Annotated in this window: 77 protein-coding genes; 44 read left to right on the forward strand and 33 right to left on the reverse strand. The window is 47.1% G+C overall.

Annotated features, from left to right (window positions below; translation table 11 throughout):
- Positions 1 to 358 precede the first annotated feature (358 nt).
- Genes RN22_RS17695 through RN22_RS17705 form a run of 3 tightly spaced genes read left to right on the forward strand, consistent with a single transcriptional unit; the run spans position 359 to position 5563 of the window.
- Entirely contained in the window at positions 359 to 1396 is a 1038-nt protein-coding gene (locus tag RN22_RS17695; RefSeq protein WP_046306292.1) for an efflux RND transporter periplasmic adaptor subunit, read from the forward strand.
- A gap of 1 nt (position 1397) precedes the next feature.
- The gene (locus RN22_RS17700) at positions 1398 to 2495 is read left to right on the forward strand and encodes an efflux RND transporter periplasmic adaptor subunit (protein ID WP_046306294.1); all 1098 of its coding nucleotides are present in this window, start codon (positions 1398 to 1400) and stop codon (positions 2493 to 2495) included.
- The gene (locus RN22_RS17705) at positions 2495 to 5563 is read left to right on the forward strand and encodes an efflux RND transporter permease subunit (RefSeq protein WP_046306295.1); all 3069 of its coding nucleotides are present in this window, start codon (positions 2495 to 2497) and stop codon (positions 5561 to 5563) included. Before RN22_RS17700 ends, RN22_RS17705 begins: the two co-directional genes overlap by 1 nt.
- Before the next feature lie 430 nt (positions 5564 to 5993).
- Here the strand turns inward: RN22_RS17705 and nhaA are convergent, their stop codons facing one another.
- From nhaA to RN22_RS17720, 3 genes are all read right to left on the reverse strand, one after another.
- Positions 5994 to 7190: a Na+/H+ antiporter NhaA gene (gene nhaA, locus RN22_RS17710; RefSeq protein WP_046306297.1), complete on the reverse strand. Its 1197-nt coding sequence runs from the start codon at positions 7188 to 7190 to the stop codon at positions 5994 to 5996.
- A 135-nt stretch (positions 7191 to 7325) separates the two neighbouring features.
- Complete coding sequence (locus RN22_RS17715; protein WP_046306298.1) at positions 7326 to 7802, reverse strand: PaaI family thioesterase; 477 nt, start codon at positions 7800 to 7802, stop codon at positions 7326 to 7328.
- Positions 7803 to 7886: 84 nt separating this feature from the next.
- A complete protein-coding gene (locus RN22_RS17720; protein ID WP_046306300.1) occupies positions 7887 to 8408 on the reverse strand; it encodes an NUDIX hydrolase in 522 nt (173 codons plus the stop codon).
- 217 nt (positions 8409 to 8625) lie between these two features.
- Here RN22_RS17720 and RN22_RS17725 point away from each other — a divergent pair, with 217 nt between their 5' ends.
- The 7 genes from RN22_RS17725 (at position 8626) to RN22_RS17755 (ending at position 17383) form a co-directional block, all read left to right on the forward strand.
- Positions 8626 to 9951 carry a DEAD/DEAH box helicase gene (locus tag RN22_RS17725; RefSeq protein WP_046306302.1) on the forward strand — a complete coding sequence of 442 codons (1326 nt, stop codon included), beginning with the start codon at positions 8626 to 8628 and terminating at the stop codon, positions 9949 to 9951.
- A 101-nt stretch (positions 9952 to 10052) separates the two neighbouring features.
- Positions 10053 to 10865 carry an alpha/beta fold hydrolase gene (locus RN22_RS17730; RefSeq protein ID WP_046306305.1) on the forward strand — a complete coding sequence of 271 codons (813 nt, stop codon included), beginning with the start codon at positions 10053 to 10055 and terminating at the stop codon, positions 10863 to 10865.
- Positions 10866 to 11080: 215 nt separating this feature from the next.
- Positions 11081 to 14959 (forward strand): glycosyl hydrolase, encoded by a 3879-nt coding sequence (locus RN22_RS17735; protein ID WP_046306307.1) that lies wholly within the window; start codon positions 11081 to 11083, stop codon positions 14957 to 14959.
- Positions 14960 to 15186: 227 nt separating this feature from the next.
- On the forward strand, positions 15187 to 15636 hold the full coding sequence (locus RN22_RS17740) for a DUF302 domain-containing protein (protein ID WP_046306309.1): 450 nt from the start codon (positions 15187 to 15189) through the stop codon (positions 15634 to 15636).
- Between the two features lie 160 nt (positions 15637 to 15796).
- Positions 15797 to 16315 (forward strand): GNAT family N-acetyltransferase, encoded by a 519-nt coding sequence (locus RN22_RS17745; protein WP_046306311.1) that lies wholly within the window; start codon positions 15797 to 15799, stop codon positions 16313 to 16315.
- Entirely contained in the window at positions 16312 to 16824 is a 513-nt protein-coding gene (locus RN22_RS17750; protein ID WP_046306313.1) for a GNAT family N-acetyltransferase, read from the forward strand. Before RN22_RS17745 ends, RN22_RS17750 begins: the two co-directional genes overlap by 4 nt.
- A gap of 133 nt (positions 16825 to 16957) precedes the next feature.
- The gene (locus RN22_RS17755) at positions 16958 to 17383 is read left to right on the forward strand and encodes a hypothetical protein (RefSeq protein WP_046306315.1); all 426 of its coding nucleotides are present in this window, start codon (positions 16958 to 16960) and stop codon (positions 17381 to 17383) included.
- A 67-nt stretch (positions 17384 to 17450) separates the two neighbouring features.
- On the opposite strand, the gene RN22_RS17760 is transcribed toward RN22_RS17755, so the two are convergent.
- Together RN22_RS17760 and RN22_RS17765 are read right to left on the reverse strand one after the other, a co-directional pair.
- Positions 17451 to 18179 (reverse strand): spondin domain-containing protein, encoded by a 729-nt coding sequence (locus RN22_RS17760; protein WP_046306317.1) that lies wholly within the window; start codon positions 18177 to 18179, stop codon positions 17451 to 17453.
- Positions 18180 to 18188: 9 nt separating this feature from the next.
- Positions 18189 to 18872, reverse strand: coding sequence for a spondin domain-containing protein (locus tag RN22_RS17765; RefSeq protein WP_046306319.1), 684 nt, complete (start codon positions 18870 to 18872; stop codon positions 18189 to 18191).
- A gap of 245 nt (positions 18873 to 19117) precedes the next feature.
- On the opposite strand from RN22_RS17765, the gene RN22_RS17770 reads away from it, so the two are divergent.
- Entirely contained in the window at positions 19118 to 19690 is a 573-nt protein-coding gene (locus RN22_RS17770; protein ID WP_046306320.1) for a glutaredoxin domain-containing protein, read from the forward strand.
- Positions 19691 to 19746: 56 nt separating this feature from the next.
- On the opposite strand, the gene RN22_RS17775 is transcribed toward RN22_RS17770, so the two are convergent.
- Together RN22_RS17775 and RN22_RS17780 are read right to left on the reverse strand one after the other, a co-directional pair.
- The gene (locus tag RN22_RS17775) at positions 19747 to 20049 is read right to left on the reverse strand and encodes a hypothetical protein (RefSeq protein WP_046306322.1); all 303 of its coding nucleotides are present in this window, start codon (positions 20047 to 20049) and stop codon (positions 19747 to 19749) included.
- Positions 20050 to 20127: 78 nt separating this feature from the next.
- Positions 20128 to 21066 carry a hypothetical protein gene (locus RN22_RS17780; protein WP_046306323.1) on the reverse strand — a complete coding sequence of 313 codons (939 nt, stop codon included), beginning with the start codon at positions 21064 to 21066 and terminating at the stop codon, positions 20128 to 20130.
- Positions 21067 to 21706: 640 nt separating this feature from the next.
- Here RN22_RS17780 and RN22_RS17785 point away from each other — a divergent pair.
- On the forward strand, positions 21707 to 22141 hold the full coding sequence (locus RN22_RS17785; RefSeq protein ID WP_046306325.1) for a VOC family protein: 435 nt from the start codon (positions 21707 to 21709) through the stop codon (positions 22139 to 22141).
- Between the two features lie 85 nt (positions 22142 to 22226).
- On the opposite strand, the gene guaD is transcribed toward RN22_RS17785, so the two are convergent.
- From guaD to aceB, 7 genes are all read right to left on the reverse strand, one after another.
- Positions 22227 to 23543: a guanine deaminase gene (guaD, locus tag RN22_RS17790; protein WP_046306327.1), complete on the reverse strand. Its 1317-nt coding sequence runs from the start codon at positions 23541 to 23543 to the stop codon at positions 22227 to 22229.
- A gap of 4 nt (positions 23544 to 23547) precedes the next feature.
- The gene (xdhC, locus tag RN22_RS17795) at positions 23548 to 24444 is read right to left on the reverse strand and encodes a xanthine dehydrogenase accessory protein XdhC (protein ID WP_046306329.1); all 897 of its coding nucleotides are present in this window, start codon (positions 24442 to 24444) and stop codon (positions 23548 to 23550) included.
- Between the two features lie 23 nt (positions 24445 to 24467).
- Positions 24468 to 26849 (reverse strand): xanthine dehydrogenase molybdopterin binding subunit, encoded by a 2382-nt coding sequence (xdhB, locus tag RN22_RS17800; protein WP_046306331.1) that lies wholly within the window; start codon positions 26847 to 26849, stop codon positions 24468 to 24470.
- Positions 26839 to 28293: a xanthine dehydrogenase small subunit gene (gene xdhA / locus RN22_RS17805; protein WP_046306332.1), complete on the reverse strand. Its 1455-nt coding sequence runs from the start codon at positions 28291 to 28293 to the stop codon at positions 26839 to 26841. Before xdhA ends, xdhB begins: the two co-directional genes overlap by 11 nt.
- A 295-nt stretch (positions 28294 to 28588) precedes the next feature.
- Positions 28589 to 29323, reverse strand: a complete 735-nt coding sequence (locus tag RN22_RS17810; RefSeq protein ID WP_046306334.1) for a GntR family transcriptional regulator — start codon at positions 29321 to 29323, stop codon at positions 28589 to 28591.
- A 239-nt stretch (positions 29324 to 29562) separates the two neighbouring features.
- Positions 29563 to 30003 (reverse strand): heme-binding protein, encoded by a 441-nt coding sequence (locus RN22_RS17815; RefSeq protein WP_046306336.1) that lies wholly within the window; start codon positions 30001 to 30003, stop codon positions 29563 to 29565.
- 51 nt (positions 30004 to 30054) lie between these two features.
- Positions 30055 to 31680 carry a malate synthase A gene (aceB, locus tag RN22_RS17820; RefSeq protein WP_046306338.1) on the reverse strand — a complete coding sequence of 542 codons (1626 nt, stop codon included), beginning with the start codon at positions 31678 to 31680 and terminating at the stop codon, positions 30055 to 30057.
- Positions 31681 to 31973: 293 nt separating this feature from the next.
- On the opposite strand from aceB, the gene gcl reads away from it, so the two are divergent.
- The 6 genes from gcl to RN22_RS17850 all read left to right on the forward strand — a co-directional run bounded on the left by gcl (position 31974) and on the right by RN22_RS17850 (position 38511).
- Complete coding sequence (gcl, locus tag RN22_RS17825; RefSeq protein ID WP_046306341.1) at positions 31974 to 33752, forward strand: glyoxylate carboligase; 1779 nt, start codon at positions 31974 to 31976, stop codon at positions 33750 to 33752.
- Between the two features lie 32 nt (positions 33753 to 33784).
- On the forward strand, positions 33785 to 34573 hold the full coding sequence (hyi, locus tag RN22_RS17830) for a hydroxypyruvate isomerase (protein WP_046306343.1): 789 nt from the start codon (positions 33785 to 33787) through the stop codon (positions 34571 to 34573).
- A gap of 4 nt (positions 34574 to 34577) precedes the next feature.
- A complete protein-coding gene (locus RN22_RS17835; RefSeq protein WP_046306346.1) occupies positions 34578 to 35468 on the forward strand; it encodes a 2-hydroxy-3-oxopropionate reductase in 891 nt (296 codons plus the stop codon).
- 141 nt (positions 35469 to 35609) lie between these two features.
- Entirely contained in the window at positions 35610 to 36965 is a 1356-nt protein-coding gene (locus RN22_RS17840) for a glycerate kinase (RefSeq protein WP_231590923.1), read from the forward strand.
- 70 nt (positions 36966 to 37035) lie between these two features.
- Complete coding sequence (locus RN22_RS17845; protein WP_046306348.1) at positions 37036 to 37650, forward strand: TetR/AcrR family transcriptional regulator; 615 nt, start codon at positions 37036 to 37038, stop codon at positions 37648 to 37650.
- Positions 37651 to 38028: 378 nt separating this feature from the next.
- The gene (locus RN22_RS17850; protein WP_046306351.1) at positions 38029 to 38511 is read left to right on the forward strand and encodes a GNAT family N-acetyltransferase; all 483 of its coding nucleotides are present in this window, start codon (positions 38029 to 38031) and stop codon (positions 38509 to 38511) included.
- A gap of 2 nt (positions 38512 to 38513) precedes the next feature.
- On the opposite strand, the gene RN22_RS17855 is transcribed toward RN22_RS17850, so the two are convergent.
- Positions 38514 to 39425, reverse strand: a complete 912-nt coding sequence (locus tag RN22_RS17855; RefSeq protein ID WP_046306353.1) for a LysR substrate-binding domain-containing protein — start codon at positions 39423 to 39425, stop codon at positions 38514 to 38516.
- Between the two features lie 106 nt (positions 39426 to 39531).
- Between RN22_RS17855 and RN22_RS17860 the strand changes: the two genes are divergently transcribed.
- The 3 genes from RN22_RS17860 to RN22_RS17870 all read left to right on the forward strand — a co-directional run bounded on the left by RN22_RS17860 (position 39532) and on the right by RN22_RS17870 (position 42178).
- Complete coding sequence (locus RN22_RS17860; RefSeq protein WP_046306355.1) at positions 39532 to 40401, forward strand: pirin family protein; 870 nt, start codon at positions 39532 to 39534, stop codon at positions 40399 to 40401.
- A gap of 52 nt (positions 40402 to 40453) precedes the next feature.
- Entirely contained in the window at positions 40454 to 40996 is a 543-nt protein-coding gene (locus tag RN22_RS17865) for an NADPH-dependent FMN reductase (protein ID WP_046306357.1), read from the forward strand.
- Positions 40997 to 41221: 225 nt separating this feature from the next.
- Positions 41222 to 42178: a hypothetical protein gene (locus RN22_RS17870; RefSeq protein ID WP_052737563.1), complete on the forward strand. Its 957-nt coding sequence runs from the start codon at positions 41222 to 41224 to the stop codon at positions 42176 to 42178.
- A gap of 67 nt (positions 42179 to 42245) precedes the next feature.
- On the opposite strand, the gene RN22_RS17875 is transcribed toward RN22_RS17870, so the two are convergent.
- The gene (locus tag RN22_RS17875; protein WP_046306359.1) at positions 42246 to 43130 is read right to left on the reverse strand and encodes a LysR family transcriptional regulator; all 885 of its coding nucleotides are present in this window, start codon (positions 43128 to 43130) and stop codon (positions 42246 to 42248) included.
- A gap of 113 nt (positions 43131 to 43243) precedes the next feature.
- On the opposite strand from RN22_RS17875, the gene RN22_RS17880 reads away from it, so the two are divergent.
- Positions 43244 to 43969, forward strand: coding sequence for an outer membrane protein (locus RN22_RS17880; protein ID WP_046306361.1), 726 nt, complete (start codon positions 43244 to 43246; stop codon positions 43967 to 43969).
- 21 nt (positions 43970 to 43990) lie between these two features.
- A complete protein-coding gene (locus RN22_RS17885) occupies positions 43991 to 44578 on the forward strand; it encodes a luciferase family protein (RefSeq protein ID WP_046306363.1) in 588 nt (195 codons plus the stop codon).
- A 30-nt stretch (positions 44579 to 44608) separates the two neighbouring features.
- Here RN22_RS17885 and RN22_RS17890 read toward each other — a convergent pair whose 3' ends face one another.
- From RN22_RS17890 to uraH, 4 genes are all read right to left on the reverse strand, one after another.
- Positions 44609 to 45976: an 8-oxoguanine deaminase gene (locus RN22_RS17890; protein ID WP_046306365.1), complete on the reverse strand. Its 1368-nt coding sequence runs from the start codon at positions 45974 to 45976 to the stop codon at positions 44609 to 44611.
- A 70-nt stretch (positions 45977 to 46046) separates the two neighbouring features.
- The gene (locus RN22_RS17895; protein WP_046306367.1) at positions 46047 to 47480 is read right to left on the reverse strand and encodes a nucleobase:cation symporter-2 family protein; all 1434 of its coding nucleotides are present in this window, start codon (positions 47478 to 47480) and stop codon (positions 46047 to 46049) included.
- A 137-nt stretch (positions 47481 to 47617) separates the two neighbouring features.
- Positions 47618 to 48958 (reverse strand): NCS2 family permease, encoded by a 1341-nt coding sequence (locus RN22_RS17900; protein WP_046306369.1) that lies wholly within the window; start codon positions 48956 to 48958, stop codon positions 47618 to 47620.
- A gap of 86 nt (positions 48959 to 49044) precedes the next feature.
- The gene (uraH, locus tag RN22_RS24750; RefSeq protein ID WP_082111436.1) at positions 49045 to 49398 is read right to left on the reverse strand and encodes a hydroxyisourate hydrolase; all 354 of its coding nucleotides are present in this window, start codon (positions 49396 to 49398) and stop codon (positions 49045 to 49047) included.
- Positions 49399 to 49861: 463 nt separating this feature from the next.
- Here uraH and puuE point away from each other — a divergent pair, with 463 nt between their 5' ends.
- The 5 genes from puuE to RN22_RS17930 all read left to right on the forward strand — a co-directional run bounded on the left by puuE (position 49862) and on the right by RN22_RS17930 (position 54434).
- Complete coding sequence (puuE, locus tag RN22_RS17910; protein ID WP_046306373.1) at positions 49862 to 50797, forward strand: allantoinase PuuE; 936 nt, start codon at positions 49862 to 49864, stop codon at positions 50795 to 50797.
- A 14-nt stretch (positions 50798 to 50811) separates the two neighbouring features.
- Positions 50812 to 51327, forward strand: coding sequence for a 2-oxo-4-hydroxy-4-carboxy-5-ureidoimidazoline decarboxylase (uraD, locus tag RN22_RS17915; RefSeq protein WP_046306375.1), 516 nt, complete (start codon positions 50812 to 50814; stop codon positions 51325 to 51327).
- Positions 51328 to 51528: 201 nt separating this feature from the next.
- A complete protein-coding gene (alc, locus tag RN22_RS17920; RefSeq protein ID WP_046306423.1) occupies positions 51529 to 52521 on the forward strand; it encodes an allantoicase in 993 nt (330 codons plus the stop codon).
- A 63-nt stretch (positions 52522 to 52584) separates the two neighbouring features.
- The gene (locus tag RN22_RS17925; RefSeq protein WP_046306425.1) at positions 52585 to 53079 is read left to right on the forward strand and encodes an ureidoglycolate lyase; all 495 of its coding nucleotides are present in this window, start codon (positions 52585 to 52587) and stop codon (positions 53077 to 53079) included.
- 134 nt (positions 53080 to 53213) lie between these two features.
- Positions 53214 to 54434: a urate hydroxylase PuuD gene (locus tag RN22_RS17930; RefSeq protein ID WP_046306377.1), complete on the forward strand. Its 1221-nt coding sequence runs from the start codon at positions 53214 to 53216 to the stop codon at positions 54432 to 54434.
- A 519-nt stretch (positions 54435 to 54953) separates the two neighbouring features.
- On the opposite strand, the gene RN22_RS17935 is transcribed toward RN22_RS17930, so the two are convergent.
- Entirely contained in the window at positions 54954 to 55466 is a 513-nt protein-coding gene (locus RN22_RS17935; protein WP_046306380.1) for a hypothetical protein, read from the reverse strand.
- A 241-nt stretch (positions 55467 to 55707) separates the two neighbouring features.
- On the opposite strand from RN22_RS17935, the gene RN22_RS17940 reads away from it, so the two are divergent.
- The gene (locus tag RN22_RS17940) at positions 55708 to 57426 is read left to right on the forward strand and encodes an SgrR family transcriptional regulator (RefSeq protein ID WP_046306383.1); all 1719 of its coding nucleotides are present in this window, start codon (positions 55708 to 55710) and stop codon (positions 57424 to 57426) included.
- Between the two features lie 4 nt (positions 57427 to 57430).
- On the opposite strand, the gene RN22_RS17945 is transcribed toward RN22_RS17940, so the two are convergent.
- From RN22_RS17945 to msrP, 5 genes are all read right to left on the reverse strand, one after another.
- On the reverse strand, positions 57431 to 58312 hold the full coding sequence (locus tag RN22_RS17945; protein WP_046306384.1) for an AEC family transporter: 882 nt from the start codon (positions 58310 to 58312) through the stop codon (positions 57431 to 57433).
- Between the two features lie 9 nt (positions 58313 to 58321).
- Positions 58322 to 59689: an MATE family efflux transporter gene (locus RN22_RS17950; RefSeq protein WP_046306387.1), complete on the reverse strand. Its 1368-nt coding sequence runs from the start codon at positions 59687 to 59689 to the stop codon at positions 58322 to 58324.
- A gap of 24 nt (positions 59690 to 59713) precedes the next feature.
- On the reverse strand, positions 59714 to 60343 hold the full coding sequence (locus tag RN22_RS17955; protein ID WP_046306388.1) for a hypothetical protein: 630 nt from the start codon (positions 60341 to 60343) through the stop codon (positions 59714 to 59716).
- Positions 60344 to 60468: 125 nt separating this feature from the next.
- The gene (gene msrQ, locus RN22_RS17960) at positions 60469 to 61086 is read right to left on the reverse strand and encodes a protein-methionine-sulfoxide reductase heme-binding subunit MsrQ (protein WP_002535920.1); all 618 of its coding nucleotides are present in this window, start codon (positions 61084 to 61086) and stop codon (positions 60469 to 60471) included.
- Entirely contained in the window at positions 61086 to 62108 is a 1023-nt protein-coding gene (gene msrP, locus RN22_RS17965) for a protein-methionine-sulfoxide reductase catalytic subunit MsrP (protein ID WP_046306390.1), read from the reverse strand. Before msrP ends, msrQ begins: the two co-directional genes overlap by 1 nt.
- Before the next feature lie 493 nt (positions 62109 to 62601).
- Between msrP and RN22_RS17975 the strand changes: the two genes are divergently transcribed.
- Both RN22_RS17975 and RN22_RS17980 read left to right on the forward strand, forming a co-directional pair.
- On the forward strand, positions 62602 to 63012 hold the full coding sequence (locus RN22_RS17975; protein WP_046306394.1) for a hypothetical protein: 411 nt from the start codon (positions 62602 to 62604) through the stop codon (positions 63010 to 63012).
- 191 nt (positions 63013 to 63203) lie between these two features.
- The gene (locus RN22_RS17980; protein WP_046306395.1) at positions 63204 to 64163 is read left to right on the forward strand and encodes a L,D-transpeptidase family protein; all 960 of its coding nucleotides are present in this window, start codon (positions 63204 to 63206) and stop codon (positions 64161 to 64163) included.
- 19 nt (positions 64164 to 64182) lie between these two features.
- Here the strand turns inward: RN22_RS17980 and RN22_RS17985 are convergent, their stop codons facing one another.
- The 6 genes from RN22_RS17985 to RN22_RS18010 form a co-directional block, all read right to left on the reverse strand.
- On the reverse strand, positions 64183 to 64428 hold the full coding sequence (locus RN22_RS17985) for an LPP leucine zipper domain-containing protein (protein ID WP_002535915.1): 246 nt from the start codon (positions 64426 to 64428) through the stop codon (positions 64183 to 64185).
- 206 nt (positions 64429 to 64634) lie between these two features.
- On the reverse strand, positions 64635 to 65087 hold the full coding sequence (locus tag RN22_RS17990) for a copper chaperone PCu(A)C (RefSeq protein ID WP_046306397.1): 453 nt from the start codon (positions 65085 to 65087) through the stop codon (positions 64635 to 64637).
- Positions 65088 to 65147: 60 nt separating this feature from the next.
- Positions 65148 to 65732, reverse strand: coding sequence for an SCO family protein (locus RN22_RS17995; RefSeq protein WP_046306399.1), 585 nt, complete (start codon positions 65730 to 65732; stop codon positions 65148 to 65150).
- Positions 65729 to 66184, reverse strand: a complete 456-nt coding sequence (locus tag RN22_RS18000; protein WP_046306401.1) for a hypothetical protein — start codon at positions 66182 to 66184, stop codon at positions 65729 to 65731. Before RN22_RS18000 ends, RN22_RS17995 begins: the two co-directional genes overlap by 4 nt.
- Positions 66185 to 66344: 160 nt before the next feature.
- Entirely contained in the window at positions 66345 to 67268 is a 924-nt protein-coding gene (locus tag RN22_RS18005; RefSeq protein ID WP_046306427.1) for a DUF368 domain-containing protein, read from the reverse strand.
- Between the two features lie 62 nt (positions 67269 to 67330).
- Entirely contained in the window at positions 67331 to 68023 is a 693-nt protein-coding gene (locus tag RN22_RS18010; RefSeq protein ID WP_046306403.1) for a methanol oxidase, read from the reverse strand.
- Positions 68024 to 68222: 199 nt separating this feature from the next.
- Between RN22_RS18010 and RN22_RS18015 the strand changes: the two genes are divergently transcribed.
- From RN22_RS18015 to RN22_RS18025, 3 genes are all read left to right on the forward strand, one after another.
- Positions 68223 to 69062 carry a pirin family protein gene (locus RN22_RS18015; RefSeq protein ID WP_046306405.1) on the forward strand — a complete coding sequence of 280 codons (840 nt, stop codon included), beginning with the start codon at positions 68223 to 68225 and terminating at the stop codon, positions 69060 to 69062.
- Positions 69063 to 69211: 149 nt separating this feature from the next.
- The gene (locus RN22_RS18020) at positions 69212 to 69448 is read left to right on the forward strand and encodes a hypothetical protein (RefSeq protein WP_002535905.1); all 237 of its coding nucleotides are present in this window, start codon (positions 69212 to 69214) and stop codon (positions 69446 to 69448) included.
- Positions 69449 to 69533: 85 nt separating this feature from the next.
- A complete protein-coding gene (locus RN22_RS18025; protein WP_046306407.1) occupies positions 69534 to 71276 on the forward strand; it encodes a bifunctional UDP-sugar hydrolase/5'-nucleotidase in 1743 nt (580 codons plus the stop codon).
- A 450-nt stretch (positions 71277 to 71726) separates the two neighbouring features.
- On the opposite strand, the gene RN22_RS18030 is transcribed toward RN22_RS18025, so the two are convergent.
- Entirely contained in the window at positions 71727 to 72653 is a 927-nt protein-coding gene (locus tag RN22_RS18030; RefSeq protein ID WP_197076315.1) for a hypothetical protein, read from the reverse strand.
- A gap of 259 nt (positions 72654 to 72912) precedes the next feature.
- Between RN22_RS18030 and RN22_RS18035 the strand changes: the two genes are divergently transcribed.
- The 10 genes from RN22_RS18035 to RN22_RS18075 all read left to right on the forward strand — a co-directional run bounded on the left by RN22_RS18035 (position 72913) and on the right by RN22_RS18075 (position 82201).
- Positions 72913 to 73104 (forward strand): hypothetical protein, encoded by a 192-nt coding sequence (locus RN22_RS18035; RefSeq protein WP_046306409.1) that lies wholly within the window; start codon positions 72913 to 72915, stop codon positions 73102 to 73104.
- Between the two features lie 185 nt (positions 73105 to 73289).
- Entirely contained in the window at positions 73290 to 73562 is a 273-nt protein-coding gene (locus RN22_RS18040; protein ID WP_046306410.1) for an HlyU family transcriptional regulator, read from the forward strand.
- A gap of 362 nt (positions 73563 to 73924) precedes the next feature.
- Positions 73925 to 75478, forward strand: coding sequence for a Re/Si-specific NAD(P)(+) transhydrogenase subunit alpha (gene pntA / locus RN22_RS18045; RefSeq protein WP_046306411.1), 1554 nt, complete (start codon positions 73925 to 73927; stop codon positions 75476 to 75478).
- 15 nt (positions 75479 to 75493) lie between these two features.
- A complete protein-coding gene (gene pntB, locus RN22_RS18050; protein WP_046306412.1) occupies positions 75494 to 76879 on the forward strand; it encodes a Re/Si-specific NAD(P)(+) transhydrogenase subunit beta in 1386 nt (461 codons plus the stop codon).
- 135 nt (positions 76880 to 77014) lie between these two features.
- A complete protein-coding gene (locus tag RN22_RS18055; protein ID WP_002535895.1) occupies positions 77015 to 78457 on the forward strand; it encodes a DUF3404 domain-containing protein in 1443 nt (480 codons plus the stop codon).
- Positions 78426 to 79097, forward strand: coding sequence for a response regulator transcription factor (locus tag RN22_RS18060; protein ID WP_046306413.1), 672 nt, complete (start codon positions 78426 to 78428; stop codon positions 79095 to 79097). Before RN22_RS18055 ends, RN22_RS18060 begins: the two co-directional genes overlap by 32 nt.
- Positions 79097 to 79981: a DUF2861 family protein gene (locus RN22_RS18065; RefSeq protein ID WP_046306414.1), complete on the forward strand. Its 885-nt coding sequence runs from the start codon at positions 79097 to 79099 to the stop codon at positions 79979 to 79981. Before RN22_RS18060 ends, RN22_RS18065 begins: the two co-directional genes overlap by 1 nt.
- 199 nt (positions 79982 to 80180) lie before the next feature.
- Positions 80181 to 81356, forward strand: coding sequence for a conjugal transfer protein TraF (traF, locus tag RN22_RS18070; protein WP_046306415.1), 1176 nt, complete (start codon positions 80181 to 80183; stop codon positions 81354 to 81356).
- Positions 81357 to 81411: 55 nt separating this feature from the next.
- Entirely contained in the window at positions 81412 to 81564 is a 153-nt protein-coding gene (locus RN22_RS24755) for a YoaH family protein (RefSeq protein ID WP_002535891.1), read from the forward strand.
- 112 nt (positions 81565 to 81676) lie between these two features.
- Positions 81677 to 82201: an HD domain-containing protein gene (locus tag RN22_RS18075; RefSeq protein ID WP_046306417.1), complete on the forward strand. Its 525-nt coding sequence runs from the start codon at positions 81677 to 81679 to the stop codon at positions 82199 to 82201.
- Positions 82202 to 82259: the final 58 nt, after the last annotated feature.

The raw sequence follows: 82259 nt of genomic DNA on the forward strand, positions 1-82259 counted from the left end.
CCTTGAATTGAACGCATTGATGACCTCTGAATGCGAGCATCTTCAGGTCGTTTGGGTATATAAGCAAACTGGCAGAAATCCGGTTTATAGAGTTGCTTGGACACAAAAACAGAAGTGCAAGATCAGTAATACTTCAGGTCACGCTACGAAAGTCGAGTTGTGACCTTGTTGCAGACTTCACATCTGCTACCTATCTCAATCCTCAGAATTTAAACAAAATTTCATCACTTTCGACTTCAGACCTACGTTCAGTTGTTATAGAAATGGCTACTATTTCAAAAGTGCATGAAATGCTAGTCATCCCATTAATACCGTCAATATATCCATTCGTTGGCGGCACAAAGCAAGGAGCGCGACCATGAAGAAAACGCTATCACTGGCGTTGGTCTCCCTTTACTTAACTGGCTGTAGTGAAGAACCCCCAATCCCTGAACCTGAAGCCCGCCCCGCGAAGCTCATGACCGTCGCCATTGGTGATAGTGATGTTGTTCGTGAGTTCCCGGGTTCTGTAGAGGCCGATGATGAAGCCGTACTCGCGTTCCGTGTTGCGGGGGAGATTGTTGATATTCCTGTCGTAGCTGGACAGGATGTGGCAACAGGTGATGTTCTTGCTGAGTTGGATAAAGACGAATATAGCCTTCTGTTGCAGAAGGCCAAGGCGAGTTACCAACTCGCCAAGGTGCAATATGACCGTGCAGTCAAATTGAAGAAAACCAACGTCATCTCCGCGCAGGATTTTGATAAAGCAAAATCCAGTCTCAATGAAGCTCAGGCCGGATTAGATTTGGCGCAATCAAACTTTAATTACACCACTCTCAAAGCGCCTTATACCGGCACGATTTCTCTGCGTATGAAAGAGAAGAACGAGTTTGCCAACGCCATGGAGCCTGTTATGCATATCCAAACTAAGGATGTGATTAACGTGAGCTTCCAGTTGCCAGAAAGATTGATTAGCTTCTTTGACCAAGAAAACGACTCTACGCACTCCAAGCCACGTATTCGCTTTGACGCGTATCCAAATCAAGAGTTTGAGGCTGACTTCAAAGAAGTCGATACCGAAGCAGATTCGACATCTGCCTCTTATCGCATCACCGTCTCTTTGCCTCGGCCTGAGAACGTAAATGTTCTGCCGGGTATGGCAGCACAAGTCTTTACTTCTATTACTGCATCCAGTCACAACAAATTGCCAGAAACGGCTGTGGAAGCCAGTGATGCAGGTACCTATGTCTGGCGTGTTGCCGACAATGGTGCGGTTTCGCGCGTTCAGGTTGAGCTGGGTGAAGATAACAAACTCGAAGCTGGGTTAAACAATGGTGATGTCATTGTGGTGAACGGCCTATCCAGTCTTGAAGAGGGCATGGTGGTGTTCCCCTGGGTTAAGGAGCGAGGACTGTAATATGAAAAACCCAATCGGCCTTACCGTGGCAATGACTGCGTTGGCATTGTCCCTCTCGGGGTGTGGCGAAGCGCCGCAGTCCAAAGAAAAAGCACTCCTGAATGTTGATGTGGTGGAAATTGGTGACGACTCGCTGGGAAGTGAGCTGCATTTCCCAGCTATTGCCGCTGCAGCAGACAGAGCTGAACTTTCATTTCTTGTCGCTGGTGAGATCAATAAGATCAACGTAAAAGCAGGGGATATCGTCAAGAAAGATACCGTGCTGGCGACCTTGGATCCGACAGACTACAAACTGCAGGTCGATAATGCGAAAGCGAGATTCGATGTGGTGGATAGCCAATATCGACGCTCAAAGCCGTTGGTAGACAAAGGCTTGCTGGCGAAATCCCAGTTTGACGAAATAGGCGCACAGCGAGCGATTGCTAAAGCTGAACTCGAATTGGCAAAGCTTAAGCTTTCTTACACCGAGCTGAAAGCGCCGGTTGACGGCGTTATCAGCCGTGTTCCTGTTCAGCAATTCGAAAACGTGGGTATAGGGCAGAGTATTTTGAACATTCATGATGCTACCCAGGTTGATATCCGCATTCAGGTGCCGGATGTGCTGTTCTCCAAACATGGCGGTAAAACCCGTGAGGAAAACAACGCCACGATTCGCCCCCATGTCAGAACAGAAGATGGTAAAGAGTACCGTGCTTCGGTGAAAGAATTTACGGCCCAGCCAGATCCTGAAACGGGCTCTTTCATGGTGACACTGACCATGCCAATGCCGGAAGACAAATTCATTTTGGATGGCATGACAGTTGAAGTAGTGGTTGAAGAGCTTGGTCTATACAACGATAGGGCGAGCCAGGTTGAAATCCCGATGGAAACGGTCTTCAACGAAGATGGTGATGCGCTCGATCCTTCCAACAAGTTTGTGTGGGTCGTTGGTGCTGATAACACAGTTGAAAAACGCAAAGTGAAAGTGGGTGAACTCACGCCGACAGGTGTCTTGGTCACCAATGGCTTAGAGCGGGGAGACAAAGTGGTCTCTGAAGGTGTGAACCGCCTTCGTGCCGGGCAATCAGTCAATATCGTTGCGAATAAGGAAATCAACTGATGAAACAGACCGTAGCCAGCTACTTTATCAACAACAAGATCATCAGTTGGATGCTGACGCTGATATTCCTTATTGGCGGCACCACTTCATTCTTTGGTCTTGGACGACTGGAAGACCCCGCTTTCACACTGAAAGATGCTCTTGTCATTACCAGCTACCCGGGAGCGACGCCCCAGCAAGTAGAAGAGGAAGTGACGTACCCACTTGAGAAAGCCGTTCAACAATTAGTGTATGTTGACGAAGTAAGGTCGATTTCGAGCCGTGGTTTATCACAGATCACCGTGACAATGAAAAACAACTACGGGCCAGACGACTTACCACAGATATGGGATGAATTGCGTCGTAAGGTCAATGACGTTAGAAGTAGCCTACCTCCTGGCGTTGGTGATCCTCAGGTCATTGACGATTTCGGTGATGTATTCGGCGTATTACTCGCCATTACGGGTGAGGGCTATTCCTACAAGGAACTATCTGACTATGTCGACTTTCTCCGCCGGGATTTGGAACTGGTTGATGGCGTCGGCAAGGTTCAGGTAACAGGTACCCAGCAAGAGCAAGTGTTCATTGAAATGTCGATGAGAAGGCTTTCAAATCTGGGTATTTCACCAGATACCCTCGATAGTTTGCTGGCGACGCAGAACATTGTCTCTAGTGCTGGTGCATTGCGTCACGGGGACGAGTACCTTCGCATTCACCCGACGGGTGAGTTCGCGAGCGTTGAAGAACTGGGTAACCTTATCCTCAATGAAGCGGGTTCCCAGGAGCTTATCTACCTGAAAGACGTGGCGGATATTAAGCGCGGTTATCAGGAAGTACCCACCAATGTCTTAATGTACAACGGTCAACAGGCACTGCACCTTGGCGTGTCGTTTGCCGACGGCGTTAACGTTGTGGAAGTGGGCGAACGTCTGGAACGACGATTGGCCGAATTAAAAGAGAACCAACCCATCGGCATAGATATAGGGGTGGTTTACGCTCAGCCAGTGGAAGTTGATACCTCAGTTAAGGGCTTTGTGGTGTCGTTGGGTCAGGCCGTGGCGATTGTTATCATCGTCCTTCTTTTCTTCATGGGTTTGCGTTCAGGTCTGCTGATTGGTTTGATTCTGCTGCTTACCGTGCTTGGTACGTTCATTTTCATGAAGTACTTCGCTATCGACCTTCAACGTATTTCCCTTGGTGCTTTGGTTATTGCTCTCGGTATGCTGGTGGACAACGCCATAGTGGTGGTGGAAGGGATACTCATAGGCTTAAAGAAAGGGCGAACGAGGATAGAAGCCGCATCCGATATCGTCACGCAAACAAAGTGGCCGCTACTTGGAGCAACAGTGATTGCTGTCACTGCATTCGCGCCAATTGGTTTATCAGATGACTCTACTGGTGAGTACTGTGGCACTTTATTCTCAGTGCTGTTGATTTCGTTGATGCTGAGCTGGTTTACCGCAATTACATTGACGCCATTTTTTGCCAGCTTGTTCTTTAAAGAAGAGAACGTGGAAGATGGCAAAGTAATGGAAGACCCTTACAATGGTATGTTGTTTGTGGTTTACAAAAAGTTTTTGGATATCTGCATGAAGCGCGCTTATCTAACCATGATCATTTTGGTGGGCGCACTGGTGGCAGCGTTATATGGTTTCACTTTGTTGAAGCAGTCTTTCTTCCCATCTTCAACCACGCCAATGTTTATGGTTGATGTGTGGATGCCGGAAGGAACCGATATCCGCGCCACAGAAGAAACGCTGATTGAGTTGGAGTCCTGGATTCTTAAACAACCCAATGTCGAGTACGTAAACACCAGTTCAGGTAAGGGCGTTCAGCGTTTTATGTTGACCTATGCGCCGGAGAAAAGTTACTCGGCTTATGGTGAAGTGATTATTCGTGTGAAAGATTACGAATCAGTGGTACCAACCATGGCGTCGATTCGTGAGCATATTGATGCCGATTTCCCGAATATCCAATACAAGCTGAAGCGCATTGAATTAGGGCCATCTTCCGGGTCGAAAATTGAAGCCCGTATCTTAGGTGCTGACCCAACCATTCTGCGTACGATTGCCGCTCAAGTGACTGATATCCTGAATGCAGATCCGGATGCGGTAAATGTGCGTCATGACTGGCGTGAACGTACCAAGATTCTTGAGCCACAATTCAACGAAAGTCAGGCGCGTCGTTACGGTATTACCAAAAGAGACGTTGATGAACTGCTGATGATGACCTTCTCGGGTCTGAATGTCGGCGTATATCGTGATGGCACGACATTGATGCCGATCGTGACACGCTTGCCAGAGCAAGAGCGCGTTGATGTGAAGACCATTGAAGGAATGAAGATCTGGAGCCCTGTGCTGAAAGATTACATTCCTTTGCAGCAAGTGATTTTGGGTTATGACCTGATTTGGGAAGATCCACTCATCATGCGTGAAAACCGTAAACGTACTCTGACGGTATTGGCGGACCCTGATCCACTTCAGGATGAAGTGACAGCGGCGACACTTCAAAAACGTATTCAGCCTCTGGTCGAAGCGATTGAGCTGCCAAAAGGCTATTACATAGAGTGGGGCGGTGAGTATGAATCTTCTGGTGAAGCGCAGGAAAGTCTGTTTACTACCATGCCAATGGGCTACCTGTTCATGTTCCTGGTCACTATTGTGCTGTTCAACTCAGTAAAAGATTCACTGATTGTCTGGTTGACAGTGCCATTGGCGGTCATTGGTGTAACCACAGGTTTGTTATTGCTGGATACACCATTCGGCTTTATGGCTTTGTTGGGCTTCTTAAGCCTTTCAGGCATGTTGATCAAAAACGGTATCGTCTTGATTGACCAAATCAATATTGAAATGGAGAGTGGGAAAGACCATTACAATGCGATTGTTGATGCTGCTGTGAGCCGTGTTCGTCCAGTATGCATGGCGGCAATCACTACCGTGCTTGGTATGGTGCCCCTGCTGCCTGATGTGTTCTTCAAGCCGATGGCGGTGACCATCATGTTCGGTTTGGGATTTGCAACGGTGTTGACCTTGATTGTGGTGCCGGTGCTTTACCGGATCTTCTACAAGATAAAATATCATCCTGCCTAAGCACGATTTCACCCATAAAAATGCCTGCGTAACGCAGGCATTTTTCATTTGAAAATAGTGCTAAAAATCACACAGAAAAATTCATTTCATTTGTTTGTAATTACTTGTCATAAAAACAAATCAATAAAAACAAAGAATTACGGCAATATTTCGCTTGTGGATAACGAAATTTTTATCCACAAAAACGGTTGATAACTCGGTAGACTACTTCTTCTGAACCCGATGCGATGCGGCCTCTGGAAAAGTCAATACCTTGTATGTTGAGGGGGCTGAATTGACGTTTTCTGCTTGCAGAATTTTTTACTTCAGCTAGAGAAGATTTCGGTGGTCAAGACAAAAACGAAGCCCGTAGGAGGATCATCCTACGGGCGGTAACTGACTGAATTATCAGAGGCTATCTTTTACATCAAACCATCGGAATACGGATTGGCTATTCCACCTCTGCTACCTGACGTGGAAAGCGTTCGAACGTATTTTTCAGAGCGAGATAACCAATCACCGACGCAAGGAAAGAACCGATGAAGATGGCGATACGTGATAAATCAACCATGGCGTGGTTGTCCGCTCCTGGGAAGGCCAAGGTCGTAATAAATATCGACATCGTAAATCCGATACCACAGAGAATTGATGCCGCCATGATGTGAGAGAAATGCAGGCCTTTCGGCAGACTTGCGATGCCCATTTTTATTGAGATGAAGCATGCCAGAGAAATGCCAATAGGTTTACCAAGAAGCAAACCAAGCGTGATACCCAAAGGTAATGGCTCTAATAACAAACCAAAGCTTAAGTTATCGAGTGGAACGCCTGAGTTGGCGAAAGCGAAGGCAGGCAGAATAAGATAACTGCTCCAAGGGTGAATGCCATGCTCAAGGTATCTCAGTGGGCTGCGAACGCGGTGGTGCTTAATACGAAGTGGGATGGCAAATCCCAAAATAACGCCAGCCACGGTGGCATGAACGCCAGACTTCAGCACGGCAACCCACAAAATAGCGCCAACGAGCAAGTAACCGGTCAGCCTGGCGACACCTTTTGCGTTCATGTAAAAGAGCGTCGCACTGGCAAGCACGGCGATAGACAGGGCAATAACAGACAAGTCGCTACTAAAGAAAAGGGCGATAATAATAACCGCCCCCAAGTCATCAATTACTGCCAGTGCCAAGAGAAATACCTTCAAGCTAACTGGCGACTGTTTTCCGAATAAAGCCAACACACCGAGCGTAAAGGCGATGTCCGTTGCGGCTGGTATTGCCCAGCCTTGCATGGCTTGTGAATTGTCATAGTTAAAGACAGCAAAGAACAAAATAGGAACAACCATACCGCCTATGGCTGCTACTACGGGAAACATAGCTCGGGAGCGGGTTCTGAGGGCGCCTTGAATCAACTCTCGTTTCACTTCCAAACCGATTAAAAGGAAAAAGATGGCCATCAGGCCATCGTTAATCCAAAGCAGAAGATTCTTTTCGATGTCCAACGATCCCACTTTGAAATGTATCGGTGTATCAAGAAGTGCGAGATAGAAAGGAGCGAGGGGTGAGTTTGCGATGATTAAAGCCAAAAATGCAGAGGCAATCAGGATGATACCGGGCGCTGTATCGAGCTGAAAAAAATCGACTAGCTTTTTGTTCAAAATGCCTCTCCCGATATCTTTTAATACTACTTAAGTCTAATGAGTAAAAAGAGAAAAGGGCAAAGTCTACCCCATGGATATGAGAGAAATTTGTGATAGAAGCTAGACAGATCGACCTTTAGTGCAACTAATTGATCATCCCACAGCTTTGACAGACAAGGTTAGGTCAAACACAGCCATTGGTTCGTCGCCATGTAAGGAAGGACATGTGGCAGTGATTCGGACGGGTTGATTAACGCGTTCCCCGGTTGCCATGGTTTGGTCCAGCATCTCGTCGATTAATCGACCATCGTTACAAGTGAATATGACATCTGCCTCTGGGCGCTTTAAGAACTCCCCCGTCACAGCCTTAAAAGCCAGCGAAATTTTCTTTCCACGGGATTCTGCTTTACTCATTGCCATAAAGCCACCGGCAACGTCAGCACCCACAGCGAGGGTGCCAAAATACATGCTGTTGAGATGATTCTTGGTTTTGCGCTTGAGCGGAATACGGATTTGAACTTGTTCTTCGTTCAACACCAAGATCTTGGGGCGGCAGTACCAAATCAGAGGAACTTTGAAGAAGCCAAACAGCTTAAGCATGCGGTTGGCGTGGGCGAGAGACTGTTTCATGCTTCATCCTTGAAGAGGAAAGATGCAATCACCCTAATTTTCAACTGGTCGGATGTCAATGTTAAGCCACTGTTAATGAGCGCTCTATGTGATCAGCCCGAGTAATTGCGCCCGACAAAACGCGACAATAGTTTTGCTGTCCTGAATTTCATTTTCTGCAATCAGTCGTTTGACTTCATCGACGGTAAAATACACCACTTCAATCACTTCATCGTCATCCATCTTTGCCGCGCAGGGGGATAGCTGTTTAGCAACAAACAGGTATTGGGTTTCATTGCAAAAGCCTGGTGCGGGAAGAGACTCACCAATGGTGTGCCATTCATCGGCCTGTAATTGAGCTTCTTCTGCCAATTCTCGCTGTGCGCAAACACTGGGTGATTCCGATGATTCGAGAGTTCCTGCCGGAAATTCGTAAATCCACCTGCGAATAGAAGGGCGGTATTGGCGAATCATCACTAACTTCCCATCATTTGCGATAGGAAGAATAAGAACAGCGCCGGGATGCTCAAGGGTAATGTGTTTGGTGACAAGACCATTTGGCAGCGTGTGTTCGCTCTCTTCAAGAGAGAATCTTTTCCAGGCAAAGAGTTGTTTAGGTTGGTTCATAGATGATAATTCCATTGAAGTGCTGTCGACTACGCTAACTGCAATACCGTTAAAGGCAGAAGATTGGTTGATTAGCCAACGTAAAAATGTGATCCACCACAATAAAAACTGCGGCAATTTACAGAAGTATGGTAGAATCCGCGCCAATTTTGTGGGAGTTGGAACGCCAAGTGGGCTCAGTAACTCTCTGTATAGATGATAATTCTGGAGTATTACCTTGCAATTTGAAGACCTGGGTTTAGATAAACGCCTTCTTAAAACGATGGAACTTTGGGGCTTTAGTACCCCGACTGATGTGCAGGCTTCTGCCATTCCTGTCGTTTGTGCAGGCAAAGATCTGCTGGCGTCGTCTAAAACCGGATCAGGTAAAACCCTGGCTTTCCTTCTGCCTGCATTGCAGCGTGTGATGCGCGGTAAAGCGTTCAGCCGTTCTGGTCCACGCGTCGTGGTACTTGCACCAACTCGTGAGTTGGCAAAACAGGTTTATGGTGAACTGCGTAAACTGCTGGCTGGCACCCAATACAAAGGCATGCTGATCCTTGGTGGTGAAAACTTTAACGACCAAGCGAAAGAATTCCGCAAAGATCCTGCGTTTATCGTTGCAACACCGGGCCGTTTGGCTGACCACCTGGAACACCGTCACTTGACGCTGGAAGGTCTGGAATTACTCATTCTGGATGAAGCAGACCGTATGTTAGACCTGGGTTTTGCTCCGCAACTCGAAGCGATCAATAACGCGGCCAACCATCGTCGCCGTCAAACGCTGATGTTCTCTGCAACTCTTGATCACCAGCAAGTTAACGAGATTGCTGCTGACATGCTCAAAGAGCCAAAACGCGTCGCTATTGGTTTTATTAATGAAGAGCATAAAGACATCGAACAACGTCTTTTCCTTTGTGACCATCTTGACCACAAACAAGCCTTGCTCGACCGAGTCATGGAAGAAGAGCAGTACCAGCAGATGATGATCTTCACCGCGACCCGCGCGGATACAGATCGTTTGGCTAAAGTGTTCGCTGACCGTGGTATTAAAGCCGTTGCTCTGAGCGGGGATCTGAGCCAAAGCGCACGTAACCGCATCATGAACGAATTTGAACGTGGTCTCCACAAAGTGATGGTAACGACAGATGTGGCTTCGCGTGGTCTGGATATCTCAAACGTATCCCACGTTGTGAACTTCGATATGCCAAAACACGCCGAAGAATATGTTCACCGTATCGGCCGCACTGGTCGAGCAGGTAACAAAGGCATCGCGATTTCTTTCGTAGGCCCTAAAGATTGGAACAGCTTTAAGAGCATTGAAGGTTTCCTTGATAAGCGCATGAACTTCGTGACTTTTGAAGGCCTCGAAGGCAAGTTCAAAGGTCTGGCTCCGAAGAAAAAGAAAACCTTTAGCAAGAAGCCACAGCACAAGAAGAAAGCAGGCAAGCCTTCGGAGAAGAAAGCAGCAGCGCCTAAGAAGCGTAACAAGAGTTTCTACCAAGGTGTGGCTGTTGGTGAACAAGTGTTTGCTGTTAAGAAGAAAAAACCTGCGGAAGAATAATCAGATTCTCATTCCAAAAAGCGCCTTTCGTTGGCGCTTTTTTTCTATATCGTCGGTCTATATCAATCCACATAACAGAAGTATAACTACAGGGAAACTCAATGAATTCAATTCAGATAAACGGCAAAAATATGTCGTACTTGGATGTTGGTAAAGGTCCAGTCGTACTGTTAGGTCACAGTTACTTGTGGGACAGTGAAATGTGGCGTCCACAGATCGATTCGCTAAGCCAAAACTATCGCTGCATCGTCCCGGATCTATGGGCTCATGGTCAGTCGGATGCAGCGCCTGAAAGCACCACTTCGCTGATTCACTATGCTGATGACATTCTGTCATTAATGGATCAACTTGATATCGATAAGTTTGCGCTGGTTGGCCTATCGGTTGGGGGAATGTGGGGGGCTGAACTGGCTTTGAAAGCACCAACACGTGTGAATGCCTTGGTATTGATGGACACTTTCATTGGCTTTGAACCTGAAGTCGCGAAAGCGAAATACTTCGGCATGTTCGACACTATCGAGCAGATGGGCTTCATTCCGCCATCAATGATTGATGCAATCACACCTTTATTCTTCGCTAATCACGCTGAAACGGACAACCCGGAACTGGTTTCTGCATTCAGAGAAAAGCTGGCGAATCTGAAAGGTGAAGAAGCAAAAAACGTTGTTAGGGTAGGCCGCATGGTTTTTGACCGCCGCGACACCTTTGACGACGTAGAAAAGCTGACGCTACCTACGCTCATCATGGCTGGTTCGGAAGACAAACCTCGTCCACCTCTTGAATCCATGCTGATGCATGATGCGATTGATGGCAGTCAATATATTGTGATTCCAAACGCTGGCCATATTAGTAACCTTGAACAGGCAGATTTTGTTACCGATGCACTGAGCACGTTTCTTGAAAATCATCGATAGCCCTGTATAAAGCAATGATAAAGCCGCAGTTTGCGGCTTTTTTTATGATGTTTTTCTTTCAAAACTCATCGGATCTGTTCTGGTAATGAGACAAATCGAACGATCGTTTGATTCAAAGGCAAACCCAGATTGTTAAGAAAATGTAGATCCTTATACTGCACCAAAAGAAAGCGCTTTCTTTTGTCGTTATAGTGCACACCATAAGGAGTTTGGGTTTGAAGAAGTATTGCCGTTTGCTGTTTTTGACGTTAGCAACCCTTGTTCTTTCTGCTTGTGGTGGCGGAGGGGGAGGAGACAGTGATTCCGGCTCCGATACTCAGCTTTTTACGCTCACTGTCAATGTGACAGACAACGCCCGTACGCCATTAAGTGACGCGACGGTGAGTGTTGATAACAAGATTGCCCGAACGAATGCTTCTGGCGTCGCTGAACTCTCTTTGAGCAGCGGCACCTACGACGTAACCGTTGAAAAAGATGGTTATGAAACATCCAAGATCACAACGACATTAGGCAGTGTTGCCCAAACTCTCGACGTAAGAATGGCATCAAACCCAACAGTAACAGAGGGTGGAGAAAGTAGCGGCGGTGACTCTGGTTCTGAAGGTGGTTCCGCGGAACAGGGCGGATCAGGCGACAGCGGTGCTGGTTCCGAAGAAGGCTCGGGTGAAGGCAGCGGTACAGATTCTGGCGACACTGATGGCGGTTCCGGAGAGCAAAGTGGCTCAGGCGATAACGGTGCGGGCTCCGAAGAAGGCTCCGGCGAAGGCAGCGGTACAGGTTCTGGCGGCACTGATAGTGGCTCAGAAGAGCAAGGTGGTTCAGGCGATAGCGGTGCTGGTTCCGAAGAAGGCTCGGGCGAAGGTGGCGATACAGATTCTGGCGGTACTGGTGGCGGTTCCGGGGAAGATGGCTCAGAAGGAACTGAAGAAGGTGGAAGCGAGGAGACTGGCAACACTAGCGAACTGACCGTAAAAGTTGTCAATGCCGACACAAACGAAACGCTAAGCGTTGCCACCATTGAAATCGATGGAACAACACTTCAGACCGACACTGCAGGTGAAGCTGTATTTAGTCTGGCTTATGGTGCACATCAGATCTCGGTATCTCATACAGAATATGAATCTAAACAGCAGATCACCTATCTCTCGACGACTGAACAGTCGGTAACTGTCGCGCTTTTTGCTAAAGAAGTGGAACCGCCGCCAGTAGAGCCTCCAGTAGAACCACCGAGTTCTAATGAAATCGCCTATGTGTATCATTCGTCACATGCTTCTTCTTTCGAATTTGAACATCAGGGCGATGCGTGGAATTCGGGCTCTACAGCAGTATGGAATCCTTCCGGTAGCCAATTTGCTCAAAGTATTCAGGTAACAAGTGGCAGCAGTTGGGGAGCCCCATTTGCGGTTGCTGCATGGGGTAATGAGTCTGCAAACGCTATTGATACGACAGGGTTTGGTCTTCTTCGCTTCAAATACAAATCAGACTTCGCAACACAAGTTGAAGTGTCTATCCAAGGTGTAAACAGCTCAGAATCAAAAGTGGTTTACTCGCTTGGCACTGCTGTTGCTTTGGGTAATGACTGGTATGAAATGGAAGTGCCATTCCCTGGGTTTGACGACTTGACTTGGATTGGCTTGATGTTCGCGGGTAATGGCACTATCGAGCTTGCTGATATTTACATAGAAAATGTGCCAGTTGATGCCTTCGTCACGCAATATGGCGCGGGTAACGTGGCAAACACATTCAACCCTCAAGGATACGGATGTACGGTCGATCATGGCTTTTGGGTCTCGAATGCTGGTGTTGTTGAGCCGGGTGTACCTTCTTGTGACAACATAGGCACGCCAAAACAGCTTTACCCACAAATCGTTCCTGAATTGGAAGACCAACCCATTGCCACGCACAAATGGTGGGGATCTGTCTCTTTCTACGGTGAAATGACGATCGGTGACCCGAACGATGCTGGCTATATTACGCCTGATCCAGTGACCGCCCGCATTTCAGAGCGTGGCGCAAGAATCATGGGTATTCCTAATGCACTGCAAGGGCAGGGTAACTTGTTCCAGTATGTGGTGCCGGATCCATTCAACGAAGTATTTGATGGCATTGCGGTTGCGAACAGCAAGCATTCCAATATGGAAGGCTATCTTAAGGACCATAGCGATGGTGCCATGACAGTCGAATGGTGGTCAGGTGCAACACCAGTGATGGAAGCCACTTTTGTACACGGTTCACCTTATGTCTATTTCAAGTCTTACGACGGTGATTTCCAGATCAAAACGACCAGCTCTGATGGAGCCCAGAAAGGCACTTTCTATCAAAACAGTCAAACATTGGGTGTCTGGACTGATATTGCTGGGAATAGAAACAGCTTCCTGATTGTTGGTGAGGGTAATACCACTTTCAGTAATGTCTCGGGCAATCTCATTACGGTCAATAACTCAGCAAAAGAAATGACAGTCGCTTTGTTGCCATCAACGGGAACACCAAGCAGTGCTGAGTCATCTTATTTCGAAAGTCTTGCTCGCCAAGTAGTTCGTGATGTCGAGATAGCTTATTCGGTTAACCATGCAAACAATGAAGTGACGGTGTCACATGTGTATCTTGACGCTAGTGGTAATCCAATCGAAACCCTTGCTGGTATGCAGCCTCTGCATTGGAAAAACAGCAATGCAATGTCGACACAATACAGCGTGCGCACTACTCGCGGCATCACCAAGTTCGCTCAAACTAACGGCTTCAGTTACACACTGCCATTTGTGGGTGTGTTGCCATTCCTACCGAATGTTGCAGACCTCGATCTGAACACTTTACGTGCTCTGGTTACCGAATACATGAACGGTGGAGAGCACTCGTGGAACCCTTACACAGACACCTACTGGTCTGGTAAGAGCTATGGTAAAGCTGCCGAAATTATCGCTATTGCACGTGATATTGGTATGACATCAGAAGCCAATACTTTAACCGCATGGTTGAAGCATGAGCTGGAAGATTGGTTTACCGCTGATACTTCTGGAGATCTCGATACCGTTAAGTACTTTGTGTATGACGAGTTATGGACGACCTTATTAGGTGTTGAAGAATCGTTTGGCGCGCATCAACAGCTTAATGACCACCACTTCCACTATGGCTACTTTGTCCGTGCTGCAGCGGAAGTTTGTCGCACAGATAAATCATGGTGTGGTGAAGATCAGTATGGGCCAATGGTTGATTTGCTTATCCGCGATTATGCAGCGAGTAAAGGCGATGACATGTTCCCTTACTTGCGCAATTTCGACCCGGCCAATGGTTTCTCTTGGGCGTCCGGCCACGCGAACTTTGCGTTGGGTAACAACAACGAATCAACCTCTGAAGCGGCAAACTCTTACGGTGCCATCATCCTTTATGGGTTAATTAAAGGTGACCAAGAGTTGGTAGACAAAGGTATCTATCTACACGCCTCGTCTGCCGCGACGTATTGGGAATATTGGAACAACCTTGATGGTTACCGGAATGCCTCGCCGTCTTACCCAGATTTGGGCGACAGCTATGACAACTTCCCGGATAACTATAACCAGATCACGACATCGATAATCTGGGGACAGGGCGCTTCATTCTCGACTTGGTTCAGCCCTGCCTTTGCGCACATTCTTGGAATTCAGGGATTACCGCTGAACCCATTGGTATTCCATGTTGGTTTGCATGCCGATTACATGAAAGATTATGTCGAGCTGGGTTTGACAGAATCTTCAAACCGTAAACCTTCAGGTTTACTGGACGGCCACTGGCGAGATATCTGGTGGAACCTTTGGGCAATGACAGATGCCGATGCATCTATCGCAGATTATGAAACCGTAGGCTCCAACTACATTCCGGAAGAGGGAGAATCAAAAGCTCATACCTACCATTGGATATACAACTGGCAGGCGTTGGGACAACTTGAAACCGGAACGGGCGAATTGACAGCAGATTACCCAGCGGCTGTTGCCTTTAAGAACGGTAATACAATGACATATCTTGTCTACAACTATGATGATGTAGTCAAGACCGTGCGATTCAGTGATGGAACAACATTGAACGTACAAGCAAACAGTTTTGGCACTTTGGTGAAGTAAAGACGCGATTAAGTAGTTAGCAGAATTCATACACCAATGTGTCGTTGACCACTGCCACTGGTTATTAGCGATACGATTGATACGCGCTCAACGGGGGAAACCTCGTTGAGTTTTTTTATTTGTGGCAGGGCCGACAAATCAGGTAGCTGATTGTAATTTTTAGGCGAGTTTTCATATCTGTGTATGAACGGAAAAGTTAGAACAGAAACAGAGAAAGGAAAACGACAATGAAAAAATATGTAGTGGCTGCGGTGGCTTCAATGATGGTAGCATTTTCAGTGCATGCCGATAACGGGTTGATCAAAATACAAAGTGCGCATTCTGTTGCTCAAACGGCGGATAATATTGAAGGGTTCTTGAAAGAAAAAGGACTCACCCAGTTTGTACGCATTAATCATGCTGCCAACGCTGAGAACGTGGGTTTAGAACTACGTCCTACAGAAGTGATTATCTTTGGTAATCCAAAGGTTGGTACGCCTCTGATGCAATGTGCGCAAAGCGTGGCTATCGATTTGCCACAAAAAATGCTGATCAGCCAAGATGCGGAAAACAATGTTTGGCTAACCTATAACGACCCAATGTATCTGAAAGAGCGCCATAACATGGAAGGTTGTGAAAAGGTGCTGGAGAAAGTGTCTAAGGTATTTGGTGCGATCAGCAAAACCGCGACAAAATAGTCCATTCAACATTTATGAAGCCCAGCATACAGCTGGGCTCCTTGTTATAGGTATATATCCGATTTCTACCGCAATTTGAGGTAGCATACATCGACAACCCCTCTTACTTACTGTCCAGTAAAAACCTGTCTGGGATGTTATTTACCAAAAAGAGAGTACGATGAAATTGGTGAACCCATCATCGGGATATGAAAAAGCATTTCACGCCTTTTACGATGACTTTTCAAAGAATGATCCAGAAAATGCTAATTATTATCAGGCTGCTAAAGTAGACTTTTCTAGCTACGTTCAAAGCTTGTTGGATGAGTCTAAAGGGATCAATCTTCAGGAAGGATTTGTACCTTGCAGTCACTTTTGGCTGATGGATAACAAAGACAACATTGTTGGCCTTATTCGCGTACGACACCATATTAACAACGAGTTTCTTGCCCTTGAGTGTGGTCACATAGGCTATGATGTCGCGCCTTCTCATCGTCAAAAGGGCTATGGAACTGCCATGTTGAAGCTTGCTTTACCAAAGGCAAAGTTGTTGGGAATACCCAAAGCACTTGTTATGGCGGATGAAGACAATCTCGCTTCTCAAAAGATCATCAAAGCCAATGGTGGCCAGTATGTAAAAACGGTCGTCGGCAAAGTGAATAAATGGCCGATTGTCCACTTTAGGGTGGAATGCGAATGACAGTTTCTCTCAAACCTATTGATATCCGGGAGCGTCATGTTCTGGAAAATTTGTTCTCTTACTATGTGTACGAGTTTTCAAAACCTCTAGGACTAAGCCTTGATAGTGACGGTAAATACGCCTTCAAATCCGAAACCCTCAATCCGTATTGGCTTCGTGATGATCACCATCCGTATTTCATTCTGTCTGATGGTGAATTAGCCGGTTTTGTGCTGGTTCGTCGTTATCCGCCCAATATTGCTGTGTGGGACATTGACCAGTTCTTTGTCTTACGCAAGTTTACAGGTAAAGGGATAGGTAGAAAGGCGCTATTAGCTGCGTTGGATAAACGACACGGTGATTGGCAAATCCGCATTCTAAAGGAAAATATTGCGGTACTTGGCTTCTGGCAGTCTGCGGTCGAAGCGCTGGTGGAAGGTGACTACTCTTTGGGCTTGGAAGTGGACACCGATTTAGAAATGTATTTTATTCATTTTCACTATCCAAGCACCTCAAAGATATCAGAGTGACAACGTGTCAAACGCGCCTAGCCAGCACAAACACTCTTCAATCTCCCGTTACCAATTTCTCTTTATCTAATGAAATAGTTTGCACTAATATGCTAGAACCCAATGCAGACTATCCCAACGTAGGCAGATTATGATGAAAAAGATGATTGTTTCAGCGGCTATTGTTTTCGCGCTGGCAGGTTGTGAAGAGGCCAACGAGGCGATTGATAAAGCGCAAGAAGCGGCAAATAGCGCAGTAGATAGCATTCAAGATAAAGTCGATTCCGTTGATTTGAGCGAGCTGAATTTGGATTCCCTGGAGAACGCGACAGCGTATGCCAAAGAGTTTACTGAGTCGATGGAAGAAGCACTCACTGCTGATTTGACGAATGCAGATGTCGTTGCGGATGTTCAGGAAAAAGTGGCGAACTCTTACGCTTGCTTGGTTGATGCCACTTCTGAAAGTACGGCAGAAAAGCTGCTGAACAAGTTCATGTCAGCGATTGGCAGTGAAGATACCCAATCTTTGATTGAGAAAGGTGTAGAGAAAGCCAAAGCGGCAAAAGAGTGTGTGATGTAACCAAAGACGCTACACATTGAACAATTAAAAAAGTGCCGGGCTCAGCTCGGCACTTTTTATTTTGGGGTTAGTTGACTCGTTTGATGCTGACTTTTATGCCAGGATTATCAAAACGATGATGTCCAAACAGGGCAGACGTTGTTAACCCATCATCTTGAGAGATAACACCTGGATGAATGGTGACGCGGTTATCATCATTTCTCGCTGGATTAAAACCTTCTCCGCCACCGGCCGGCCCAGGAATACTGGCTGCCAACTCATCATTGCCCTCTGTTCCTGCATCCCACACTTCTGCGCCAAATGTGCGTGTGATGCCTTCGTCGACGCTTGAAAGATCAAACTGAGTAAAACCAGCAAATGCATCATTTGTGTTGACCAGCATGGTGCCGAGAGAGAGGTATTTTGCTTTTGATAGGTCAATGTCAAAAGAAAGGGTTTCGGCACTTCCAGGTGGCACAATTCCGTTGCCGCTTGCCGTTATATGAACACTTTCCAGTGAAGACATATCGATTAACCCTGTATTGTCTCCAGACTCTGCCATGCTCTCCAGCGCGTCTGACGCGGCTTCACCAGCCTTAAACAACGTATAGTTGTTATCGTGAGCCAACAATGCAATCGGTGACAGCGGTTGTGCCGAAGTGGCGTTGGTCACCGTGACTTCATACGTGGTCATTTGACTGGTTTCAGTCTCTGGTGGCGAAGATTGTGACGGGTCAGTTGTATTATCATCCGAGTCAAATGGGCAACCCGCCAGAGCAAGTGCTGAGCCAGCAATAATTAATAAACGAGAGTTCATGCTGCCTCCTTAGTTGACGACAACAGTCATTACAGCAACAGGATTCAGCCAGCGGTGAACAGAGAAGTCGACGTCGCTTCGACCGCCATTTGCATCACCATCTCCAATGTTACCAGGGTGAACATGAACGGTGTTATTGCTAACAGTGGTTTCCACGCCAGTACCATTTGCACCAAAGGTGAGGAAAGGAGGGTTAGGGATGCTTGTGCTCAACTCATCGTTTGCTTCTGTGCCAGCATCATAACCATTCAACTTGATGTGATAAGTTCCCGGCTCTGAAGGAATTGGCCAGCTATCTAATCCTACGAATCCATCGTTTGTTGGCAGTAGCATGGCAGTTAATGAGAGATAACCCATTTCTCCGGTATCGATAGAAAAGTTAGTGCCAGTTGCCGGTGCCAAAGGGCCAGAAGCAGGGTTTTCAACAACAATTCCTCCAGCATTTGTGATAGCAGAAGATAAACCTGAGATATCACCCCCTTCAGCCATTGATTCTAATTCCGCTGACGCACTGGTTCCTGCTCTAAATAGAAATGTAGAACCATCGTGAGCCGCGACTAGCAGAGGGGTAAAGTGAATGCCTTTCGTTGCGTTGGTTAAACTGATATCAAGTTGGGCGGCGAGGCCAGATACAGAAGCCATTGAACAGGTCAGGGCGATTGCTGTTAGATTTAGTTTGGTGGACTTTCTCATTTTGCTCTTCCTTAACGAGTGAGTTTTTAAGCAGTGTGAAGAGCAAACTTCTCAACCCGATCTCAAGAGTTTCGTTAAAACCTCACAAATTTATTGCAATGAAAATGGGTTTATTGGGGTCTATATGAATGTGGTTATTGCAGTTTGATTCCAATAGCATGCTCAAAGACAGTTTTCTGAAAGAAGGCTTGTTTGGTGAGCTGGATATGAGCACCTATATAAGCAAGGCTAAGGAGTGAGTCGTTGTGGCTAAGCCAATCAAAGTAACGCTATATCGCTGGGGTGGCAGTTGGGGACCTTTCAGTGTGAAAATCCCATGTGGGGAATGCACACTTACCAAAGACATCCTGAAAGACACTTTTGAAAAAGAGCTCGGTGATGTGCCCATTGAACTGGAAGTGAAAGATTGGCTTTCCCATTGGTGGGAACCACTGAAAGTGGGTGCATGGCATGCGCCAATCCTGATGGTAGAAGGTAAGCTCGTTAGCCAGGGTGAAGCCCTTAATCGCGGTGTACTGGTTCAATCTGTTATCAAAGAGTGGGCGAAGCGCGACACACTGCAAGGCAACATTGTTTATGGCAAAGCAACGTGTCCATACTGTGTGAAAGCCAAGGAAATGTTGGCGGAAGCTGGGATTGAATATAACTACCACGATGTGGTGGTTGAAAGCGCTGCTTTATATCGCATGATCCCGGAGGTAAAAGCCATCATTGGTGAAAAAACGCCGGTTACCGTTCCTCAAATCTGGATGGACGGAAAATACATCGGCGGGGCAGATAACCTAGAGCAATGGCTGGCTTCGAAAGCTAACGCTTAAATGGGTAAAGTATTTGAAAGCATCCGCTTGAGTGTCTCAGCGGATGCTTTTTCGTTTTAGTCAGTGACTTTCAACAGTGTTTTAGTCTCGTTATCGAAGGTGAAAGCTCGCGATCGGAAGGCCATGGTAGACATGAAATACGGAATAATATCGACGGTTTCGCGGTACTCATAAACGTAAACCGTAGTATCTGCGACTTCAATGATCTCATCAGGTTCACCATGATAAGAAACAACGCTGTCCATTGTGGTGACATTGGTTTGAGCATTGAATGCATTGAACTTTGCGCTTTCATCAAAAGGCGTGGAACAGCCAGTCAGAGCGACTGATAGTGCGATAGCGCATACGAGTTTTTTCATGTTATTTCCCGACTTGCAAAATAAGGGCGAACCAATACCGCCCAGTAAAAATGGGTGCCAAATCCAGCGTGAACTCTTTTAACGATTCACAAAGAAGTGTTTGTTCAGGTATTCAACCATTGGAATGAAAGCGGGGTTTTCCCAGCTTCTAAGAACTTCATGCGGCAACAGCGTTGGATCATCAGTGCCAACAATTCCCTTATTGATGAACTTGCTGCCGTCATTAATTTCAAGCTCTCCAAGCGGTGAAGTTTTTGAACCTTCAACCATATACTCGTAAACCGTGCCGGCTACTGCCCCAGAGTTCATGTCGACACCAGCAGCTTCGTGAATTGGGTCAGGGTCATTGGTACATGATGGGATTTGACCATTGGAGTAAGGGCAATAGTCATAAGATGAGATGTGCGGTAGCACTACAGATTGAGCATTTGCTTGTGCCGCAACAAACGGGATAGCGATATTGAAGGCGACATAGGCTGTATCCAGCTCATCACCTGCCAGCGTTTGATCGTCAATGTAGTAATCAAAAAGCTGCATCATTTTCTGGTAAGTCGTTGGGCCGTTCGTCTCGTTGATACCGCCATCTTGGGTGAACAGTAACTCAACGCCATTGACCACACTTTTACCGTTCAAGGCGAGGTTAACAACAAACTCTCCTGCTGGTGTTGGTGATGATGGATCCACATCGTTCTGAGAGGGAATGACGCCCAATACCAGTGTTTTGGCGTTAAAAGCATTTTGAACATCACGGCTTGCCCAAGTCATCATATTGGTGACCCGTGTTACAACGGCTTGATGTTCTGAAGCAGAAATATTTAAAGGGTCAAAGTTAAGAACGTAAACCCCTTTGTTGAAAGGACAGTTATTCACGTCCTGTGCTGAAGTGAATTCACAATTATCAATGGACTGATAGATATTCACTGTTGTTGCTGTGTTACCTGAATTTGACTTGTCCTCGCCACAACCTGTAACGACTAACCCCAAAGCCAGTGCAAGGCTGATACTTCCTGCTCGCATCTCTTTAATCCTAAATATACGAAACACCAAAACATCCCAGTAAGGCGCTTTGTTAATCCTTATAGAGCATCCAAGCTCAATGCATTTGTTTTGCGAATTATCGTCCGGACAATCAATTCGGCGGCATTATATGAACGGTGTTTTTAATTCTCAAGATGAAATCACATGTAAAACATATGGTTTTATATTTGTGTTAGCTGATGAAGTGAGTGCCAAATATTCCGATTGATAAAGTGTTGATTACATCGTGTTAACCTGTGGTATGGAATCGGAAAGAGCAAACGTTTGCTTTGTGTGCGTACAAATGAATATCAAGTAAAGAGTGAAGGGGCTTTTCAGTTTGAGCCCTGAAGAGACAGTGCTTCAAACATGTATAGGAGATGGCAGTTTTAAGATACCGATACTGATCTTGGTGATAACATTAGCGCAAAGTTCAAGTGGTCAATAAGTAGCCTCTCAAGGCAAGAAAAAGCACTTGGTGGGCTAGTCACCAAGTGCTTTGGGTATGTATTTCATCCAACGAAAAATGAAAACGCATGCCCTTTGGTCATGCTAATCGAAAAACAAGTGCTTTATGAATGCTGCTTTGCACGGACTTTAATCGTCCCTAAGAATGATTGTGATGAGAAAGGGAGAAGCAATGAAGCAATCTATTATCCACATTGCCTTGGTCGTGAATGACTATGATGAAGCGATTGATTTTTACGTCAACAAGCTGAAGTTTGAATTGATTGAAGATACTTATCAGCCAGAGCAGGATAAACGTTGGGTTGTAGTGTCACCACCAGGTTCAAACGGGGTGAGCTTGTTGTTGGCAAAGGCATCGAAACCAGAACAACACAATTTCATCGGCAACCAAGCTGGTGGCAGGGTATTCCTGTTTCTGAATACTGATGATTTTTGGCGTGATTATCATCGAATGGTGGCGCTGGGAATCAAGTTCGTCCGTGAACCGAAAGAGGCAGATTACGGCACGGTCGCTGTGTTTGAAGATTTGTATGGCAATCTATGGGATTTACTACAAATGAACGATGACCATCCAATGGCGCTTCGTGCTGCTCTGTGTTCAAGATGAAGTAGATGGTGACGAGAAAGAAGGCCTCTTGCTGCATGCTGGCAGAGCGCTGCTGACAGAGGCCTTTTATTATCAGGTTGTTTGTTCAGCGGTTGTAAACAGATTGGCCATAGGAATAGGTGTCACATACAGTTCTGTCATCACCCAACGTCATTAGCACAAAGAGTTTGTCTTCTAATGATTGAGCGTGTTCCATCCTGAACTTCATTAATTGGGTCGCATGTAAATCCAGTACAACAAAATCAGCTTCTTTACCTGATTCGAAATTACCAATCACATGATCCAGAGAGAGTGCTTTGGCACCACCTAATGTGGCCTGATACAGAGACTTCAAAGGGTGAAGCTTTTTACCCTGAAGTTGCATCACTTTATAAGCTTCGCTCATGGTTTGAAGCAGTGAAAAGCTGGTGCCAGCGCCGACATCTGTTCCCATTCCTACCTTAATACCTTTGGCTTCGATCTCAGAAAGCGGGAACAAGCCGGAACCTAAGAACAAATTAGAGGTAGGACAAAAGGCTATCGCTGAATCGCTTTCCTGGAGTCTCTTGCATTCGCCATCACACAAGTGAATACCATGGGCAAACACTGAGCGGCTGGAAAGCAATCCGTGTTGGTCGTAGACATCCAGGTAGTTTTTACTGTTCGGGAACAGTTCCTGCACCCACTCAATCTCTTTCTGGTTTTCAGAAAGGTGAGTGTGCATATAAACGTCGGGATACTCTTCAAGCAGTTTGCCTGCTAAACGTAATTGCTCAGACGTGCTGGTGGGCGCGAATCGTGGTGTCACGGCGTAATGCAAACGTCCTTTGTTATGCCACTTTTCGATCAGCGCTTTGCTGTCTTCATAGCCAGATTCAGGGGTGTCGGTCAGATCTTCAGGTGCATTTCTATCCATCAGTACCTTACCGGCAATCATCCGAAGGTTTCGTTTCTCCGATTCTTGGAAAAAGACATCGACGGATTCTTTATGGACAGTGCCAAATACCAACGCTGTCGTCGTGCCATTGCGAGCGAGTTCATCAAGAAATTGCACCGCAACTTCGCGGGCGTAATTTACATCAGCAAAGCGCTTTTCTTCTGGGAAGGTGTAGTTATTCAGCCAGTCTAGAAGCTGTTCACCATAGGCGGCGATCATGCCGGTTTGAGGGTAGTGGATATGGGTATCAATAAAGCCAGGTGTGATCAGTTTGTTTTCAAGCACGACCACTTCGATGCTAGGGTCGAGCGAAGAAAGGATATCGTCAGCGTGACCGACTTTCACAACGTGACCATCGGCAACCAGCAGAACGCCATCATCGAAGTACTGATAAGAGTCTTCCAAGCCCACGTCCGTTGGGTTGGCAAGGCTATGTAATATGGCGGCGCGAAAGGCTTTTGCCGGATGAGCTTTTGGGTCTGTCATTCCTTTATGCCCTTATTTTCTCGTTATTTTTGTTATCGTTATCTTCAGGCTCTCGTTTAAGAATAGAGAGTTTCTCAGCCTGTTTCTGTGATGCTGAATGGGTAGAGGACTCGCGTTTATTGGCAATCTGTTCACCCTGATAACAAGCGATAAGCTCACCTGTTACAGATACGGCGATCTCCGCCGGGTGCTTTCCTTTCACCGCGTCGATGCCGATGGGGCAAATCATAGTGTTGATGGTTGCATCATCAAAGCCACGTTCTTTTAAGCGATAGTCGAAGCGTTTTCGCTTTGATAGGGAACCGATCAGGCCAAAGTATTTGGCGTCTCCGCGCTTTAAGATGGCACGCGAAAGTTCGAAATCCAGCTGGTGGTTGTGTGTGAGCACCAGATACATACTGTTAGTAGGAAGCGTGGAAACTTCGCCAACAGGATCGTCCGTTAAGCGCCTTTCCACGTTGTCAGGAATGACATCAGGAAATTGATCTTCACGCTCATCAATCCAAATCACCTTGAACGGTAAAGTAGCCAGAATATGAACCATGGCTTTGGCGACGTGTCCTGCACCGAATAGCGCGAGAACATGACGTTGTTGGCCAATAGGTTCAAAGCTTAGTGTCACCATACCTCCACAACATTGGCCAAGACGAGCGCCCAGATTAAAGCCTTCGATTTTCATGTCACTTTCACCATGCGCCAGCATTTCTTGTGCGGCTTTCATCGCGACATGTTCAAGGTGACCACCACCGATAGTGGCGATAACCTCATTCTCAGTCACCAGCATTTTTGTGCCAGCGCCGCGCGGTACCGAGCCTTTGTCTTCAAGCACCGTGACCATCACACAGGGCGTGCCTTTGGCTTCGAGCTCTGCCAGCGCCTGGATCCAATTGTCTTTAAACATCACTGACCTCCACTTTTCGACGCTTACATCTCGAATGGCAAAGGCGATTTGCCTTTTCGCGCTTGTTTGATGGCGTTGTAAACCTGCTCAGGTGTCGCAGGTGCTGGCAGGTGAGGGATTTCGCCTTCATCTGCCACGCTCACGACAGCATCACGAATAGCGCTCCACACCGAAATGGCCAACATAAACGGTGGCTCGCCGACGGCTTTCGAATGGAAGACTGTGTCTTCTGGGTTGGCGCGATTTTCTACCAATCGTGTGTTGAATATTTCCGGTGTATCAGCGACAGCAGGGATCTTGTAGCTGGCAGGGCCTGAGGTCATCAACTGGCCTTTGTCATTCCAAACCAGCTCTTCTGTTGTCAGCCAGCCCATCCCCTGAATAAAGCCACCTTCGACTTGGCCAACATCAATCGCAGGGTTAAGCGATGCGCCTACATCGTGAAGAATGTCAGTGCGCAGCACTTTATATTCGCCAGTGAGGGTATCGACGATCACTTCTGAACATGAGACGCCGTAAGCGAAGTAATAGAAAGGGCGACCGCGTCCTTTTTCGTGATCGTAGAAGATCTTCGGTGTGCGATAGAAACCGGATGCCGCCAACGAAATTTGGTTAAACCAACACAGTTCGGTGAAGTCAGCAAATGTCATGGTTTGCTTGTCGCCAATTGACACAATGCCATTGCTGAATGCTACATCTTCCGGAGAAACATCAAAGTGCGAGGATGCGAAGTTTACCATTCGCTCTTTGATGGTGAGTGCGGCATTTTGCGCGGCTTTACCATTCAGGTCAGTACCAGATGATGCTGCAGTAGGCGAAGTGTTCGGTACTTTTTCTGTGTTGGTTGCGGTCACTTGAATCGTACCGACATCCACACTAAAGGTTTCAGCAACAATCTGCGCGACTTTGGTGTTCAAGCCCTGACCCATTTCCGTGCCACCATGGTTCAGCGAGATGCTGCCATCGGTATAAACCGTGACTAACGCGCCGGCTTGATTAAGGAATGTGGCGGTAAAAGAGATACCGAATTTCACAGGTGTGATAGAAATGCCTTTCTTCAGGATAGGGCTGTTGGCGTTGAACTCCGCAATGGCTTTTCGGCGCTTCTCATACTCGCAGGACATTTCCAAATCGGCTGTCATTTCGTGAATGAAATTGTCCTCTACCTTCTGGTAGTAATGCGTTTCGTCACGACCTTCGCCCGCGTAGTAATTCGCTTTGCGAACTTCAAGAGGATCTTTCTTGAGGTGACAGGCAATGGTGTCCATCACATGCTCAATAGTCATCATGCCCTGCGGGCCACCAAACCCTCGGTACGCAGTGTTTGATGCCGTATTGGTTTTCACACAGTGCCCGGTTACTGTGGCATTGCCAAGGTAATATGCGTTGTCAGAGTGGAACATGGCACGGTCGACAATTGAGCGAGACAGATCCGGTGAGTGTCCCGCGTTACCTGACACCACGATTTCAATCCCTTGAATCACACCGTTGTCGTCAAAGCCCACCTTGTATTGATTAAAGAAGGGGTGGCGTTTACCCGTCATCATCATGTCTTCACGACGTGGCAAACGGAATTTCACTGGTTGGCCTGTTTGGTTTGCAATCACGGCTGCAATACAGGCGGGCGCGGCGGCTTGTGTTTCTTTACCACCAAAGCCACCACCCATACGGCGCATGTCGATCAATACCTTGTGCATAGAAACACCCAAAACGGACGCAACTAACTTTTGCACTTCTGTCGGGTTTTGAGTGGAGCAGTAAACGATCACGCCACCATCTTCAGTGGGGACAACACTCGAAACCTGCGTTTCAAGATAAAAATGCTCCTGACCGCCGACATGAAGCGAGCCTTCCAGTACGTGTTCTGCATTAGCTATCGCTGCCGCTGAATCTCCCCGTTTTTGGGTATGGCTATCGGTAACAAACAGCTCCTGCGCCAAGGCTTCTTCTACATCAAGAGCTGCAGGCAACAATTCGTATTCAATGATGGCGGCTTCTGCACCTTTTCGGGCATTGTCGAGGCTGTCAGCGGCAACCGCAATCACAGGCTGACCGACATAAACGACCTTGCCGTCAGCGAGCATTGGATCGCCGGGAAGGATAGGGCCAATGTCGAGTTCACCCGGCACATCTTCAGCGGTGATCACAGTGCGAACACCGGGCACTTTGTAGCAAGGTGATACATCCAACTTGGTAATATTTGCGTGAGCATGTGGGCTCATCAGCGCGTACACATGAAGCTGATTAGGGAATTCGCCGCGATCGTCAATGTAGAGCGCTTCGCCTGATACCTGCTTTTCAGCACTTTCATGTTTTACCGATTTGCCGACGCCAGTCGCTAATCCAGCTTTCGCTTGCGCGGTCATTTCTTCCATGGTCATCGCTGGGGTCGTTTTACGAGACATAATGAATCACCCTCGTTTCAATTTTCTTTCCATCAGCCGTATAACTGAGCTCTGTGAACAGACGGTAAAGCAAGTTCGCTGCAGTTTCAGCGCGATATTCCTTTGTCGCTCTGAAGTCGGAAATGGGTGAGAAGTCATTTTCCAAAGCTGACATTGCGGCTTGAATAGTTTCCGCACTCAGTGGCTTACCTACAAGCTCCTGCTCGCAATGGGTGGCGCGCGCTGGAATGGCCGCCATGCCACCGAAAGCAATACGAGCTTCAGTGACAGTGTCACCTTCAAATGTCAGTCTGAATGCTCCGCAGACTGCTGAGATATCATCATCAAAACGCTTCGAAATTTTGTAGGCTTTGAATGGCTGATTAGGTTGCGGTTTCGGCACACGAATGGTTTGTACAAACTCAGAGGGTTGTAGCGCCGTCACTTTGTAATCTTTGAAGAAGTCTTCAAGCAGGATTTCCCGTGCTGTTTCACCGCGGCGAAGAATCACGGTTGATCCCAAGGCAATCAGCAGAGGTGGTCCGTCACCAATGGGAGAGGCGTTGGCAATATTGCCACCGATCGTGCCTTGGTTACGGATCTGTAGGGATGCAAAGCGTTGTAACAGCGCGCCGAAATCTGGGTAGTGTGGTTCCAATGCGCGATATACATCAGTGAAAGGCACATTGGCACCGATTTCGATGTGGGTATCTGTCTCGTTAACGGTTTTGATATCGTCAACGCGGCCAAGATAGATCAGTTTTTCGATATCGCGATGAAACTGAGTCACTTCCAGTGCAAGGTCAGTGCCGCCTGCCAGCAGTTTAGCAGTGGGGTGCGCCATCAGCGTTTTTGCCAGTTCATCGCTGTTAGTCGGTGTGAATGCCGTTTTGCCGTCTGCGTGATATTCCAGTTCAGGTTTGCCAATCGCATTCAGCTTTTCAATCGTTTCACGCTCGTATTCAGCAAACTGGTCGCTAATCGGCGTTTCCTGACTCAGCGACAGTGCAGCTTCTACAATGGGTCGATAACCGGTGCAGCGACAAAGGTTGCCCGCCAATGCTTCATAAGTGTCTTCTTTGTCCGCATTGGGGTGGTTTTTAGTGAGCGCGAACATCGACATGATAAAGCCAGGTGTACAGTAGCCACATTGGCTGCCGTGAAAATCAACCATGGCCTGCTGTACGGGGTGCAGCGAATCTTTCGTTCGCAAGTCTTCTACTGTGATGAGTTGTTTGCCATGAAGGGCGGAAACAAAGGTCAAACAAGAGTTAACACTTCGATATTCTAGATTGCCATCAACCACTTCACCCAAAACAACGGTACAAGCTCCACAATCACCAGAGCCACAACCTTCCTTGGTTCCTGTTTTGCGCAGATGTTCGCGCAGGTAATTCAACACAGTCAGGTTAGGAGAAATGTCTTTCTCTTCCTGCAAAGTCTGATTTAAAAGGAAACGGATCACACGGCCTCCATGACGTTTTCGTATCCATTGATTACAAGCTAGTCATTTCTGACCGTTCGGTCAACTTTCTGTTAACAAGTGATTATTATGAAATTAACAATCAAATATTGAATAAAAACAGTAGGTAATGAGTATTTCTAAGGTTCAGCATCAGAAATGGAAAGTGAAGATTGTATACAATCTGTGAGGTCGATCGTTCATGATTCTCGGTTTTGATAACTGAGAGGACGATGACAGAAAGAAAAAACGGCCTGAATGCTTCAACATTCAGGCCGTTTTTAAACTGATTGAGGTATCAGGCTTTCTTCTTCAATACTTTCGAAAACACAGCATGAAGATCCTGTGTGCCAGAATCATCATGCAGGTTCAGTTTGGAATTGATATGGTCAAGATGAGTCTTCATTAGCGCTATAGCCGCTTGTTTATCTCCCGCCTCTATCACATCGAGTAGCTGAGTGTGCTCGTCACAAGAGCAGTGCGTTTTCTTAGATGACTCATACAGAGCAATGATCAGTGAACATTGGGACACCAAGCTACGTTGGAAGCTCATCAACGGCAGATTATTTGCCATCGCAGCAAGTTCGATATGAAATTCGCCAGAAAGGCGGATGCTGCGTCCAGTATCGTTTTTCGCAATGGCTTCATTTTCCTCTGCAACCATGGCGCGGCATTTGGCGATCTGTTCCGGTGTCGCGTTCTCTGCTGCCAGTTCGACAATGGCCAGCTCCATCACTTCACGCGCTTTGAGGATTTGCATTGCTTCCTCAACGGTTGGTGACGCCACAATAGAGCCGCGGTTTGGACGGGTACTGACAACCTGCTCTACAGAGAGTCGTAATAGGGCACGGCGAATGATGGTGCGGCTGACGCCGAAGATTTCGCCCAATGCTTCTTCGCTGAGTTTGGTGCCAGGTGGCAGGCGTTGTTCCAAGATCGCATCAAAGATATGACCGTATACGATGTCATCCTGTGTCATTTTGGGGTTTGTCTGTTTGGTTTTTTTATTCGTTGCTTTGAGAAGCCCTGTCATACAGTAGTTCCTTTCCCGACTCGCCGTCTCTAGCGAGTCCGCTGCAAAATAACGTTCTAAAAGAGAACGTAAAGGTTATGCGTGTTGTTTTGTATAAGAATAGCTAACTCGATTGTACAACATTGGTGCAATTATTGTATTGGTGCTGTTATCGGTTTGCGGGGCGGGTACTGTTCCAAGGTAGAGAATTGAGGATAGAGATTTAACGGCCGGGGAAGCCCGGCCGTTTGAAGGTGGAATCAGCTTGCCAGAACGGCATCAGTTTTCAGACTGGAAGCGATGATACCGGCAATTGCGACAGCTTCATCCGTATCAGAGATATCGCCGGAAACGCCGACTGCACCGAGTAATTCCGATGACGCGTCTCGGATGAGCACACCACCGGGAACGGGAACAAGGTTTCCCTGCGCAAGTGTGGCGACTGACGAGATAAAGCAAGGGCGGCTTTGGGCATCATCCGCAATCTTTCTGGAGGAGCACCCCAGAGCTAATGCCCCCCAGGCTTTGGCAATTGCTATTTCTGGTCGCATCATACTGGAGCCATCTTGCCGTTGGAGTGAAATAAGGGCGCCGCCTTTATCCAAAATGGCCACCGTTAGCGGCTGGGTTTTCCTTTCTTGCGCCGCATGGAACACCTTAGTGGTGATTTCCAGTGCTTTTATCATCGTCAGATTTTCCATTGAAGGTCTCCTAGATTTTTAGGGGCGGCTTAAAGCAGCCGCCAATGCTCGTTATTCAAGTTTTGCGTAGCAAGGAATGGTGAGAAAATCAGCAAAGTGAGTATCGGTTGAGAGGGTGAAAAACAACGCCGATGCTTCATCAAATTTTCTGAATTCGCCATTGCCTGCTGACGCTTTCATGTCCTTTACTTCCTGATCGAGCCACGCTCTAAATAGCTCAGTGGTAAATGGTCGACCATCATCCAGGGACACCTGATGCTTGAGCCATTGCCAAATGTTGGCGCGGGAAATTTCTGCCGTAGCGGCATCTTCCATCAACCCGTAAATAGGTACGCAACCAATACCACGTAGCCAGGCTTCCATATAAAGCACCGCGATTCGGATATTCTTTCTTACACCGGGCTCATCTTTTGGTCCTTGGCTTGGTCGAAGAAGGATTTCGCTGTTAAAGCTTCCATCAGGAATAAAGTGGCGTTGGTTTGTCGCGCCATTCAGGTATTCATCAAATATTTCGCGGGCAAGTGATACCAAATGAGGATGTGCGACCCAGGTGCCATCATGACCATTCGTCGCTTCACGGCGTTTATCTTCAATCACTTTCTGTGTTACGCGAGCCATCTCGTCAGGATCTTTGGATGGAATGAAGGCAGACATACCGCCAATTGCTAATGCTCCACGGCGATGGCAGGTCTGGATAAGACGTTTGCTGTACGCCTCCAAGAAAGGTTGATCCATGCCGATGGCATGACGATCAGGCAAGATGCGATCGGTGTGGTTCTTCAGCGTTTTGATGTAGCTGAAAATGTAATCCCACCGGCCACAGTTCATACCCACGATGTGCTTACGCATTGCGTAGAGGATCTCTTCCATCTGGAATACAGCTGGAAGGGTTTCAATGAGAACAGTGGCGCGTATCGTACCTGTTTCGGCAGAAAAGTACTCTTCGGTGAAATCAAACACGGATTCCCACCATGCAGCTTCTTCCATGGACTCAAGCTTAGGCAAATAGAAGTAAACGCCTTGGCCACTTGCTTTGCGGGATTGGTAATTGTGGAAAAAGTACAACCCGAAATCCATTAGGCTGGCTGGCATGGGTTTACCATCGAAAAGAATATGGGATTCCTGAAGGTGCAAACCTCTTGGACGATGGATCAATGTCGCGGGGTTATCAGCTAACTGATAATGCTTGCCATTTTTCGGGTCGCTATACGAGATTGTGCCCGCATTGGCATCACGCATGTTGACTTGGCCATTCACCATGTTTTCCCAGGTCGGTGAAGTGGCATCCTCGAAGCAACACATAAATACATTTGCGCCAGAGTTGAGCGCATTGATCACCATTTTTCGGTCAATGGGGCCTGTTATCTCAACGCGCCTATCGAGCAATATCTCCGGAATATCAGCCACTTTCCAATCTCGAGCGTCTCGAATGTCTGCAGTATCGCTCCTGAAATCAGGTAGGGCACCGCTATCGAATTTCTCCTGTTGACGCTTTCTGTCAATCAGTAGCGAAGACAATGGTCCCGTGAACTGTTGGCAAAGCGCAGATATAAAGTTCAATGCATCCGCATTCAGAATGCTTTTAGCGTCTTCGTTGAACAAAGGCCCAACGATCTTAATGCTGGAGCAAGCTGCTGAGCTGGAACGATTTTCTGAAGTACTTTCTAGTTCATACATCGGCAGGGTCCTTTAATCTAATGTATACAATTAAACTCTAATAATGTTTCTTTGATGGTGTTGTTATAGAGAACAATAAAAGCACAATGTTAATGCATTGTGAATAGGGTGGTACCAAAATTCCATTTACTCAGTAACTTGTCTGACCTCTTTCCAATGCACTGTCAGCCATGATTTTGCCGCCGTTGTGCTTCGTTCAAATGTTTTAGAACTGTAAAAAATTCCTTGCGATTAAAAAACAATCGATCTAAGAATACAATATACACTCAAATTGTATACAAATGGAGTTTTGTATGGGAAAGATGAGAGCGATTGATGCAGCGGTTGAAGTGCTGAAGAAAGAAGGTGTGGTGAAAGCGTTTGGTGTGCCGGGCGCAGCAATCAATCCCTTTTACTCAGCGCTGAAGAAAGCGGGAGGCATAGACCACATACTTGCACGCCATGTTGAAGGTGCATCTCACATGGCCGAGGGCTACACCCGAGCAAACCCTGGGAACATCGGTGTCTGTATAGGAACGTCAGGCCCCGCAGGTACCGATATGATTACCGGTCTTTATTCGGCACAGGCTGATTCAATACCCATTCTTTGTATTACAGGGCAAGCACCACGTGCCAGACTTCACAAAGAAGACTTCCAGGCGGTAGATATTGAATCCATTGCTCGTCCTGTGACTAAGTGGTGTTCAACAGTTTTAGAACCCGCACAGGTGCCACGCGCAATTCAACACGCTTTTCAGGTTATGCGTTCAGGTCGTCCAGGCCCTGTACTGATTGATTTACCTTTAGATGTTCAACTGGCTGAAATCGAATTTGATATCGACAGTTATGAACCACTTGAGCCTTACAAACCTTCGATTTCGCGCCATCAAGCAGAAAAAGCGATGGAGATGCTAGTTGCAGCTGAGCGTCCACTGATCGTTTCTGGCGGCGGCGTGATCAATGCAAATGCTTCAGAACTTTTACAGGAGTTTGCCGAAATCGTAGGTGTACCGGTTATTCCAACTTTGATGGGCTGGGGCACTATTGCAGATGACCACGAGTTGATGGCGGGTATGGTTGGGCTTCAAACATCCCACCGATACGGCAATTCATCTTTGTTAGCGTCTGATGTGGTGTTCGGTATCGGTAACCGTTGGGCAAATCGGCATACGGGCTCGGTCGATGTGTATACCGAAGGGCGTAAGTTCGTTCACATCGACATTGAACCAACCCAAATCGGGCGCGTGTTCTGTCCGGATCTGGGGATCGTGTCTGATGCACACCAAGCGCTTACTGTGCTGATCGAAGTAGCAAAAGAATGGAAAGCGCAAGGCAAACTGAACGATCACTCTTCATGGGTTGGTGATTGTCAGCAGCGCAAAGCTACCATGCTGCGAAAAACCCACTATACCGAACAGCCAGTAAAACCAATGCGTGTTTATGAAGAGATGAACCGCGCGTTTGATCGTGAAACCTGTTACGTCAGTACCATTGGCTTGTCTCAAATTGCCGCTGCGCAATTCCTACACGTGTACAAACCTCGCCACTGGATTAATTGTGGTCAAGCCGGACCTTTAGGCTGGACGGTGCCTGCCGCACTAGGTGTTCGTGCTGCGGATCCTGAGCGCCAAATTGTCGCTATTTCAGGTGACTACGACTTCCAGTTCATGATTGAAGAACTCGCTGTTGGTGCCCAGTTCAACCTTCCTTACATCCATGTGTTGGTGAACAACTCTTACCTGGGGCTTATCCGTCAGGCGCAGCGTCAATTCGATATCGACTACTGCGTACAGTTGGCCTTTGAAAACCAGAATGCACCTGAACTTGCCGATTATGGTGTCGATCATGTCACCGTGGTGGAAGGACTGGGTTGTAAGGCGCTGCGTGTTACCGACCCAGAACAAATTGCGTCGGCGTTTGAAGAGGCAAAGACCTTGATGGCTAAGCATCGTGTACCGGTTGTTGTAGAAATCATTCTGGAAAAAGTCACCAATATCTCCATGGGTGTAGAGATTGACTCTGTGAATGAATTTGAATCTCTGGCTGACTCTATTGCTGATGCGCCTACTGCATTGGCAGCCAATCGCCAATAACTGTTTGGTTCTTATGGAATAAGGAAATTGAAATGCCAAAGTTAGCTGCCAATTTATCAATGTTATTTACTGAACTGCCTTTCATCGAGCGCTTTAATGCCGCGGCAAACTTCGGTTTTAAGGGAGTGGAGTACCTGTTTCCGTACGCATTTGATGCCTATGAGCTGAAGGCAGAACTGGACCGTAACCATCTGAAGCAAGTGTTGTTTAACCTACCTGCAGGGGATTGGGACGCAGGAGATCGCGGGATTGCAGCGGACCCGGCACGTGTTGATGAGTTCCGGGCAGGCGTTGCACTAGCGATTGAATACGCCAATGTATTGAACTGTGAGCAAGTGAACTGTCTCGCTGGGATCGTTCCTTCGGGTGTTAGTCAGGACCAAGCTGAAGAGACTCTGATTGAAAACCTGAAATTTGCGAATGCCCAGTTGGAAAAGGCAGGTATCCGGTTGGTTGTGGAAGCAATCAATACAAGGGATATCCCGGGCTTTGCGCTAACCAATACCAAACAGGCAGTTCGGATTTGCGATGCGGTCGGGAGCGACAACCTTTCACTGCAGTACGACATCTACCACATGCAAATTATGGAAGGGGATATTGCCCAAACCTTAAGCTCGACGTTAGACCGTATTGGGCATGTTCAGCTCGCAGATAATCCTGGTCGTCATGAACCTGGGACCGGGGAGTTGAACTACCACTTCCTGTTCAGCCACTTAGATTCTATTGGCTATGAGGGTTGGGTTGGGTGCGAATATAAGCCAGCTACCACCACCGAAGAAGGCATGAAATGGCTTCAGACATACGGACAAAATGAGGAGTAATGGAATGACAACTATCGCATTTATCGGCACCGGCATCATGGGTAAGCCAATGGCTGAAAACCTACAAAAAGCCGGGTATCAACTCAATTTGTCAGAAAGCCGTACAAGGGCACCTGCTTCATTAGTCGAAGGTGGTGCAAAAGCCTATCCTTCGAATCGTGAAGCGGTTAATGACGCGGATTTCATTATCGTTATGGTGCCAAACACACCAGATGTCGAAGATGTTCTGTTTGGTGAAGATGGTATAGAGCCAGTGCTGGATGCCACAAAGACAGTCATCGACATGAGTTCTATATCTCCCATTGAAACCCAAAGCTTTGCTGCCCGGGTCAACGAAAGTGGTGCGGCTTACCTTGATGCGCCTGTTTCTGGCGGTGAAGTCGGTGCCATCAATGCCACCTTGACCATCATGGTTGGTGGCGAAGAAGCCACGTTCGAAAAAGCATTGCCACTGTTTGGCGCCATGGGGCAGAACATCAATCTGGTCGGTGATAACGGTGCGGGTCAGGTGTGCAAGGTAGCTAACCAAATCATTGTGGCACTCAATATTGAAGCCGTGTCTGAAGCGCTGGTGTTTGCTTCTAAAGCAGGCGCAGATCCAGCAAGGATCCGCAACGCGCTGCTGGGTGGCTTTGCTAATTCAAAAGTGCTGGAAGTTCATGGTGAGCGCATGGTGAAAGGAACCTTTGACCCTGGTTTTAGGATCCGCCTGCATCAGAAAGATTTGAACTTAGCATTAACAGGGGCTGAAACGCTTGGCGTTTCACTGCCGAATACAAAATCCGCACAAGAGCTATTCAGCTTATGTGCTGAGCAAGGTGGGGAAGATTGGGATCACTCTGCGCTTATTAAAGCCATTGAATCGCTTTCAAACCACAACATCCGCGGCGAATAACGCCGTGAACCATACCAAGCAGTTTGAAGTGTCCAGCTTTTCGCTGCTTGGAGTACCTCCAACTTGAGTTTACGTTTTACAGGTCCTTAGTGTTTTGCCCGCTTCTTTCACGACGGGCTTTTTTTTCTATGGAGATAAGCAATGGATCAGCAGGAAGTGTTCAAGGAAGGCGAAGAAACCCTAATAAAACAGTCAGAATCAGAAAAGGCATCCATTGAAGGTTTATCACCCTCGATATTTCTCCGGAAATTGTTCGACGCTGCGGTTGAAGCCGCCCTTCCTTATGGAAATATTAAAAAGTATCTGCCTGAAGACCGCTCGGGAAATTTAGTTGTGATCGGTGCAGGTAAAGCGGCTGCTTCAATGGCTCAAGCGTTGGAAGATGAATGGGAAGGGCCGATAAGTGGCGTTGTTGTCACACGTTATTTGCATGGCACACCTTGTAAGCACATCGAAGTATTGGAAGCGTCGCACCCGGTTCCTGATGGTGAAGGAGAGAAAGTCGCGAAGCTCATCCTGAATTTGGTCACGAACCTTGATGAAAATGACACGGTGATATGTTTGCTATCCGGCGGAGGCTCAGCCTTATTAAGCTTACCTGCACCGGGCATCGACTTTTCCGAGAAACAGGACATCAACAAAGCCCTGTTGAAATCGGGAGCTGCCATCAATGAAATGAACTGTGTAAGAAAGCATCTTTCCGCTGTAAAAGGAGGGAAGCTGGCACAAGCGGCTTACCCTGCAAGTGTGCTTACGCTTGCGATATCTGATGTGCCGGGAGATGCCGCAGATGTTATCGCATCAGGTCCGACAGTCGCAGACCCGACGACACGTTTTGATGCTATTAACGTATTGAATAAATATGACATTCCAGTAAGTGACAATGTCACTTGTTGGCTGGAAAGCGAAGCATCTGAAACCCCAAAAGCCGGTGACGAGAGACTGTCAAAAAGCCGTTTTGAGATTATTTCAACGCCTTTCGAATCTCTGGTTGCTGCGCAGACTTTATCGGAATCGCTAGGGATACCCGCTTACATTCTGGGAGATACTCTGGAGGGAGAATCACGGGAAGTTGCACTGGTGCATGCAGCCATGGCAAGCAGTGCAGCTAAACATGATCAGCCTTTCCCTGCACCTTGCGTTATCCTCTCTGGCGGTGAAACCACTGTAACAGTCAAAGGTAATGGTCGCGGAGGGCGCAATTGTGAGTTTCTGTTATCACTCTATCAAGCGCTTGAGAAAGAGCCCGCTATTCGGGGCAGAATTTATGCGTTGGCCTGTGATACAGATGGCATTGATGGTGTGGAAGACAATGCCGGAGCAGAGTTGAAACCGGATTTTTATGTCGCTGCTGCAGAGAAGAAACTGTCACCCGAGCCTTACCTGACTAACAACGACAGTTATGGTTTTTTTGAAGCGCTTAGCGGCTTGATTTTTACCGGGCCAACCCGCACTAATGTGAATGACTTCAGAGCAATATTGATATTACCAGAGTGATTGACTGGATGAATTGTCTAGGATTCATTAAAGTTGTGATTACACGCTTTAATGAATCCACGGACGGGTAATGTCACGCATCAGGACGAAAAATCAGGAAAAGATCATCGAAGTCGCCAGCCAACTGTTTGCAGAAAAAGGCTATGCTGCAACGACGACCGCCGAAATTGCCCAACGCGCCGAAATTCCTAAACCCAACCTCTATTACTATTTCAATACCAAAGACAACCTCTACCGCGCAGTGCTGGAAAGCGTCACTCAGCCATTGCTCGAAGCGTCTTACCCTATCGAGCAGCTCAACGATCCGCGAGAAGCGCTTACCCAATATATCCGTACCAAACTGCGCATATCTAAAGAATACGCCGCCGCTTCGAAGACTTTTGCTGCTGAAGTGATGGCTGGCGCACCGCACCTCCCAAGTGACATTGCAGAATCCTTGATGGATCAATCTCGAATGATTCTGAACAAGTTCGAATATTGGATTGATCGGGGTTGGATGGAGCCAGTGCCTCCCAAGCATCTGATGTTTATGCTTTGGTCATCAACCCAAACCTACGCTGACTTTAACTGGCAGATATGTCAGGTCAGCGGTCAGTTTGAATTAGAAGATCAAGACTTCGAAGATGCGGCAGAATTTCTGGTGAATTTGGTGCTGAGAGGGTGCGGCGTAAAGCATGCGGATTGATAGTGGAGGCATATATGGTGTTAGATATTTACCTAATGCATCTCCAAGCTTCTGTGAATGTATTGTGATGTTGAAAAGTAAGATAGGTTGTTCATGACTTTATTAATAGTGTTTCTAAGTGGAATAGGCATACTCTTCTCCGCGATTTCGGGGTTTCTTATGCCTTGGTCCGTTCTTGTATTTTTTGTCGCTTTCGCCACCGCCTTCTTCATATATATAACTGACCCCAATCGCCCACGAGACGATTCCCCAAAGTCTCAGGACACTTCAGACAGATATGACTCCTCCGGAGGAGATTTCGGCGGGGGAGACTAGTGACCATTAATGCTGATAACAAATATTTCCCATCGCAATTGAATAGTCTGAATAGTGAATACCATGATCCGCGAAATAACCCCTCAAGACTTCCAATCCTTCTGGCCGACATTCTCCAGTGTTATTCAGGCAGGGGAAACCTATGCCTTTGATGCGGATATGACTGTCGAACAGTCTTACCAGCTTTGGTGCGAAGTGCCTCTGAAGACGTTTGTTTTCGTTGAGGATGATGTCGTTCTCGGCACTTACTACATCAAGCCCAATGCGATGGGGCCGAGCCGTCATATTTGCAATTGCGGCTACATGGTTTCCGACCAGGCAAGAGGTAAAGGTATTGCCCGTCAGATGTGTGAACATTCTCAGCAAGTTGCGGTAAAACTTGGTTTTAAGGCGATGCAATTTAACAGCGTGGTTTCTAGCAACGAAGTGGCAGTAAAACTCTGGCAGAAACTGGGTTTTGATATCATCGGAACCATTCCCAAAGCATACAAACATCCGCGAATGGGCTATGTCGATAGCTTTGTGATGTATAAGTGGCTGCTCTAAGGTCAACAGCCCCTAACCACCAAGGGAAGTTTCTCTCGAATAAATTCCGCCAACGCTTTGGTATGTGGCGGTACGCCCAGCCTTGAAGGCATCAACAGACTTAAACTTGCCGACTGTGAAAGCCAATCGGGCAGAACGCGAACTAGCTCTCCCGTTTGTAATGCAGTGCGGCATACATAGTCAGGCAGTGCAGTCACACCTAACCCTTCAATCGCGGCTTGTCGTATGGTCGACATATCTTCTGAGCACAAAGCGATATTGGATGTTTGGTGAGTACGTAGCCCGTCTCGGTTCATGAGTGGAATAGCGTCTTTGGAACCGCTTCTGCCAACTTTCAGAAACTGACAATCAGCAAGATCGTAGGGCGTGTTTAACTGTTGAAGCGTTTCGAGGTAACGGGGCGAGCAGTAGAACTGCCATTCCACAGTAGTAATAAATCGCTGGATGAGACTGGAGTCAGGCAGCTCTGCGCTATGTCCGCGGATAGCTATATCAATCCCTTCGGCGACAAGATCTTCCATTGCGTTGGTAACACGTTGCTCGATATGCACTTTAGGATGTAGCTTGGCAAACTCGGTCACAATGCTTAGTAAGGCGAATTGAGCGACACCTGTTGAGCAACTAATGACCACTTTCCCTGTGAGTTTCCCACTGCGGTTGTCCATGGCAGCTTCTGCAAGTTCTAAGGTATCTACCAACTTTCGGGCATGATGGTAGAAGCTCTTTCCCTCTTCTGTCACCGCAACATTACGGGACGTTCGCTGCAATAACCTGACACCTAAGCGCTCTTCCAGCTGTACAACGTGTCGGCTCAACCGTGACTTTGGCATATTCAACGCTTTAGCGGCGGCTGTGTATCCTTTTTTCTCAACGACATGCACAAAGTAAAAGTAGTCATTCAAGTCGAATTTCATTTTATCGTCCTATTTATGGAACGTAGAGTTCGAATTCTAACGGTTTTTATCCGGAATCCAACTCGTTACATTGTTTTTAAGCCAACAAATAGAACGGAGTAGAGCAATGACGAATTCAGCAGCCCAATTAAACCAGAGTACTGTATTGGATAAGCATGTGACTGGCAGCCCATTGAATATTGGAGAAGGATTCACGGGTATTGGTTTTCGCCATACGCAATTTGAAGGGGCGATGGACCCAATCATCATGGTTGATCATTACACCATGACAGTACCGACATTCGGTGCGCACCCTCACGCAGGTATCTCAGCGGTTTCCGTTCTGTTTGAGGATACAGAAGGCAAATTTAACAACCGTGATTCGCTAGGCAACGACTTCGATATTCATGCGGGAGATCTCTATTGGCTGAACGCTGGTCGTGGCGCGGTTCATGACGAAGCGCCAAGACTTGGTGCGAAAATTCATGGTTTGCAGATCTTCGTGAATCTCCCGGCAACGTTGAAACATGAGTCGCCTAGCTCTCTTCATGTGAAGCGAGAGGACATGCCTACGCTGGTGGGAGAAGGGTATCGCGTCAGGCTGGTGCTGGGAGAAAGTAACCGCGCGAAAACACAGGTTTCCTCGGTATGGCCGTTTACCATTCTTGATGGTTTTGCCGATGAGCGTTCAGGTTTTGAACACCAAATTCCCGATGGGTTCAATGCTTGGCTCTATGCCGTGGAAGGAAAAATCGAGTATCAAATAGACGATGAATGGCATGTTCTAGATCAAGGGGATTCAGTCTCGATCGTCCCTAAAGATGTTTCTGTATTAAAAGTTCGTGGTGATAACAAGAAGCATAGCCATTTTGCGCTGCTGTCGGGGGAAACCATTAACGAGAGTTTTGTCCAGCAAGGACCGTTTGCAATGAGTTCACAGCAAGAAATCAATGAGGTTGTTGCCCGCTATCAAGCCGGAGAGTTGGGCCAGCTTTAAGACCAGACTGATATTGATTATCCCAAGTATCATTATTGAACGAGATTAAACGATGAAAATACTCGCTTTTGCTGCAACTAACAGCCGTAAATCAATTAACAAGCAACTCGTCCAATATGCGGCGGGAAAGATCAAGAACGCTGATGTCGACTATGTAGAAATCAATGACTTTGATTTACCTATCTACAATAGCGATTTGGAAGAGGATTATGGCATTCCTAGATGCGCCTACGCTTTCCAGAAGCGGATAGAAAATGCCGACGCAATTTTAGTGTCATTTGCTGAGCACAATGGCAATTTTACGGTGGCATTTAAGAACCTGTTTGATTGGCTAAGTCGTATCGATCGAAACGTCTATCAAGGAAAGTCGATTATCTTGCTCGCGACATCCCCAGGCCCAGGTGGCGCGAATACAGTCCTGAAGCTGGCTAAAGAAGGGGCTCCGCATTTTGGTGGCAATGTCGTCGGAGTCTTTAGTTTACCGAGTTTCTATGACAACTTTGATCAGGAAAACAAAGCCATAAGAGATACAAGCCTTACCGCAGAATTAGATGAAATATTGCGTCAATTTGAGGGCGCTGTTTCTCCAGTCTAGCAAGTTAACTCTCCTATTAACTTCGATAAAACCCGCAGCCTAATGCGGGTTTTTTATTTGTGAACACACAGAGCCTCAGGTGCTGGCGTAGTAGAATATACCGATATGGATTAGTGCTTATTTCCAGAACTATTAGTTCATTTAATGCCGGATTATGTTGCTAATCACGGTGCTGTAGATTGGTTTCTGTACAACAAACAGTACGACTATGGATAAGGAGTTCGCATGACAATCAATAGAGTCACCTTAGCAACAGCGCTTGTTACCTCAATGGCACTTGCTCCAGCGGTGATCGCGAAAGAAGGAAGCCCAAAAGGCGCTGACACTGTGAAATCTCACAAACAGTCTTATCAAGGTAAGCGCTTCAGCAACTCTGATGTGGATTTCTCGAACTGCCGGGAAATTGCGGGAGGTATAGCTGTACAGAAGGATGCGCTGACTTCGCTGGTTCCGTCAGGCATTACTGTAAACAGCCTTTCAGATATGGGGTTTGTGTTCGAAGGTTCAGACAACCTCGGCATGCTGATTATTCGTTCTTTGCAGTGCGAAGTCATCCAAGTGACAGATGCAAAGGGCCGAGTATTCACTGATGAGAATGTCGCGTTTGCTCATGTGGGCACACCAATCAATACTTCCAATCTACCAGCGACGACGTTCAATAACGACGGTTCGAACGGTGCAGATTTCAATATATATGCATTGAGCTACCAAACCTCTTCTCCTGCTTACTATGGTGCGATGAAAAGAATGGGGATGGAAACCGCGATGTTTAATGAGCACATGATTAACGCGCAGGTTGATACCACTCCGGGTACCTGTGATGTTGCACAACTCAGTGTGAGTGTGCCTGGCAATCATGACTATTCATTTAACATCTTCGGTGAAGTGATAGAAGCAACCGCGGAATGTCACCCTGGCGGGGCAAATTTTGTGGCGAACTGGTGGAGTGTTGACCGAAAGAAACGTGTTTCAGCACTCAGCAATTTAGTGACGGATCAGACGTTCACAGAAACTGCTGGCCCTAACGTATACGTAGTAGCGAAACCCGGGACGACCATGAGTTCTCTGATTGGTGAGGCACCATCAGCCTTTACAGGATTCTCCGGTAGCGGCTATTTGCCATCCGGTGGTATTGGCAATGTCGATATGGTGGCTGAAGCTTTAGGTAAATTGGCGCGTTAAACTTCCACTGCAAATAGCGCTATTAAGTCAAACGCCCCTAATAGAATAGGGGCGTTTGTTTATGCGCTCATTCCGCGAGCTGGTCTGCCAAAAACCGAGCCAACAAGAGCGTCAGATTCTCTCTTCGTGCTTTATCTGGCCAAACCGCGTATCGCCCAAGCTTACGCAGAGACCAATCCGGAAGAAGTTGCACCAACGCGCCAGATTTTAGCCCTGGCTCGGCGATATGTTGGGGCAAAATCGCGATCCCTGCATTTTGATGCGCGAGATGACAAAGCGCTTCAATGGTGTCGACTTGCAATTGAAAGTTGTTAAAAACGACGAGCACTTTGTCATCGCCAGACATGAACTCCATTCTGTCCTTACGATGTTTGAAGCTTAACCACTCAAGATCAACAAGATCGTCTGGATGCTGCGGTGGTGGGTGAGATGCGGCATATTTGGCGCCAGCGACCAAAACGCGCTGATATTCTCCCAATTTCCTCGAAAGCATCGAGCTGTCGTCTAGCCAACCAATCCGTACGTTCAGGTCATACCCATCGTCAATCAGGCTGACGGGCATATCTGTGTAAGAAATTGACAGGGAAACGCGAGGGTATAAGCGCGTAAATGCCGCTAGCGCAGTGGATACGTCAGAGGAAGCAAGAAATGCCGGAAGCGAGATCCGCAATTCTCCGACGGGTTCCACCGAAATAGCATTGAGCTCGTTTAACCCCAATTCTGCCTGCTTGAGCATTTCTACCACTCGAGGGTAAAACATGCGCCCCTCATTGGTCAGGGAAAGCTTTCTCGTCGTGCGGTAGAGCAGCGTCTTCCCTAGGTAATCTTCAAGGTCTGAAATGGTTTGGCTCACTCGGGAAGGAGCAAGATTTAGCTGTTTGGCGGCAGCTCGGAATGATCCACCGTCGACAACACGGACAAATACAGCCATATGTTTGAGGTATTCAATCATTGTTCTTCCTGAGCGAATTATGAAGTCCGTTAATACACGATAATACAAATAAACATCTTCTTGTACATTGTTTGTATGCGACATGGCGTACGGGAAAACAAAGGGACATGAAGATGATTTCAAAGAAAACCAGGCTCTCGCTTGCGGTATTGGCTGCGACTGTATTCTCTACTTCGACTTTTGCAGAAGGCGTGTATGTCACTGTGCTGGCGGGTAAAAGCTATCAAGCGACAGACAGTGAAGCTTATGGCAACAACATCGCTGTTGATTCGGATTTTCCAAACGACTTTGATTCCGGTGATGGTGAGGTAGGTACGATTGGCTTGGGCTATATCGTTAATGAGTCGTTCCGAGTCGAAGGGCGATTGGGTTACCGCGAAAGCGATTTTAACAGTACACGTTTTGGCACCGGAGCAAGAAATGGCGAGGAGTATGCCCTGATCGGAAAACTCGAGAGCACGACGCTAACGGTGGAAGGCTTTTATGATATCGATACAGGCACTGGTTTTTCGCCCTATATCAAAGGTGGCTTGGGTATCGCCCGTAACAAGTACAATGCCAAGTTAGGTGGGCAAGGGGTTCAAGGCTTTTTTGATAGGCTGGATGGTACGGTGGATGGGTTCTACGATGACTATCCAGACAAAACGGAGACGGAATTCACCTGGAATGTCGGTGTGGGAGCAAGCTATTCCTTCAATGAAAGCTTTGCAGTCGTTGGCGAGTATCAGTATGTCTCGCTGGGTGATGCTCAAACCTATCAGGATTCCTTTACCGATGGCTTCCAAATAGACGGCGCGACTGCCCACGAAGTGTCTCTTGGGTTGCGTTATCGTTTCTAATACGGTTAGGAGAGAAAGCTTATGAAGTTCAGAGTGAAAAGCGTGAGTTGGTTTTCAACAGTTTTGCTTGCCGCAACATTAAATGCGCATGCCAATGTCGATGGCGACCTTTCTCCTAGAGAAACGGCCATTCCGGATACGACGGATAGCGTTCCTCATGTGCAGTTGAATGTGAAAACAGATGCTAACCTGATTGCTGAACTCAGAAACAAGGTAGCAAAGATCCCTGATGTATCATTGCAAAGCTCAATGCTTTCTCTTCCTGGTGCGGAAGGCTTCTGGATTCGCGAGGGTGTTCCGCTTGCGAATCCTCAGGCCATCGTCGGTGGCCGAGAATTCGCACATTTACACCCAGACGGTAGTCTTCATGCTTCACTACCGCCAGAGTTAGCCAAAGAAGCGGTGAAAAACAACTGGGCAACATTTCATCCCTGGTCGTCTCAGCGTTTGGGTTGGGAAGGCTTCGTCATGATCTATACGCCTTCGACTCAAGCCGAAGTTGATGTTGTTTACGCACTGGTGGTTTCATCGTTCAACTATGTCACCGGTAAAGAGATCAACGCGCAAAGCTTGAGCGGTAAAAAATCGGTCAAGCGCTCCCCCAGTTAACATGCAAAGACAAAAAAATAAAGGCGCTTTTTAGCGCCTTAGTTGTTGAGCTTTAGCAGCCAGCTTTCTTGCTGCTGCACGGTGCCTTACCATCAACTCTTGCTTATCAACATCGACCAATTCGCCATCAACCACTCGCCAATCACCATTAACCATGACACGGTCTGCGCGATGGTGGCCGCAAAGCACCAGCGCAGCGAGAGGATCGTGGCTTCCAGAGAATTGAATTTCATCCAGCTTGAACATGGCAATATCTGCCAACATACCTTTGTCCAGCGTACCGATGTCTTTTCGGCCGATATTTCTCGCTGAACCCTGTGTCGCCCAGCGGAACGCATCAAAGTGACTGACTTTGGCAGAACCGTATCTCAGGCGTTGAATGTAAGTCGCCATTCGTAGTTCATTGACCAGATTGGAACCATCATTGGATGCAGAGCCATCCACACCAAGACCAACAGAAGCGCCAGCTTCTTCTAGTTCCAGATTTCTACAAATACCCGAAGCGAGCATCATGTTAGAACTTGGACAATGACAAATTCCAATGCCAGATTGTCCAAGCCTGCGAATCTCTTCGTCATTGAAATGTATACCGTGTGCAAGCCAGGTTCTGTCATGCAGCCAGCCTACCTCTTCCAGGTAGTCAACAGGACGATAACCGAAACGCTCCAGACAGAAATTCTCTTCGTCTATGGTCTCGCAAAGGTGGGTATGAAGCATCACATCATGTTGTTTGGCAACGTGAGCCGTTTCTTTCATGAGCTCTGTGGTGACAGAAAAAGGAGAGCAGGGGGCGAGGGCAATTTGGGTCATGCCGCCAAATTCAGGTTGATGATATTCGCGGATTAGGCGAACGCTATCATCAATGATGGTTTGTTCAGTTTGAATGGTGTGCCTTGGGGGCAGCCCGCCCTGATCTTCACCAAGGCTCATTGAGCCCCGGGTCAGCACAGTACGTAAACCGATTTTTCTAGTGGCCTCTACCTGAATATCAATCGCGTGTTCCAAACCAACGGGGATTAAGTAATGGTGGTCGGAAGCTGTGGTACAACCGGAGAGCAGTAGTTCAGCGCTGGCGAGCTCTGTCCCCAGCTGCATCATTTCTTCATCAAGGCCAGCCCAAACGGGATATAGCGCCTTAAGCCAATGGAATAGCTCTTTGTCCAAAGCATCGGGATAAGCACGGGTGAGTGTCTGGTAGAAATGGTGATGGGCGTTAACCAAGCCGGGTAACACAACATGCTCTGAAGCATCTAGAGTATGGTCGAAAGGTTGGGTGGGAGTAGCGCCTTTGGCGACCACTTCTACTATGGTGTTTCCTTGAACAACAATGCCGCCGGCCGCGTCATCATTCGTTCCAGTCCAAATCGCGAGAGGATTTTTAATCCAGGTAGTCGCCATGTATTTGTATCCTTTGCTGGAAAAAGAATAGCCCCGAGATTCTAAGAAAGTCGGGGCTGACGCCGAGGGCTTATTGCGTCGGTTTAGAAGGTTGGTCTGTCGACACATCACTCTGAGAAGAAGTGCTAGCCATTGCAGGCTCCGCAGTGTCTTCACTTAGCGGGATCGAATGATCGCTGTTCATTTCCTCCTCTTCAGCCTGCTTTTCAGCATGGACATCTTCTTTCGACTTCGGAAGCACCAGATTCAGAACAACAGCCACGATGGTACCTGTGGTAATACCCGAGTGAAGAAGTTGAGCGACATCATGATGCAGATGCTGAAGCAGAGAAGGCTTGATAGTGACAGCAAGCCCTGCTGCCAAGGAGACACAAATCACAAGAGCATTGCGGCGTGTGTCGGCAGCTTTCACCAACATACGGATACCCGCATAGGCAATCATACCGAACATGATGAAACCGACGCCACCAAGCACTGGTTTTGGTACTGTCACCGCTAGTGCTCCGAATTTCGGGAAAAGTCCAGCAAGGATCAATAGAGCACCCGCGGTGCCCACCACGTAACGGCTTGCTACGCCAGTGATACCAACGATACCAACATTCTGGCTGAATGAAGCTAATGGCATGGCACCAAATAATGACCCCACCGCACTACCAATGCCATCGCCCAGTAGACCGCGTTTGAGGTCTTTACCTGAGATCGTACGGTGACAATTGCTAGCAAGTGCAAGGAAGTCGCCTGTCGCTTCTGCGATCACGACAATATAGGCAAGACACATACTCACGATGGCTGGCCAGGAAAAGCTGAGTCCGAACTTGAGAGGGTCAGGTGTCGCAAACCAACTTGCCTCACCGATTTGTTTCATGTCGACCATGCCCATACTCAGTGCTACCAAGTACCCGCCAGCCAGACCGATGACAATCGCTGATGCTGCTACTGAGCCTTTTGCGTAAGTCGCAACGAGCAAAACAACCAGAAGAGAAACGGCAGCAAGGAAAAGCTTGGGTAGTGTTGCAAAATGTTCGCTGCCTGCTGGCGCGTCACCTACCCAGTTCATGGCAACGGGCAGTATGGTTAAACCAATCAGCGTGACGACAACACCACTGACGACTGGTGGGAAGAGCTTACGGATTTGCTCCATAAAAAAGGCGGAGACAATTACCATACATGCACCTACCAGTGCCGCTCCCATAATCCCAGAAACGCCATCAGCTTTCCCTATGCCTATCGCGATGCCGAGAAATGCAAAGCTGGAACCCATGACAACAGGGAGCCTGATGCCAACTGGCCCAAAGCCAATACATTGAATGATGGTGAAGGCACCAGAAATAAACAAGGCAGCGTTGATTAGCGTGACAACGTCACCTGTTGGTAGGCCAATTGCGGTGCCGACAATGAGTGGCACGGCGATAATACCGCCGATTGAGGCAAGCATATGTTGAATTGCAAGCAGGACTGTCGAGCCTGCAGGCGGTTTGTCGTTTAATTCATAGAGCAGTTTCATAACTTCTTCCTTTAAGCTGCCGGCGTTCCTTTTTTATTCGGCAGCGCTGGTGGTGAATGTTGAATTACCCCTTGGGACGTCGTTGGTCCTGAAAAATTAAAGCGAAAAATAGGCGCCTCTTTGGGCCCCTTTATTTGTTATCCGAGAATGATCAGTTTGAACACAAACAGAATGCTCAATACATACATGGCGATGGAAATATCCGAGAACTTTCCTGTGCCCGCCTTGAGTACGGTGTAAGTAATAAATCCAAGTGCGATACCGTTTGAAATAGAGAAAGTCAGCGGCATCATTAATGCGGTGACAGCGGCTGGCACTGAGTCAGTAAAGTCATCCCAATTCACGTGACGGATACTGCTCATCATGAGAAAAGCGACATAAATAAGTGCACCTGCGGTGGCGTAAGCCGGAATCATTCCTGCCAATGGTGAGAGGAAAATGGCTGCCAGAAACAGCACACCCACGACGATCGCTGACAGTCCGGTACGTGCTCCCGCGGAAACACCTGAAGCACTTTCGACGTAACTGGTCACTGGTGGGCAACCGAAACATGCACCAATAACGCTGGACATACTGTCCGCTTTCAGTGCTTTTGGCAGGCCATCAATCTTGCCTGTTTCTTTGTTGATGAGATTGGCACGTTCAGCCACGCCCATGAGTGTGCCCGCGGTATCGAACATGTTCACAAACAGGAAGGCAAGAATGATACTGATCATGCCGACATTCAGAGCGCCCGCAATGTCCATGGCCATAAAGGTGGGGGCTATGCTTGGTGGCGCTGAAAAGATGCCGCCGTATTCGAAAAGGCCAAGACCTAAACCGATCAGCGTGGTACCGAAAATCCCGATTAGAACGGCACCGAAAACTTGCTTAACTGCCAATACAGAAATGATGAAGAAGCACACAGCAGCAAGAATGGCAGGTGGCTGAGTAAAGTCGCCAAGCGTTACCAAAGTGGCAGGGCTGCCAACCACAATCCCAGCGCTTTTTAAGCCGATAATTCCGAGGAATAGACCCACGCCCGCCGTCATGGCATAGCGCAGTGAAGAAGGGATGCTGTTGATGATCCATTCGCGAACCCGGGAAACACTTAACCCGACAAAAATGACCCCGGAAATAAAGACCGCACCAAGGGCAACTTGCCAGCTATATCCCATTTCACCGACTACGGTAAACGCGAAGAAAGCGTTCAAGCCCATGCCTGGAGCAAGCCCCACCGGCCAGTTTGCAAACAGCCCCATCATCAGGGTACCGATTGCGGCACCAATACAGGTAGCAACGAACAGCGCGCCAGGATCCATACCGGACGCAGACATAATATTGGGGTTCACGAAAATGATATACGCCATAGTGGCAAAAGTGGTGACCCCACCTATGAGCTCGTTCTTAACCGATGTGCCGTGTTGGCTCAATTTAAAGTAGCGTTCGAGAAAGCCACTCTTTCCTATGGGTTGTTCAGCAGTGCTTTGCTTATCCATTGACATATTCCTTCTAGGAGTTACTGCGAGTTTTTCCTTTTCGCATTGATTCTGTTTATTTAAATGAGCATTCGTAGGCCAGTCAGCTAGCTACCTCTGTATGTTGAAAAGCTATAGGGAGAAACCAGTAAAGGGACGTGGTAATGCGCTTTCTCGTCATCGATGCCAAACCGGATAACGACATCGTCAAGAAAAGGGATATCGCTGAGGGCTACACCGCTATTTTTGAAGTATTCGGCAGTATTGAACTGCAGTTGGTATTTTCCTCGTTGGAAGTCTGTCTCTTCCAGCAATGGCTCGTTGGTTCGCCCGTCATGATTGGTCGTCATGGTGATGACGTGTTGAAGGGTATTTCCGTCTACACGGAATAATGACACTTCAATCTCCGCCCCCGGCTTACCTTTGGCCGTGTCGAGCACATGCGTTGTGAGCTTTCCCATTTACCTCTGTCCTTTTCTCTAAGGTTTATTCCTTCGTGCTTTCTTGTATCTAGCGAGGATCAACGTGATTTCGAGAGCGAATAACATGTGTATGATCCGATGCATTTCATTCTGTGTGCACATCTATGAACTTAAAATGTACACAATACTTAATTCTTGTAAAGGTCGAAAAATACGCAGTATCAATAGTGAGAATCACAGAAGAAAGCCGTTATCTAAAGGGGTTAACGCAGGAATTTGATGCAAAACTCGCATGAGATGGATTTCTAGAAATATGAAGGCGACAACATTTCGTTAACTTGTTCTTGTAAATTGTATACAAAATGTAATACTAAAAATGTGCTTGCCTACCAGAGGAAAGATCCTCCTCTGATTGCTTCTAATAAACTGATAAAGAGAAAAGGTAAGCCTCAAGGCTTTTGATGCAAGGTTTAACGCAAGGTTTAATGATAGGAATGGCGCGATGAGTAGTGACTATCCTCGGGATTTGAAAGGCTATGGTGCTCATCCCCCTCATCCAAGATGGCCGGGGGAGGCTCGGATTGCGGTTTCGTTTGTACTGAATTTTGAAGAGGGCGGCGAACGCTGTGTATTGCATGGGGACAGGGAGTCAGAAGCATTTTTATCTGAAATTCCTTCCGCACAACCCTTGGCGGGTGTCAGGCACATCAGCATGGAGTCAATCTACGAATACGGCACGCGTGCTGGACTTTGGCGGACTTTAAAACTGTTCCGCCAACATGAGATTCCTTTGACGGTATTTGCCGTTGGAATGGCAGCTGAAAGGTATCCCGAAGCAATTCAGGCGATGGCAGACGAAGGCCATGAAATTTGCAGCCACGGATACCGTTGGATTGACTATCAATATGTTCGTGAAGAAGACGAACGGGAAGACATGCAAAAAGCTATCGCGGCGATTAAAGCGGTCACAGGAGAACGGCCATTAGGATGGTACACGGGCAGAACCAGCCCAAACACCCGTAGGTTGGTTGCTGAAGAAGGCGGTTTTCTCTATGACTCTGATGCTTATGACGATGATCTTCCGTACTGGCATGAAGATGGAACTAAGCCGGGTAAGCCTCAGCTCGTTATTCCGTATGCCTTGGATACAAACGATATGCGCTTCTCAACCGTTCAGGGCTTCAATTCTGGCGAGCAATTTTTTCAGTATCTCAAAGACAGTTTTGATGTGCTGTATGAAGAAGGACAGGACGCACCGAAAATGCTTTCTATCGGCTTGCATTGCCGCTTGATTGGCAGACCGGGAAGACTGGCCGCGCTTAAGCGGTTTATAGAATACGTGAAGCAACATGACAGGGTATGGATCACCCGTCGTATTGATATCGCCAAACACTGGCACAAGCATCACCCACATCCAAGCATGACTAAACAGGTCTAAGGAAAGGCATAGTAATGGCACGATTTTCAACCTGTCGCCCCAGCGAGCAAACGAAAGAAGAGTTTGTCGATACGTTTGGCGGGGTTTACGAGCACAGTCCCTGGGTAGCAGAGCAAACTTATGGTGCTGGGCTTGATGCAGCGTTTGATGAACAGGAGACGCTTCACTCCCGCATGGCGGGTGTGCTCAACAATGCGGAAGAGTCTTCAAAAATGCAGGTTATTCTGGCTCACCCCGACCTTGCAGGTCGAGCAGCTCAGGCGGGTGAATTAACGGCAGAGTCTACGTCAGAACAGGCAAGTGCAGGTATCGATCAATGTACCTCAGAAGAGTTTGCCCGTTTCACCGATTTCAACGATCGCTACAAAGAAAAGTTCCAGTTTCCTTTCATCATGGCGGTGAAAGGGGCAAACAGACACTTGATTCTTGAAGCGTTCGAAAAACGTTTAGAAAACGATGTAACAACTGAATTCAACACTGCGATTGCTGAAATCAACAAAATCGCACTGTTCAGGCTACGTGATTTGTAGCTCTCTGGCCGTCGACATATCAATCCTATTTCAGGGCTTGTCGACGAATTCAGCGTCTCGCAAATTGAAGCTCGCCGGAAGCACACTCGATGCTTCCAGCTACAGTGAAAGGGGAAAAGACGCGACCTTTTGTATCCACCGACACCACAGCTTTAACGTCATCCGGTGTCTCAGATATATGTGATAAAGGAAGCAATGGAAATGGATAATCGTCCTGACTTCGTCAAGCTCGTTAATCTCGCCAGTAGCCGGCTCGGTACTGAAGCGATCTACGCGACAGATGACTTCTTCGCAGACAAACAACGTCTTGTTGATGATGCGCCTCCGGAATGGAAAGAAGACGTTTACGATGATAACGGTAAATGGATGGATGGCTGGGAATCGCGACGCAAGCGTGAAGAAGGCCACGACTACTGTGTGATTCGCCTTGGTTTGCCGGGCAAGATCATCGGCGTAGATATAGACACCTCTCACTTCACTGGAAACTATCCTCCTTCAGCATCACTGGAAGGTTGTTACTGCCCTGATGGTAATCCAACCGACGAACAGACTTGGGAAGAACTTCTGCCTTCAATAAATCTTCAGGGAGACAGCCACCACTTTGCGGATATTTATTCAGACAAACCCTTCACCCATGTTCGCTTTCATATCTATCCAGACGGTGGGGTAGCAAGGCTCCGAGTTTATGGTCATCCTGAAATTGATTGGGAACGTGTTAACCCGGAAAGTGAACTCGACTTAGTCGCTGTAGAAAACGGCGGACGCGCTCTGGCATGTAATGACCAACACTTCGGTCACATGAGTAACCTGATCATGCCTGGTCGCGGTGTAAATATGGGAGACGGCTGGGAAACAGCGCGTCGTCGCGTGCCTGGGAATGACTGGGTCATCCTTTCTATGGGGCATGCGGGATTGGTAGAGCGGATTGTTATTGATACAGCCCATTTCAAAGGAAATTTCCCAGATAGCGTCTCGATTCAAGCTGCTTTTGTAGAAGGTGGCACTGACGAGCAAATTGCCACGCAAAGCCTCTTCTGGCGTGAGCTCTTGCCAAGTCAGAAGTTGTCTGCAGACGCCATCCATGAGTTTGCTGAGCAGGTGAATAATTTGGGTGCGATCTCCCACGTCAGGGTCAACATTTTCCCAGATGGCGGCATAAGTCGTGTACGCCTATTTGGCAGGAAATCTGGCTGAGCTGATTACCCGTTACAGTGAGAAAAAGACAAAGGAGAAGGAAGAGTGCCAGTCACGGAATTGATGTTAAAACCGGAACCGCTGACGAAAGAAGCGTTCATGCCGTTTGGCGATGTGATTGAAGCCGAAAATCGTGACTACTTCATGATTAATAACGGCTCGACGCGTCGTTACCATAAGCTCGCAACGACTCAAGTTGACGAGGGCAGTGGCGTTATCATCAATATGTTTCAGGCGACCCCTCTTTCCTATCCTTTGCACATCATGATGTTGGAACGCCATCCCAAGGGCTCACAGGCTTTTATGCCTTTGCTCGGCAATGACTATCTGGTGGTGGTCGCGCCGCCGGGAGAAGCGCCGGATCCAGGTTCGATCCGCGCTTTCCATGCAAAAGGTAGCCAAGGGGTGAACTACCATCTGGGCGTTTGGCATCATCCTGTTCTTGCTTTGACACCGAATGACCAGTTTCTGGTGGTTGACAGGGAAGGTGCAGGTAATAACTGTGACGAGTTTTTCTTTTCAGAACAAACACGTGTGATATTGGCGCCCAATTTTTAACGTCATCATTTTAACAAAAGCGATTTGTTGCTTTGGTTAACGAACAGGCCGATATCTGAGAAAAACAGGAAGGGACGACGTAAGCTTTTTTGTAGCAGACAAATTTAGCGATGGCGTCCGTACAGGAGGTTGTTATGGATCCGTATATCACGGAATGGCTCAATCTGGCAGTGCGCTGGGTACACATGATTACTGGTGTTGCCTGGATTGGTGCGTCTTTCTACTTCGTATGGCTGGAAAACAACTTAAACAGATCGAATCCTAAAGAAGGATTGTCCGGCGATTTATGGGCGATACACGGTGGTGGTATCTATCACCTCGAGAAATACAAACTAGCGCCGCCTAAAATGCCTGAAACACTTCATTGGTTTAAGTGGGAGGCTTACTTCACCTGGATCACGGGTGTTGCACTGCTCACCATTGTTTTTTACTCCAATGCAGACATTTACCTCGTTAAACCGGGGTCGGGTATAACGCCAATGACAGCGGTAGCGATCGGTGTTGGGTCTTTGATTGCTGGCTGGTTTGTTTACGATTTTCTATGTGATTCTCCACTGGGCAAAAAGCCCATGTTACTTGGATTAGTGTTATTCGCTTTCTTAGTCTTTGCTGCTTGGGCGCTGAGTTTGGTCTTTAGTGGCCGTGGTGCTTACATTCATGTTGGTGCCATTATCGGTACCATCATGGTGGGTAATGTGTTCCGTATCATCATGCCTGCGCAGCGTGGATTGGTAAAAGCGATTGAAGAGGGCACAGAGCCGGATCCTGAGCTTCCCGCTAAAGGCCTGTTGCGTTCACGTCATAACAACTACCTCACGCTGCCTGTGTTGTTCATTATGATCAGCAATCATTTCCCCAGCACTTATGGCAACGAGTACAACTGGGCGATTTTGGCGGGTCTTTCGGTGATTAGCGTATTGGTTCGCCATTACTTCAATACGCGTCATGGAAGCCAAAAGTATGCGTGGACCATCCCAACTGCAGCGTTAGGTTTGGTTTGTCTGGCATTTGTCTCTGCACCTCAGTCTACTTCCCAAAATGTCTCAGCAGGCCATTCTCACGACATGCCGACTTCATCTATCGGTAACGAAGATCTGATATTTGTTTCGGTACAAGAGATCATTTTGGAGCGTTGTACGGTTTGCCACTCCCAAGCGCCAACCCATCCTGCTTTTGCCACTGCACCAGCGGGAGTCATGTTGGATACCCCAGAACAGATGCAGCTAGAAGTCTCCAGAATCGTAGCGCAGACGGTGACCACAAATATTATGCCTCTTGGCAATCTGACCCAAATGACTCAGGAAGAACGTGAATTGATCGGACAGTGGGCTCAAGAAGGTGCGCATATCCAATAGAAACGACATATTTATTTAATGAATAAAAAGCCAATTCGCCATGAGGTGGCTTTATTCTTTCCTGATTTAAATCAATGAAATATGCATTAACAGCTTTTACTCTGTATGAGTGGTTATGGAGGTGATTCACGGTTTCCATAGTTGTCGTGAATTATTTGGCCAAAAAGTTAACATTTCACGAGATTTGATAACGGGTTTTGGTTATACTTCGCGCCGAACAAAAATTCATCGATTCGCAGAAGCAAGACGTGGCGGCATTTCAGACGGTGCTACGCAAGCCGAGCAAAATACTTAGGAGAGAAACGTGGAAACTATTCTGGTCGTCGCATTTATCGTTGCAGCATTCTTTATCGTTAAAAAAGAACGTGCTTGCCGTTCATAAGTGCTCCGGTTACGACTGTTTGATACACTTTTTCAAAGCCCAATTTTCAGTCGATAGTAAAAATTAAAAAGCGCTAAAGCGAAAAAAGAAAAAGCAGAGCCAGAGCTCTGCTTTTGTGTTTCTGGGAATACGCTATTCTATGCGCTTACAACAACGTTTCCATTACCTGCCAATGAAATAAGGTGCTGTTTGATGGCGTTTGATGCATCACTCGTCAGCCCATACACATCGTAAATTCCGATGACCTTTCCATCAGACTCTTCCGAGCTAAATAACATTCCTGTTGCCACTGGTGTGCCTTCTTGCATTGCGACATAAAGTTCAACATGCATGCCGTCAGGCGTCGGTAAATCTGTGAGCGAAAGTTGAGAGAGGAACTCCATGATGGCTTCGCGTTCTGATTCTGGCCATTTTTGTGCCAGCGTTTTCGCGTAGCGAACCATCAGTGGGTGACAATCTACCTCATAAAATGTAAAGCCTTCTGTTGCGCCACCGGACGGTGTTTCCGTTGAAGCGGGTTCTGATTCCGCTGCCTTGTACAAACGTAAACCTTCTTTGCTTTCAGCCGTTGGGAATTGTGCACTTTCTACGTGGCTTGCCATCCAAGCCTGTTTTTTGTGGAAGTGGGAAAGAACGGTGGATTCGCTCATAAGAACTCCGGAATCTAGAATGTCCGAGAACTCAATCTCTCGGCAGCGTGAAGGCAATCTTCAATCGTGCTTCGATAATAGCGCTGTTCGATGAAATAACAATGGCTCACCAACAAAATGAGGAAATACTCAAACCGAGTGGCGATAAGTTGACCAGTTAATCATTGCTGGAGAATCATGATTTTAGGTATAAAATAGGAAATGGATTCGATAATCGCTGACTTTTCAGGTTCCCCTTTTTATGTCCGGACAACGCCTTCAAACCCAGTTTTCAATGATTTATAACCGTTTCGACGGAAAAGACGCCGATACCAATCTCGAGACCATGGCGGACATCTTTTGTTGCACCCGTCGTAACGCAAGAATGGTGCTCAACAAGATGGCGGAGCAGGGCTGGTTGAGCTGGGAACCCGCAGTTGGCCGAGGAAAGCAGAGTCGCCTGACGTTTCACCGCAGTGATTCCGATCTTCAAATGCGCCGCGTTAGAAAGTGGGTTCAGGAAGGCAAACTGGACGCAGCACTTGAAGAACTGGACAATGACGCCGCCAAGCTGGCAAGACTGATTCAGGAACAGTTAGGTGTTTCTACGCAGGAAGGTAAGCAAATCATCCGCCTTCCTTATTACCGCTCATTCCCTACGTTAAACCCAGCCAAACCTTTGCGCCGTTCTGAGCAGCACTTGGTCTCACAAATATTTAATGGATTGACGCGACTTAATGAAACCAATGAGAAAGTCGAGGCAGACCTAGCGCATCACTGGGAATCCATCACAGATACCCATTGGCGATTCTATTTGCGCCCTGCAGTGAAATTTCATGATGGCACGCTATTGAGTGCAGAAGATGTGATTTGGTCAATCAATGCCATGACCGGCAGTCCTTACTTTTCTCACATTCGGCATATTGAAGCGCCAGCAGAGAATGTTGTGGATTTCTTTTTGAGCCGGCCTGATGTGAGGTTCGCTGAAACCTTGGCTGTTCCTATGGCGTCCATTCAATCTCACAAGGCAGCAAAAAGTAAAGATGCCGACGCTTTTCCTGTGGGGACAGGCCCTTATCGAATCGTCGAAAACAACAGACGCCACCTGGTGCTAAAAGCACACGACCAGTATTTCGGGTATCGTGCACTGACTGATGAAATTGAAATATGGGTACTGGATAGCGCGGCAATGTGTTATCTACAACCCACCGCGTCACTTGATCCTACCGCGTTAGATTCTCGACAAGGTGCACTTCAAAGCGCAGCGAACGAGCGATTGGAGATAGACGAAGGTTGTGATTACCTTTTGCTGAATAGAAAAACAGGTATTGCGAAGGACAAGCGTTGGGCGGATTACCTTTGTCAGCGCGTTTCATCTCTTTTCTTGTTGCCTCACTTAGCGGAAAGGGGAATTGGTGAATACCGTCTGACTAATGCCTATGGTTTAGTTCCTGGATGGATACATACCAAAACGGCCAGACAAGATGTATTGCCCCCATCAAAATCAAAACTGAGGCTGGCTCATCAGGCCGATAATCCACTCTTTCCACTTCTCGCTGCGGCACTCAAAGACATGTTGGACGAGGACGGCGTTGAGCTGGAAATTCACACTGTGCCATACGAAGAAATGATGCAGCCTACGAACCCGAAAAAAGTAGATATTTGGCTTTGTGGGATGAGTTTGGGCAGCAAGAAGCATGATGCCATTCTGCCTTGGTTGATGAATTTTGATCATGTTTCATCAGCTATGCCAGAGGGTGAGTTTGAGGCATTGATTGAGAAAATGGCGGCGTGGCGCGCCCAGAAAAACGAAAGCTTCAATGCGGAGTCATTAGGACGTCTACTGGTTGAATCCTCACAGATCGTGCCACTTTTCCATATCTGGCAGGGCGTTGTAGACGGACAGGAATTGGAAGATGTCGCCTCAAACCGCGTTGGCTGGTTTGATTTCAAATCTGTATGGAAAAAGCCCTCTGTTTAACGCTTCATAACCATGCAAAAGCTGCGATAAGCAACAAAGGTAGCGTCAATACGGTAAAGCCATTTCCGAACAGCACCATTGACGCTACCTCATCTGCGCCCACTTTAAAGCGCTCGGCGTAGAGAAAATTCATCACGGCTGGTGGCAGCATGGCGAACAAAAGCATCATTCGCATGTGCTCTGACGGAAGAGGGATAAAAAAGTAGATCAGAGTAAAACTGATTGCACCTGTCACCAAGCTCAATACCGTGCTTAAAATTCCAACACGAATTCCAGACCACTTAATGGCAGTAAGCTGAACGCCAAGTGAAATCAGCATGACGGGCACCGCTGCATTTCCAACGAGCGTCATGCCTTCATTGAGTGGATTCCAAACTGTCCAGCCATTGAAATTGAAAGCCAGCGCGAGCATAGCCGCCCAAAGTAGGGGCATTTTAAGGACGTTGTTGAAGCGATATTCGCTGTTGCTTAACAAAGCCATACCTACGGTAATATGGAGAATGACGGAAACCACAAATAGCAAGACAGCAGGCGCCTCTGCGCTAACCCCAAATGCATAGCCAAAAAGAGGAATAGCAAGATTCCCACTATTACGGAACATTTGAGGTGGGCCCCAGGTTTTAAAGGGCAGTGACATTATTTTTCCGATGCCAAACATTAAAACACCAGGGAGTAGAACAGAAAGAACAGCAGCCAGGATAAGTGAGTTCTGTTGCCCGCCCATAGGCATCACAGAGAGGGTGGTGAACACCAAACACGGCACCATTAAATCGATATTGATTCGGTTGATATGGCGCATATCAGGTTTGAATGCCTTGCCTACAAAAAAGCCAGCTGCGACGACGGCAAATACCGGAAACAGTATGCTAATGACTTTTTCGAGCATCCTTGCCTCTTATTGTGGTGGTTTATTAAGTGACACCGTAACTGGTTGGGTTTGATACAACTTCCACAGCATCCATAGTGTCAGCAGGGTGCTGGTACAAGCGAGTGAAATCCATGTACCCGTTGTGCCGGCGAATTTCGTTAGGAAATATAACATTGCGGCAATAATGACCAGTTTACCGCCCGTTAACCAATTGGCAATGCTCGCCTGATTGATAGACTGAAAATATATCGCACCGACCAAAAGCAAACCTTCCATTGGCAAGCCCCAGAAGTAGAGGTACATGCCTTCTCGGGTCACTGCCGCCAACTCTGGATTATCACCACCAAAGGCATAAATAATGGCTTCAGGAAATCCGTATACGATAAATAAGCCAAAAGCGGCGACAATCATGGTCGCACCAAAGGCGATATTCCGGCTGGTTCTAACACGCTGAATCTGGCCTGCACCCAGGTTAAAACTGGTGATCGGCTGCATGCCCAAGGCGATACCTTCAAAAGCTAAATAGAAAAAGGCTTCTGTATAACTGACTATGGCATAGGCAGCGACATTGATAGGAGCACCAGAGGCGAGAAACGCCATATTATGAAAAGTGAGCACCACAGACAAATACAGGTACATAAGAAAACCTGGAATGCCGAGTTGAAGAATGTCTGTGATCGTTTTGGCCCTAATGACGATGGAGTTTAGCGTAAAACGTAACCGGGTGGTTGGTTTGAAAAAGTGACGTAAACAAAGCAATGCAGTTGCGGCCTGAGACAGCATGGTCGCAATCGCCGCGCCTTTCAGCTCCCATGGGATCAAAACGATAAAGACCCAATCTAGAAAGATATTTAGCACACCGCCAAAAATCATAATGAAAGTAACGCGGTTTGGTTCCCCATCGTTTCTCAGCAAAATAGAGAATGCCATGGATACCAGCGCAAATACGCCCATCCCGAAATACCACCGAAGGTAAGTGACAGCCATTTCTGCAACCCGACCTTCTGCACCGAGCGCGAGAATGACATCTTCGCAAAACGCCACGCCGACGATCGAGATAATAAGGCTGACAATCAGTGATAAGGACAGTGCGTTGCCGACAATATGTTGCGCGACGTTTGGTTTTCCTTGTCCAAGGTTGATAGAAACGAGAGACGCAGCGCCCATGCCAATCAGGTTACCCAAGGCATAGAGAATGGATCCGATAGGATAGGCAAGCATGATAGCTGCTAGTCCTTCTTCGCCCACGAAATGGCCGATAAACATGCCATCAACGGCAACATAAATACCCGTCACCAGCATGGCGGCGATTGTTGGCAATGAATAACGAAGGAAAAGGCGTAACAATGGCGCGTCGCGCAACATCGCGTCGTTAGCGTGAACTTCTGTGGTCATGAGATTCCGTTCAGGGTGGATCAGTTACAGCGTGTAGGCAGCGGTGAGTAGCATGTATTTGAACAGTGGCAATCCATCGCGATGACGGAAAAGAGGATGAAATATCCGGTGTCGACCGTCACTGAGATGGCATTCTTGCGCAATATCTTCTGAAAGGCTGCGATCCGCGTCGACTAATCGAATGCCTTGCGCCACATATTCTTCTTTATGGATGGGTTGATGACCTAACCACCAGCTAGGGATAGATTTACTCGCACTTGAACGGTCAACCCAATGGTCTGCCAAGATGACCAAGCGTTTTTCTTTGTCGCTTGCGGTATCCAGGTGCTCCAGCGTCCACTGTGTGTCTTTCACCAATCCTTTGCGGCAGGCGACATTTGCACTGATTAAGCGATGGGCGACGATATAGATTTGGTGGTCTGGGCTTTCAATCCTAAATGCAGGATGTTTAAGTACACCAGCTTCATCGAGCTGAGCATATTGAGCGTCAATGTTGAGGTTGTCGTAAGAGTGAATTAACCGACGTGCAAAGGCTTTGCCCAAGTGGCTTTCTTTCATTCCACGATTGTGGATTGTCGGATAGTGGTGTTCGCAAAAGCTGACACAATCAGATTGAAAGTCTCTCAGGCTCTGCGAAATCAGTTCGTCCAGCAAAAACGCCTACTCCAAAAATCAACACTACAACATAGGGTTGCGCTAAGGTTCCCTAAAGTATGGCAAAAATTTGAAATTTGCTATATCTGGATACGCTAATTGTGCAGAGCCGTTCAAAAGTGAGGTTATGTCCGCCTAAATACTGGTCGTAAAACGATTCTTTTGAGGGTTTTCCAACGAATCGCCAACAGGGTTAGCGCCAAAAGTAGGTAAATCGTCGGTTCAATGAGTTCTGATTTTGACGACCAGTAGAAGTGAATGGGGCCAACAATCAGTGCAACATAAACGAGGTTGTGCAATTGCTGCCATTTTGCGCCCATACTGCGCTGGATTTTTGCAGTTGATGTCATTGTCAGTGCAAACAGGATCAGCCATCCCAATGCACCAAATGTCAGATATGGTCGTGACAGGATTTCAGTCCCGAGCAGTGAGAAATTGAAAGTCAGATCCAACGCAAAATAGGTCAGCATATGTAACGTTGCCCAAAAGAATGCATAAAGACCAACGACACGACGACAACGAACCAGCAAGCCGTTTTTGGTAAAGCGGGCGATTGGGCTGATCAACATCGTCACCACCAAGGTATTCAGCGCAGCGATGCCTGTGAAGTGGGTGATGCCATCGACCGGATCTGCGCCAAATCGACCCGACAAAACCAAGTTCACCAAGTTGACTGCAAAGCCTAGGCTAACAAGATGAACAATAGTTTTAATCAGCGTGATGTGCGTGGGCGTTAAACGCATTAATAATTCGCCTTCAGGTTCATGTCCGTATAAAGGTGAGCGACTTCTTCCTGATAGCCATTAAACATCGCAGTCGGCTGACGACGCGAGCTGAAAATAGAACCTTCACCGATAAAGCGCTCTGAAGCTTGGCTCCAACGAGGGTGGTCAACCTGCGGATTGACATTGGCATAGAATCCGTATTCGTGCGGCGCCAACAAATTCCAAGTTGTTGCTGGTTGCGCTTCCAGAAGGTGAATCTTCACAATGGATTTGATGCTCTTGAAACCATATTTCCACGGCACAACCAAACGCACAGGTGCGCCATTCTGCGGTGCAAGTGTTTGACCAAACAGTCCTACGCTAAGCAAGGTCAGCGGATTCATGGCTTCATCCAGTCTCAAGCCTTCTACATAAGGGTAATCAATACCACCACCAACAAACTGGGAACGTTGGCCTGGCATTTGTTTTGGATCATGAAGGGTTTCGAATGCCACGTATTTTGCGCTTCCCATTGGATCCGCTTCTTTCAACAGTGCCGCGAGGGAAAAGCCTACCCAAGGAATGTTCATGGACCACGCTTCAACACAGCGCATGCGATAGAAGCGGTCTTCGAGCGGGAATTTTTTAAGCAAGTCGTCATAGCTCAGCTTCATGGGTTTATTCACTAAGCCATCGACTTCGAGTGTCCATGGATTAACAACGAAATTCTGGCTGTTTTCGACAGGGTCACCTTTTCCTGTGCCGAATTCATAGAAGTTGTTATAGGTCAGCACTTTGGACTCAGGCGTTGTTTCCAGCCCTTTGCCATAAGGTGTTTTCTCTGCAACCAGAGGGGATCTGACAAAGGTTGTGCCATCAGTTGCTTTGTCATCATCACCACCGAAAATGCCAAAAATATTGGCCTGGGATTGGGCGGCGAAAGGGAGGCTGGCGGTCACGACTCCGAGTTTTTTCAGAATTTCACGACGGGATTTGTAAACACTTTCCGGGGTGAGTTCGTTTTCTTTTATTTCTGATTTCTTTGGCACTCGGATCAGCATCAGGTTACTCCGTTCTCAATCTGTGCGAAGGCACATTACAACTCTTACCTATCAGACCTATATAACGTCAAAGTTCTTTCAATAGATTAGGGTCTGTTGCCCTTTTTTTGTTAAATATTGTTCTAGCGAAAAGCGTTTTAGGCGCGGCGAGGTTTGTGAAGCCTAGTGTTTCTAAGCAAACAGACCTCAACAAAGCATAAAACGCTTTTAGCAGAACCCATGGGGCAGCGTTTGCGGCTCCTTTCTTCTGCGGCATCGGTTGTTTCATGTAGGATAACTACACATCAAAACCTCTGCCTTGAATAAAGCAACCACAAACAGCTGCAATATTCACAACAAAAGGTCATCAGACCCTATGCTTTTATGAAAAAACGTTCATTACAGTATGGTAGTTGCGATGGATGATGGGTAGAGTGAAGTCGAATGAGAAGTCATTGACTAAGTGGTTATTTAATCGCCAGTTTCCAAACGTGCTCCGGGAATGGATTTTCAAATGAAACGTTATATTTTTATGCTCGCACTTGCGTCTTCGGCTATGCCAGCTTCAGCGCAAGGCCTTTCGGCGGGCGTGTTCATCGGTTCTCCGATGTCTGGTGTCAGCATTGCCCAGCATAACCTTCGTGTATCAATCGGCATTGAAGAAAATGGCGTCGCTGTCGACGGAACCTTTAATCTGGGCGATTGGCTCGCCCGTCCAGAATTTGCTCCAGTTTATGCTTACACAGGTGCCCAATGGGTAGACGATAAACACCATAAATGGGGGCCGCGTGCTGGGTTGGGGATAGCTGTTCCAATGGGGCATGGTGATATCGAGCTTTATGGTGAGGCGGGAACAACTTGGTATTGGCAGGACGACGCTGCTTTCAAGTTTGAAGGAGCTTTTGGTCTTCGTATGTTCTTCTGAGCATGTTTTGAACAAGGCACCATTTTGTTAAAAGAGCGCTGATAAGCGCTCTTTATCTTTGTGTGTCGGCCATGAGAAACAACAGCGAATAATCCGGGGTATTGAAAGGCATAGCAGAGAGCAAAGGTCATATCTCGTGTTATCTTTTAAGAAGAAACTAATATCAAAAAACCTTGAGAGAAAAAGGCGAGATGAAATTCGCGCGTAAACTTATCCCTGTCTTGTTTGCCAGCCTTCTACCAACGTTATCGATGGCGAATGAGTATGCTTGGCCAGAAGCCGAAACACGCCTGATAGGGGACAACCCTGTCCATATTGTTAAGCCGGGTGAACACCTAGAATTGATTGCCAAAGACTACAACGTAGGCTTTTTGGCTTTGCTTTCTGCAAATCCGGGAATTGATCCTTACCTGCCAAAAGCGGGAACGTTTGTCACCATTCCACAGCAATTGATCCTTCCTGACGTTGATTATGATGGCATCGTTATCAATCTGGCGGAGTTGCGTCTCTACTACTTCGATACGGAAAACCAAAAGGTTCATATCTTCCCGATTGGTATTGGTAGTGTTGGTCGTGAAACACCGATTATGACAACCAAAATTAGCCAGAAGCGTGAAAACCCGACCTGGACACCACCTGCAAGCCTGAGAAAAGAGTATTTGGAAGAGCGCAATATTGTGCTGCCAGATGTGGTACCTGCAGGCCCTGAAAACCCGCTTGGTACTCACGCGCTGAGATTGGCTTATGGCACTGGCTCCTATCTTATCCATGGCACGAACAAAGACTTCGGTATTGGGCTTCGTGTCAGTGCTGGCTGCATTCGTATGAGACCGAGCGATATCGTTTGGTTATTTGAGAAAGTCGTATTGGGAGAAAAGGTTCGAATTATCAATGAGCCTGTGAAAACCAGTTATGAACCTGACGGTGCGGTATATGTTGAAGCGCATCGTCCTCTTTCTATTGATGAGTCAGAGGTAGGTAAGCGAGTTCTGACTCAACCTGATCCGCGTATTGCGCATTGGTTGAAATCAAACCAAATGAACTTTAGCCGTTATCGTGCTGCACTGGCAGTGCAATCAGGCGTGCCGATTGAAGTGGGAAATGCGTTTGCACAAAACGCTGCGGCTCCCGAAGGAGCCGCAGAATTATAGGGGGAATATAGCGTAGTTCTTACTTGCTGTAAGACTGCGCCATGTTGTCAATGCGCTCGTTTGCGCGTGCTGCTTCATCATAAGAAAGCGCTGATGCTGCTGCTACGTCTGCTACGTCGCCTTGTAGAGCTGAAACTTGGTTAGACAGAGAGTCTACTTTAGACGACAGGTCAGCTACGCTTTGCTCAAGCGCTGAATTGCTTGAACAACCAGCTAATAATGCGCTGGATGCGATTGCTGCTACTGCTAGGAGACGAATTTTCATAGTAAAAACCTCTTCGTTTTTGTTGGGTTGCCTTACTGCTTTAATATTTACCTGTTTAAACAACTGGCTGCAGTATAACCATAGACTGCGTTTTACTATTCTGCCCCTTAGTGCGTGGAGTTATGCGCCTCAATGTTGATACAGCTTAAAGATCTAAGTCCCTCATCAGAATAAAAGTCTAGAACTTTGCTAGTTTTATAACCGTTTCAGTGCTTGTGTTTCATATGTGCGCCTGCCATGACCTTCTTGATTGGCACTTCTTGGGTAATTTGTGTTCCATCTGAAAAGGTTAGCGTTAGCGGAAGTGTCTCACCTTCCTTAAGTGGTTTTTGCAAATCAAAGAGCATTACGTGTAAACCACCCGGCTTCAATTCCGTCATGCCATTTGCTGGCACCTCGATACTTTCTACCTGACGCATTTTCATCATGCCATCGTGCATTGCATGGGTATGCAGTTCTACAACTCCCGCTGCGGATGTTGTTGCATTAAGGAGTGACACGGTTTCATCCCCGCTATTTTTCAGCATCATAAAAGCAGCGCTGTTTGGCGCGTGTGGCGGTGTAGCGCGTGCGTAGGGCTCTGAAACTTCAATCGCTGCAAAAGACGAAAAAGAAATAGCACTGAATGCGGCTGCTAAAAGAGAAGCACGAAAGTTCATTGGAAACTCCTGTTAAATAAGCGCGACCCGTATCCACAAGTCGCCGAAATCTCATCGTGTTTATTGTGTTTGGGTGGTGAGCCTAAGAATGGCGTCTGAAACCATGTTTGGATTCAACGTATGAGGCACTTTTTCAAGTAACTCACCTTTAGGGTTCAAGAAATAGAAGTAAGAGCTGTGGTCTACGGCGTATTCCATGGCTGAGTCTTCCAACTGTGTGATTTGGTAAAGCACGCCATATTTTCGGGCCAATGCCGTCGTTTTATCCGTTGATGTGCTGGCACCTTCAATATTCGGATGAAAATATCCAGCGTACTCTTGGGCTGCTTCACCATTATCTCGCTCAGGGTCAAGCGTGATGAATACGGGTCTTACACCTTCGAGTGTTTCTTCAGGCAAAGACTTGAGTGATGCTGAGAGAATTGCCAGTGACGTAGGGCATACATCTGGGCAATGGGTATAGCCGAAATAAACCACGCGCACTCTTTCGTCGTTTTCATCAAACAGGTTGATGGTTTCTGTTCCACTTTGAAGTAGGCCGATTTCTGATGGGGTAGCAACAGGTTTGTTATTTTGGTCAACGAGGTATCGCGCACCAAAGCCAGCCAAAAGAGCAGCGACAACAACCAGAACTTTTACTTTCATCGAGCCATCCTTACGTCAATAGGTAAAGAGAGAACGTTATCAGGGCTTTTGACTACGCCTCGCCAAGTCATTTCATCTTCCATGCAGATTGGGAGCATCAAGTCTCCTGCATACACGTTATTGCCTGCTGAAGAAAGTTTGAGTTTGTAAATTCCCATGTTCATCTCAACGCCTTGAAGCTCTACTATCAGGTGATCGACATTTGCATTAGAGACTTCCACACGGATTTCAGTCGGAATAAGAGGAGCGGCCGTGGCTGATGCCATCGAGACGGTTGCGTGGTCAAACGTACAGGGAGTCGTGCCGATGGTGCAGTTTAGTGCTGGCGATGGCATGGCAGGTGTTGCTTCATCAAACAGGGTTTTATCTGCAAAGAAGTAGCCAAAGGCAACAACAAGCGCTAGACCCATTAATTCAACGCCGCGTCGGCGTCCGGTGCCAGTTAAATTCATAAAAGAACTATAGCCAAAACAAAGATTGAGCAGCTTATCATTTCATATATGTTGACGTTGTGAGAAACCTCTTGAAATGAAAGCAATTGTGCTCATATTGACAGGGTAAATAACGAAAAAGGCCTCATAAAGAGGCCTTATTGATTAGGGTGCGCATAAATTAGTCAGCGAGTTTTTCTGACACTTTCTCAAGACCAATCACCAGTGCGAAGCCAACAATCATCATGACGATTGCAGTACCCATAAGTGCCGGTTGCCCTGTTGCGGCTTCAAACGCCCCTGGAGACAATACCTTTTCAACAAGAGGAACTTGCTCGCCAGACGAATTAACGCGGAAGCTGATAGCTTCTTTCCAAGGCCATACTTTGCCCAATGCACCAATCAAAAGGCCGGTGAGGAAGGCGATAGTCAGACTACGGAAATTGTTTAGCAGCCATGAAAGCACGTGAGAGAAAGACAAAATACCAGCAAGACAGCCCAGAGCGAACAAAGCAAGGATTGGAATGTTGAAGCTTTTGACGGCATCCAAAACGGGCGCATACATGCCAAGCAAAAGCAGAATAAAACTACCGGAAATGCCAGGAAGGATCATCGCACAGATGGCGATTGAGCCAGCAATAAATACCGTCAGCATACTAAATTCCATGCTGATAGGGTTAGCAACGGTAATGCCGTAGGCAAAAATAGCACCTGCAATCGCCAATACGATTTCACCCACGGACCATTTCTCTACTTGTTTGATCATGTGAATGGCGGACGCGATGATCAAGCCAAAGAAGAATGACCAAATAACAATAGGGTGGTTCTCGAGGGCATAAGAGACGGCTTTAGCCAGTGTCAGGATTGCCGTGAGAATACCAGTCAGCAAGGATGCGAGGAAGGTACCGTTAACATGCTGCCATACTGCGCCAAAGCCTTCGCGTCGCCACAGTGAAATAATAGAAGGGTTTACGCGTCGGATGCTCTCTAGCAGAGTGTCATAAATCCCCGTGATGAATGCGATAGTACCGCCAGAAACGCCCGGAACGACATCTGCCGCACCCATTGCCATTCCTTTGAAAAAGGTGAGAATATTTTGCTTCATTGCGTGAATAACTAGCCATAACTTATAGAGTGCCGCCATTATAGCGATTCAATCTGAAAGGGCTATGAAATCCTGTCACCGTGAAATGCCCACAAATACGCGGCGGCGAGCTTTTCCTTACCATTGAAAACAATGGGATCTCCGTGAATGGGGAGAATATGGTCGAATGGCCATGTCAGAATTTCTTGCAAAGACTGACGAAGCAACTTCGATTCCTTTATCTGTATTTGGTAGGGAAGCGGGACGCAAGCTTCTTTGTTGCATCCCAGTAAGCGACCGACAAATTGCTTGAGCAAGCTACCTTCCTGGAGCAACAAAAGGCTTTCACCTAACACCAATGTGCGACTATTCGGGTCGCAAAAGATCACTTCTTCGCAGGCATCGTTGCCTCTCAAAACCGTTTGGTAAAGCTGGTTACGCCACAAAGTCGACGTGGTGGAATTAAGAATCCCATCAAATCCTAAGTCGGTGCGTTTGTTGTAAAGACCGGGGGCAGCAAAAAAGCGCGCTTCCGGATAGGTAAGCCACCAATCAGACAAATTCTGGTGTAAGTGCAGGTTGGCGGTAGTTATACAGCTTATTTTTCCAATTCGTTTGAGTTGTTCCTGAAGTTGAGGGGATAGGCTGGCTGGGTTATGAACTAGTAATGAGTCATCGTTTAGGCGAAAAACAGTCATTCGTTGCCCAATATTCACGCCGAAGCGACGATAAGGCTCTGTGTGGTGCCACATGATATTGGCATGCCATTCAATCATTGATATTCATCCATGAATGTCGATTAGTCAGATAAATATCAGAACCTATGGCATTCGCAAAGCATTTCTTTTTAGATCCAATCTTCTTCGTCATCTAGCCCCAAATTCTCGTTCGAAAAATTTGAATGACTTGTTAGGTTTAAGGTGGTGTTAACTTGTAATAGGGTTGCCTAAACTGGCTTCAACAAAGGAGTTAAGTATGACGACAAGAACTGTACATCGTGTCATTCGTTCTCACGCATCGCAGGACGGCGATGGTGTGAAGATCAGCCGCGCACATGGTTTTAATGACCCAAGGTTCAGCCCTTTCCTGATGATTGACGAGCTGAAGAGTGTAAACCCTGATGACTACATTGGTGGTTTTCCTCCGCATCCTCACCGCGGTATTGAAACCTTGACCTACATGCTTAAAGGGCATTTTCAGCATCGCGACCATATGGGAAATGTTGGTGAACTTAAATCTGGCGGTGCGCAGTGGATGAGTGCAGGCAAAGGTGTGATTCACAGTGAAATGCCGATCATGAGTGACGGTGAACTTCATGGGTTTCAAATCTGGATTAACATGCCGGCAGCGAAAAAAATGCGCCCTGCGCAGTACCACGATTTTCAGTCACCTGAAATTAATGAGTATGGTGAAACCGAAAACTTACTTCGGGTGATTGGTGGTCATGCAGTCAGTAACGGTGTGCCTGTTGAAGGCCCATTACAACAAACCAGTATCGAAGTGTTTGTTGCGGACTGGCGTGCAGCATCAGATCAAAGTCGTGAGATTTTGTTGCCAAGTACCTATCAGGCAAACCTTTATGTCTACAAAGGAGAGGTGGAAGTTGCGGGCGAGTCAGTCAAACAAAGCCACTTCGTTCAACTCTCTGGCGGTGATGCTATTTCGTTGAAGGCAAATGAAGAGTCGGGGGTATTGATATTGTCCGGCCTCCCCATTGATGAACCCGTTGTTCATTACGGCCCGTTTGTGATGAATTCAATGGAAGAGATTAATCAAGCTATAACGGACTACCAAAATGGTGTGTTGACTGATTGAGTCAGGCCGAAGAACAGAGGGAGCAGTACGCTCCCTTTTTTCATCTATCTACTGTGCTTCACGAATAAACGCTCGAAAGTAAACAAAATGTTGAATAGCGTTAACTCTTTTGTTTTATTTCTAAATGACAAAACAACTGGAGTTTTCACTTGTTACTCGTAATTGCACACGCGATTGAAACTGTCTTACTCGTGACAGGTGTCGTAGCGCTTATTCGCTGCGCTTTTCAATACGCTTCCCGAACAGAGAACTGGCATCAGCTCAATGTTGTTCTGTTTCACGTGCAAAGCCTCTCTCGAGACGAGATGAAATGGTGGTACGTCGCGATGTTCAGCCTGATCTTGGGTGGTATCGTCAGAGTTCTCAATATGTTGACTCCTGCATAACAAGCCTTGCAATAAAAGTGTGATGTGTGTGAACTAGGATTAAACTCTGATACACTTCGTTTTTGTGCAGCCCATAAAGGAAATCATGCCCAACGTCACACCTATCACGCTATCAATTGCGCACATCAATGACACTCACTCTCACTTCGAACCGACACCGATCTCGCTTGCTGTAAATGGCTTGGAAGACCGTATTTATGCCAATGTGGGTGGTTTTGCCCGAATTGCTTCTGTCGTTAAATCATTCAAACAAGAAACTCAAAACGATACGGACGGCTTCCTTTTCCTTCATGCTGGGGACTGCTTTCAAGGCACGCTTTATTACAGCCTATTTAAAGGCGAGGCCAACGCCACTTTACTCAACATGTTGAACCTGGATGCGATGGCTTTGGGTAATCATGAATTAGATTTGGGTAATGCCGCGGTTTCAAAATTCCTCGACCAAATTACCTTTCCGTTTCTGGCAGGTAACTGGGATGTCAGTAAAGAACTCCCGAACAAGCCGTTTCCTGTAAAAGGGAAAGCGCCTCTGCTGGCCTATGATCCAGACCTGAAAATTGCCAGCGTACTTACGAAAGAGTTTGGCGGCAAGAAAGTGGCCATCTTCAGCGTGGCTCTGGATAAAATGGCCGATATCGCCATGCCTGATCCTGACACACCATTCGTCAGCTCTAAAGAAACCATCATAAACACGGTTAAGTACATCCACGAGGAAATCGGCACACCACACATTATCTTGCTCAGCCATTTAGGATATGACCAAGACCTGAAAATGGCTGAAGAGGTAGAGGGTCTGTCTGTGATTGTGGGTGGTCATAGTCATGTGTTACAGGGTGACTTTAGCAATCTTGGTCTTGGCGACATGGGACCTTATGGCCGCCAGATTAACGACACCCTTGTGGTGCAAGCCGGATGCCATTCACTTGCCCTCGGAAAGCTGACAGTCACGCTAGATGAAAATGGAAAGGTGACAGCACATAGCGGTGGCAACTTCCTGATGCTTGGCCGCGGTTTGGCGATGGATGCGTCCTGGGACCAAAATCTTCCTGATGAAGCGTTCCAGAAAGGCAAGGCGTATTTGCTAGAACAACCGAATGTTATTCATTGTCGCGGTGATGAAGGGATAAAGCAGGTGATAGCCGAACGATATCGCCCAGCTGTAGATAAATTAAAGAGTGACGTTGTCACTAATTTGCCTGCCCGATTACGGCATATTCGTGTACCAGATGAAAAAGGCGGCAGCCAGATTGCTCCATTAGTTTGTGAAGCGATGATTTATTCTGCAAGAGAGCGCGGTTATGAGGTCGATTTTGCTATTCACAATGCGGGTGGTGTTCGCGTAAGCCTTGAGAATGGGAAGCTGACTGCAGCAGAAGTGGCGGGCAGACTCTTGCCGTTTGCCATCGATCTAATGTTATACAAACCAACAGGCCTTCAAGTGATGCAGGCGCTGGAAGGCGCCATCAATAACGCGACGAATAACGGCGTAGAAGGCACAGGAGACGGTAGTTTTCCTTATACCGCTGGACTGCGTTATACCTATGAATGTTGCAAACCCAAAGGTCAGCGGATTACACAGTTGGAATATCAAACGCTAGGTGGAACCTGGAAAACAGTCGAATTAGAGAAGACATACATCGCGGTTTCCTCGGCGTACACGTCGCAAGGAAAAGAAGGCTATGATTCTTTGAAATGTATGAGCGAATTACCTCGTTCCATTTATGTCACTCTTGCCGACAGTTTTATCGAGTTTGCCAGAACGAAAGACACACTGTTAGCACCAGAAGAAAACCTTTTAACTTACCTTCCTTGCCGGTCTAATGATTGAGCAAAGAACTACTTGTGATAAATCTGACAGTTAGGCGGCAAGATTGTCGCCTATATTGTTCCTACACCTGACATTTTACTTCCTGCTTCACATTTCTTTTAGTTTTGTGCCCGAAATTTGCATCAGTACAGATATATGGCGGAAATTTGCCGTCTATATAAAAACAGTGAAGAAATAACTCAATTTCTTTATCCGTTGACCGATATATAAACAAAGATGTTGTTTAAGGGGGAAGTCATGGTGGAAAAACGTGATTGGATGGATTTCGGACTTATCGCTTTCTGGATTGCAGCCTGGGCATCACTGGTTTACTTCGTGCCTGCGGCAGGTCTTTAAGCGAAAGATAAGCAAACTTGCCTGAATCAGGGCCCATTCAGGCGATAACATTAAAACAAATCCAGTGGCAGGCACGGCGTGTTACTTGGGTAATGCTGACGCTTCAGTATGAATCTATGCTTTAGCGGTTCTCTTCCCGTCTCTCTTCAAAAATAGTTTCACCAGTATCGGCTGCACATAGATAGGAAGTTGCAGCGCTCCAATCAACGGCAAATACAAAGGCCCTAAGAAAGTACCTGCAACAGAGTAGGTGAGTAGTACATTTCTATTCCCTGATGTGATTGCAGCTACGTATGCCTCTGATCTGCCTTTATGCCAATAGACTCCTAGACCGATCATGAAAAACAAAACACAAATTGCCACCGCAATAAACAGCATGGTGATGGCAAAAGATCTGTCGCTATCCCATAACCAACGATATTGACCGGTTAGGCCAAAAGGAAAGCTAAAAACCAGAATGATGGTAAATTGTGCCAGCTTTCCATGAATGCGCGCTAAACGTTCTTCGGGTATTGATTGGTGAACCAAGTAGGAGAGCAACATTGGACCAAAAATGAATATGACGAGCCTGATGCAATAATCTTGAAGATCGAGAGAGAATTCATCCGCACTGAACAGGGCCAGATTGATATAAAGTACAACGGGCATCATTAGTGTGCTGGTAATGGTAAAAGCCATCGCTTTTAAGGGCTCAAACCCAACCGAACGCACGATGGCGGGGGTCGCAAACAGGGTGCCTGTCGCACAAACTGCAGTGGCAGCCATCATGAGCTCGGTGCTTGCTCCAAACACGGTGCCTATAGCGGTGACCGTCAGTGTCGTGACGCCACTATGAACCAGCGCATAAAGCCATGCCTCTTTGTCAGCTACCGATTTTACGAGTGCACGCTGGTCAATACCCATCAAGGTAAACAGCATGAGAGTAAATAATACATAGGGAAGGTATGGCAGAGCAGATTCAGAAAGTTCTGGCAATGCAAAACCTGCAAAGGCGGCAGCGATAAGAAGAACAGAGGAATGTTTACTTAGGAATGCAAGCAAGGTGGTCTCGTCATGTTTGTTAAAATCAGATGTTAACAAACTGAAATGAAATTGATAAATAACTATTAATAATGCATGTGCCTACTCTATGTGTTTGTTCTAAATCAAATTAGTGCCCGATTTTGCTCGCTATATGGTGACCGAATTATCATTTTCGAATAAGAAAAACTAATCATTAAGAGCAAATTAAGTCATTTTATCTGCTATGAGCAAATGATTAGAATTTACTCAGTAAAGACAATCACATAGTGAGGCGGTTATGACACAGGTAGTTAACTTCGCTCCAGCAGTTGCTTCTGTAGAAAAAGTGCAAAAAAACTATGCGGTTTCTTTCAAAGGATTGATTGCCCATGCGATGGACGTAGTGCGCAAACGTGATCTGAATAAAGCAGTTCGTTCAACGAATGAACTTCCAGAGCACATCAAGCGCGATATCGGGCTGATCCGCTAATAGTACATTTCGATATACGAAGAGAAGAAAAGCGTTGGCTATGAGGTCAGCGCTTTTTTATTTTCTTCACCTCAACAATTTATCGTGCTCCTACCTCAATTTTCCCCATTTGTGTACTGGACAAAAACTGGGCGTTTCGTCACTATGATTTACTGATTTGATTCAAATATTGAGAGTGATTTAACGTGGGACTTTTTGACTGGTTATTCAGTAGTAAAGAAAAACCAACGAAAGAAACTGAGGCAACCGAATACAAAGGTTATCTGATTTATCCAGAAGCGAAATCAGAAGGTGGCCAATTTCGAATTAATGGGCGCATTTGCAAAGAAATCGATGGTGAGTTGAAAACTCACAGCTTCATTCGCTCAGACCTTCTGCCTTCTGAAGAAGGGGCGAATGAACTGATGCTCAAGAAGTCTCAATTATTTATCGATCAAATGGGCGAAAGAATGTTTTGATGGATGAGTCCGGTTGCGTATTGCTTTGGGATTCATAAGACCTGACCGAGATCAAAGCAAAAACATTGGATTTCGGTCAAAAAGTACACCAGCGGTTCGTAAGGATACGGAACGTCGCAGAAATGTAGGTGAATGGGAAGTTAATAAGTATTAAATCAGCATGTTAGTCGTAGCGCCTAAAATCAGGTCTGACCTCTGGCCTTAACTAGATGGCGTTATTTTATTACTAAAAGTCATTAAAATTGCCTCGTTAAGGGCTTGCTAATCGATTATTTTAGTATTTTTCCTACAAAACTGTTGATTAAGCTTTTTCAGTTCGCTACAAACAGATTACTTACACTGCCAATAGTCAGGGACTAACTATGCAAATTGGTGTTCCAAAAGAAATACTTGCGCATGAAACGCGAGTTGCTGCCACACCGAAAACGGTTGAGCAGTTATTAAAAATGGGCTTCGAAGTTGTTGTCGAAAAGGATGCTGGTCAACTGGCGAGTTTTGACAATACTGCTTTCGAGCAGGCCGGAGCGAAAATCGTTGATGCCGACACTGTTTGGCAATCTGACATTATCTTCAAAGTTAACGCCCCGCACAAAGACGACGCGGCTGGAATTAACGAAATTGATCTGATCAAAGAGGGCGCAACGCTCATTAGCTTTATCTGGCCAGCCCAGAATGAAGCCTTGATGCAAGATCTTTCCTCCAAAAAAATCAATGTTATGGCGATGGATTCTGTGCCGCGCATTTCTCGTGCACAAGCGCTGGATGCATTGAGTTCTATGGCAAACATTGCCGGTTATCGAGCAGTGGTTGAAGCCGCCCACGAATTTGGTCGCTTTTTCACAGGCCAAATCACTGCAGCAGGTAAAGTGCCACCAGCAAAAGTATTTGTAGCCGGTGCGGGTGTTGCTGGTCTGGCAGCCATCGGTGCAGCGGGTAGCCTTGGTGCAATTGTTCGCGCGTTCGACGTTCGTCCTGAAGTAAAAGAGCAGGTTGAAAGTATGGGCGCTGAGTTCCTGCAGGTCGATTTTCAGGAACAAGCGGGCAGTGGCGATGGCTACGCAAAAGAAATGTCTGATGACTTCAATAAAAAAGCTGCTGAGCTTTACGCTGAGCAAGCCAAAGACGTTGATATCATCATTACTACCGCTTTGATCCCAGGCCGTCCGGCGCCAAAACTGGTGACCAAAGAGATGGTCGATTCGATGAAAGCGGGCAGCGTCATTGTTGACCTCGCTGCAGCGAACGGCGGTAACTGCGAATATACAGAAGCAGACAAAGTGGTTGTAACAGATAACGGCGTTAAAGTTATCGGTTACACAGACATGGTTGGTCGCCTGCCAACGCAATCGTCACAGCTTTACGGTACGAACCTGGTTAACCTGATGAAGCTGCTTTGCAAAGAAAAAGACGGCAACATCGATATCGACTTTGAAGATGTGGTTCTGCGTGGCGTGACTGTCGTAAAAGACGGCGAAATCACCTGGCCTGCGCCACCAATTCAAGTGTCTGCTCAACCTCAAGCGAAAGCAGAACCGATTGCTCCTAAAGAAGAGAAAGTCGAAGAGCCAACTTCACCAGTGAAGAAAATTGCAGCACTGGCTGTGGGTCTTGGTGCATTTGGTTGGGTGGCTTCGGTTGCACCGCCAGCGTTCCTTTCACACTTCACCGTATTTGTATTGGCTTGTGTAGTCGGTTACTACGTGGTTTGGAATGTGACACATGCTCTGCATACTCCGCTGATGTCTGTAACGAACGCCATTTCCGGTATTATCGTTGTGGGCGCGCTACTCCAAATTGGTCAAGGCAACGGTGTGGTTTCTTTCCTGGCCTTTATCGCCGTTCTCATTGCAAGCATCAATATCTTTGGCGGCTTCACAGTCACCAAGCGCATGCTTGAAATGTTCCGTAAAGATTAATAGGAGTAGCAAAGAATGTCTGCAGGACTAGCACAAGCAGCCTATATCGTTGCTGCATTGTTTTTCATCCTGAGCCTTGCTGGCCTATCAAAACAAACGTCAGCACGATCAGGTAACTACTTTGGTATCGCTGGTATGAGCATCGCGCTCATCGCGACCATCTTTGGCCCATATGCTGAAGGTCTTTCTTGGATCTTTATCGCTATGGTGATTGGTGGTGCTATCGGTATCTACTACGCCAAACGCGTAGAAATGACTGAAATGCCAGAACTGGTTGCGATCCTACACAGCTTTGTAGGTATGGCTGCCGTTTTGGTCGGTTACAACAGCTACTTAGAGCCACCAGTATACGCTGGCGAGTTTGCACACACTGAACACGTTATTCACATGGTGGAAGTGTTCTTGGGTGTGTTCATTGGTGCAGTGACTTTCACAGGCTCGATTGTCGCGTTTGGTAAGCTACGCGGTATCATTTCGTCTTCTCCCTTGAACTTGCCACACAAGCACAAGATGAACCTGGCGGCGGTTGTGATTTCAACACTGCTGATGGTTTACTTCGTGAAGGCAGACGGCAGCATGTTTGCGCTGCTTGTGATGACATTGATTGCTTTTGCATTCGGTTATCACCTTGTGGCATCAATCGGTGGCGCAGATATGCCGGTTGTCGTTTCAATGCTGAACTCATACTCAGGTTGGGCAGCAGCGGCGGCAGGTTTCATGCTAGCAAACGATCTGTTGATCGTTACCGGTGCACTGGTAGGCTCGTCGGGTGCAATTCTGTCTTACATCATGTGTAAGGCCATGAACCGTTCTTTCATCAGTGTTATTGCTGGTGGTTTCGGTCAGGAAATCTCAGTGTCGTCTGATGTTGAGTACGGCGAGCACCGTGAAGTGTCAGCTGATGAAGTTGCAGAAATGCTGAAAGACTCTCGCTCTGTGATCATCACTCCTGGATACGGTATGGCTGTTGCTCAGGCACAGTACCCGGTGCACGAAATCACTGAAAAGCTTCGTGCCAAAGGTGTTGATGTTCGCTTTGGTATCCACCCTGTTGCGGGTCGTTTACCGGGCCACATGAACGTACTGCTCGCGGAAGCAAAGGTACCGTATGACATCGTTCTGGAAATGGACGAAATCAACGAAGACTTCCCAGAAACAGACACAGTTCTTGTTATCGGTGCGAACGACACGGTTAACCCGGCAGCAATGGAAGATCCAAACAGCCCAATCGCTGGCATGCCAGTTCTTGAAGTATGGAATGCGAAAAACGTTATCGTATTCAAACGTTCAATGAACACAGGTTACGCTGGTGTTCAAAACCCGCTGTTCTTCAAAGAGAACACGGCGATGCTATTCGGTGACGCCAAAGAGAGTGTGGACGCTATCTCGAAAGCGATCTAATCGCATACTTCGAATGAATCAGGCCAGCATCTTGCTGGCCTTTTTTGTGCGAGAAAACAGCAATTAGCGCGACTTCTTGCATAGACTCTTACAAACTACTGACATTGTGAAATATTTTGGTGGTAACCTCATGCCATGCAAAAGTTTCTGATTGTTTTTCTTACCTTGCTTAGCTCACACGCTTGGGCAAATGTGTCGTTCCCTGAACAGCTCAGTGCGTTCAGGCTTTCGCTATTGGCTGAACGTCCGATCGCTACTTATGCATTAAATGCTATCCACAGCGAATACCCAAAAGCGCTGCTTGTCCCTGATAGCTTGCTCCCTCAATCAGCCAACTATCCGCTTAAAGATCTAAAACGTCTTTATCAATCCTCCGAAAAATGCAAAGGGCCTTGGCCTGTGAGCCCTCTGGTCACCGATCCATTGGTGTTTACCCGAGCGATGTGTTTCAACACTCAACTGCCTTCGGTGTGGTTCTCCCGTTCTAACCTCATTCATCCGGGGGGAGGCAGTTACGCGGCAAAGTATGTTGAAAAATTCCCGGACCGCCGCGATGAGTTACTTCGCTTTTTTCACATCAAAGAACGGTTGTTATCACCACCTGAAACCTTGCTTGGCCGTTTGCAGCGTATGCCAGAAAATGGCATCAATGCGCTGAATGGCGGGGCAGAGTCCATTCTTTCAGGCGATGATTTGTGGCTTAGGGAAGGTAGCCAATACAAGGTTTATAGCTCGGATGTATGGTTACCCCTGCTTGAAAAACAACACCTGCTTGCCTCTTCGATTGACGACAATGGGTTCTGTTTATCCCGCATTGGTAATGTGTGTTGGAATCAGAAGCAAGCGCCCTCATATTGGTCACAGTTGGTTGTGATTCTTGCTGTCATCAACTTGCTCTGGATTGCTGGCTGGGTGTTTAACCGGTGGACGGTAAAAAGACGCCTGATGCAAGAAAGAATGCTGGTACTTCAAATCCTGACACATGAACTGCGCACGCCGATCGCGAGTCTGGGCATGACGGTAGAAGGTTTCCGCAGAAAATTCGACAGTCTGCCAGAGCCTCTTTATGATGAGTTTCGTCGCCTTTGTGAAGATTCTATGCGTCTGAAACAATTGGCCGAGGCAAGCAAAGATTACCTGCAGTCAAACCAGCAGCAACTTGTCAGAGAGAGCATTCCTTCCTTGAAAGATTGGCTTGGTTACCTCTGTGAAGAACGTCAGGTAGAATTGCAGGTCAAAGAAGATGGACCGATAGCGGTCAACATATACTGGTTGACGACATCGCTCGACAACCTTATAAGCAATGCCAAAAAATACGGGAAAACGCCCGTCGTGGTGTTTGCCGAAATTAATAACGGTCAGCTCGCTATCCGAGTGCAGGATCAGGGAAGATTGACCGCAAAAGACTGGAAAACAATTCGAAAACCTTTTGTCAGCGAAAAAGGCCTCGGGCTTGGTCTGACAATTGTTGAAGCAATGATAGAAAGGATGGGGGGCAGGCTGACATTGTCTGGGCCGCCAACCACATTTACTTTGGAGATACCTTGTGACCCAACAAACGACTCTGTTGCTGGTTGAGGATGATGCTAACCTGGCGGATGGTCTTCTCGCCAGCTTGGAACAAAACGGATACAAATGCTTGTACGCAGATTGTGCAAGTAAAGTTGAAGCGCTTTGGGCGCAGGCTGATCTTGTAGTTTTGGATCGTCAACTACCGGAAGGCGATTCTATGGAATGGCTACCGGCATGGAAAAAAATTAAAGATGTGCCGATCATTATGCTGACAGCGATGGTGTCGGTTCGTGATCGTGTTGGTGGCCTTGATTCAGGCGCGACCGACTACATGACTAAACCTTTTGCAGAAGCAGAACTGCTGGCGCGAATTCGTGTGCATCTTCGCCGTCCTATTACTGAAGGGGAAAGTGTAGCTGACGACATTGCGGTCGGTAAGCTGAGAATTAATCTCTCTACGCGCTCAGTTATTTGCTCTGAAAGTGAAGTTATCCTGACCCGTACTGAATTTGATTTACTGGCTTTTCTGGCAAAAAATGCAGGCCGAGTGTTCACTCGTGATGAGCTTCTGGATCAGGTTTGGGGTTATAACCATTACCCAACGACTCGTACGGTTGATACGCATGTGTTGCAGCTCCGCCAAAAGTTGCCCGAGGTAGAGATCGAAACACTGCGTGGTGTTGGTTACCGGATGAAAATGCACTGATGAAGCAGGCGGTATATCTCTTTCTATTCCTAATGCTTCCATTTGGAAGCTCTGCTGCGTGGTTCAGTGGTTCAGACGCGCTCACGTCTGCCCACCAGCGCTTGCTTGAAGGGAATACCGCCCAAAGCTTTGAAGCCATGATTGAAGCTTGGCAACAGGAAAAAACGGATACTGAACAAAGGCACCTGACTGAGTTATTGTCTCTTGCAATCAGCGAGGATTGCGGCAGAAGTTTAAGTACTTTGTCGTTACCGAAATGGCTTCAAGCGGTTGTCATTCGTCGTGAAACGGTGCAGACACCGAACAGGGTCTACTATCAGTTTTCTATCTATGGCTCGTCAGATTCTGGCGTCGCTAACGTCACCTTTTCGGAGTGGCCTGATACTAAACTGGTGGTCTCGAATCTAACCCCGGACAACGCTAACCGTTTCAAACTGGATATAGAAGGGCTCTCTGGTGCTGTTCATGCTGGTCTTTATAAGCTTGAACTCACGTCAACCGACGGTGAGAGTTGGTCTTCCTGGGTGCTGGTGTCACAGCCTGAGCCCATTCAGAAAATCAGTTGGAAAGACAGTCGTAGCTGGCGGATCGCACCGCCGACAGACTTAAAAAGCACCTGTCCGAGACCTTTCTTGTCGATGAATCTCTATCAAACCGACGTGGGGCAGGATGCACCTATATGGTCTGATGAAAAGGACAAAAACCTTCCTACCTCATTGCCAGTGATTGATGTCCCGAACGGACAATATTGGTTCTCTGTCGCGCTGATAGAAAGGCGGTGGCAGGGTGCAATTTTGTTCGAGGATGTTCAAAGAATCGCCAGATTTATTGATTTGCCTGATATTGATCTCAGAGAACTTTCTTTAAAACCCAATCAAGAATAGGTTTCTTAACTTTATTTCTTTGATCTTCTATCAATAAAACAACACACAGTTTTGAGTGTTGTCACACCTTCAAGAATTGTCTCTTTATTGCTAATTGGCTTCTACTACGATTTGTAGAGAAAGTAGACACAATGCCGTTTTTGAGTACACATGCTCACAGTGTCTCCCGCCTTTGAACCATTGAGATGGAATTCTTGCCATGAAAAAGAGCTTACTTGCACTCAGCATTGCGCTGACTTCCTTGCCTGCGCTGTCTGCTAACTACAGTATTGATACCCGAATTGATGCAATGGGTGGTGCTGGTACGGCCGCCGCGGATTATCTTTCTGCTGGCTTTCATAACCCTGCACTGGTTGCGATGGATCCAGATAGCGCATTCGGTGTGCTTTTCCCCGTTATTGGTATTCAGGTTCGCGACCCTGATGAACTGGTAGACGCCATGGAAGATTTTGGGGATGTGTATGACACTTTTACCAGCGATCCTACGAATACGAGTAACCGTGATAATGCTGCGAATGCATTGAGCAACCTCAACAATAAGTTGGCTTACCTCAGCGGCGGAATTGGCGGAGCCATTGCGGTTCCAACTTCCACGATTTCGGGCAACTTCTTTGTCAAAGGCTATACGGAAGCCATTGTTATGCCTGAGGTCTCACAGGCTGATATTGATGCCATTAGCGGAACGACAGGCCCTGGTAATGTACCTTCCTCATTGACGTCGAAAGGTCGCGTTCTAGCATTCGGTGTTGTTGATGTAGGTTTGGCTCTGGCGGGTAACCTTGAACTTGCAGGTCAGCGTATTGCTGTCGGTGTGACACCTAAATCCCAGCAGTATTATACCTACCACTATGAAGTTGACATCAATAACTTCGAAGGGGACGATTGGGATTCAGATGCTAACCGTACCGAAGAAAGTGCGTTTAACGTAGATCTAGGTGCAGCATGGCAAACAGGACCTTTCCGTGTTGGTTTTGCAGCAAAAAACCTGATTTCACAGGAAATTAAAACCGTAAATTACACCCGTGATTACACCTATCATATTGAGCCCCTCTATACTGTTGGCGGTGCTTTTGTAACAGATCTCTTTGTCGCGGCGATTGATGTGGACTTGAACGAACAGAAGCGTTTTTCTGCATCAAGTGGGCCCGCGATTGTGGACAATACACAATTAGTGCGCCTCGGTGCTGAGTTTAATGCGTTCGGTTGGGCTCAACTCAGAGCAGGGTACATCAACGATTTGGAAGACACCTTGGATGGTACAGTAACGCTCGGCCTTGGCTTATCGCCATTCAATACCGTTCATTTTGATCTGGCTGCCCAGCTCATTGATAGCAATAGCTATGGCGGTTCTGCACAACTGGCATTTACCTTCTAAGGTAATTGGCAGTAGAATGTGCGACTTCTGAAACAGAGTGATTTCGAGGTCGACAATGAACGGTATGCCAACACTGAGCCATGCTGAACAACAAGAAGCAGCCGAGCGTATTCACGCTTTAATGGCACAGGGCATGAGCAGCGGTGAGGCCATCATGTTAGTGGCCAATGAGATTCGCGAGCGAGAAGCGTCGAAAAAAGATGATTAATGTGAAAGCGGCCAATAAATGGCCGTTTTCTTTTTCTGGCTTGACGTTATCCTAGAGGTAAGATTTTTAACCATATTTTCTATATGGGAATAAGCAAGTTAGAGGAGCGACGTTGAACGATCGGTTAATGCTGGCAAAGACATTCGCTCGTGCGCGTCACGAAGGGCAACGTTACGGAGAGTTTCCGTACCACGTGCATTTAGATGATGTAGAAAAACTGGCACAACCGTTTGGGATCAACGCAATGATCGTGGCTCAACTGCACGATGTGCTGGAAGATACAACGACGAGTGTTGATGAGTTAGTCCAAGATTTTGGTGATAAGATTGCGTTGTCTGTCAGTTACCTTACGGATCCGGTCGCGGGTGACAGAGGAGAGAAAAAGCGACAACTCAATCAACGTTTTCTCCAACTTGATGAGACCGATGAAGCCGCGAAACTAGCATTGATCGTCAAAGCTTGCGATCGATTATCCAATGTCAAAGCCTGCCGGCTTTTTCATCCGGAAAAATTCGTGATGTATCAGAAGGAACATTCTGAATTTCGCAAAGCTGCCTATCGATATGGCTTGTGTGAAATGATTTGGTGGGAACTGGATATGCTGATTGAAGTTGGGGACAAGATAGCCCGATATTAAATCTCATACCAATCACAGTAAGTAGGTGATCAGAAATAGCGCAGGAAAAATGCTCGAG

The sequence above is a fragment of the Grimontia sp. AD028 genome, from assembly GCF_000973155.1.
GTDB lineage: Bacteria > Pseudomonadota > Gammaproteobacteria > Enterobacterales > Vibrionaceae > Enterovibrio > Enterovibrio indicus.

Coding starts and splice junctions, on each gene's coding strand:
- RN22_RS17755 (WP_046306315.1), top strand. CDS start 16,958: ATGAAAAAGATGATTGTTTCAGCGGCTATTGTTTTCGCGCTGGCAGGT.
- RN22_RS17930 (WP_046306377.1), top strand. CDS start 53,214: ATGGATCCGTATATCACGGAATGGCTCAATCTGGCAGTGCGCTGGGTA.
- RN22_RS17885 (WP_046306363.1), top strand. CDS start 43,991: ATGAAGTTCAGAGTGAAAAGCGTGAGTTGGTTTTCAACAGTTTTGCTT.
- RN22_RS17765 (WP_046306319.1), bottom strand. CDS start 18,872: ATGAGAAAGTCCACCAAACTAAATCTAACAGCAATCGCCCTGACCTGT.
- RN22_RS17880 (WP_046306361.1), top strand. CDS start 43,244: ATGATTTCAAAGAAAACCAGGCTCTCGCTTGCGGTATTGGCTGCGACT.
- RN22_RS17785 (WP_046306325.1), top strand. CDS start 21,707: ATGAAGCAATCTATTATCCACATTGCCTTGGTCGTGAATGACTATGAT.
- RN22_RS17895 (WP_046306367.1), bottom strand. CDS start 47,480: ATGAAACTGCTCTATGAATTAAACGACAAACCGCCTGCAGGCTCGACA.
- RN22_RS17720 (WP_046306300.1), bottom strand. CDS start 8,408: ATGAACCAACCTAAACAACTCTTTGCCTGGAAAAGATTCTCTCTTGAA.
- RN22_RS18015 (WP_046306405.1), top strand. CDS start 68,223: ATGACGACAAGAACTGTACATCGTGTCATTCGTTCTCACGCATCGCAG.
- pntA (WP_046306411.1), top strand. CDS start 73,925: ATGCAAATTGGTGTTCCAAAAGAAATACTTGCGCATGAAACGCGAGTT.
- RN22_RS17995 (WP_046306399.1), bottom strand. CDS start 65,732: ATGAAAGTAAAAGTTCTGGTTGTTGTCGCTGCTCTTTTGGCTGGCTTT.
- xdhC (WP_046306329.1), bottom strand. CDS start 24,444: ATGTTTAAAGACAATTGGATCCAGGCGCTGGCAGAGCTCGAAGCCAAA.
- RN22_RS17695 (WP_046306292.1), top strand. CDS start 359: ATGAAGAAAACGCTATCACTGGCGTTGGTCTCCCTTTACTTAACTGGC.
- RN22_RS17900 (WP_046306369.1), bottom strand. CDS start 48,958: ATGGATAAGCAAAGCACTGCTGAACAACCCATAGGAAAGAGTGGCTTT.
- RN22_RS17935 (WP_046306380.1), bottom strand. CDS start 55,466: ATGAGCGAATCCACCGTTCTTTCCCACTTCCACAAAAAACAGGCTTGG.
- xdhB (WP_046306331.1), bottom strand. CDS start 26,849: ATGTCTCGTAAAACGACCCCAGCGATGACCATGGAAGAAATGACCGCG.
- RN22_RS18005 (WP_046306427.1), bottom strand. CDS start 67,268: ATGAAGCAAAATATTCTCACCTTTTTCAAAGGAATGGCAATGGGTGCG.
- gcl (WP_046306341.1), top strand. CDS start 31,974: ATGGGAAAGATGAGAGCGATTGATGCAGCGGTTGAAGTGCTGAAGAAA.
- uraD (WP_046306375.1), top strand. CDS start 50,812: ATGGCACGATTTTCAACCTGTCGCCCCAGCGAGCAAACGAAAGAAGAG.
- RN22_RS17865 (WP_046306357.1), top strand. CDS start 40,454: ATGAAAATACTCGCTTTTGCTGCAACTAACAGCCGTAAATCAATTAAC.
- RN22_RS17775 (WP_046306322.1), bottom strand. CDS start 20,049: ATGAAAAAACTCGTATGCGCTATCGCACTATCAGTCGCTCTGACTGGC.
- RN22_RS17740 (WP_046306309.1), top strand. CDS start 15,187: ATGAAAAAATATGTAGTGGCTGCGGTGGCTTCAATGATGGTAGCATTT.
- puuE (WP_046306373.1), top strand. CDS start 49,862: ATGAGTAGTGACTATCCTCGGGATTTGAAAGGCTATGGTGCTCATCCC.
- RN22_RS18065 (WP_046306414.1), top strand. CDS start 79,097: ATGAAGCAGGCGGTATATCTCTTTCTATTCCTAATGCTTCCATTTGGA.
- RN22_RS17990 (WP_046306397.1), bottom strand. CDS start 65,087: ATGAACTTTCGTGCTTCTCTTTTAGCAGCCGCATTCAGTGCTATTTCT.
- RN22_RS17760 (WP_046306317.1), bottom strand. CDS start 18,179: ATGAACTCTCGTTTATTAATTATTGCTGGCTCAGCACTTGCTCTGGCG.
- RN22_RS17850 (WP_046306351.1), top strand. CDS start 38,029: ATGATCCGCGAAATAACCCCTCAAGACTTCCAATCCTTCTGGCCGACA.
- hyi (WP_046306343.1), top strand. CDS start 33,785: ATGCCAAAGTTAGCTGCCAATTTATCAATGTTATTTACTGAACTGCCT.
- RN22_RS18010 (WP_046306403.1), bottom strand. CDS start 68,023: ATGATTGAATGGCATGCCAATATCATGTGGCACCACACAGAGCCTTAT.
- RN22_RS18025 (WP_046306407.1), top strand. CDS start 69,534: ATGCCCAACGTCACACCTATCACGCTATCAATTGCGCACATCAATGAC.
- RN22_RS17925 (WP_046306425.1), top strand. CDS start 52,585: ATGTTAAAACCGGAACCGCTGACGAAAGAAGCGTTCATGCCGTTTGGC.
- msrP (WP_046306390.1), bottom strand. CDS start 62,108: ATGCTGATCCGAGTGCCAAAGAAATCAGAAATAAAAGAAAACGAACTC.
- RN22_RS18055 (WP_002535895.1), top strand. CDS start 77,015: ATGCAAAAGTTTCTGATTGTTTTTCTTACCTTGCTTAGCTCACACGCT.
- RN22_RS17855 (WP_046306353.1), bottom strand. CDS start 39,425: ATGAAATTCGACTTGAATGACTACTTTTACTTTGTGCATGTCGTTGAG.
- RN22_RS17810 (WP_046306334.1), bottom strand. CDS start 29,323: ATGACAGGGCTTCTCAAAGCAACGAATAAAAAAACCAAACAGACAAAC.
- pntB (WP_046306412.1), top strand. CDS start 75,494: ATGTCTGCAGGACTAGCACAAGCAGCCTATATCGTTGCTGCATTGTTT.
- RN22_RS17985 (WP_002535915.1), bottom strand. CDS start 64,428: ATGAAAATTCGTCTCCTAGCAGTAGCAGCAATCGCATCCAGCGCATTA.
- RN22_RS17980 (WP_046306395.1), top strand. CDS start 63,204: ATGAAATTCGCGCGTAAACTTATCCCTGTCTTGTTTGCCAGCCTTCTA.
- RN22_RS18000 (WP_046306401.1), bottom strand. CDS start 66,184: ATGAATTTAACTGGCACCGGACGCCGACGCGGCGTTGAATTAATGGGT.
- RN22_RS17840 (WP_231590923.1), top strand. CDS start 35,610: ATGGATCAGCAGGAAGTGTTCAAGGAAGGCGAAGAAACCCTAATAAAA.
- RN22_RS17705 (WP_046306295.1), top strand. CDS start 2,495: ATGAAACAGACCGTAGCCAGCTACTTTATCAACAACAAGATCATCAGT.
- RN22_RS17835 (WP_046306346.1), top strand. CDS start 34,578: ATGACAACTATCGCATTTATCGGCACCGGCATCATGGGTAAGCCAATG.
- RN22_RS17940 (WP_046306383.1), top strand. CDS start 55,708: ATGTCCGGACAACGCCTTCAAACCCAGTTTTCAATGATTTATAACCGT.
- RN22_RS17950 (WP_046306387.1), bottom strand. CDS start 59,689: ATGACCACAGAAGTTCACGCTAACGACGCGATGTTGCGCGACGCGCCA.
- RN22_RS24755 (WP_002535891.1), top strand. CDS start 81,412: ATGAACGGTATGCCAACACTGAGCCATGCTGAACAACAAGAAGCAGCC.
- RN22_RS17870 (WP_052737563.1), top strand. CDS start 41,222: ATGACAATCAATAGAGTCACCTTAGCAACAGCGCTTGTTACCTCAATG.
- RN22_RS17890 (WP_046306365.1), bottom strand. CDS start 45,976: ATGGCGACTACCTGGATTAAAAATCCTCTCGCGATTTGGACTGGAACG.
- RN22_RS17750 (WP_046306313.1), top strand. CDS start 16,312: ATGACAGTTTCTCTCAAACCTATTGATATCCGGGAGCGTCATGTTCTG.
- traF (WP_046306415.1), top strand. CDS start 80,181: ATGAAAAAGAGCTTACTTGCACTCAGCATTGCGCTGACTTCCTTGCCT.
- RN22_RS17860 (WP_046306355.1), top strand. CDS start 39,532: ATGACGAATTCAGCAGCCCAATTAAACCAGAGTACTGTATTGGATAAG.
- RN22_RS17730 (WP_046306305.1), top strand. CDS start 10,053: ATGAATTCAATTCAGATAAACGGCAAAAATATGTCGTACTTGGATGTT.
- guaD (WP_046306327.1), bottom strand. CDS start 23,543: ATGACAGACCCAAAAGCTCATCCGGCAAAAGCCTTTCGCGCCGCCATA.
- aceB (WP_046306338.1), bottom strand. CDS start 31,680: ATGTATGAACTAGAAAGTACTTCAGAAAATCGTTCCAGCTCAGCAGCT.
- RN22_RS17975 (WP_046306394.1), top strand. CDS start 62,602: ATGAAACGTTATATTTTTATGCTCGCACTTGCGTCTTCGGCTATGCCA.
- RN22_RS17945 (WP_046306384.1), bottom strand. CDS start 58,312: ATGCTCGAAAAAGTCATTAGCATACTGTTTCCGGTATTTGCCGTCGTC.
- RN22_RS17700 (WP_046306294.1), top strand. CDS start 1,398: ATGAAAAACCCAATCGGCCTTACCGTGGCAATGACTGCGTTGGCATTG.
- RN22_RS17875 (WP_046306359.1), bottom strand. CDS start 43,130: ATGATTGAATACCTCAAACATATGGCTGTATTTGTCCGTGTTGTCGAC.
- alc (WP_046306423.1), top strand. CDS start 51,529: ATGGATAATCGTCCTGACTTCGTCAAGCTCGTTAATCTCGCCAGTAGC.
- RN22_RS17780 (WP_046306323.1), bottom strand. CDS start 21,066: ATGCGAGCAGGAAGTATCAGCCTTGCACTGGCTTTGGGGTTAGTCGTT.
- RN22_RS17745 (WP_046306311.1), top strand. CDS start 15,797: ATGAAATTGGTGAACCCATCATCGGGATATGAAAAAGCATTTCACGCC.
- msrQ (WP_002535920.1), bottom strand. CDS start 61,086: ATGCGTTTAACGCCCACGCACATCACGCTGATTAAAACTATTGTTCAT.
- RN22_RS18035 (WP_046306409.1), top strand. CDS start 72,913: ATGACACAGGTAGTTAACTTCGCTCCAGCAGTTGCTTCTGTAGAAAAA.
- RN22_RS17815 (WP_046306336.1), bottom strand. CDS start 30,003: ATGGAAAATCTGACGATGATAAAAGCACTGGAAATCACCACTAAGGTG.
- RN22_RS17715 (WP_046306298.1), bottom strand. CDS start 7,802: ATGAAACAGTCTCTCGCCCACGCCAACCGCATGCTTAAGCTGTTTGGC.
- RN22_RS17845 (WP_046306348.1), top strand. CDS start 37,036: ATGTCACGCATCAGGACGAAAAATCAGGAAAAGATCATCGAAGTCGCC.
- uraH (WP_082111436.1), bottom strand. CDS start 49,398: ATGGGAAAGCTCACAACGCATGTGCTCGACACGGCCAAAGGTAAGCCG.